The 115343-nt window shown below is 70.8% G+C and carries 100 protein-coding genes and 2 tRNA genes (2 of these 102 cut by a window edge); 40 read left to right on the top strand and 62 right to left on the bottom strand.

Going from position 1 to position 115343, the window contains the following annotated elements:
• The 7 genes from AC07B0_RS15015 to AC07B0_RS14985 form a co-directional block, all read right to left on the bottom strand.
• On the bottom strand, nucleotides 1–1349 hold the 5' portion of the coding sequence (locus tag AC07B0_RS15015) for a His/Gly/Thr/Pro-type tRNA ligase C-terminal domain-containing protein (protein ID WP_478898302.1). Its footprint begins 58 nt before the window's first position; 1349 of the gene's 1407 nt are visible here — the first part of the coding sequence; the start codon lies at nucleotides 1347–1349; its stop codon lies beyond the left edge, outside the window.
• On the bottom strand, nucleotides 1346–2086 hold the full coding sequence (locus tag AC07B0_RS15010) for a hypothetical protein (protein ID WP_356873281.1): 741 nt from the start codon (nucleotides 2084–2086) through the stop codon (nucleotides 1346–1348). Before AC07B0_RS15010 ends, AC07B0_RS15015 begins: the two co-directional genes overlap by 4 nt.
• A gap of 132 nt (nucleotides 2087–2218) precedes the next feature.
• Nucleotides 2219–3235, bottom strand: coding sequence for an amino acid--tRNA ligase-related protein (locus AC07B0_RS15005; RefSeq protein WP_356873279.1), 1017 nt, complete (start codon nucleotides 3233–3235; stop codon nucleotides 2219–2221).
• 276 nt (nucleotides 3236–3511) lie between these two features.
• The gene (locus tag AC07B0_RS15000) at nucleotides 3512–4585 is read right to left on the bottom strand and encodes a branched-chain amino acid aminotransferase (protein ID WP_356873277.1); all 1074 of its coding nucleotides are present in this window, start codon (nucleotides 4583–4585) and stop codon (nucleotides 3512–3514) included.
• Nucleotides 4582–5829, bottom strand: a complete 1248-nt coding sequence (locus AC07B0_RS14995; protein ID WP_356873275.1) for an ATP-grasp domain-containing protein — start codon at nucleotides 5827–5829, stop codon at nucleotides 4582–4584. The genes AC07B0_RS15000 and AC07B0_RS14995 overlap by 4 nt, the downstream gene beginning before the upstream one ends.
• 52 nt (nucleotides 5830–5881) lie before the next feature.
• Complete coding sequence (locus AC07B0_RS14990; protein WP_356873273.1) at nucleotides 5882–6127, bottom strand: hypothetical protein; 246 nt, start codon at nucleotides 6125–6127, stop codon at nucleotides 5882–5884.
• A gap of 258 nt (nucleotides 6128–6385) precedes the next feature.
• Nucleotides 6386–6458, bottom strand: a tRNA-Ala gene (locus AC07B0_RS14985).
• A gap of 161 nt (nucleotides 6459–6619) precedes the next feature.
• Here AC07B0_RS14985 and AC07B0_RS14980 point away from each other — a divergent pair.
• Nucleotides 6620–7168: a helix-turn-helix domain-containing protein gene (locus AC07B0_RS14980; RefSeq protein ID WP_356873271.1), complete on the top strand. Its 549-nt coding sequence runs from the start codon at nucleotides 6620–6622 to the stop codon at nucleotides 7166–7168.
• Nucleotides 7169–7199: 31 nt separating this feature from the next.
• The gene (locus AC07B0_RS14975) at nucleotides 7200–8540 is read left to right on the top strand and encodes a serine/threonine-protein kinase (protein WP_478898300.1); all 1341 of its coding nucleotides are present in this window, start codon (nucleotides 7200–7202) and stop codon (nucleotides 8538–8540) included.
• Nucleotides 8541–8616: 76 nt separating this feature from the next.
• Here AC07B0_RS14975 and AC07B0_RS14970 read toward each other — a convergent pair whose 3' ends face one another.
• The 11 genes from AC07B0_RS14970 to dnaA all read right to left on the bottom strand — a co-directional run bounded on the left by AC07B0_RS14970 (nucleotide 8617) and on the right by dnaA (nucleotide 22895).
• On the bottom strand, nucleotides 8617–9927 hold the full coding sequence (locus AC07B0_RS14970) for a hypothetical protein (protein WP_469377328.1): 1311 nt from the start codon (nucleotides 9925–9927) through the stop codon (nucleotides 8617–8619).
• A 122-nt stretch (nucleotides 9928–10049) separates the two neighbouring features.
• Nucleotides 10050–10184 (bottom strand): DLW-39 family protein, encoded by a 135-nt coding sequence (locus AC07B0_RS14965; RefSeq protein ID WP_208809277.1) that lies wholly within the window; start codon nucleotides 10182–10184, stop codon nucleotides 10050–10052.
• Nucleotides 10185–10328: 144 nt separating this feature from the next.
• Nucleotides 10329–10402 (bottom strand) — tRNA-Ile (locus AC07B0_RS14960).
• A gap of 118 nt (nucleotides 10403–10520) precedes the next feature.
• Nucleotides 10521–11147 (bottom strand): DUF3566 domain-containing protein, encoded by a 627-nt coding sequence (locus AC07B0_RS14955; protein WP_467297914.1) that lies wholly within the window; start codon nucleotides 11145–11147, stop codon nucleotides 10521–10523.
• 2 nt (nucleotides 11148–11149) lie between these two features.
• Nucleotides 11150–13762, bottom strand: a complete 2613-nt coding sequence (gyrA, locus tag AC07B0_RS14950) for a DNA gyrase subunit A (protein WP_356873266.1) — start codon at nucleotides 13760–13762, stop codon at nucleotides 11150–11152.
• Nucleotides 13763–13803: 41 nt separating this feature from the next.
• Nucleotides 13804–15870 (bottom strand): DNA topoisomerase (ATP-hydrolyzing) subunit B, encoded by a 2067-nt coding sequence (gene gyrB, locus AC07B0_RS14945; protein WP_469377175.1) that lies wholly within the window; start codon nucleotides 15868–15870, stop codon nucleotides 13804–13806.
• Between the two features lie 426 nt (nucleotides 15871–16296).
• Complete coding sequence (locus tag AC07B0_RS14940; protein WP_356882832.1) at nucleotides 16297–16824, bottom strand: DciA family protein; 528 nt, start codon at nucleotides 16822–16824, stop codon at nucleotides 16297–16299.
• A complete protein-coding gene (gene recF, locus AC07B0_RS14935; protein WP_356882834.1) occupies nucleotides 16821–17957 on the bottom strand; it encodes a DNA replication/repair protein RecF in 1137 nt (378 codons plus the stop codon). Before recF ends, AC07B0_RS14940 begins: the two co-directional genes overlap by 4 nt.
• 69 nt (nucleotides 17958–18026) lie before the next feature.
• Nucleotides 18027–18902: a phosphogluconate dehydrogenase (NAD(+)-dependent, decarboxylating) gene (gnd, locus tag AC07B0_RS14930; protein WP_356882836.1), complete on the bottom strand. Its 876-nt coding sequence runs from the start codon at nucleotides 18900–18902 to the stop codon at nucleotides 18027–18029.
• A 222-nt stretch (nucleotides 18903–19124) separates the two neighbouring features.
• Entirely contained in the window at nucleotides 19125–20255 is a 1131-nt protein-coding gene (gene dnaN / locus AC07B0_RS14925; protein ID WP_030153167.1) for a DNA polymerase III subunit beta, read from the bottom strand.
• A gap of 864 nt (nucleotides 20256–21119) precedes the next feature.
• Nucleotides 21120–22895: a chromosomal replication initiator protein DnaA gene (gene dnaA / locus AC07B0_RS14920; RefSeq protein WP_478898298.1), complete on the bottom strand. Its 1776-nt coding sequence runs from the start codon at nucleotides 22893–22895 to the stop codon at nucleotides 21120–21122.
• A 399-nt stretch (nucleotides 22896–23294) separates the two neighbouring features.
• Between dnaA and rpmH the strand changes: the two genes are divergently transcribed.
• The 9 genes from rpmH (at nucleotide 23295) to AC07B0_RS14875 (ending at nucleotide 29775) form a co-directional block, all read left to right on the top strand.
• Complete coding sequence (gene rpmH, locus AC07B0_RS14915) at nucleotides 23295–23432, top strand: 50S ribosomal protein L34 (protein WP_008741645.1); 138 nt, start codon at nucleotides 23295–23297, stop codon at nucleotides 23430–23432.
• Nucleotides 23433–23453: 21 nt separating this feature from the next.
• Entirely contained in the window at nucleotides 23454–23828 is a 375-nt protein-coding gene (gene rnpA / locus AC07B0_RS14910; protein WP_356882841.1) for a ribonuclease P protein component, read from the top strand.
• The gene (gene yidD, locus AC07B0_RS14905; protein ID WP_467296021.1) at nucleotides 23825–24106 is read left to right on the top strand and encodes a membrane protein insertion efficiency factor YidD; all 282 of its coding nucleotides are present in this window, start codon (nucleotides 23825–23827) and stop codon (nucleotides 24104–24106) included. Before rnpA ends, yidD begins: the two co-directional genes overlap by 4 nt.
• 3 nt (nucleotides 24107–24109) lie before the next feature.
• Complete coding sequence (gene yidC / locus AC07B0_RS14900; protein WP_356882843.1) at nucleotides 24110–25216, top strand: membrane protein insertase YidC; 1107 nt, start codon at nucleotides 24110–24112, stop codon at nucleotides 25214–25216.
• Nucleotides 25217–25231: 15 nt separating this feature from the next.
• Nucleotides 25232–25744 (top strand): Jag family protein, encoded by a 513-nt coding sequence (locus tag AC07B0_RS14895; protein ID WP_249766856.1) that lies wholly within the window; start codon nucleotides 25232–25234, stop codon nucleotides 25742–25744.
• 116 nt (nucleotides 25745–25860) lie between these two features.
• Nucleotides 25861–26577, top strand: a complete 717-nt coding sequence (gene rsmG / locus AC07B0_RS14890) for a 16S rRNA (guanine(527)-N(7))-methyltransferase RsmG (protein WP_356882845.1) — start codon at nucleotides 25861–25863, stop codon at nucleotides 26575–26577.
• A gap of 266 nt (nucleotides 26578–26843) precedes the next feature.
• A complete protein-coding gene (locus AC07B0_RS14885; protein ID WP_467296018.1) occupies nucleotides 26844–27941 on the top strand; it encodes a ParA family protein in 1098 nt (365 codons plus the stop codon).
• Nucleotides 27938–29038, top strand: a complete 1101-nt coding sequence (locus tag AC07B0_RS14880) for a ParB/RepB/Spo0J family partition protein (RefSeq protein WP_469377164.1) — start codon at nucleotides 27938–27940, stop codon at nucleotides 29036–29038. The genes AC07B0_RS14885 and AC07B0_RS14880 overlap by 4 nt, the downstream gene beginning before the upstream one ends.
• A 119-nt stretch (nucleotides 29039–29157) precedes the next feature.
• Nucleotides 29158–29775: a GNAT family N-acetyltransferase gene (locus AC07B0_RS14875; RefSeq protein ID WP_356882851.1), complete on the top strand. Its 618-nt coding sequence runs from the start codon at nucleotides 29158–29160 to the stop codon at nucleotides 29773–29775.
• A 78-nt stretch (nucleotides 29776–29853) separates the two neighbouring features.
• Here the strand turns inward: AC07B0_RS14875 and trxA are convergent, their stop codons facing one another.
• The 7 genes from trxA to AC07B0_RS14840 form a co-directional block, all read right to left on the bottom strand.
• A complete protein-coding gene (gene trxA / locus AC07B0_RS14870) occupies nucleotides 29854–30198 on the bottom strand; it encodes a thioredoxin (RefSeq protein WP_356882853.1) in 345 nt (114 codons plus the stop codon).
• Between the two features lie 132 nt (nucleotides 30199–30330).
• The gene (gene trxB, locus AC07B0_RS14865) at nucleotides 30331–31290 is read right to left on the bottom strand and encodes a thioredoxin-disulfide reductase (protein ID WP_356882855.1); all 960 of its coding nucleotides are present in this window, start codon (nucleotides 31288–31290) and stop codon (nucleotides 30331–30333) included.
• A 124-nt stretch (nucleotides 31291–31414) separates the two neighbouring features.
• Complete coding sequence (locus AC07B0_RS14860; protein ID WP_478864064.1) at nucleotides 31415–32398, bottom strand: anti-sigma factor; 984 nt, start codon at nucleotides 32396–32398, stop codon at nucleotides 31415–31417.
• Complete coding sequence (gene sigM, locus AC07B0_RS14855; RefSeq protein ID WP_467296010.1) at nucleotides 32395–33099, bottom strand: RNA polymerase sigma factor SigM; 705 nt, start codon at nucleotides 33097–33099, stop codon at nucleotides 32395–32397. The genes AC07B0_RS14860 and sigM overlap by 4 nt, the downstream gene beginning before the upstream one ends.
• 24 nt (nucleotides 33100–33123) lie before the next feature.
• Nucleotides 33124–34845 carry a protein kinase family protein gene (locus tag AC07B0_RS14850; RefSeq protein ID WP_478898295.1) on the bottom strand — a complete coding sequence of 574 codons (1722 nt, stop codon included), beginning with the start codon at nucleotides 34843–34845 and terminating at the stop codon, nucleotides 33124–33126.
• A gap of 126 nt (nucleotides 34846–34971) precedes the next feature.
• Nucleotides 34972–37149, bottom strand: coding sequence for a murein biosynthesis integral membrane protein MurJ (gene murJ, locus AC07B0_RS14845; RefSeq protein WP_467296006.1), 2178 nt, complete (start codon nucleotides 37147–37149; stop codon nucleotides 34972–34974).
• Between the two features lie 46 nt (nucleotides 37150–37195).
• Complete coding sequence (locus AC07B0_RS14840; protein WP_478898293.1) at nucleotides 37196–39457, bottom strand: DUF6049 family protein; 2262 nt, start codon at nucleotides 39455–39457, stop codon at nucleotides 37196–37198.
• A 186-nt stretch (nucleotides 39458–39643) separates the two neighbouring features.
• On the opposite strand from AC07B0_RS14840, the gene AC07B0_RS14835 reads away from it, so the two are divergent.
• On the top strand, nucleotides 39644–41095 hold the full coding sequence (locus AC07B0_RS14835; protein ID WP_356882866.1) for a CCA tRNA nucleotidyltransferase: 1452 nt from the start codon (nucleotides 39644–39646) through the stop codon (nucleotides 41093–41095).
• A 67-nt stretch (nucleotides 41096–41162) separates the two neighbouring features.
• Here AC07B0_RS14835 and AC07B0_RS14830 read toward each other — a convergent pair whose 3' ends face one another.
• From AC07B0_RS14830 to AC07B0_RS14820, 3 genes are all read right to left on the bottom strand, one after another.
• Nucleotides 41163–42431 carry an MFS transporter gene (locus AC07B0_RS14830; protein ID WP_356882868.1) on the bottom strand — a complete coding sequence of 423 codons (1269 nt, stop codon included), beginning with the start codon at nucleotides 42429–42431 and terminating at the stop codon, nucleotides 41163–41165.
• A 106-nt stretch (nucleotides 42432–42537) separates the two neighbouring features.
• Nucleotides 42538–43620, bottom strand: coding sequence for an inositol-3-phosphate synthase (locus tag AC07B0_RS14825; protein ID WP_069921078.1), 1083 nt, complete (start codon nucleotides 43618–43620; stop codon nucleotides 42538–42540).
• 49 nt (nucleotides 43621–43669) lie between these two features.
• Nucleotides 43670–44272 carry a PadR family transcriptional regulator gene (locus AC07B0_RS14820; RefSeq protein ID WP_356882870.1) on the bottom strand — a complete coding sequence of 201 codons (603 nt, stop codon included), beginning with the start codon at nucleotides 44270–44272 and terminating at the stop codon, nucleotides 43670–43672.
• A gap of 271 nt (nucleotides 44273–44543) precedes the next feature.
• On the opposite strand from AC07B0_RS14820, the gene AC07B0_RS14815 reads away from it, so the two are divergent.
• Together AC07B0_RS14815 and AC07B0_RS14810 are read left to right on the top strand one after the other, a co-directional pair.
• Entirely contained in the window at nucleotides 44544–47186 is a 2643-nt protein-coding gene (locus AC07B0_RS14815; protein WP_478898291.1) for a transglycosylase domain-containing protein, read from the top strand.
• A gap of 92 nt (nucleotides 47187–47278) precedes the next feature.
• Nucleotides 47279–48757, top strand: coding sequence for a glycosyltransferase family 87 protein (locus AC07B0_RS14810; protein ID WP_478864062.1), 1479 nt, complete (start codon nucleotides 47279–47281; stop codon nucleotides 48755–48757).
• Nucleotides 48758–48763: 6 nt separating this feature from the next.
• Here the strand turns inward: AC07B0_RS14810 and AC07B0_RS14805 are convergent, their stop codons facing one another.
• From AC07B0_RS14805 to AC07B0_RS14795, 3 genes are all read right to left on the bottom strand, one after another.
• Nucleotides 48764–49795, bottom strand: a complete 1032-nt coding sequence (locus AC07B0_RS14805) for an alanine racemase (RefSeq protein ID WP_356882876.1) — start codon at nucleotides 49793–49795, stop codon at nucleotides 48764–48766.
• 63 nt (nucleotides 49796–49858) lie between these two features.
• Nucleotides 49859–50977 (bottom strand): lipid II:glycine glycyltransferase FemX, encoded by a 1119-nt coding sequence (locus AC07B0_RS14800; protein ID WP_356882878.1) that lies wholly within the window; start codon nucleotides 50975–50977, stop codon nucleotides 49859–49861.
• Between the two features lie 130 nt (nucleotides 50978–51107).
• Nucleotides 51108–51422, bottom strand: a complete 315-nt coding sequence (locus tag AC07B0_RS14795) for a hypothetical protein (RefSeq protein WP_356882880.1) — start codon at nucleotides 51420–51422, stop codon at nucleotides 51108–51110.
• 249 nt (nucleotides 51423–51671) lie between these two features.
• Here AC07B0_RS14795 and rpsF point away from each other — a divergent pair, with 249 nt between their 5' ends.
• The 4 genes from rpsF to rplI all read left to right on the top strand — a co-directional run bounded on the left by rpsF (nucleotide 51672) and on the right by rplI (nucleotide 53381).
• Nucleotides 51672–51962, top strand: a complete 291-nt coding sequence (gene rpsF, locus AC07B0_RS14790) for a 30S ribosomal protein S6 (protein WP_004950685.1) — start codon at nucleotides 51672–51674, stop codon at nucleotides 51960–51962.
• A 74-nt stretch (nucleotides 51963–52036) separates the two neighbouring features.
• Nucleotides 52037–52636, top strand: a complete 600-nt coding sequence (locus tag AC07B0_RS14785) for a single-stranded DNA-binding protein (RefSeq protein ID WP_356882882.1) — start codon at nucleotides 52037–52039, stop codon at nucleotides 52634–52636.
• Between the two features lie 43 nt (nucleotides 52637–52679).
• Nucleotides 52680–52916, top strand: a complete 237-nt coding sequence (gene rpsR, locus AC07B0_RS14780) for a 30S ribosomal protein S18 (RefSeq protein ID WP_005315025.1) — start codon at nucleotides 52680–52682, stop codon at nucleotides 52914–52916.
• Nucleotides 52917–52934: 18 nt separating this feature from the next.
• Nucleotides 52935–53381, top strand: coding sequence for a 50S ribosomal protein L9 (gene rplI, locus AC07B0_RS14775; RefSeq protein ID WP_356882884.1), 447 nt, complete (start codon nucleotides 52935–52937; stop codon nucleotides 53379–53381).
• A gap of 195 nt (nucleotides 53382–53576) precedes the next feature.
• Here the strand turns inward: rplI and AC07B0_RS14770 are convergent, their stop codons facing one another.
• Nucleotides 53577–54914, bottom strand: a complete 1338-nt coding sequence (locus AC07B0_RS14770; RefSeq protein ID WP_478898289.1) for an MATE family efflux transporter — start codon at nucleotides 54912–54914, stop codon at nucleotides 53577–53579.
• Nucleotides 54915–55366: 452 nt separating this feature from the next.
• Between AC07B0_RS14770 and dnaB the strand changes: the two genes are divergently transcribed.
• Both dnaB and AC07B0_RS14760 read left to right on the top strand, forming a co-directional pair.
• Nucleotides 55367–56830 carry a replicative DNA helicase gene (dnaB, locus tag AC07B0_RS14765; RefSeq protein ID WP_356876237.1) on the top strand — a complete coding sequence of 488 codons (1464 nt, stop codon included), beginning with the start codon at nucleotides 55367–55369 and terminating at the stop codon, nucleotides 56828–56830.
• A 9-nt stretch (nucleotides 56831–56839) separates the two neighbouring features.
• Nucleotides 56840–58225, top strand: a complete 1386-nt coding sequence (locus AC07B0_RS14760; protein WP_478898287.1) for a serine hydrolase domain-containing protein — start codon at nucleotides 56840–56842, stop codon at nucleotides 58223–58225.
• 8 nt (nucleotides 58226–58233) lie between these two features.
• Here AC07B0_RS14760 and AC07B0_RS14755 read toward each other — a convergent pair whose 3' ends face one another.
• From AC07B0_RS14755 to AC07B0_RS14745, 3 genes are read right to left on the bottom strand one after another with little or no spacing between them, the layout of a single operon-like run.
• A complete protein-coding gene (locus AC07B0_RS14755; protein ID WP_478898285.1) occupies nucleotides 58234–59409 on the bottom strand; it encodes a winged helix DNA-binding domain-containing protein in 1176 nt (391 codons plus the stop codon).
• Between the two features lie 53 nt (nucleotides 59410–59462).
• On the bottom strand, nucleotides 59463–59924 hold the full coding sequence (locus AC07B0_RS14750; protein WP_356876017.1) for a GNAT family N-acetyltransferase: 462 nt from the start codon (nucleotides 59922–59924) through the stop codon (nucleotides 59463–59465).
• A gap of 18 nt (nucleotides 59925–59942) precedes the next feature.
• On the bottom strand, nucleotides 59943–60830 hold the full coding sequence (locus AC07B0_RS14745) for a GNAT family N-acetyltransferase (protein ID WP_478898283.1): 888 nt from the start codon (nucleotides 60828–60830) through the stop codon (nucleotides 59943–59945).
• Nucleotides 60831–61057: 227 nt separating this feature from the next.
• Here AC07B0_RS14745 and AC07B0_RS14740 point away from each other — a divergent pair, with 227 nt between their 5' ends.
• Entirely contained in the window at nucleotides 61058–61708 is a 651-nt protein-coding gene (locus tag AC07B0_RS14740; RefSeq protein WP_356876021.1) for an HAD family hydrolase, read from the top strand.
• Nucleotides 61709–61828: 120 nt separating this feature from the next.
• On the top strand, nucleotides 61829–63034 hold the full coding sequence (locus tag AC07B0_RS14735; RefSeq protein ID WP_356876023.1) for a globin domain-containing protein: 1206 nt from the start codon (nucleotides 61829–61831) through the stop codon (nucleotides 63032–63034).
• A gap of 32 nt (nucleotides 63035–63066) precedes the next feature.
• Here AC07B0_RS14735 and AC07B0_RS14730 read toward each other — a convergent pair whose 3' ends face one another.
• From AC07B0_RS14730 to AC07B0_RS14710, 5 genes are all read right to left on the bottom strand, one after another.
• On the bottom strand, nucleotides 63067–63546 hold the full coding sequence (locus tag AC07B0_RS14730) for an NUDIX hydrolase (protein WP_356876025.1): 480 nt from the start codon (nucleotides 63544–63546) through the stop codon (nucleotides 63067–63069).
• 59 nt (nucleotides 63547–63605) lie between these two features.
• Nucleotides 63606–64502 (bottom strand): LysR family transcriptional regulator, encoded by an 897-nt coding sequence (locus AC07B0_RS14725; RefSeq protein WP_356876027.1) that lies wholly within the window; start codon nucleotides 64500–64502, stop codon nucleotides 63606–63608.
• 175 nt (nucleotides 64503–64677) lie between these two features.
• Nucleotides 64678–65841 (bottom strand): cystathionine gamma-lyase, encoded by a 1164-nt coding sequence (locus AC07B0_RS14720; protein ID WP_469377141.1) that lies wholly within the window; start codon nucleotides 65839–65841, stop codon nucleotides 64678–64680.
• Nucleotides 65838–66143 (bottom strand): arsenate reductase/protein-tyrosine-phosphatase family protein, encoded by a 306-nt coding sequence (locus tag AC07B0_RS14715; RefSeq protein ID WP_469377139.1) that lies wholly within the window; start codon nucleotides 66141–66143, stop codon nucleotides 65838–65840. Before AC07B0_RS14715 ends, AC07B0_RS14720 begins: the two co-directional genes overlap by 4 nt.
• A gap of 58 nt (nucleotides 66144–66201) precedes the next feature.
• Complete coding sequence (locus AC07B0_RS14710) at nucleotides 66202–66582, bottom strand: phage holin family protein (protein WP_469377137.1); 381 nt, start codon at nucleotides 66580–66582, stop codon at nucleotides 66202–66204.
• Nucleotides 66583–66669: 87 nt separating this feature from the next.
• On the opposite strand from AC07B0_RS14710, the gene AC07B0_RS14705 reads away from it, so the two are divergent.
• From AC07B0_RS14705 to AC07B0_RS14690, 4 genes are all read left to right on the top strand, one after another.
• Complete coding sequence (locus AC07B0_RS14705) at nucleotides 66670–66987, top strand: cupin domain-containing protein (protein ID WP_356876035.1); 318 nt, start codon at nucleotides 66670–66672, stop codon at nucleotides 66985–66987.
• Nucleotides 66988–67136: 149 nt separating this feature from the next.
• Nucleotides 67137–67358 (top strand): DUF5326 family protein, encoded by a 222-nt coding sequence (locus AC07B0_RS14700; protein WP_356876239.1) that lies wholly within the window; start codon nucleotides 67137–67139, stop codon nucleotides 67356–67358.
• A 321-nt stretch (nucleotides 67359–67679) separates the two neighbouring features.
• Nucleotides 67680–68417, top strand: coding sequence for an IclR family transcriptional regulator (locus AC07B0_RS14695; RefSeq protein WP_356876241.1), 738 nt, complete (start codon nucleotides 67680–67682; stop codon nucleotides 68415–68417).
• Between the two features lie 97 nt (nucleotides 68418–68514).
• Nucleotides 68515–68964: an SsgA family sporulation/cell division regulator gene (locus AC07B0_RS14690; protein ID WP_356876037.1), complete on the top strand. Its 450-nt coding sequence runs from the start codon at nucleotides 68515–68517 to the stop codon at nucleotides 68962–68964.
• A gap of 45 nt (nucleotides 68965–69009) precedes the next feature.
• Here AC07B0_RS14690 and AC07B0_RS14685 read toward each other — a convergent pair whose 3' ends face one another.
• Nucleotides 69010–70401, bottom strand: coding sequence for a YibE/F family protein (locus AC07B0_RS14685; protein WP_469377134.1), 1392 nt, complete (start codon nucleotides 70399–70401; stop codon nucleotides 69010–69012).
• A 210-nt stretch (nucleotides 70402–70611) separates the two neighbouring features.
• Here AC07B0_RS14685 and thiC point away from each other — a divergent pair, with 210 nt between their 5' ends.
• Nucleotides 70612–72399: a phosphomethylpyrimidine synthase ThiC gene (gene thiC, locus AC07B0_RS14680; protein ID WP_356876041.1), complete on the top strand. Its 1788-nt coding sequence runs from the start codon at nucleotides 70612–70614 to the stop codon at nucleotides 72397–72399.
• 142 nt (nucleotides 72400–72541) lie between these two features.
• A complete protein-coding gene (locus tag AC07B0_RS14675; RefSeq protein WP_478898505.1) occupies nucleotides 72542–73594 on the top strand; it encodes an aldo/keto reductase in 1053 nt (350 codons plus the stop codon).
• Between the two features lie 147 nt (nucleotides 73595–73741).
• Here AC07B0_RS14675 and AC07B0_RS14670 read toward each other — a convergent pair whose 3' ends face one another.
• From AC07B0_RS14670 to AC07B0_RS14660, 3 genes are all read right to left on the bottom strand, one after another.
• Nucleotides 73742–74551 carry a hypothetical protein gene (locus AC07B0_RS14670; protein WP_469377131.1) on the bottom strand — a complete coding sequence of 270 codons (810 nt, stop codon included), beginning with the start codon at nucleotides 74549–74551 and terminating at the stop codon, nucleotides 73742–73744.
• A gap of 148 nt (nucleotides 74552–74699) precedes the next feature.
• On the bottom strand, nucleotides 74700–75989 hold the full coding sequence (locus AC07B0_RS14665; RefSeq protein WP_356876045.1) for a metallophosphoesterase: 1290 nt from the start codon (nucleotides 75987–75989) through the stop codon (nucleotides 74700–74702).
• A gap of 230 nt (nucleotides 75990–76219) precedes the next feature.
• Nucleotides 76220–77335, bottom strand: a complete 1116-nt coding sequence (locus AC07B0_RS14660; protein ID WP_356876047.1) for a LacI family DNA-binding transcriptional regulator — start codon at nucleotides 77333–77335, stop codon at nucleotides 76220–76222.
• Nucleotides 77336–77697: 362 nt separating this feature from the next.
• On the opposite strand from AC07B0_RS14660, the gene hisC reads away from it, so the two are divergent.
• Entirely contained in the window at nucleotides 77698–78780 is a 1083-nt protein-coding gene (hisC, locus tag AC07B0_RS14655; RefSeq protein ID WP_356876049.1) for a histidinol-phosphate transaminase, read from the top strand.
• An 85-nt stretch (nucleotides 78781–78865) separates the two neighbouring features.
• Here the strand turns inward: hisC and AC07B0_RS14650 are convergent, their stop codons facing one another.
• Nucleotides 78866–79234, bottom strand: coding sequence for a cyclophilin-like fold protein (locus AC07B0_RS14650; protein WP_356876051.1), 369 nt, complete (start codon nucleotides 79232–79234; stop codon nucleotides 78866–78868).
• A gap of 191 nt (nucleotides 79235–79425) precedes the next feature.
• On the opposite strand from AC07B0_RS14650, the gene AC07B0_RS14645 reads away from it, so the two are divergent.
• From AC07B0_RS14645 to AC07B0_RS14630, 4 genes are all read left to right on the top strand, one after another.
• Nucleotides 79426–80931: a cytochrome ubiquinol oxidase subunit I gene (locus tag AC07B0_RS14645; protein ID WP_356876053.1), complete on the top strand. Its 1506-nt coding sequence runs from the start codon at nucleotides 79426–79428 to the stop codon at nucleotides 80929–80931.
• 18 nt (nucleotides 80932–80949) lie between these two features.
• Entirely contained in the window at nucleotides 80950–81951 is a 1002-nt protein-coding gene (gene cydB / locus AC07B0_RS14640; RefSeq protein WP_467295963.1) for a cytochrome d ubiquinol oxidase subunit II, read from the top strand.
• A gap of 62 nt (nucleotides 81952–82013) precedes the next feature.
• Nucleotides 82014–85538, top strand: a complete 3525-nt coding sequence (gene cydD, locus AC07B0_RS14635) for a thiol reductant ABC exporter subunit CydD (protein ID WP_478898279.1) — start codon at nucleotides 82014–82016, stop codon at nucleotides 85536–85538.
• A gap of 83 nt (nucleotides 85539–85621) precedes the next feature.
• On the top strand, nucleotides 85622–87358 hold the full coding sequence (locus AC07B0_RS14630; RefSeq protein ID WP_478898277.1) for a sensor histidine kinase: 1737 nt from the start codon (nucleotides 85622–85624) through the stop codon (nucleotides 87356–87358).
• Nucleotides 87359–87373: 15 nt separating this feature from the next.
• Here the strand turns inward: AC07B0_RS14630 and AC07B0_RS14625 are convergent, their stop codons facing one another.
• Entirely contained in the window at nucleotides 87374–88261 is an 888-nt protein-coding gene (locus AC07B0_RS14625) for a Cof-type HAD-IIB family hydrolase (RefSeq protein ID WP_356876245.1), read from the bottom strand.
• A gap of 161 nt (nucleotides 88262–88422) precedes the next feature.
• Between AC07B0_RS14625 and AC07B0_RS14620 the strand changes: the two genes are divergently transcribed.
• Nucleotides 88423–89325 (top strand): LLM class flavin-dependent oxidoreductase, encoded by a 903-nt coding sequence (locus AC07B0_RS14620; protein WP_356876061.1) that lies wholly within the window; start codon nucleotides 88423–88425, stop codon nucleotides 89323–89325.
• A 72-nt stretch (nucleotides 89326–89397) separates the two neighbouring features.
• Here the strand turns inward: AC07B0_RS14620 and AC07B0_RS14615 are convergent, their stop codons facing one another.
• The 3 genes from AC07B0_RS14615 to AC07B0_RS14605 form a co-directional block, all read right to left on the bottom strand.
• Entirely contained in the window at nucleotides 89398–92499 is a 3102-nt protein-coding gene (locus AC07B0_RS14615) for a tetratricopeptide repeat protein (RefSeq protein WP_478898275.1), read from the bottom strand.
• A complete protein-coding gene (locus tag AC07B0_RS14610; RefSeq protein ID WP_478898273.1) occupies nucleotides 92496–94400 on the bottom strand; it encodes an HSP90 family protein in 1905 nt (634 codons plus the stop codon). Before AC07B0_RS14610 ends, AC07B0_RS14615 begins: the two co-directional genes overlap by 4 nt.
• 131 nt (nucleotides 94401–94531) lie before the next feature.
• Complete coding sequence (locus tag AC07B0_RS14605) at nucleotides 94532–95071, bottom strand: RNA 2'-phosphotransferase (RefSeq protein WP_478898271.1); 540 nt, start codon at nucleotides 95069–95071, stop codon at nucleotides 94532–94534.
• 132 nt (nucleotides 95072–95203) lie between these two features.
• Between AC07B0_RS14605 and AC07B0_RS14600 the strand changes: the two genes are divergently transcribed.
• On the top strand, nucleotides 95204–96004 hold the full coding sequence (locus AC07B0_RS14600; protein WP_478898269.1) for an aquaporin: 801 nt from the start codon (nucleotides 95204–95206) through the stop codon (nucleotides 96002–96004).
• Between the two features lie 104 nt (nucleotides 96005–96108).
• Here AC07B0_RS14600 and AC07B0_RS14595 read toward each other — a convergent pair whose 3' ends face one another.
• The 3 genes from AC07B0_RS14595 to AC07B0_RS14585 all read right to left on the bottom strand — a co-directional run bounded on the left by AC07B0_RS14595 (nucleotide 96109) and on the right by AC07B0_RS14585 (nucleotide 99890).
• Nucleotides 96109–97023: a MerR family transcriptional regulator gene (locus tag AC07B0_RS14595; RefSeq protein WP_356876071.1), complete on the bottom strand. Its 915-nt coding sequence runs from the start codon at nucleotides 97021–97023 to the stop codon at nucleotides 96109–96111.
• Nucleotides 97024–97242: 219 nt separating this feature from the next.
• The gene (locus AC07B0_RS14590; protein ID WP_469377324.1) at nucleotides 97243–99015 is read right to left on the bottom strand and encodes an SDR family oxidoreductase; all 1773 of its coding nucleotides are present in this window, start codon (nucleotides 99013–99015) and stop codon (nucleotides 97243–97245) included.
• A gap of 5 nt (nucleotides 99016–99020) precedes the next feature.
• Nucleotides 99021–99890: a M24 family metallopeptidase gene (locus tag AC07B0_RS14585; RefSeq protein WP_469377112.1), complete on the bottom strand. Its 870-nt coding sequence runs from the start codon at nucleotides 99888–99890 to the stop codon at nucleotides 99021–99023.
• 216 nt (nucleotides 99891–100106) lie between these two features.
• Here AC07B0_RS14585 and AC07B0_RS14580 point away from each other — a divergent pair, with 216 nt between their 5' ends.
• The 5 genes from AC07B0_RS14580 (at nucleotide 100107) to AC07B0_RS14560 (ending at nucleotide 104463) form a co-directional block, all read left to right on the top strand.
• A complete protein-coding gene (locus AC07B0_RS14580) occupies nucleotides 100107–101198 on the top strand; it encodes an ABC transporter ATP-binding protein (protein ID WP_467295942.1) in 1092 nt (363 codons plus the stop codon).
• The gene (locus AC07B0_RS14575) at nucleotides 101188–102075 is read left to right on the top strand and encodes an ABC transporter permease subunit (RefSeq protein ID WP_356876077.1); all 888 of its coding nucleotides are present in this window, start codon (nucleotides 101188–101190) and stop codon (nucleotides 102073–102075) included. Before AC07B0_RS14580 ends, AC07B0_RS14575 begins: the two co-directional genes overlap by 11 nt.
• Nucleotides 102072–102983 carry an ABC transporter ATP-binding protein gene (locus tag AC07B0_RS14570; RefSeq protein ID WP_356876079.1) on the top strand — a complete coding sequence of 304 codons (912 nt, stop codon included), beginning with the start codon at nucleotides 102072–102074 and terminating at the stop codon, nucleotides 102981–102983. Before AC07B0_RS14575 ends, AC07B0_RS14570 begins: the two co-directional genes overlap by 4 nt.
• Nucleotides 102984–102993: 10 nt before the next feature.
• On the top strand, nucleotides 102994–103713 hold the full coding sequence (locus tag AC07B0_RS14565; RefSeq protein ID WP_356876081.1) for an ABC transporter permease: 720 nt from the start codon (nucleotides 102994–102996) through the stop codon (nucleotides 103711–103713).
• A gap of 84 nt (nucleotides 103714–103797) precedes the next feature.
• Nucleotides 103798–104463, top strand: a complete 666-nt coding sequence (locus AC07B0_RS14560; protein ID WP_469377108.1) for a rhomboid-like protein — start codon at nucleotides 103798–103800, stop codon at nucleotides 104461–104463.
• Nucleotides 104464–104483: 20 nt separating this feature from the next.
• On the opposite strand, the gene AC07B0_RS14555 is transcribed toward AC07B0_RS14560, so the two are convergent.
• The 10 genes from AC07B0_RS14555 to AC07B0_RS14510 form a co-directional block, all read right to left on the bottom strand.
• Nucleotides 104484–105476 (bottom strand): sensor histidine kinase, encoded by a 993-nt coding sequence (locus AC07B0_RS14555; RefSeq protein ID WP_469377106.1) that lies wholly within the window; start codon nucleotides 105474–105476, stop codon nucleotides 104484–104486.
• 229 nt (nucleotides 105477–105705) lie between these two features.
• On the bottom strand, nucleotides 105706–106521 hold the full coding sequence (locus AC07B0_RS14550) for an HAD family hydrolase (protein WP_356876087.1): 816 nt from the start codon (nucleotides 106519–106521) through the stop codon (nucleotides 105706–105708).
• Nucleotides 106518–107795, bottom strand: a complete 1278-nt coding sequence (serS, locus tag AC07B0_RS14545; RefSeq protein ID WP_356876089.1) for a serine--tRNA ligase — start codon at nucleotides 107793–107795, stop codon at nucleotides 106518–106520. The genes AC07B0_RS14550 and serS overlap by 4 nt, the downstream gene beginning before the upstream one ends.
• 525 nt (nucleotides 107796–108320) lie before the next feature.
• The gene (gene pheA / locus AC07B0_RS14540) at nucleotides 108321–109256 is read right to left on the bottom strand and encodes a prephenate dehydratase (RefSeq protein WP_469377103.1); all 936 of its coding nucleotides are present in this window, start codon (nucleotides 109254–109256) and stop codon (nucleotides 108321–108323) included.
• A gap of 42 nt (nucleotides 109257–109298) precedes the next feature.
• Complete coding sequence (efeB, locus tag AC07B0_RS14535) at nucleotides 109299–110582, bottom strand: iron uptake transporter deferrochelatase/peroxidase subunit (RefSeq protein WP_469377101.1); 1284 nt, start codon at nucleotides 110580–110582, stop codon at nucleotides 109299–109301.
• A gap of 5 nt (nucleotides 110583–110587) precedes the next feature.
• Nucleotides 110588–112660, bottom strand: a complete 2073-nt coding sequence (locus AC07B0_RS14530; protein ID WP_469377099.1) for a copper resistance CopC/CopD family protein — start codon at nucleotides 112658–112660, stop codon at nucleotides 110588–110590.
• A gap of 22 nt (nucleotides 112661–112682) precedes the next feature.
• Nucleotides 112683–113183 carry a copper chaperone PCu(A)C gene (locus AC07B0_RS14525; RefSeq protein ID WP_356876097.1) on the bottom strand — a complete coding sequence of 167 codons (501 nt, stop codon included), beginning with the start codon at nucleotides 113181–113183 and terminating at the stop codon, nucleotides 112683–112685.
• The gene (locus AC07B0_RS14520; RefSeq protein ID WP_469377096.1) at nucleotides 113180–113833 is read right to left on the bottom strand and encodes an SCO family protein; all 654 of its coding nucleotides are present in this window, start codon (nucleotides 113831–113833) and stop codon (nucleotides 113180–113182) included. Before AC07B0_RS14520 ends, AC07B0_RS14525 begins: the two co-directional genes overlap by 4 nt.
• A 70-nt stretch (nucleotides 113834–113903) precedes the next feature.
• Nucleotides 113904–114641, bottom strand: a complete 738-nt coding sequence (locus tag AC07B0_RS14515; protein WP_469377094.1) for a YcnI family copper-binding membrane protein — start codon at nucleotides 114639–114641, stop codon at nucleotides 113904–113906.
• Nucleotides 114642–114755: 114 nt separating this feature from the next.
• Nucleotides 114756–115343: the 3' portion of a hypothetical protein gene (locus tag AC07B0_RS14510; RefSeq protein ID WP_469377092.1), read on the bottom strand. It continues 225 nt past the right edge of the window; 588 of the gene's 813 nt are visible here — the last part of the coding sequence; its start codon lies off the right edge, out of view; its stop codon occupies nucleotides 114756–114758.

Below are 115343 nucleotides of genomic sequence, written 5' to 3'. Positions count from 1 at the left end.
CAGTGCGCGCAGGGGCGGGCGGGTGCGGCGTCGGGGTCGTGGACGACGCCGTTCTCGCCGGTGGGCCGGCCGATCACGTCGAGGACGTCCTGGCCGAGGGCCGCGCGGGCGCAGTCGTCGGCGTGGCACAGCGGGACGCGGGCCGCGCCCGGCAGGCCGTCGAGGTCCGTCCGCGCCGGGAACGCGTCGAGGTCGGTGATCCGGTCCCGGTGCCCGGCGGCCCGGGTCAGCGCGAGCCGCTCCCCGAGGGCCTTGAGCCGTACACCGGCCAGCGCGGGCAGTCCGTCGGGCCGGACGGCCTCCCCTTGCCCGGCGTCCTCCCCGAGCAGGAGTTCCCCGCCCCGCTCGGGCCCTTCCACCGTGAGGTAGAGAGGGGCCCCGTGCGTCCGCGCCCGCGCGGCCCGGGCCCGGTAGCCGCGGTGGTCGTCGAAGACCTCGGCGCGGATCCCGCCGGCCACGAGCCGCGCGGCGAGTTCCGCGGCCCGTTCGGCGCCCTCGGTCACGGCGGGTACGACGGCCACCTGGACGGGGGCGATCGCGGGGTGGTGCACCGGCTTGTCCGGGTCGGTGTGCGCGTGGACGAGCAGGGCCAGTACGAGGCGGGCCGAGAAGCCGAAGTTGAGCATGGACAGCGGGACCCCGTCGGCGTCGCGCACGCCGAAGGTCTCGCTGAAGCGGGTGCCGAGCTCGTAGACGGAGGTCAGCGTGGTGGAGGTGCCGTCGGGCAGCAGGGTGACCAGCTCGTGCCGCCGGTCGGCGTACGCTCCCGTCGCGCCGGGCTCCTTGAGCCGTTCGACGGCGACGGTGGGGAGCCCGAGGGCGGCGGCGACCCCGCCGGGTCCGTGCAGCATGAAGGCCGTGTCCGCCGAGCCGTCACCCGTGTAGGCGGCCTGCGCCTCGAAGAAGGGCCAGACGAACCGTTCCATCCACAGCGGGCGCATGCCGTGGCCCTCGTGCCGGCCGACGGTGCGCACCGAGGTGACCCGGAACGGCGCCTGCCGGCCCTCGCGGAGCCAGGCGGCCATGACGGTGGAGATCTGCGCCTCGATGGTGGAGGCGAGCGCGACGGGTTCGGTGCCGTCGTCGGGGCCGCGCAGCAGGTAGACCCGGTCGAGGAAGCTCTTGATGGAGCCGGCCTGGCGCTCCAGGGAGGCGAGCGGAACGGCGGAGGGCAGGCCGAGTTCGCCGTAGCCGCCGGAGGCGAAGAAGGTGCGGAAGGCGTCGACGACGTTCGAGCAGAGCGCGTAGCCGTGGGGGAGCCACCCGCTCGCCCCGGACACCGGGTACTTGGCGTTGATGATGTGGGAGCGCTGCAGTGCGGCGGCGTCCCCGGCCCAGGTGGCGGTCACCGCGCGTCCTCCGTCCCGCGCAGCAGCGCGTACTGGCTGATGTGGAAGAAGGAGACGGCCAGCGGCTGGAGCCGGTTGTCCGTGTCCATGTAGCAGGCGCCGTAGCGCTTGGCGGCCTCGGCGGGCAGGTCCTGCACCGAGGCGGTCACGCGGCCCTCGTGCCGCCAGACCAGCGCGTCCTCGCCCTCCAGTGCCCAGGGTTCGACGGCGGGCCGGGCGGGGACGCCCAGCTCCTGGAGGATCTCGTCGACGACCGGGGCGAGTTCGGTCCGCCGCTCCTGCGGCTGGGCCAGCAGCCCGTCCGCGCACACCAGGTCCTCGGCGTCGGGTCCGGCGTCCGCGACCGGGGCGACGGCGGGGCCGCCCGTCCAGTAGCCGACCGGCAGTTCCCGCCAGCTGAAGCGCTGCTTGGCGACGAGCGGGAGCCCGCGCAGGCAGAGTCCGGCGGTCGGGTACCAGCCCTTGGGGCGCTCGGAGTCGTGCGTGGTCAGCGCGGTGCGGCGCAGTCCGGGCCGGAGCAGGGCCGCCACGGGGGACACCAGCACCGGGGGAACGAGGACCGGCAGGTGGGTCCGGCGTACGGACACCTCGCCCAGCAGGCGTTCGACGAGCCGCTGCGACTCCCGCAGCCGCTCCAGCGCCGCGCCGCTCAGGATGTAGTGGCCTGCGGGGCCGTACTCGCGCCGGACCAGCGCGGTCTCGGCCGCCGCCTCGGGGGCGCCGGTGTGCAAGGGCATGGTGTGTCCAGTGGGTCGGGTGGTGCGGCAGGGCGGGGGGAGGCACCGTGAGCGCCTTCGGCGCGGCCTCGTCGGGGTGGCGGGGTGGTGACGGCTCGCCGGGCCCCGGTGTGCGGGGCCCGGCGATGAGCGTCACGGGGTCACGGTGACCCCGTTCAGGCGCGGCGCCAGCTGGAGCTCGCGGATGTCCTTCTGCTGCAGGACCCACATCAGCCAGCGCTCGATGCCGAGGCCGAAACCGGAGGTGTGCTGCGGACGGGCGTCCTTCATGCGGACGTACCAGTCGTAGTCCTCCTCGGGCACCTGGTGGTGGGCCAGGGCCTTGCGGGCCTGCTCGCCGTCGACGTGGCGCTCGCCGCAGCCGACGGTCTCGCCGATGCCGAACAGCAGGTCGCCGTTGAGGGCGGTCTTGCCCTCCGCGTCGCCGTACGCCTGGTAGAAGGGCACCGACAGGTGGTCGTAGTGCGTGACCCACAGGATCGGGCTGATCTCCTGCATCAGGCGGCGCTCGCCGTGCCGGGACAGGGTGCGCCAGCCGCCGTGGTCCTCCACCGCCTCCGGGTCGTCGCCCAGGTGGGCCACGGCCTCCTCGAAGGTGATGCGCGGGAAGGAGCCCAGGGCGGCCATCTGCTCCAGGTGCTCGGTCGTGCCGGCGATGGCGCGCACATCGTCCGCGTAGCGGTCGAGGACCGCCTTGGCGAGCGCGCGCATGTAGTCGTCGACCGCCGCGATGCAGGCGTCGAGCCCGCCGGGGAGCTCGGCCTCGCTGTGGAAGAACTGGTTGAGGTGGGTCTCGTCGCAGTCCTCGCCGCGGAAGCTCGGCATCAGGTACCAGCTGCCCGTGGGGCTCAGCCGGCAGCCGTACTCCAGCATGAACTGCATCGAGTCGGCGAGGAAGGTGCGCTGGCCGAACAGGTCGATCTCGACCGGCAGCGAGTCACTGCCCAGGCCCATCGGGCTGGAGATGCTGTTGGTGGTGATGGGCAGGTGGACGGACTTGACCCCGCGCTCGCTCCAGAAGACGGCCGTCTGCACGGTCACGAGGTCCTGGAGGTCGACCAGCGTGCGGTACAGCGGCTGGTCGACGATCTCCAGGAATCGGTCGGCGGACGGACGCCATCCACCGTGCGTGTACGTGGGCGTAGCCAATGTTTTCCCCTTTGGAAGTGGCGCGGTTCGCGCCCGAGGCAGAAGCAGGCCGGCGCCTGCGGGAGTCGAGATCTCACCGCGGCAATTCCCCCGGGCCTGCTGGGATTCGGTGGTTCCATCCTGTCCGTTCGGCGCCGCCGAATCAGCACTTTCCGCTGGCGCGAGCCTGCCTGGCATTCTCCTGCCCGGCGCTCCGCGGGGCCCCGCAACAAGGGCATGCATAAAGGCCGTTGCCCCCGGAGGATTCCGGGGGCAACGGCCTTCGTCATGCTTTCGCTATGCGTCTGTTTTCGGCAGGACCGAATGCATCCAGCCAAAGGTGTCCGGGCTCTGCCCGTACTGCACGGCGGCCAGGGCGTCGCGCAGACGCGTGGTGACCTCGCCCGGCAGCCCGTCCCCGATCACGGAGCGGCCCGCCGCGGTGGTCACGGCTCCGATCGGCACCACGGAAGCCGCCGTACCGCAGGCGAACGCCTCGCTGATCCGCCCGTCCCCGGAGGTCAGTTCGGCCAGCTCCACCTGGCGCTGCTCGGTACGGATCCCGAGGGAGGCGGCCAGTTCGATGAGGCTGCCGCGGGTGTTGCCCGCCAGGATCGTGCCGGAGAGCCCCGGGGTGACCAGCAGCGGAGCACCCGACGCGTCCCGGGTGACCCCGAAGAAGTTCATCGCGCCGAGCTCCTCGACGAAGCGGTGTTCCTGCGCGTCCAGCCACAGCACCTCGTGGCAGCCGTTGGCCAGCGCCTGGGCCTTCGCCGAGAGGCTCGCCGCGTAGTTGCCGGCGCACTTGGCCGCCCCGGTACCGCCGGGCGCCGCCCGGATCTGGTCCGGCGGACACCACACGTCGATGGCCTGGTAGCCGTCGGCGAAGAAGTAGTCGACCGGCGAGGCGATGACCGCGAACAGGTACTCCTGCGCGGGCCGCACCCCCAGGCTGGGCTCCACCGCGACCATGAAGGGCCGCAGGTACAGGCTCTGGCCGGGCCCCGTCGGCACCTCCGCCACGTCGGCCCGCACCACCATCTCGCACGCCTCGGTGAACAGCTCCACCGGCAGCTCCGGCATCGCCAGGCGGTGCGCGCTGCGGTTGAAGCGCTCCGCGTTGACGCCCGGCCGGAACAGCGCCGGCGGCCCGTCGGGACGCGGGTACGCCTTGAGCCCCTCGAAGATCGCCTGCCCGTAGTGCAGGGCCATGGCGGCGGGCGACAGTTCCAGCGGCCGGTGCGGCGCCAGCTCCGGCGCCGTCCACCCCTGCCCGGCGCTCCACCGTGCGAGCACCATGTGCGCGGTGAACCGCGCCCCGAAGCCCAGCTTCGCCGCGCCCGCCGCAGGGGCCTCGGCCAGTGCCGTCACGACGTACCGCCCATCTCGTACAGGGGCAGCAGCGCGGCCTCCAACTCTGCGGCCCGCGCCCGGAACTGCGCTTCGTCGTCCGCGCCGATGACCAGCAGCAGGCACCACACGGAGGGGTGCAGCTCGCCGATCCCGAAGCCGACCGACCGGGACCGGATGATGTCCAGGACGTAGGGGAAGGCCTTGATCTGCTCGTCGGTGGGGTCCTTCAGGATGGTCCCCGCCTCGGCCGGCGCCAGGTTGATCCAGCCGACGTACGGGTACGGCGGCTCCTGGAGCGCCAGCGGCTCGCGCCCGGCGCCCATGATGGCCTCGACCCACAGCTGCCGCAGGTCGGCGCCCAGCGGCCCGAAGCTCTCGGGGATCGCACCGCCCGCGAAGCGGGTAGCGATCTCGGAGAACCAGAGCCGGCCGTCGGCCCGGCGGAAGATCTCCAGGTGGGTGATGTCGTCGGTGATCCCGAAGGCGGCGTTGATCCGCTCGTGCAGCTCCTCGACCTCGGCGTACAGCGCGGCCTCGGCGTCGCGCGGCAGCAGCATCGAGCCGTTGTCGCGGCCCGGCGTCTCGACGAGCATGCGGGGCCGCAGGTAGCGGCTGACGCCCAGGATCTGCGCCCGGCCGTTCTCCCAGATCGCGTCGACGTGGTACTCGTCCCCGTCGATCGGCTCCTCCGCGAGGAGGAACTGGGCGACGGTCTCCTGACCGGCCCGGCGCAGGATCGCGGCGAGCTCCTCGGGGCCGGTGACCTTGGAGGTGTCCACCGAACCGAGGCCGGCGGCCGGCTTCACGATGACCGGGAAGCCGAGCTCCTCCTCGACGCGGCGCACCGAACCCTCGACGTCCGCCGTGGTCAGCGACACGTAGCGGGCGCAGGCGATCCCGGCCTGCGCGGCGCGCTCCTTCATGGCCCGCTTGTCCCGCATCAGGACGGACTTCTCGATGGCGGGCTGCTCCAGACCGAGCAGGGTGGCCAGGTAGGCGGCGCTGAACTGGCTGAACTCGGAGAGGCTGAGCACCCGGTCGATCTTGACCCCGGTGGACCGGATCTCCACGGCCAGCTGCGCCATCTCGTCGAGGGCGTCGAAGCTGCGGATCACGTAGTGCCGGTCCACCCGGGCGATCAGCCGCGGATCGATGGCCCGGTTGGCGGCCTCCCATTCGTCGAAGACCAGCGTCACGGAGGCCCCGCGGTCAAGCAGCGCTTCCAGGGTCACCCGGTCCCACCGGCACACCAAGACGTTCATTTCGCTCACACCCGGCCGTTCTGTCTGTTTGTGGGTCTCCAGGGGGGATTCATCAGTCCCAATTGAGGCTTTCCAAGGTGACGGTGACCGCCGGGGCGGCCGCGGTTTCCCCGGCGGCGTTCGCGGCGGTGGCGCCCAGCGCGACGACGGCGACAGCGGCGGAAAGGGCGGCAGCGGCTCGTACCAGAAACTTCATTTCGACTCCCCCGTGGAACTGGTTCTTTGGCGGCAGTGGCGTCTTCGGTCGAATTCCGCCCGCCGCACGAGAAATACTGCGCGGCGCCCGGCGCAGGTCCAAGGGAAATCCCTGGCAGGTTGCTGTCTGGCCGCCAGGTGCCTTGAGCCACCCCCGAGCCACTCCCCGTTCACCCTCGACCGCCGCCGCCCGGCGCCCGGCGCCCGGCCCCGGGCGGGGCACCCGCCGCTCCCCACCGGACCCGCGCACGCAGAGGGGAGCCCCACCGGAGCCCCGCCGCCCGCCCCGGCTACCCGGCCACGGGCAACGCAAAAAGGTCCCCTGACCGGCGTTTCCGCAGGTCAGGGGACCTTTCATCTGTGGAGCCTAGGAGATTCGAACTCCTGACATCTGCCTTGCAAAGGCAGCGCTCTACCAACTGAGCTAAGGCCCCGTACGGGGGTACGCGCCGCTCCCCCGGAAGGGAGTGGACGTTCCGCAGGACAGAGTACCCGGTGTACCCCCTCATCCCGCAAAATGATAGGGACTCCCGTCCCGCGACCACGCTCCGTAAGATGCTCGCGAGGTTCGCACCAGCGAAGGGGAGTAGTAAGAGTGGACGCAGTACAGCAAGAGGCCACGGCCAGAGCCAGGGAACTTCAGCGCAGTTGGTACGGGGAGCCGCTCGGCGCGCTGTTCCGACGGCTCATAGATGACCTCGGTCTCAACCAGGCCCGCCTCGCTGCCGTCCTCGGGCTGTCGGCGCCGATGCTGTCCCAGCTGATGAGCGGCCAGCGCGCCAAGATCGGCAACCCGGCCGTGGTCCAGCGGGTCCAGTCCCTCCAGGACCTCGCGGGCCAGGTGGCCGACGGAAGCGTCAGCGCGGCGGAGGCCACCGACCGGATGGACGAGATCAAGAACACCCAGGGCGGATCCGTCCTCAGCAACAGCGGCCAGACCGCGACCGGTTCGGGCGCGCCCACCGTCAAGCGCGTCGTCCGCGAGATCCAGTCGCTGCTGCGCTCGGTCTCCGCGGCGGGCGACATCATCGAGGCGGCGGACACCCTCGCCCCGAGCCATCCGGAACTGGCAGAGTTCCTCCGGGTGTACGGCGCGGGCCGCACCGCGGAGGCGGTGGCCCACTACGAGGCCCACCAGAACTGACGCACGAGGGTGACGGGGGACGGGCACAGCGATGGGTGAGGTCTTCGCCGGTCGGTACGAACTGATCGACCCGATCGGACGCGGCGGCGCGGGCGCCGTCTGGCGCGCGTGGGACCACCGGCGACGCCGCTACGTCGCCGCGAAGGTGCTCCTCCAGAGCGACGCCCACACCCTGCTGCGCTTCGTGCGCGAGCAGGCGCTGCGCATCGACCACCCGCACGTGCTGGCGCCCGCCAGCTGGGCGGCGGACGACGACAAGGTCCTGTTCACCATGGACCTCGTCGGCGGCGGGTCCCTCGCCCATGTGATCGGGGACTACGGCCCGTTGCCGCCCCGGTTCGTCTGCGCGCTGCTCGACCAGCTCCTGTCGGGGCTGGCGGCGGTGCACGCGGAGGGCGTCGTCCACCGCGACATCAAACCGGCCAACATCCTGATGGAGGCCACCGGAACCGGGCGGCCGCACCTGCGGCTGTCCGACTTCGGCATCTCGATGCGCAAGGGCGAGCCCCGGCTGACCGAGACGAACTACGTGGTCGGCACGCCGGGTTACTTCGCCCCGGAACAACTGATGGGCGAAGAGCCCGACTTCCCCGCCGACCTCTTCGCGGTCGGACTGGTCGCCCTGTACCTGCTGCAAGGCCGCAAGCCCGATTCCCAGGCCCTGGTGGAGCACTTCCTGGCCCACGGCACCCCGGACGCCCCCGAGGGCGTTCCCGCGCCGCTGTGGGACGTCGTCGCGAACCTCCTGCAACCCGACCCCCAGGCCCGCTTCCGGACCGCCACGGGCGCCCGCAAGGCCCTCGCCGAGGCCGTCGAGCTGCTGCCGGCGCCCGCCCCCGACCTGGATCCGGTGGAGGTGTTCGACCAACTCGGCCCGCTCCCCGCCGGTTTCGGACCCCAGGGCCCCCTGGCCCCCGCGGGCGCTCCCCGGGCCGAAGGCACCGGAGCCCCCGAAGGCCCCAGAAGCCCGCAGACCGCACCGGAAGCCCCCGCGACGCCCCCGACGCCCTTCCGGCCCCCGACGGGCCCCACGGCCGCCCAGAGCCCCGCCACGACCCCGGCCACGGCCCCGACCGCGGGCGCCCCGGCGGGCGAACCGACCCGGACCGACCCGCGCGGCACGCCCCCGCCCGCCGCCCCGGCGGGGTTCGGGCCGCCGCCCGCCTACGACCCGTCGGGAACGGGCAGCTTCCACCTGCCGCCCCCGGTCCCCGCGGGCCCGGTACCCGAACCGCTCACCGCCCCGCACCCGGTCGCCGCCCCGGCCCGCCCGGGCCGCATCGCCCCGCCGCCGGCGAAGGTCACCGCCGGGATCCTCACGGCGGCCCTGCTCTGCTTCGCCCTCGGCGTCTGGGCCCTGACCCAGGTCTAGTGCCGTGGCCGGAGGGACCCCCGGGCCTAGTGCCGTGACCGGAAAGGTCCACCGGGTCGCGACGCCCGGCACGGCACTAGCGGACCGCCCCGCCGCCCCTGCGGGCCAGCAGGATCCAGACCCCGAGCACGAGCAGCAGTACCGTCCCCGTCCCGAAGCCGGCTCCCGCCACGAGCCGCATCACCGAGCGGGATTCCTCCGCCCGGACGGCCTCCGGGGCGGTGAGCCCGTCCTTCGCGGCGGTCCGGTCGGCGGCGCCGACCCCGAACCCGGCCTCGGTGAGGCTCTCCGCGTACGCGGGCCCCTTGGCCGGGCTCCCGGTCACGTCCAGTCGCAGCGTCAGCGGCACCGGGGCCGCGTCCTCGGTGAACTCCGCGACCTTCCCGCCCAGGGTCACGGCGAGGTAGTACCAGCCGGCCAGCCGCACGGGCCGCTGCTCGGTGTCGTCGGAGAAACGGTTCTCGTACGCCACGGGCGCGGTCTTCGGCAGGGTGACGGCCGCCTGCTTGCCGTCGTACGAGGTGTCCTCGGACTCCACCAGGGCGCGGTAGGGCGTGTAGAGCGAGACGGTGAGGCCGTTGGAGGCGGAACCGTACTGCTTCGTCATCCTGGCCGCCGCGATCTCCGCGCCGATCCCGAGCTGCTGCCCCCAGTCCAGCGGTACCCGGTAGAAGCGCGTCTGCCCGGGCCTCAGGTCGTCGCGCCACACTCCGGAGTCCAGGGCCCGGGCGTCGTTGAAGCCGGTTCCGCCGGTACGGGCCACCGGGTCCGTGCCGGGCAGGGTCGGGGAGGCCGAGGGCCAGACGCTGGCGGCGGCGCTCGGCGCGCTCCCGGCGGCGGGCGCCGGTTCGCGCTGGAGCCGGATCTCGACCGGCCACGCGGCCTGGTCGGAGTCCTTCGCCGCGGTCCGGGTGAGCTTCGCGTAGTAGGTGCCTCCGGCCTGGCAGTCGGAGTCCGCCTCCAGCCGGCGGGAGCCGACCGCCGCGACGGGCACGGCGTCGTAGCCGAAGGAGACCTTGCCGGGGTTGTGGGGGCAGGCCTTGCCGGCGGCGGTCATGACCTCCACCTCCAGGCCGTCGCCGTAGCCGACCTTGGCCCCGGCGGGCGGGCGCAGCACCGCGGAGACGTACACGGTGGAGTTGGCGTCGAGGCCCAGCCGGTAGACGCGTTCGCCGGGGGCGAGGGTGTCCTCGTAGAACTGCCCGGCCGCCAGCAGCGGGGCGTCCGCCGTGGAGGGCTTGCCCTCGACCGGGCGGGCGCCGTCCGCCGTGCGGTACTCCGGCAGCGCCGCAGATCCGGGACCGGCCGCGTACGCGGCCCCCGGCAGCCAGGCCAGCAACCCGAGCACCGCCGCCCCGGCCAGCACCGTCCTCCGCACCCGCACCATCACGCCCACCCCGAGTTTGCTAACGCAAGCCAAATCTTCGCATACCGGAATAATTCTTCACAGAACAGCACGAAGCCCCGGCAGCAGCGGCAGCCGGGGCCTCATGAGATCAACCGTGGGTCTCACACACCGGAACCAGAGGGCACGGAGTCAGTTGCCTCCGTCCACAGGTCCTGCTCGGCGCGATCCGCCTGGATCTGGCGGTACACGAGGAGCCCGCCGATGGCGGCCAGTGCGACCAGGAGCAGCTTCTTCACCGCGCGACCTCGTCTTTCATTGACGTTGGGGACTTCTGGCGGCCAACAATACACACCGACCGATACCGATCGGTTACCTGGGAACCCCTCAACTGGCCCAACGACGAAGACCCCCAGGCCTTGGCCTGGGGGTCTTCGACACTGTGGGGCTAACAGGATTTGAACCTGTGGCCTCATCCTTATCAGGGATGCGCTCTAACCAACTGAGCTATAGCCCCATCCGCGCTGCGCGCTGACTCCTGAAGATTAGCGCACAGAGCGGGTCGAGCCAAAATCCGTTCCCGCGGGCCTCCCCGCGGGCTTCCCCGCAGGTCAGTCAGCGGGTCGATCAGCGGGTCATTCGTCCTCGGCCAGCGTGAGCTCCACGCCGCCCACGAAGCCCGCCGACAGGTTGTAGATGAACGAGCCCAGCGTCGCGAGCGCCGTCATCAGCACCACGTCGATCACCGCGATCACCGACGTGAAGATCAGTACGCGCGGCAGCGACAGGAACGACTGGAGGTCGAACCCGTTGCTCTCGTTCGAGCCGGTGGCCTCGCTGATCGTGCCGCCGACCGTCGAGAAGATGCCCATGGCGTCCATGACCATCCACAGCACCGCCGCCGCGACGACGGTGCACACGCCCAGCGCGATCGACAGCAGGAAGCTGACCTTCATCACCGACCACGGGTCCGCCTTGGCGACCCGCAGCCGCGCCTTGCGCGTCCTCGGTGCCGTACGGACCCCCGGCCGGGCCCCCCGCTGCGCACCCGGGCCCGAGGGCGCCGCGTAAGCCTGCGGGGGCTGGTACGGCTGGGCGTCCTGGCCGGTGCCGGCGGCCGGTGCCTTCGGCTGCGCCTTGGACTGCGCCTTCGACTTCGGTTCTCGGGTGTCCGTCACGGTTCCCCCCTGGGAGTCCGCGGCGGGGCCACGGGCACCGTTCGCTCCAGTCTTGGCCGGTCCGGCGCCCGTGGCTCCACTCACGCTTACTCCTCGTGCTCCCCAGCCGAGGGCTCCGTGCCCTCGGCGGCCTCGGCGGCCTGTCCTTCGGCTGCCCCGGCCTCGATCTCTGACTCGATCTCGTCGGCCTCGTCAGCTTCCTGACCCGCCTCGGCGTTACGTGCGATGCCCACCACGGCATCGCGCTTGCCCAGGTTGATCAGCTGGACGCCCATGGTGTCACGGCCGGTCTCCCTGACTTCGTTGACTCGCGTACGAATCACACCACCGCCGAGGGTGATGGCGAGAATCTCGTCCGTTTCGTCGACCACCAGCGCGCCGACGAGCGAACCGCGGTCCTCGACGATCTTCGCCGCCTTGATGCCCAGACCACCACGGCCCTGGACGCGGTACTCGTCGACCGGCGTCCGCTTGGCGTAGCCGCCGTCGGTCGCGGTGAAGACGAACGTACCGGGCCGCACCACGCTCATCGACAGCAGCTCGTCGCCCTCGCGGAAGCTCATGCCCTTCACGCCCGAGGTCGCGCGGCCCATCGGGCGCAGCGCGTCGTCGGTCGCCGTGAAGCGGATCGACTGCGCCTTCTTGCTGATGAGCAGCAGGTCGTCCTCGGCGGACACCAGCTCCGCGCCGATCAGCTCGTCGTCGCTGCCTCCCTCGGTCTCCCGGAGGTTGATCGCGATGACACCACCCGAACGGGGCGAGTCGTAGTCCTTGAGCGCCGTCTTCTTCACCAGGCCGCCCTTGGTGGCCAGGATCAGGTAGGGCGCCGCCTCGTAGTCGCGGATCGCGAGGATCTGGGCGATCTTCTCGTCCGGCTGGAAGGCCAGCAGGTTCGCCACGTGCTGACCGCGGGCGTCGCGGCCGGCGTCCGGCAGCTCGTACGCCTTGGACCGGTAGACACGGCCCTTGTTCGTGAAGAACAGCAGCCAGTGGTGCGTGGTGGAGACGAAGAAGTGGTCGACCAGGTCGTCCTGCTTCAGCTTCGTGCCGCGCACGCCCTTGCCGCCGCGCTTCTGCGAGCGGTAGTCCTCGGTCTTGGTGCGCTTGACGTAGCCGCCGTGGGTGATCGTGACGACGATGTCCTCTTCGGCGATCAGGTCCTCCATGGACATGTCGCCGTCGAAGGGCACCAGCTTGGAACGCCGGTCGTCGCCGAACTTCTCGACGATGACCGCCAGTTCCTCGCTGACGATCTGCCGCTGGCGCTCCTCGGAGGCCAGGATCGCGTTGTACTCGTTGATCTTCGCCTGGAGCTCGTCGTGCTCGGCGACGATCTTCTGCCGCTCCAGGGCCGCCAGGCGGCGCAGCTGCATTTCGAGGATCGCGTTGGCCTGGATCTCGTCGATCTCCAGGAGGCCCATCAGGCCCTCGCGCGCGATCTCGACGGTGTTGCTGCGCCGGATGAGGGCGATGACCTCGTCGATCGCGTCCAGCGCCTTGAGCAGACCGCGCAGGATGTGGGCGCGCTCCTCCGCCTTGCGCAGGCGGAAGCGCGTGCGCCGGACGATGACCTCGATCTGGTGCTGCACCCAGTGGCGGATGAAGGCGTCGATCGACAGGGTGCGCGGCACGCCGTCCACCAGGGCCAGCATGTTGGCGCTGAAGTTCGACTGGAGGTCGGTGTGCTTGTACAGGTTGTTCAGCACGACCTTCGCGACGGCGTCGCGCTTGAGCACGATCACCAGGCGCTGGCCGGTCCGGGACGAGGTCTCGTCGCGGACGTCGGCGATGCCGCCGATCTTGCCGTCCTTCACCAGGTCGGCGATCTTCTGCGCGAGGTTGTCGGGGTTGGTCTGGTACGGGAGCTCCGTGACCACCAGGCACTGGCGGTTCTGGATCTCCTCGACCTCCACCACCGCGCGCATCGTGATGGAGCCGCGACCGGTGCGGTACGCCTCCTCGATGCCCTTGCGGCCCACGACCAGGGCGCCGGAGGGGAAGTCCGGGCCCTTGATCCGCTCGATGAGCGCGTCCTGGAGCTCCTCGTGCGAGGCCTCCGGGTGCTCCAGCGCCCACTGGGCACCGGCCGCGACCTCGCGGAGGTTGTGCGGCGGGATGTTGGTCGCCATGCCGACCGCGATGCCCGCGGAGCCGTTGACCAGCAGGTTCGGGAACCGCGCCGGCAGGACGGTCGGCTCCTGGTTGCGGCCGTCGTAGTTGTCCGTGAAGTCGACGGTCTCCTCGTCGATGTCCCGGAGCATCTCCATGGCCAGCGGCATCAGCTTGCACTCGGTGTAGCGCATCGCGGCCGCCGGGTCGTTGCCCGGGGAGCCGAAGTTGCCGTTGCTGTCGACCAGCGGCATGCGCAGCGACCACGGCTGGGCCAGGCGGACCAGCGCGTCGTAGATCGAGGAGTCGCCGTGCGGGTGGTAGGTGCCCATGACGTCGCCGACGACGCGGGCGCACTTGTAGAAGCCCTTCTCGGGCCGGTAGCCGCCGTCGTACATCGCGTACAGCACGCGCCGGTGGACCGGCTTGAGGCCGTCCCGTACGTCGGGCAGGGCGCGGGACACGATGACGGACATCGCGTAGTCGAGGTAGGAGCGCTGCATCTCCGTCTCGAGCCCGACGGGCTCGATCCGCAGCACGGGCTGCTCCTCCGCGGGATTCTCTGCGGTGGGGGTGGTTTCGTCGGCCATTGCTGGTCAGAAGTCCTTTCAGGCGGTCAGCGGAGACCGACTCAGATGTCGAGGAACCGAACGTCCTTGGCGTTGCGCTGGATGAAGGAGCGCCGGGCCTCGACGTCCTCTCCCATCAGCACCGAGAACAGGTCGTCGGCCTGCGCCGCGTCGTCCAGGGTGACCTGGCCGAGCACGCGGTGGTCGACGTCCATGGTGGTGACGCGCAGCTCCTCGGCGTTCATCTCGCCCAGACCCTTGAAGCGCTGGATCGAGTCTTCCTTGATCCGCTTGCCGTTCTGCTTGCCGAGCTCGACCAGGGCGTCGCGCTCGCGGTCCGAGTACGCGTACTCGAAGTCGTCGCGGCCCCACTTGATCTTGTACAGCGGCGGGCGGGACAGGTAGACGTGTCCGGCCTCGACCAGGGGCCGCATGAAGCGGAACAGGAAGGTCAGCAGCAGGGTGTTGATGTGCTGGCCGTCGACGTCGGCGTCCGCCATCAGGATGATCTTGTGATAGCGGAGCTTCTCGATGTCGAAGTCCTCGTGCACGCCGGTGCCGAAGGCGCTGATCAGTGCCTGGACCTCGGTGTTCTGGAGGATCTTGTCGATCCGGGCCTTCTCGACGTTCAAGATCTTGCCGCGGATCGGCAGGATGGCCTGGTACATCGGGTTGCGGCCGGACTTCGCGGAACCGCCGGCCGAGTCGCCCTCGACGATGAAGATCTCGCACTTCGTCGGGTCGTTCGACTGGCAGTCGGACAGCTTGCCCGGCAGCGAGGCGCTCTCCAGCAGACCCTTGCGGCGGGTGAGGTCACGGGCCTTGCGGGCCGCGACGCGCGCCGTCGCCGCCTGGATCGACTTGCGGATGATGTCCGCGGCCTCGACCGGGTTGCGGTCGAACCAGTCGTTCAGGTGCTCGTGGACGACCTTCTGCACGAAGGTCTTGGCCTCCGTGTTGCCCAGCTTGGTCTTCGTCTGGCCCTCGAACTGGGGCTCGCCCAGCTTGACCGAGATGATCGCCGTCAGACCCTCGCGGATGTCCTCGCCCGCGAGGTTGTCGTCCTTCTCGCGCAGCAGCTTCTTGTCGCGCGCGTAGCGGTTGACCAGACCCGTCAGCGCCGCGCGGAAGCCCTCTTCGTGGGTACCGCCCTCGTGCGTGTGGATCGTGTTCGCGAAGGAGTAGACGCCCTCGGTGTACTGCGAGTTCCACTGCATCGCGATCTCGACCGAGAGCATGCGCTCCTTGTCCTCGGCCTCGACGTCGATGACGGTCGGGTGGATCAGCTCGCCCTTGCGCGAGTTGAGGTACTTCACGAAGTCGACGATGCCGCCCTCGTAGTAGTACTTCACCGTCCGCGCCTGGTTGTCGTCGGACTCCTCGGCGGAGTCCGCGCCCATCGTGGCCTTCGCCGACTCGCGCTCGTCGGTCAGCGACAGGGTCAGGCCCTTGTTGAGGAAGGCCATCTCCTGGAAGCGCCGCGACAGCGTCTCGAAGGAGTACTCGGTCGTCTCGAAGATGTCGCCGTCGGCCCAGAAGGTGACCGAGGTGCCGTGCTCGTCGGTCTCCTCGTTCTTGGCGAGGGCGGCCGTCGGGGCGCCGAGCTTGTAGTCCTGGGTCCAGCGGTAGCCGTCGCGCTTGACCTCGACCGCGACCTTCGTCGACAGCGCGTTCACGACGGACACGCCGACGCCGTGCAGACCGCCGGAGACGGCGTACCCGCCGCCGCCGAACTTGCCGCCCGCGTGCAGGACGGTGAGCACGACCTCGACGGCCGGCTTGCCCTCGGACGGGACGATGTCGACCGGGATGCCCCGGCCGTTGTCGACGACCTTGACCCCGCCGTCGGCGAGGATCGTCACGTCGATGGTGTCCGCGTGCCCGGCCAGTGCCTCGTCGACCGAGTTGTCGACGACCTCGTAGACGAGGTGGTGCAGGCCGCGCTCACCCGTCGATCCGATGTACATGCCGGGCCGCTTGCGGACCGCGTCCAGGCCCTCCAGGACCTGGATGTTGCTTCCGGTATACGAAGAACCACCTGCTTCGGCGGCCTCGCCGCCGGCGGTGGACTCGTTCTTGTCGTTGGAGTTGCCGGAATCGGCCACGAAGCGCCCTTTCTGGCACAGCACAGGCCGTACTCCGGGCCAGCAGGCATGCAAGCAGGAGCGGCTGCGTCGATCTGCGTTGTCAGCGTTTGTCACCGGTACTCGACTGGTGATCCCGCAACTGGGCGGGATTGCCTCCAGTCTACCGGTACCACTGACATGAATGGGGGTTTGCCGGTACCTGAGTACGCATGTGCCGCCCTGAACCTGCACTCTCCGACTCCCCATATCCGGGGAGGGGCTCAAAGTGGCTCACACGGGCATCCAGCGCTTCGGCCTGTCAACCCGCGGCTACCGTGAGGGACACCACCCGCGACGGGGGCCCGCCGGCCCGCCCCGCGCCGGGCCGCAACAGGCCGGAAGCCGCCGCTCCCAAGGGAACGGCGGCTTCGCCGGGGGTACTGCGGGGACCGGCCGCGAGGACCGGCGCGGCACGGGCCGCGGGCGGGCTCACCCGTAGGTGTCGCCGGGACCCCTGCTGCCCGGGCTGCGCCAGGGCCCGTACCCCTTCGGGCGGCCTCCCGGGCCCTGCACCTTGATCAGCCGGACCGTGCCCTGCCCCAGCTCGGCGTTGAGCCGCGCCACCAGCTGCGGGGCCAGCAGCTTCAGCTGCGCCGCCCACGCCGAGGAATCGCAGCGCACGACCAGCTCGCGGTCCTCGTAGCGCTCCGGCACGCAGTGCGCCGCGATCTCCGGGCCGACGATCTCCGGCCAGCGCTCCATCACCCCGGCCACGGCCATCGGCATCTCCCAGCCGCGCTCCGTGCGCAGCCGGTCCAGCGCGGCCATCAGCGGCATCGGGTCCCGGCCGTCCGCGCGGGCGCCCGAGCGCAGCCCGGGGTGCTGCTGGCGCTTCTTCCCGCTCACCGCGTTGCCCCGGGCCCGGGCCTGTTCCCGGGCGGCGGCCAGCGCCTGGCGCGCCAGGTCCACCCCGGAGGGCTCGGGGGCCTTGCGCCCGTCCTGCTCGCCGCCGCTCACAGCCGGGTCACCTCGCCGCCGGACACCGCGAAGCGGGTCCCCGCCAGTACGCCCGGTACGTCGTCGTCCACGGCCGCCGTCACGAGGACCTGCTCGCCCGGAGCCACCAGCTCCGCGAGCCGCTCGCGGCGCCGGGCGTCCAGTTCCGCGAACACGTCGTCGAGCACCAGCACCGGCTCGGCGCCCTCCGAGCGCAGCAGCTCGTACGAGGCCAGCCGCAGCGCGAGGGCGTACGACCACGACTCGCCGTGGCTGGCGTAGCCCTTGGCCGGGAGCTCGCCGAGGCGCAGCAGCACGTCGTCGCGGTGCGGGCCCACCAGGGTCACGCCCCGCTCGATCTCCTGCTTGCGGACGTCGGCCAGCGCGGCCAGCAGCACCTCGTAGAGCGCCTCGCGGGTCCGGGCGTCGCCGCTGTCCACCGGTTCGCCGGCCGAGGACTTGTAGGCGAGGCCGAGGGGGCCGCCGCCGGGCGCGAGCTGTTCGTAGGCCTTGTCGGCGAGCGGCAGGAGCGTGGCGATCAGGTCGAGGCGCTGGGCGAGCAGCTCGGCGCCCGCGCGGGCCAGGTGCTGGTCCCACACGTCGAGGGTGGAGAGGTCCATGGACCGGCCGCCGTGCCGGCGTGCCATGGCGGCGGACTTCAGGAGGGTGTTGCGTTGCTTGAGGACCCGCTCGTAGTCGGAGCGGACGGCCGCCATCCGCGGCGAGCGCGCGGTGACCAGCTCGTCGAGGAAGCGGCGGCGCTCCCCCGGATCGCCCTTGACGAGGGCCAGGTCCTCCGGGGCGAACAGCACGGTCCGTACGATCCCCAGCACGTCCCGGGGCCTGACCTGCGAGGACCGGTTGACGCGGGCCCGGTTCGCGCGGCCCGGGTTCAGCTCCAGCTCCACCAACTGCTGCCGCTGGCCCTGGGTGACGGCGGCACGGATGACGGCGCGCTCCGCGCCCATGCGCACGAGGGGGGCGTCCGAGGAGACCCGGTGGCTGCCGAGCGTCGCGAGGTAGCCGATGGCCTCGACGAGGTTCGTCTTGCCCTGGCCGTTGGGCCCCACGAAAGCCGTGACGCCCGGGCCGAGGGGTACCTCGGCCCGGGCGTACGAGCGGAAGTCGGCCAGGGAGAGATGCGTGACGTGCATGTGTCGCCGACCTCCCCCGGCTTCCTGCTGTCGTGCTGTCGTTCTCGTGGTGCTGTCGTTCTTGTGGTGCTACTTCTTCTCGACCGCGTGCCCGCCGAACTGGTTGCGCAGCGCCGCGATCATCTTCATCTGCGGCGAGTCGTCCTGGCGGGACGCGAACCGGGCGAACAGCGAGGCCGTGATCGCCGGCAGCGGCACCGCGTTGTCGATGGCCGCCTCGACGGTCCAGCGGCCCTCGCCCGAGTCCTGCGCGAAGCCGCGCAGCTGCTCCAGGTGCTCGTCCTCGTCCAGCGCGTTCACGGCGAGGTCCAGCAGCCAGGAACGGATGACCGTGCCCTCCTGCCAGGACCGGAAGACCTCGCGGACGTCGGTGACCGAGTCGACCTTCTCCAGGAGCTCCCAGCCCTCGGCGTAGGCCTGCATCATGGCGTACTCGATGCCGTTGTGGACCATCTTCGCGAAGTGGCCCGCGCCGACCTTGCCCGCGTGCACGGCGCCGAAGTCGCCCTCGGGCTTGAGCGCGTCGAAGACCGGCTGGACCGCGGCGACGTGCTTCTCGTCGCCGCCGTACATGAGCGCGTAGCCGTTCTCCAGGCCCCAGACGCCGCCGGAGACGCCGCAGTCGACGAAGCCGATGCCCTTGGCCTTCAGCTCCTCGGCGTGCTTCTCGTCGTCCGTCCAGCGCGAGTTGCCGCCGTCCACGACGATGTCGCCGGGCGAGAGCAGCTCGCCGAGCTCGTCGACGGTGGACTGCGTCGCCGCACCTGCCGGGACCATCACCCACACCACGCGGGGGGCCTGCAGGCTGTCCACAAGTTCCCGCAGGCTGTGGACATCGGCGAGGTCCGGGTTGCGGTCGTATCCGATGACGGTGTGGCCTGCGCGGCGGATGCGCTCGCGCATGTTGCCGCCCATCTTGCCGAGACCGACGAGACCAAGCTCCATCAACTGGTTCCTTACGCGTTGTGGCCGTCTTTGCCGCGGGTTCCCGGACGAGCCGGGTCACCCACCGGATCCGAGCCTACGCCGGGGCGTGCACGGCGGCCCCACGGGCCGTGGCGCGCGTCCAGGAAGTCCCCAGGCGTTCTGGACTCCCGGAGCCCTGGCCTGTGGACGGCGTCGGGCCCGGTCCCGCAGCCTGCGAGACCGGGCCCGACGGGGAAGACGTCAGCCGGACAGGCGTACCGGCATGATCAGGTACTTGTAGGCCTCGTCGGCCTCCGCGTCGACCGCGGGGCGGCCGCTGAGCAGCGCCGGCTTGGTCGAGGTGGTGAAGCTCAGCTGCGCGGCCGGCGAGTCGATCGCGCTGAGGCCGTCCAGCAGGAACGTCGGGTTGAAGGCGATCGAGATGTCGTCGCCCTCCAGCTTCGCGTCGACGCGCTCCACAGCCTGTGCGTCGTCGCTGGAACCGGCTTCGAGGATCAGCACGCCCTGCTCGAAGCTGAGGCGGACCGGGGTGTTGCGCTCGGCGACGAGGGCCACGCGCTTGACGGCCTCGACGAACGGAGCGGTCTCGATCACCGCGATGGAGTTGAACTCCGTCGGGAAGAGCGTGCGGTACTTCGGCAGGTCGCCCTCGAGGAGGCGGGTGGTGGTGCGGCGGCCCGCACCCTCGAAGCCGATGAGGCCCTCGCCCGCACCGGAGCCCGACAGCGCCAGGGTGACCGTGTCACCGCTGGTCAGGGACTTGGCGGTGTCCAGGAGGGTCTTCGCGGGCACCAGGGCCACGGCGGAGGCGTCCGGGTTCTCCGGCTTCCACAGGAACTCGCGGACCGCGAAGCGGTAGCGGTCGGTGGAGGCCAGGGTGACGCGGTCGCCCTCGATCTCGATGCGGACACCGGTCAGCACGGGCAGCGTGTCGTCGCGGCCGGCGGCAATGGCGACCTGGGCGGCGGCGGAGGCGAAGACCTCGCCGGGCACGGTGCCGGTCGCGGTCGGCATCTGCGGCAGCGCCGGGTACTCCTCCACAGGCAGGGTGTGGAGTGTGAACCGCGAGGAGCCACAGACCACGGTCGCCCGTACACCGTCTGTGGAAATCTCCACCGGGCGGTTGGGGAGGGCGCGGCAGATGTCGGCGAGCAGCCGGCCGGAGACCAGGACGGTGCCGTCCTCCTCGACGTCCGCCTCGACGGAGACGCGGGCCGAGACCTCGTAGTCGAAGCCGGAGAGGGACAGCGTGCCCTCCTCGGCCTTCAGCAGCAGGCCCGCGAGTACGGGCACCGGCGGCCGGGCCGGGAGGCTGCGGGCAGCCCAGGCCACCGCCTCCGCGAGTACGTCGCGTTCCACCCGGATCTTCACCGGAACCGCCTCCTGCTGTTGCTCGCTCGTCTGCCGGCCTTCGTCGTCGGCTCGTCGATGCCTCGACCGATGCCGGGGACCAGTCTGACGTACGGCGCCGACACTCGTCGCGGCTGGCGGTCAAGTCGGGAGCGAGGCGTCGGCGAGGCCGAGCGACGAGTTGTGCACAGGACCTGCTTGAAAACCGAATCCGAGCTAACTCTCTATGGGGGTAGTAGTAGGGCCTGTGGAAACGGTGGATAAGCCCGTTCTCCCAGGTCAGCCCTCGTTTTTTATCCCCACACCCTGTGGGTGGCACCGGTGGACAACACGGTGTCTCTGTGGAGAACGAAAACTTCTGCACAGGCCGTCCCCAGACGACCCCCACTACTCCACAGGTGTGTCCCCAGCTTTTCCCCAGTGCTCCACACCCCAAACGTCGACTTCCGTGTGACCGCTTTCACTCGGGGCGGTGACGACGGGTGCCGGGTTGCCGAACAGTGGACAACGGTGTGGAGAACCCTTCTGATCCTGTGCACAGGATGCGGCAACCTGTGGGGCGGCGGTGGACAGAGCCGTGGACGAGCCTGTGGACGAGATTTCTGTCCACAGGCTGTGGACAGCGCTTGCGCACAATTCCACAGGCGGCTGACCTGCCCTGATGGGCCCTCAACCTGCGCTCCTGTGGACAGATTGTGGGCGCCGCACACTGTCCTCAGGCTGTGGACGGAAGAAAGTCGGCCAATCTGTGGATGAGTTGCCCTCCAAGGGGCGTATTCGAACAGAGCAGGGGCGCACGGACGAAGAAGGGCGCCCCCGGTACGGTCCGGAAGCGCCCTGTTTTCGGGTGTGAAGGGGCCCTGGCACGGCTGTCGGCGGGCCGCGTCAGGCGTTCTTGATGCGGTTGGTGAGCTCCGTGACCTGGTTGTAGATGGACCGCCGTTCCGCCATGAGGGCCCGGATCTTGCGGTCCGCGTGCATGACGGTGGTGTGGTCGCGGCCGCCGAACTGGGCCCCGATCTTGGGCAGGGACAGGTCGGTGAGCTCCCGGCACAGGTACATGGCGATCTGCCGCGCGGTGACCAGCACCCGGCTGCGCGAGGAGCCGCACAGGTCGTCCACGGTGAGCCCGAAGTAGTCCGCGGTGGCCGCCATGATGTCGGAGGCCGTGATCTCGGGCGCGCTGTCCTCGCCGCCCGGGATCAGGTTCTTCAGGACGTCCTCGGTGAGGCCGAGGTCGACCGGCTGCCGGTTCAGGCTCGCGAACGCCGTGACCCGGATCAGCGCCCCCTCCAGCTCGCGGATGTTGCGCGAGATGCGGGAGGCGATGAACTCCAGTACCTCCGGCGGGGCGTTGAGCTGCTCCTGGACGGCCTTCTTGCGCAGGATCGCGATGCGGGTCTCCAGCTCGGGGGGCTGGACGTCGGTGATCAGGCCCCACTCGAAGCGGTTGCGGAGCCGGTCCTCCAGGGTGACGAGCTGCTTGGGCGGCCGGTCGGAGGACAGCACGATCTGCTTGTTGGCGTTGTGGAGCGTGTTGAAGGTGTGGAAGAACTCCTCCTGCGTCGACTCCTTGCTCGCGAGGAACTGGATGTCGTCGACCAGCAGGATGTCCATCTCGCGGTACCGCTTGCGGAAGGCGTCGCCCTTGCCGTCGCGGATGGAGTTGATGAACTCGTTCGTGAACTCCTCGGAGCTCACGTACCGCACCCGGGTGCCGGGGTAGAGGCTCCGCGCGTAGTGCCCGATGGCGTGCAGCAGGTGGGTCTTGCCGAGGCCCGACTCCCCGTAGATGAACAGGGGGTTGTACGCCTTCGCCGGCGCCTCGGCGACGGCCACCGCGGCGGCGTGCGCGAAGCGGTTGGAGGCGCCGATGACGAAGGTGTCGAAGAGGTACTTGGGGTTCAGCCGGGCGGTCGGCTCCAGCGGTCCCGAGGTGGAACCGCCCGACGGGGCCGGCGGCGGGGCGGGCCGGCCCGGTGCCGTGCGCGGCGCGGGCTGCTCGTACTGCTGCTGCTCGTACGACTGGTTCTCGTACTGCTGCTGCTCGTACTTCTGGGGTTCGTACTTCTGCGGTTCGTACGGGGACTGCTCGTACTTGGGCTGCTCGTACTTCTGCTGTTCGTAGGAGCCCTGGTCGTAGCCGCCCGGCTCCGGCTGCTGGAGGTAGCCCGGCTGGGGGGAGGCGTACGGATCGCGCTCGGGGAAGCCGCCGAGGCGCTGCTGCTGCCAGCCGTAGTCGTCCTGCTGGCCGCCGCGGGGCCAGGCCCCGGGCTCCGGGCGCTGCTGCTGGTAGTCCGGGTAGGCGGGGCGGGCCGTGGGGAGCTGGTCGTCGCCCGGGCCGTTGTGGCTGCCGGGGCGCGGGCCGCCGTACGGCTCGTAGCCCTCCCGCTGCGGGGACGAGGGCGCGGAGGGCGGCGCGGGTTCGCCGGCGGAGTCGTCCACGGTGATGGCGATCCGGATCGGGCGGCCGCACTCACGGCTCAGCGCGTCGCTGATGAGCGGGGCGAGGCGGCCTTCGAGAACGCGCTTGCCCCACTCGTTCGGGACGGCGAGCAGCGCGGTGTCGGCGACCAGGGCCAGCGGCTGGCATCGTTCGACCCACTGCTTGTCCTTGGGCTCGATGCCTTGCTGACCCTCGCCGAGCAGCTTCTCGAGCACGCGTGGCCACACTGCGGCAAGATCGGCAGGTACGTCAGCCACAGAGCACGCTCTCTCACAGGTCCCGTCCCACGAATGTGTGGTTCTTTGGGACGGTCGGGGCAAAAAATCAGGGATCAGGCAACGGTAGTCAGGCCGGTGGCCACGGTTCAAGTCGTTGTCCACAGCCTGTGCACAGTGTGCGGCAGGCGAGCTCGGTTTGACCGGATGGCGTAGCCGCGCGTACCGTGACGAGGTCGAATTGTCGATGGCTGCTGCCGCCTGCCTACCGATGGGCGAAGGTCACTTTTAGTGATCGTTTAGCGGTGCCCACTCGGGCGAACACGCGAGTTCCTCGTGGGCGCACGGTGACAGCCAGGCGATGTACCGCCACAACGATTCATTCTCTGGAGCCCCCGAGTGAGCAAGCGCACCTTCCAGCCGAACAACCGCCGTCGTGCCAAGACCCACGGCTTCCGCCTGCGGATGCGTACCCGTGCCGGTCGCGCGATCCTCGCGAACCGTCGTGGCAAGGGCCGCGCCGCCCTTTCCGCGTAACAACGCGCAGGTCGTGACGTCGTGCTGTCTCCCGAGAATCGGCTGAGGCGGCGCGAGGACTTCGCGAGCGCGGTACGCCGAGGCCGGCGGGCGGGACGCCCGCTCCTCGTCGTCCACCTAAGAACAAGCGGTGCAACGGACCCGCACGCGCCGGGGGAGATCGATCCCTCGCCGCGTGCGGGTTTCGTCGTCAGCAAGGCTGTCGGCGTCGCGGTCGTCCGTAACCGGGTGAAGCGCCGTCTGCGCCATCTTGTCCGCGACCGGCTGGCTCAGCTGCCCGCCGGTAGCCTGGTGGTAGTGCGGGCTTTGCCCGGAGCGGGCGATGCCGGCCTCGACGAGCTGGCCCGTGACCTGGACGCCGCTTTGACGCGGCTGCTGGGAGGCGCGGCTCGATGAAGTACCCGCTGCTCGCTTTGATCAAGCTGTACCAGTGGACGATCAGTCCGCTGCTCGGGCCGGTGTGCCGCTACTACCCGTCGTGTTCACGCTACGGGTACGGCGCCATCGACCGGCATGGTGCGGTGAAGGGGACGGTTCTGACCGCCTGGCGGATCCTGCGGTGCAATCCGTGGTCCCCGGGTGGTGTGGATCATGTCCCACCCCGGAAACGCCCGCGTTGGCACGAGCAGCTGCGCAGTGCGTTGCGTAGATCTCGCAATGCTCAAGGAGCCTGATTAGTGGACACGATTGCCAGTCTGTTCAGCTTTATCACCACACCCGTGTCGTGGATCATCGTCCAGTTCCACTCCCTGTACGGGGCGATCTTCGGTGCGGACAGTGGATGGGCCTGGGGCCTGTCCATCGTGTCCCTGGTGATCCTGATCCGTATCTGCCTGATCCCGCTCTTCGTGAAGCAGATCAAGGCGACGCGGGGCATGCAGGCGCTCCAGCCGAAGATGAAGGCGATCCAGGAGCGCTACAAGAACGACAAGCAGCGTCAGTCCGAAGAGATGATGAAGCTGTACAAGGAGACGGGTACCAACCCGCTCTCCTCGTGCCTTCCCATCCTGGCGCAGTCCCCGTTCTTCTTCGCGCTGTACCACGTGCTCGCGAGCATCGCCAACGGCGAGACCATCGGCGTCATCAACCAGTCGCTGCTGGAGAGCGCCCGTCAGGCGCACATCTTCGGCGCCCCGCTGGCCGCGAAGTTCACGGACAGCGCCGCGAAGGTCGCCGAGCTGGACGCCTCGATCACCAACGTGCGGATCGTCACCGCCGTCATGATCGTCATGATGTCGCTGTCGCAGTTCTACACCCAGCGCCAGCTGATGCAGAAGAACGTCGACCTCTCGGTCAAGACCCCCTTCATGCAGCAGCAGAAGATGCTGATGTACATCTTCCCGGTGATCTTCGCCGTGATGGGCATCAACTTCCCCGTCGGTGTCCTCGTCTACTGGCTGACCACGAACGTGTGGACCATGGGCCAGCAGATGTACGTGATCAACCAGAACCCGACGCCGGGCAGCAAGGCGCAGGACCAGTACCTGACCCGTCTGCTGAAGCAGGTCAGCTCGCACGGTGCCGTCAAGGGCCGGAGCAAGAAGAAGATCGTCGCGGCGATCGTGGCCAAGGGCCCGGACCGCAACGACAACGAGCGCAAGTTCATCACCGCGCTGACCAAGCAGGGCATGGCCGCCCAGGCGGACGGCTCCGTGATCAAGAGTGCTGAGGCCACCGCCGATGCGGATGCGGCGAGCGGCGGTGTCGCCACGAAGCGGCAGCAGCCGAAGCGGCAGACGAAGGCGAAGCGTCAGACGCCCCCCAGCAAGCCCTCCAAGAAGTAAGAAGGAGTCCCTCCCGTGACGGAAGGCACCACCACCGCCGCCGCTGAGAGTGGCGACACCCTGACCCGCCTCGAGCAGGAGGGTGAGATCGCGGCCGATTACCTTGAGGGTCTGCTGGACATCGCCGACCTGGACGGCGACATCGACATGGACGTCGAGGCCGACCGGGCCGCCGTCTCCATCGTCAGTGACTCCTCCAGCCGCGACCTGCAGAAGCTCGTGGGCCGCGACGGCGAGGTCCTGGAGGCGCTCCAGGAGCTGACGCGCCTGGCCGTGCACCGGGAGACCGGGGACCGCAGCCGGCTGATGCTGGACATCGCCGGCTTCCGGGCGAAGAAGCGCGAGGAGCTCGCGGCCCTGGGTGCCCAGGCCGCGGCGGACGTGAAGGCCTCGGGCGAGCCGCTGAAGCTGGCTCCGATGACTCCGTTCGAGCGCAAGGTCGTCCACGACGCCGTGGCGGCCGCCGGTCTGAAGAGCGAGTCCGAAGGCGAGGAGCCGCAGCGCTTCGTCGTTGTGCTCCCGGCCTGACCGGAACATCCTGTGGTCGGCCCCGCCTGTGTCGCAGGCGGGGCCGAAGTTTGTAAGCCTGACAGTCGAACCACACGGTTCTGGCGTGAGCGGTTCTGTACGGAAGGACGGTCCCCGTGACGGAGGCAGCTGAGCTTCCCCCGGCGCCCGAAGTGGCGCGCGCGGTGTTCGGTGAGTTTTTCCCGGAAGCTGTGCGGTATGCGGAGCTGCTGGCGGACGCCGGGGTCCAGCGCGGCCTGATCGGCCCGCGCGAGGTGCCCCGGCTGTGGGAGCGGCACCTGCTGAACTGCGCGGTGCTGTCGGAGGTGGTGCCCGAGGGCGTCACCGTCTGCGACGTGGGCTCGGGCGCGGGTCTGCCCGGTATCCCGCTCGCACTGGTCCGGCGGGACCTCAAGATCACCCTGCTGGAGCCCCTGCTGCGGCGCACGAACTTCCTCCAGGAAGCCGTGGAGCTGCTGGGCCTGGACCACGTCACGGTGGTGCGCGGCCGGGCCGAAGAGGTACTCGGCAAGGTCCAGCCGGTACACGTGGTGACGGCACGCGCGGTGGCACCCCTGGACCGCCTGGCGGGCTGGGGCGTACCGCTGCTGCGGCCGTACGGCGAGATGCTGGCGCTCAAGGGCGACACCGCTGAGGAAGAGCTGGTGGCGGCCAAGGTCGCGCTGACCAAGCTCGGTGTGGTGAAGACCTCGGTGCTCCAGGTCGGCGAGGGCATCGTGGATCCCATGTCCACCGTGGTCCGCGTCGAGGTGGGAGAAAGCCCCGGCGGGGTGAGGTTTGCGGCCAAGCGGGCTAAGGCCGCGCGGACGAGCCGGACCCGCAGGCGTCGCTGATCTTCGCTCCGTGGGCGGGGAGCGGCAGGTATTTCGGGTGTGTTGGGCCCTATAGGTATGGATTTCGGAGTGTCGTAGAGGCCTGAAGACTCCGTCCGGGCATCGTGTTTCACGTGAAACGTCGCTCTCTGCTGCACGGAATCATCAGCCGCGGCCGTGCGGCTGCCGCCCCCCGCTCCCGCAAGGACGCGGGGGGTACGGAGTTGTCCACAACGGTGGATTCATCCACAGGAGTACGGGCCCCGCTGGTTCGCGACCCCGGTGACATGGCAGGCTCTGTTCATCGCGAGCCCGCTGCCGAGGAGAGTGACACCGTGCGGTCCGACGCCAACCTCGCGGGGCCGATGGCCGATCCGGTCCCAGGTCCCCGCTCTGAATCACCGGGCGATGTTTCACGTGAAACATCGCCTCCGCCCCTCGTCGACAACGACGAGATCGGCGAGACCCCCCTCGGCCGTGCCGCCCAGCTGGCGGTCGAGGCCCTGGGGCAGTCCGGTGCCGCTCTGCCGAGGCCCGCGCAGACCCGCATCATGGTGGTGGCCAACCAGAAGGGCGGCGTGGGCAAGACCACGACGACCGTGAACCTGGCCGCCTCGCTGGCCCTGCACGGTGCCCGGGTCCTCGTGATCGACCTCGACCCGCAGGGCAACGCGTCCACGGCCCTGGGCATCGACCACCATGCCGAGGTCCCGTCCATCTACGACGTCCTGGTGGACAGCCGTCCGCTGATGGAAGTCGTCCAGCCGGTGGTGGACGTGGAGGGGCTGTTCTGTGCCCCCGCCACGATCGACCTCGCCGGCGCTGAGATCGAGCTGGTGTCACTGGTGGCCCGCGAGAGCCGGCTCCAGCGGGCGATCCAGGCGTACGAGCAGCCGCTCGACTACATCCTGATCGACTGCCCGCCCTCGCTGGGTCTGCTCACGGTGAACGCCATGGTCGCGGGCGCGGAAGTACTGATCCCGATCCAGTGCGAGTACTACGCGCTGGAGGGCCTCGGTCAGCTGCTGCGCAACGTCGACCTGGTGCGGTCCCACTTGAACCCGGCTCTGCACGTGTCGACGATCCTGCTGACGATGTACGACGGCAGGACCCGGCTGGCCTCGCAGGTGGCGGACGAGGTGCGCACGCACTTCGGCAAGGAAGTGCTGCGTACGAGCATCCCGCGCTCGGTGCGCATCTCGGAGGCTCCGAGCTACGGACAGACCGTGCTCACCTACGACCCGGGTTCCAGCGGTGCGCTCTCCTACCTGGAGGCCGCGCGGGAGATCGCGATGCGCGGTGCCGGAATCCATTACGACGCCCAGAACGCCCATGTGGGCGCGGGCATGAACAGCACGCAGAGTGTGGCGGAGGGGATCCAGTGAGTGAGCGACGTAGGGGGCTGGGGCGGGGGCTCGCCGCGCTGATTCCGGCTGCTCCGCAGGAGAAGGCGCCGGCCGGTGCCGGTGCCGGTGCGACGTCTTCGGCGACGGCGCCGGTGCTGACGTCGGAACGGGGCATCGCCGCGGCGAAGCTGGCCGCGCTGACGCAGGCCGGTGTTTCACGTGAAACACCGGAGCCGATGGTGGACGAGGTGACGGCGAGCGTGCCGGAGCCATCGGTGCCGGTATCGGACGGATCCGCGGTGGCGATGTACGCGGAGCTTCCCCTGGACTCGATCACGCCGAACCCGCGCCAGCCGCGTGAGGTCTTCGACGAGGACGCCTTGGCGGAACTGGTGACCTCCGTCCAGGAAGTGGGAGTCCTCCAGCCGGTGGTCGTACGGCAAGCAGGCCCCGACAGCTATGAGCTGATCATGGGTGAGCGCCGTCTGCGGGCCTGCAAGGAGGCCGGCCTGGAGCGGATCCCCGCGATCATCCGGGCGACGGACGACGACAAGCTCCTGCTGGACGCCCTCCTGGAGAACCTGCACCGGGCGCAGCTGAATCCGCTGGAGGAGGCGGAGGCGTACGACCAGCTGCTCCGCGAGTTCGACTGCACCCATGACCAGCTGGCGGACCGGATCGGGCGCTCCCGTCCGCAGGTCTCGAACACGCTGCGACTGCTGAAGCTGCCCCCCAGCGTGCGGCGCCGGGTGGCGTCCGGCGTGCTGATGGCCGGGCACGCGCGAGCGCTCCTGCCGGTGGAGGACGCCGAGCAGCAGGAGCTGTTGGCGCAGCGCATCGTCGCCGAGGGTCTTTCCGTGCGTACGGTCGAAGAGATCGTGATGCTGATGGGCTCGGAGCCTTCGAGCCCGGTGAAGCCGAAGGGCCCGCGGGCCGGCGCCCGGGTGGCCCCGGCGCTCAGCGAGCTGGCCACGCGGCTCTCGGACCGGTTCGAGACCCGGGTGAAGGTGGACCTGGGCCAGAAGAAGGGCAAGATCACCGTCGAGTTCGCGTCGATGGAGGATCTGGAGCGCATCCTGGGGACCCTGGCGCCGGGCGAAGGCCGGGTACTGGAGCAGGGGCCGTCCGGGGAGTAGCCCGGGTGGCCGAGGGGCGGGTCGCGCCGGCGGAAGCCGACGCGGCCCGCCCTTTTTTCCTTGGTCATCCGCGGCTGTCCGCACTCGAAGGACGAGGGGGCAGTGGATACGATGCCGTCATGGGTCGTCGGCTGGTACCGCTCACGCTGGACAACCTCCAGGACCTGCCCAAGCGTTGCCGGAGCTGCGTGTTCTGGGAGCTGGATCCCGTCAGCGGCGAGGCCGCGGTGAAGGCGGGCACTCCGGAGCTGGAGAAGGAGTCCTGGATCTCCGCCGTCCTGCTGGACTGGGGGTCCTGCGGCCGGGTGGTCTACGTGGACGAGGTCCCGGTGGGTTTCGTGCTCTACGCCCCGCCGGCGTACGTCCCCCGGGCGGCCTCGTTTCCGACCAGCCCGGTCTCCCCGGACGCGGTGCAGCTGATCACGGCGTGGATCATGCCGGGATACCAGGGGCAGGGCCTGGGACGGGTGATGGTGCAGACGGTCGCCAAGGACCTCCTGCGCCGGGGCTTCAAGGCGATCGAGGCGTTCGGCGACGCGCACTGGGAGCGGCCCGCGTGCCTGCTGCCGGCCGATCACCTGCTGTCGGTGGGCTTCAAGACGGTCCGCCCGCATCCGGCCCATCCGAGGCTGCGACTGGAGCTGCGCACGACCCTGTCGTGGAAGGAAGACGTGGAACTGGCCCTGGACCGTCTGCTCGGCGGTGCGCGCAAGGAACCGGCACTGCGACCGCTGTGAGCGGGACAGGGAAAACGCGGAACGGGGCCGCCCTTCAGGGGCGGCCCCGTTTCACGTGAAACATCGCTGTGGCTGTGATCAGCCGGCGGCCTTGACCTCGACGAAGTCCGAGAGGTCACGCAGGATGGCGGCCTTCGGCTTGGCGCCGACGATGGTCTTGGCGACCTCGCCGCCCTGGTAGACGTTCAGGGTCGGGATGGACATGACGCCGTACTTGGCGGCCGTGTCCGGGTTCTGGTCGATGTTGAGCTTGACGATCTCGATCTGGTCGCCGTACTCGGCGGCGATGGCCTCCAGCGAGGGCGCGATCTGGCGGCACGGACCGCACCACTCGGCCCAGAAGTCCACCAGCACGGGCTTGTCGCTGGCGAGGACGACGGTGTCGAAGTCGGCGTCGGTCACGTTCTTCAGGTTGCCGGCCACAGCGGGCTCCTTCTTCCTGCGGGGTGTGGGGTGTGGGGATGAAACTCGGGTCGGTCGGCCGCGGGTCGGACGGCCGTGCCAGACGGCTGGGAGTCAGTCGGCTGGGTCAGTCGGCTGGATCAGACGGCTGTGTCAGACCGCCGCGTGCGCGTGCTCGGAGTCCGAGAGGGCGGCGAGGAAGCGCTCGGCGTCGAGGGCGGCGGAGCAGCCGGTGCCGGCCGCGGTGATCGCCTGACGGTAGGTGTGGTCCACCACGTCACCGGCGCCGAAGACACCGGTGAGGTTCGTCCGGGTGGAGGGGGCGTCCACCTTGAGGTAGCCCTCGTCGTCCAGGTCCAGCTGGCCGGTGAACAGCTCGGTGCGCGGGTCGTGGCCGACGGCGATGAAGAGGCCGGTCACGGGCAGCGCGGAGGTCTCACCGGTCTTGGTGTTGCGCAGCGTCAGACCGGAGAGCTTCTGCTCGCCGTGGATCTCCGCGACCTCGCTGTCCCAGGCGAACTTGATCTTCGGGTCGGCGAAGGCGCGGTCCTGCATGGTCTTGGAGGCGCGCAGGCTGTCGCGGCGGTGGATGACGGTGACCGACTTGGCGAAGCGGGAGAGGAAGGTCGCCTCCTCCATCGCCGTGTCGCCGCCGCCGACCACGGCGATGTCCTGGTCCTTGAAGAAGAAGCCGTCGCAGGTGGCGCACCAGGAGACACCGCGTCCGGAGAGGGTGTCCTCGTTGGGCAGGCCCAGCTTGCGGTGCTGCGAGCCGGTGGTGACGATGACGGCCTTGGCGCGGTGCACGGTGCCGGCGGTGTCGGTGACCGTCTTGATCTCACCGGTGAGGTCCACGGAGACGACGTCGTCGGGGACGAGCTCGGCACCGAAGCGCTCGGCCTGGTCACGCATGTTGTCCATGAGGTCCGGGCCCATGATCCCGTCCCGGAAGCCGGGGAAGTTCTCGACCTCGGTGGTGTTCATCAGCGCGCCGCCGGCGGTGACGGCACCTTCGAAGACCAGGGGGTTGAGCGAAGCGCGTGCGGTGTACAGGGCGGCCGTGTAACCGGCCGGCCCGGAGCCGATGATGATCACGTTTCGTACGTCGCTCACGGGTTCTTTCCTCGTCTCTGCGGACTGCGTGTTGCCTACCGGGGGCCGGTGCGGACTCTCACCCCACCCAACGGATCCTACGGCGCGCGCATTCCCCGCTCGTCCAGGACGGAACGGGAACGGGTCAGCCGCGCGGATAGGTACGGGTCAGGACCGGCGTTCCCGGGGCTCCCGCAGGGGTGTCGGCGCAGGCGGCCGGCACCACGTACGCGTCCACGAGGCCGGGGTCACCGGCGTGCGGCAGGACGACGAGGTAGACGGCCGCGCCTTCGTAGGTCCCGCGGTCGGCGGCGAGCGGGGCGTCGGTGCGGCCGGTGGACTGCTGGACGCAGGCCGGTACCCGGGGTGCTTCCGTCGATGCCCCGCGGTCCGAGGGGGCCAGACCGGGAGAGTTCTCCAGGCCCATCGTCTTGTTCGTCTCCGCCTGCGGGGACGGTGGGACCTCGCCCGTCTTGCCGGTGTTCCCAGCCGCGAGGAGCTGCCGGACGCTGTCCTGGAGTCCCTGAGCGGTGTACCCGCTGCCGTCGGTGCTCCGGGCCGCGGACGAGGAATCACCGCGGGTGGCGGTGTCATGGGAGGCGGTGCCGTTGAGCCCGTTGACGAGGAAGACGCCGAGGGCACACGCGGCGGCCCCGGCCAGGCCGGCGAGGACCGCGATCCGGCGGCGGGCACGGCGCCGGCCGGGCCCGGTGGAGCCGGACGGGTGACCGGAGGGCCGCTGGGTTTCGGTACGGCCGGGAGCGGGGGCCGGTGTTTCACGTGAAACGGCGGCTGTTTCACGTGAAACAGCCGGCTCGTCGGTGGGAGGGCCGACGGGCGAGCCGGCCGGTGGGCCGCCCGTCCTGGAGCCGGTCGAGTCGAGGAGTGCCTCGGCGGCGAGGGCCGCGTCGATCCGGCCCGCGACGGACGAGGGCATGCGCGGCGGACCGGGGAGGGTGCCGAGCAGGCCCCGGATCTCCTGGAGCGACGCGAGGACGTCCGCGCAGAGGGAGCAGCCGCCGAGGTGGTCGCGCACCTCGGCGCCCCGGGTGGGGGAGAGCAGTCCTTCGGTCAGGTCGGAGATCTCCGAGACCTCCGGGTGCCGGATCGTTCCGGTCGTGGGGCTCACGGTCGTCCACCTCCGCCCTTCACAGCGTCTGGGTCTGGGTCCCGGGGTTCTGCCGCTGGTGGGACGGCTGTCCCCGGCGTCCGGTTCCTTCCCCGCTCCGAGGTGGTGTTATCCCCGGCATTCGTGCGCAGATGAGTGAGCATCGGGACGAGTTTCGCCCGGCCGCGCGCGCACCGGCTCTTCACGGTCCCGGTGGGGACGTCGAGGATCCGCGCGGCCTCGGCGACGGGGTACCCCTGCATGTCGACGAGGACGAGGGCGGCCCGCTGATCGGCAGGGAGGGTGCTGAGAGCGGCCAGCAGCTGGCGGTGGAGCTCCTGGCGCTCAGCAGGGGCTTCGGCGGACTCGTGGGGCTCCAGGAGCCGTTCCAGGCGGTCCGTGTCGTCGAGGGGGGAGGTCCGGCGGGAGGCGGCCTTGCGGGCCCGGTCGAGGCAGGCGTTCACGGTGACGCGGTGCAGCCAGGTCGTGACCGCCGACTCCCCGCGGAAGGTGTGGGCGCGCCGGTAGGCGGAGACGAGGGCGTCCTGCACGGCGTCGGCGGCCTCTTCGCGGTCACCGAGGGTGCGCAGGGCCACCGCCCACAGCCGGTCGCGGTGGCGGCGTACGAGCTCACCGAAGGCGTCGGGATCCCCGGCGACGTGCAGCGCCAGGAGGTCCTGGTCGCTGCGATCGCCGTGGTCGCCGGTCGCGGCCTGGTCCAACGGTGAGCCCTCCCCTGCTGTCCGTCAGCCCGTGAACTTCACATCCGTGATGGCCTGCTTGTATCCGGCGCCGCTGAAGTCGTCGACGGGGGCGTCCGGCATGGCGGTGATCCACAGCAGCACGTAGCGCGATTTGACCGGCTTCTCGGCGTTCAGGCGTACGTCCCGCTCGGAGGTCGTGGTGCCCGCGATCTTCTTCATGGAGCCGACCGAGTTCTTCGGATGCATGGAGTCGGCCGCGTACAGCGCCAGCGTGGTGTGGTCACCGGCGAACCGCAGCGCTATCGAGGCCTCGCTGACCTCGTGCTCGGACCCGAGGTCGTAGATGATGCCGACGCCGGACTTGATCTTCAGCTCGGGACCCTCGAAGAAGCTCTTGGTCCGCCAGTACGTCGAGGCGTTCCCGTCGTACGTCTTGGAGACCCCGTCGGCGTTCTGCGGGGTGCCGTCCGGGTAGTACTCCGCGGCTCCCTTGACGGAGAGCGGTACGGGCTCCTTCTTCTCCGGGGCGCCGTCGGTGTTCGGGTGCTGTTGTTGCTGGTTGCCGTTGCTGCCGTTGCCCTTGTTGCGGTGGTCCAGCAGCTTGTCGGCGAGCTGCCAGCTGCCCAGGCCGAGGGCGGCGATCAGCAGCGCGGCGACGCCCCACTTGAGGGCCCGGCCGGTACGGCTCTGCAGCGGCGGCGGGGGAACGGACGAAATCTGTACGGTCGGCCCGCCGGGCAGCAGGGGACGTCCGTAGCTGCCCTGCTGGTAGGTGGTGTGCTGGTACTCCGGAGGCGCCGTGAAGGCGGGCTCCGGCGGCCGGATGCGGGGCATCGCGGCGACGGCCTTGGCCAGCTCCTCCGGGGTGGTGCAGGCCGGCTCCTGACGGGAGGCGGTGGCACCGTCGTTGGCGAGGGCTCGCATGGCGAGCTCGCCGAGGCCCCGGTGGACTCCGGCGCGCACCTGGTCGGGGGCGATCAGGCCGACGCCCTTGGGCAGGCCGGCCAGTCCGTACGCGTCGGCCTCGTACGGCCAGCGCTGGGTGAGCGCGGCGTACAGCAGGGCGCCGATGGCCTCGGTGTCGGCCTGCTGCGGGGTCTCGCTGGTGATGCCGCGCAGCGCGGCGTTCACCGCGAGGCCGCGGATGCGGTACTGGCCCGTGGAGGTGCGCAGTATCGCGCTGGGCGTCAGCCGCAGGTGGGCCAGGCCCTCGCGGTGGGCGGCGGTCATGGCCTGGGAGACCTGGCTGACCAGCTGGTAGGCCTCGTGGGGCTCCAGCGGGCCGGCCGCGAGGATGGCGGTGAGTTCGGTGGCGTCGGGCAGCCACTCGTGGACGACGTAGACGAGGTCGTTCTCCTCCACGGCGTCGAGGACCTGGACGAACCGGGGGTCGCCGAGCAGGGCGGAGGACCGGGCCGCGGCGAGGACCGTACGGGCCCGCGGGTGGTCGGCGGGCAGCAAGTGGACGCCGACCGCACGGCGGAGCTTCTCGTCCATCGCGCGCCAGCTGCTGAATCCGTCCAGACGGGTGACGCACTCCTCGAGGCGGTAGCGCCTCGCGAGCTTGTGGCCGCTGTGGAGTTCTGGCGCGGCCGTGGGGGCCGCCTTCGTGCGTTCGCCGTCCTTCTCGGGCATGGGTCCGTCCGCGGCTCGTCCGTTCTGGGTGTCCACCCCGTCGGCCGTGGCCTTGGCCGCTCCTGCGGCCAGCGGCTCGTCGCCGCTGTTGTCGGCCACGTCGACGGCAGCCGTGCTACGTTCCGCCACCGTCGTCCCTGCCTCCCCATCCGTTGCGCGCTGTCGGCCAGTCTGCGAAGCCATGCCAATTGTGCCCACAGTCCGGCGCTCCGCACGACATGCGAAGGGAGTGCGTTCGGCCTGCGGGCGTGAGCATCAGCGCCCCAGACGTCCGCGGACCATTCCGACCATGGCGTTGAGTTCTTCGATCCGCATCCGCTTGGCGGCGATGAGGAACACCGCGCCCAGAGCGACGAGGCCCGCGAGCAGAGCCGCGAGGGAACCGGCCGCTCCGCTGCCCAGCAACTGCGTGACCCCGTAGGCCACACCGCCCGCGACGACGGCGGCCGGGACGCAGGCGCCGATCAGCCGCGTGTAGGTGCGCATCACGTGGGCGCCGTCGAGGTCGCCGCCGAGGCGGTTCTTGAGGCGGCGCCAGGCGACACCGACGCCCACGGCGTAGCCGAGTCCGTAGGCGGCGGCCATGCCGACCACGGCCCAGCGGGCGGGGAGGACGAAGAAGGCGATGGTGGAGACGCCGGCGTTGACGGCGGCGACGATCACCGTGTTGTAGAAGGGGGTCCGGGTGTCCTCGTAGGCGTAGAAGCCGCGCAGGACGACGTACTGGACGGAGTACGGGATCAGGCCCAGACCGAAGGCCATGAGGATGAAGCCGATGTTCCGGGCGTCGTCCGCGCCGGAACCGGCGTAGAGAAGCGTGGCCATCGGGACGCCGAGGGCCAGGAACGCGAAGGCGCAGGGCACGATCGCGACGGCGGAGGTGCGCAGCCCGTAGGAGATGTCGTCGCGGACCGCGGCGGCGTCCCCGTCGTGCGCGGAGCGGGAGATGCGCGGCAGGACGGCCGTCATGACCGAGACGGTGATGATGGCCTGCGGCATCTGCCACAGCAGCAGCGCGTAGTTGTAGCCGGTGATGCCGGTACCGCCGTGGCCCTGCTTGTCGGCGACCGCGCCCGCCCAGGTGGCGAGCTGGGTGACGACGATCAGGCCGAGCTGGTTGGCGAGGACGAAGAAGAAGGTCCACTTGGCGAGGCCGGCGGCCTTGCCGAGGCCGTGGCCCTTCCAGTCGAAGCGCAGGCGCGGCTTGAAGCCCGCGTCGCGCAGGTAGGGAACCATCGCCAGGGACTGCACGACGAGGCCGAGCAGGGTGCCGATGCCGAGCAGGCGGACGCCTTCGGCGGTGATGCTGCTCTCGGCCACGCCGGTCGAGGTGAAGCCGCCGAAGGCCCAGATGAAGGCGCCGAAGGTGGTGATGACGACGATGTTGTTGAGGACCGGGGTCCACATCATCGCGCCGAACCGGCCGCGGGCGTTGAGGATCTGACCCATGACCACGTGCACGCCCATGAAGAACATCGTGGGCAGGCAGTAGTGGGCGAACGCGACCGCTACGTCCATCCGGTCCGGGTCGGAGGCGATCTCCTGCGACATCATCCTGATGAACAGGGGCGCCGCGAGGACACAGATGACGGTGACGGCGCCCAGCAGGACCACGACGAGGGTCAGCAGACGGTTGGCGTACGCCTCTCCGCCGTCCTTGTCGTTCTTCATCGCGCGCACGAGCTGCGGAATGAAGACGGCGTTGAGGGCGCCACCGCCGACGAGGACGTAGATCATCGTCGGCAGGGTGTTGGCGACCTGGTAGCTGTCGTTGAGGGTGGCGACGCCGATGGCGCCGGCGATGACCAGGGTTCGGGCGAAGCCGGTGATGCGGGAGACGATCGTGCCGGCCGCCATCAGCGCGCTCGACTTGAGCAGGCTGGAGGCGCGCCCGGCGGGCTTGGTGGGGGCCGGGGCCGCCACCGGAGGTTCCGCGACCTGGGTGCGGGGGGCCGCCTGCTGGTCCCGGTACAGGTGGGCGAAGGCGTCCGGTTCCGGCTGCTCCTCAGCCGCCTGGGTCACCAGTGAGTCCACGCCGACGAACTGGGTGGTGGTGGCGTGGTCCCCGTACGGCAGGTGGCGGGAGGGTCCGTCCGGTTCCGGCGGCGGCGTCTGGGCCCAGACGCGTGGGTCGGGGCCGTGCGAGGGCGCCTGCGGGGCCGCGTAGAGGGGGCCCGCCTCCTGGTAGGTGCCGGGGGGCGGCGGCGGGTGGGACGCCCGGTCGTAGAGGACCTCCGCGACCGGATCCTGCGCCGAGAGGTCCTGAGCCCGGTACGGGTCGTAGTCGTAGGCGTCCTGGACATACGGGTCGTGGTCCGGCGCGGGCGCGGGCGCCGGAACCTGTCCGGGCACCGGAGTGCCCGGGGCAGTGCCCTGGGGGGGCGTCGGCCCACCAGTGCCCTGCGCGCGGTCACCGTCGTACGGCGCGTTCATCGCAACCCCACCTCATCGTCCCCAGGCCGACCGGCCACGGCATCGCTCAACGGTCCACTGTCTCACTCGTGCCGGACCCCTCGGTGCTTTGCGGTTCGGTGTCCGGGGACTCGTCACTCGGCTGCGTGTTCTCCTCCGCGGCCGTGCGGGCCGCGACGCGCTTGCGGCTCGCGTACATCTTGATGCCTGCGAGGACCAGCAGCAGCACGCCACCGGCGATGACCAGCATGACCGTGGGTGTGATCTCGGTCGCCTCGACGGTGAACGTGCGCGCCTTGCCGTAGGGCACGCCGTTCTTGGTGAAGAGCTGCGCGGTCACCTCGACCGGACCGCTCGCGGTGGCGTTGGCCGTGAACTTCACCGTCTGGCTGTGCCCGCCCTGGACGGTTACCTCCTGCTCCCCGCTGCCGCCGAACATCAGGCGGGTCGGGTTGGCGGACTTCACGCGCAGCACGAGGTTGTCGACGTCCTGCACGAGGCTGTTCTGGACGCTGACCGGGATGGTCGCGCTGTGTCCGGACAGCGTCGCGTCGGACTTGGGGATGACCTTGACCTTCTCGGTCAGCCCGAGCAGGTACTGCTGGACCTCGTCCCGGTAGAGCCGGGCCTCCTCGGGGCGGCCGCGCCAGGAGGTGGACATCTCGCGGTTGGTCGTGTTGCCGAAGGGGATCTCGACCCGGTCCGGAGCGCTGAGGATGACCTTGAAGTGGTCGAGGGTGTTCTGGGTCGTACGGATCTTCTCGAACGCCGACACCGGGAGTTCCTGCTTGCTCAGGGACTCGGGGTACTGCCCGGCACCCGGAACCTGGGTCGCGGCGCCGGGGTCGGGCTTGGCGGCGGCCGCGGCTTCCAGGTCGGAGGGCTGGCTCCAGCGGGCCGCCTGGAGGCCGCGCAGGGCGATGGCCATCGTCTCCGCCTGCGTGACCGTGGGCATCCGCTGGGGCGCGACCACGTAGCTGCGCGGCTCGTCGCCCTGGTGGAGGTTGAGCGCGAGGCTGTGGGCGAGGAACTGCTGCACGGCGAGCGCGGAGTTCCCTGCGTGGGACATGTCGCCCTCGAAGGCGGTGGAGAGCTCGGCGTCGGCGACCACGGCGGTGGTGCCCGCGCCGATGGGCCGGGCGGCCGAGGGGGTGTACCCGAGGGCCCCGGTCTCCTGGAGGCTGTCGCTGCGCGTCAGGACGTTGTGGGCGCCGGCCGAAGTGGCGACGTTGACGATCGCGGGGTCGATCGCGCCGTTCACGGGCCAGGAGAAGTCGGTGGAGGGGGTGACGTGGAGGACCGTCTCCACGGCCCGCTTCGCCTTGTCGGTGGCGGGCCGGAGCTGGCCGAGGGTGCCCGAGACGTCCTTGCCGTGGTGGGCGAGGGAGGCGAGGTCAGGGTCGGCGAAGGGCAGCGCGACGACCTTTTTGCCCTGGACGGCGAGCTCGAGGGAGTTCAGCCACTGCTCGGCCACGGCCTTGTTCTTGCCCTGGACGGGCTTGCCGTCGGGGTCGGGGCTGCGGACCCGGTAGCCCTTGGTCATGGCGTCGACCGTGGCCAGCAGGTCGGGGTCGATGACCCAGGTGACGGGCAGGTCCTTGCCGAGCGAGACCATCCGTTCCAGGCGGCCGCCCGGTTCCAGCTCCTTGGCCAGGGAGTCGTCGCTGAAGACGGGGGTCTGCAGCTCGTCCGAGCCGGTCTCCGCGGTGACGCGGGTCGTGGAAATCAGCGGCCACACGTAGCTCACGGACGAGCGCTTGGCGGCGGGGTCCGGCTGCCACGGCAGGAAGGTCCGCTGGATGCCGAGGACCCGCTCGGCGGGGCGGCTGTCGGTCCCCCCGGACACGGAGACGCCGAGCTGGTAGACGCCGTCCGCGCCCAGGTCCAGCTTGTTGACCGGAACCTTGATGGAGAAGGGCTGGCCGACCTTGGAGGGAAGCGAGTCGATCTTGAAGGCGAAGGCCTCGTCGATCTCCCCCGGATCCACGCCCGGACGGAAGCCCTTGCGGTCGGCGACCTCGTCGATGGCCGCCCGGTCGCCCAGCCTCGGCCCGACCCGCAGTCCGACGTGGGCGCCCTTGATCGTCTCGGAGCTGTTGTTGACCACGGTTCCGGAGACGGTCAGCGTGTCGCTCTTGACCGGAGCGCTCGGGCTCACCTCGTCCAGCTGGACGTCGACCGAGGCCTCGGCGGCCTGGGCCGGCGGGGCGGGAGCGTAGACCAGGGCGGCCAGCACCGGCGTCCCGGCGAGCAGGACCACCGCCCGCCGCAGCCAGCGGCGCCGGGCAGGGGTGGGAGTGCCCCCCTGGATGTCTGCCGCCTCGGCCACGCGCTCGCCCGTCCTCGAAGTGTCAGTGGTCGTCGTTTCTGCGTCCACGCATGGTAACGAGGTGCGCTGTGCGCGAGTGCCGCGCCTTGCTCCACATGATCGGGGCGGCCCCCGGAGGCCCGGGCGCCGGGGGTGGGCGCAAAACGCGGGAGACCGTGCCGGGTGGGCCACGTACCCTTTTCTGTTGTGCCGAACGCCAATGAAGACACCCCCAGTGCCCTGAGTCAGGTGCAGCGCCGCGCGGTCAGCGAACTGCTGCGGGTCGCCCCTGTCGCCGACGAGCTCGGCCGCCGGTTCCAGGAGGCGGGCTTCCGCCTCGCCCTGGTCGGCGGGTCCGTCCGCGACGCGCTGCTCGGGCGGCTCGGCAACGACCTCGACTTCACCACGGACGCGCGTCCCGAGGACGTCCTGAAGATCATCCGGCCGTGGGCCGACTCGCTCTGGGACGTCGGCATCGCCTTCGGCACGGTGGGGGCGCAGAAGCGGGGCTTCCAGATCGAGGTGACGACGTACCGCTCCGAGGCCTACGACCGCACCTCCCGCAAGCCCGAGGTCTCCTACGGCGACTCCATCGAGGAGGACCTGGTCCGGCGTGACTTCACGGTCAACGCCATGGCGCTGGCCCTGCCGGAGCAGGAGTTCGTCGACCCGCACGGCGGTCTGGAGGACCTGGCGGCGGGTGTGCTGCGGACCCCCGGCACACCGGAGGAGTCCTTCTCCGACGATCCGCTGCGGATGCTGCGTGCTGCCCGGTTCGCCGCGCAGCTGGACTTCGAGGTCGCTCCCGACGTGGTGGCGGCGATGAAGGCGATGTCCGACCGGATCGAGATCGTCTCGGCGGAGCGCGTGCAGGGCGAGCTGAACAAGCTGCTGCTGTCGGCGCACCCCCGCAAGGGTCTGGGGCTGCTCGTGGACACGGGTCTGGCGGACCGGGTGCTGCCCGAGCTGCCCGCGCTGCGATTGGAGAGTGACGAGCACCACCGGCACAAGGACGTGTACGACCACTCCCTGATCGTGCTGGAGCAGGCGATCGCGCTGGAGGAGGAGGGCCCCGACCTCGTGCTGCGGCTGGCCGCTCTGCTGCACGACATCGGCAAGCCCCGCACCCGCCGGTTCGAGAGCGACGGCCGGGTCTCCTTCCACCACCACGAGGTGGTGGGCGCGAAGATGACCAAGAAGCGCATGACCGCGCTGAAGTACTCCAACGACATGGTCAAGGACGTGTCCCGGCTCGTGGAGCTGCACCTGCGCTTCCACGGGTACGGGGACGGCGAGTGGACCGACTCCGCGGTGCGGCGCTACGTGCGCGACGCGGGCCCGCTCCTCGGCCGGCTGCACAAGCTGACCCGGTCGGACTGCACCACGCGCAACAAGCGCAAGGCCAATGCGCTGTCCCGCACCTATGACGGCCTGGAGGAGCGCATCGCGCAGCTCCAGGAGCAGGAGGAGCTGGACGCGATCCGGCCCGACCTGGACGGGAACGAGATCCAGCGCGTGCTGGAGGTCGGCCCCGGCCCGGTGGTGGGAAAGGCGTACGCCTTCCTGCTGGAGCTCAGGCTGGAGAACGGCCCGATGGGGCACGACGCGGCGGTGGAGGCCCTCAAGGAGTGGTGGGCTGCCCAGGAGGCCCAGGCCTGAGGTGGGGAACCCCGCGCGATGTTTCACGTGAAACGTCGCGCGGCCCGCATCGGCTCTGGGCGATGTTTCACGTGAAACATCGCCCTCGTCGCTGCACGAGCACGGCCGTGGCGCCGTAGATCAGGGCCACGGTCACGATCAGCGTGGTGGACCGGCCGTCGGCCGGGAGCATCAGCGAGGAGACGGCGGCCGCCCCGACGAAGGCCACGTTGAACAGCACGTCGTACACGGAGAAGACCCGGCCGCGGAACTCGTCGTCCACCCGGGACTGCACGACCGTGTCGGTGGAGATCTTGGCGCCCTGCGTGGCGAGACCGAGGACGAACGCGGCGACGAGCATCGGCCCGGGCGCGAAGAAGAGCCCCAGCGCGGGCACGAGCACGGCCGCGCCGGCGGCGCAGACCGTGATGCAGCCCAGGGTTCCCAGCCGGGTCACCAGCCAGGGCGTGATGACGGCGGCGGCGAAGAACCCGGCGCCCGAGACCCCGACGGCGATGCCCAGCAGGGCCAGGCCGTCGGATTCGTTGTCCGACCAGGCGTAGCGGCAGAGCATCAGCAGCGTGACGGTCAGGGCTCCGTAGCAGAACCGCATCAGGGTCATCGCGGTGAGCGCCAGCGCGGCCTCGCGCCGCTCGGCCAGGTGCTTCAGGCCCTCGGCCATGCCGCGCACGGTGAGGACCGCGCCCTCGGCGACCGAGGGGTGTCCGTGCCCCGGGGGACGGTCGGGTCCGAGCAGGCCGACGGCCAGCCGCAGGGAGGCCAGGGCGGCCCCCAGGTAGAGGCCGGCGCCGAGCAGGACGACGAGGGCGTTGCTGTCGGAGGCCAGGAGCCGGACGAGGAAGGCGAGGCCTCCCCCGCCCACGGCCGCGAGGGTTCCGGCGGTCGGCGAGAGGGCGTTGGCGGTGACCAGCTCGTCGGGTCCGACGACGCGGGGCAAAGACGCGGCGAGTCCGGCGAGTACGAAGCGGTTGACCGCCGTGACGGAGAGGGCCGAGGCGTAGAAGAGCCAGTCGGGGACGTGGGCGACGATCAGCACGCCTGTCACGCAGGCGAGGAAGGCCCGCAGCAGATTGCCGTAGAGGAAGACCTGGCGGCGGCGCCAACGGTCCAGCAGCACCCCGGCGAACGGGCCGATCACCGAGTACGGCAGCAGGAGCACCGCCATGGCCGAGGCGATGGCCGCGGGCGAGGCCTGCTTCTCCGGGGAGAAGACCACGTAGGTGGCGAGCGCGACCTGGTAGACGCCGTCGGCGGCCTGGGAGAGCAGCCGTACGGCGAGCAGGTTGCGGAAGTCCCTCAGGCGCAGGAGTACGCGCAGATCACGTACGACAGGCATGAGGGCAAGGGTCACATACGCCGAGGGTCCCCGGACACATTGCCCGGGGACCCTCGGCGGAAGATCAGTCGAAGACCAGGTGTCCGCAGGACACTTGGGGGTGCGACTAGCGCTCGACCTCACCCTTGATGAACTTCTCGACGTTCGCGTAGGCCTCGTCGTCGAAGTACTGGACCGGCGGGGACTTCATGAAGTAGCTCGACGCCGACAGGATCGGGCCGCCGATACCGCGGTCCTTGGCGATCTTCGCGGCGCGCAGCGCGTCGATGATGACACCGGCGGAGTTCGGGGAGTCCCACACCTCGAGCTTGTACTCGAGGTTCAGCGGGACGTCGCCGAAGGCGCGGCCTTCGAGGCGGACGTAGGCCCACTTGCGGTCGTCGAGCCACGCGACGTAGTCGGACGGGCCGATGTGGACGTTCTTCTCGCCGAGCTCACGGTCGGGGATCTGCGAGGTGACGGCCTGCGTCTTGGAGATCTTCTTCGACTCGAGGCGGTCGCGCTCGAGCATGTTCTTGAAGTCCATGTTGCCGCCGACGTTGAGCTGCATGGTGCGCTCAAGCCGGACACCGCGGTCCTCGAACAGCTTCGCCATCACGCGGTGCGTGATGGTGGCGCCGACCTGGGACTTGATGTCGTCGCCGACGATCGGGACACCGGCCTCGGTGAACTTGTCCGCCCACTCCTTGGTGCCGGCGATGAAGACCGGGAGGGCGTTGACGAACGCGACCTTGGCGTCGATGGCGCACTGGGCGTAGAACTTCGCCGCGTCCTCGGAACCGACGGGGAGGTAGCAGATCAGGACGTCGACCTGACGGTCCTTGAGGATCTGGACCACGTCGACCGGGGCCTCGGCGGACTCCTCGATGGTCAGGCGGTAGTACTTGCCCAGGCCGTCGTAGGTGTGGCCGCGCTGCACGGTGACGCCCGTGTTGGGGACGTCGCAGATCTTGATGGTGTTGTTCTCGCTGGCGCCGATGGCGTCCGAAAGGTCGAGGCCGACCTTCTTCGCGTCGACGTCGAACGCGGCGACGAACTCGATGTCACGCACGTGGTAGTCGCCGAACTGGACGTGCATCAGACCGGGGACCTTGGCCGCCGGGTCGGCGTCCTTGTAGTACTCGACGCCCTGCACCAGCGAGGCGGCGCAGTTGCCCACGCCGACGATGGCTACGCGAACCGAACCCATTCCGGTTGCTCCCTGTTTGTTCTCGGAACGAGGCCTGCAGATGCAGGCCTCACTTTGCAGTTTCGTCGGACGGGCCGGGTTTTCTCTGATCCCGTCCCGCCCGCTCGCTCTCGATGAGCTCGTTCAGCCAGCGCACTTCACGCTCCACGGATTCCATGCCGTGTCGCTGTAGCTCGAGCGTGTAGTCGTCGAGACGCTCCCGTGTGCGGGCTAGCGAGGCGCGCATCTTCTCCAGGCGCTCCTCCAGCCGGCTGCGGCGGCCCTCCAGTACCCGCATCCGTACCTCGCGTTCGGTCTGGCCGAAGAAGGCGAAGCGGGCGGCGAAGGACTCGTCCTCCCAGGTATCGGGGCCGGTGTGGGAGAGGAGCTCTTCGAAGTGCTCCTTACCTGCTGCCGTCAACCGGTAGACGATCTTGGCGCGGCGCCCTGCGAGTGAAGCGGCGAGAGCGTCTTCCGGAGCGTTGCCCGGTTCTTCGATCAACCAGCCGTTGGCGACGAGCGTCTTGAGGCAGGGATAGAGAGTCCCGTAGCTGAACGCCCTGAAGACCCCCAGCGAGGTGTTGAGCCGCTTGCGGAGCTCGTAACCGTGCATGGGGGATTCGCGAAGCAGGCCGAGGACGGCGAACTCGAGGATGCCTGAGCGCCTGCTCATCCGCCTGCCTCTCTCTGCCTCTGAGTTTATGCCGAGCTGATGTATCGGCTCGATACATCCAGACGATAGAACGGGTAGCCCTCCGCGACAAGGGGTGACGTGGTGACCGGCGTCACATCACCAATTCGTACGACACAAGGTGCCTGATTTGGGGTGAACTTCGGCACTGGTCGGGTTTTGGCCGTGCGTAGTCTGAGCGGCAACACAACGGGGGAACCGGAATTCACCAGCCGCTTCCAGGCCACTCGCCTGCCCGAGGAGTAGTCGTTCGATGAGCGAGCACCGCCGCAAACCGCCGCAGCCCCAGGGCGGCGGACGCGCCGCGTCCCGCCGGGCCGCGCAACAGCGCCCCGGCCGGGGCGCCGGGTCCGGACGTGACGTCCCCACGGCGTCACCCAGCGGACCGTACGCAGAGCAGACCGCCCACGGCGGCCGCGCGGACGCCCGCCGGGCCGCACAGCGCGGGGCCGCCGCGGGCCGCGGCCGCGCGGGCCGCGGCGGCAACGGCGGGAGGGGCGGGAGGGGCGGGAGCCGGATCGTCAACTACCCGCGCGCCGAAAAGGACGGCTGGAAGCGCTTCGTGCCTTCCTGGAAGCTGGTCAGCGGCACGTTCCTGGGCTTCTTCGCGGTCATCGTCGCCGGCGCCGGCATCGGTATCGCCAGCGTGGGCACGCCGGACCCGAACAAGGCGGCCAAGGCGCAGAACAACGTCTTCCAGTGGTCGGACGGCACCCAGATGGTCGCCACCGGCGGCTCCACGAACCGGCAGATCGTGTCCATCGACGCCATTCCCCTGTCGATGCGCAACGCCGTGATCGCCGCGGAGAACGAGTCCTTCGAGACCGACAAGGGCGTCGACCCGATGGGCATCGCCCGCGCCGTGGTGAACATGGCCACCGGCGGGTCCACCCAGGGCGGCTCGACGATCACCCAGCAGTACGTGAAGAACATGTACCTGGACTCCGAGCAGACGCTCAAGCGGAAGGTCACCGAGCTCTTCATCTCGATCAGGCTGGGCATGACCGAGGAGAAGGACAAGGTCCTCGCCGGCTACCTGAACACCGCCTACTACGGCCGGGACGCCTACGGCATCCAGGCCGCCGCCCGCGCCTACTTCGGCAAGGACGCCAAGGACCTCGACCCGTCCCAGAGCGCCTTCCTCGCCTCCCTGCTCAAGGGCCCGAACCTCTACAACCCGGACGGCGGCATCGGCACCGCGGCCACCCCCGAGGCGAACGAGAAGCGGGCCCGCGCGCGCTGGGCCTGGGTCCTCGACCGCGAGGTCGCGGTGGGCCGCATGCCGCAGGCCGAGCGCGACAAGTACCGGGAGTTCCCGGCGCGGGTCGACTCCGAGCAGGCCCGCGGCATGTCCGGGCAGACCGGCTACCTCGTCGAGGTGGCCAAGCAGTACGTCATGAAGACCACGGGCATCACGGCCGAGAAGATGGCCCTGGGCGGCTACACGATCAAGACCACCTTCGAGAAGTCCAAGGTGGAAGCCCTGTCCAAGGCGGTCGAGGACACGCGGGACGACTTCCTCGACGAGAAGAAGCGGCCCCAGTACGACACCTTCGTCCAGTTCGGCGCCGCCTCCGTGGACGTGAAGTCCGGGGCGATCGTGGCCCTGTACGGAGGCCCCGGCTGGGACCACAAGCACTTCTCCAACAACGCCAACACCGCCGGCGTCCCCGTGGGCTCCACCTGGAAGCCGTACGTGCTGGCCGCGGCCATGCAGTACGGCACCCAGAACTCCAAGGGCGCGGGCATCTCGGTCGACAGCAAGTACCTCGCCGACGACCTCACCGTGATCACCAACCGGCAGGGCAAGCCGCTGCTGGGCAAGAACGGCGAACCCTTCAAGCAGAAGAACGAAAGCCCCCAGGCCTTCGGCTACGTGACCCTCGACGAAGCGATGCGCCAGTCGATCAACGTCCCGTTCGCCCAGCTGGTCTTCGACGTCGGCCACGCCAAGGTCCGCGAGGTCGCGCGGTCCACCGGGATCCTCGACGAGTCGATGGACCCGGACAACAACGCCTCCTTCGCCCTCGGCACCTCCACGCCCAGCGCCATCCGCATGGCCGACTCGTACGCCACCTTCGCCGCCTCCGGTACGCACCACGAGCCCTTCTCCGTGCTCCAGGTCACCAAGGACGGCCAGGACCTGCCGGGCTTCCAGCCCCCCAAGGAGGCCCGGGCCATGGACGACGCCATCGCGGACAACATCACGAAGGTCCTGCAGAACGTCGTCGAGAACGGCACCGGCGTCAAGGCGAAGAAGCTGGGCCGTCCCGCCGCGGGCAAGACCGGCACCACCGACCAGAACAAGTCGGCCTGGTTCGTCGGCTACACCCCCGAGCTCTCCACCTCGGTCACGCTGTTCCGCAACGACCCGAACTCCAAGGACAAGGAGTTGATGTCCATGAACAACGTGGGCGGCGTCGACTCCATCCACGGTGGTGACATCCCGGCCGTGATCTGGACGGAGTACATGCGCGAGGCGCTGAAGGGCAAGCCGGTCAAGCAGTTCCCGGAGCCCGAGGAGATCGGCGTCACGGCCGACGCCTCCGGGGCCCCCACCCCGTCGCCCCCCGCTCCCTCCTACTCGCCCTCCCCGACGCCTTCGGCCCCGGCGTCGAGCTCCCCGCCCCCGGTGTCGCCCTCCCCCTCCCACGGAGGCAAGCCGTCCTGCAAGCCGTGGGCGGGCCTGTACTGCGACCCGGAGACCGCCGGCGGCACCACCGACGGCAACACGAACGGCGGCAACGGCGGCAACGGCCCGGGCGGCCACAGCGGTGGCGCCGGCGGCTTCCCGGACGGCGGAACCACCGGGATGCCCTCCTCGCCCAGCACGGGCCGGCCGGGCCGCCCCGGCGGCTCGACCAACTGGGGAATGAACATGGGCGCCTCCGGCTGACCCCGTACTCTCCCCCTCCGCACCGGCGAGGGCCGTCGCACCCCGTGCGACGGCCCTCCCGCGCGTCCGGCCCCGTACGGCAGGATGAGCGCATGACCAAGGTGCACGAGGAGCGGCCCGTACTGCCCACCCAGCAGGACGAGGTCGCCGCGGCAGGCAGCGAGTTCCTGGGCGGCCCCATCGGCCGCCACGTCCGCCTCGGCGGCCACTGGCTGGGACCGGTCCGCGTCGTGGTGCTGGTGGTCCTCGGGATGTTCGCCCTCGGCATGGTGCAGAAGCTGCCCTGCTACGACTGGGCGTGGTTCCAGGGGGCCGGCTCGCAGTACACCCACGCCTGCTACTCCGACATCCCGCACCTGTACTCCGCGCGCGGCTTCGCCGACGGCCTCGTGCCGTACTTCGACCGCTTCCCGGACCAGGAGCCGAAGTACGGCGACATGCAGTACCTGGAGTACCCGGTGCTCACCGGGGCCTTCATGCAGATCGCCTCCTGGCTGACCCCCACCTCCGGCTCCATCCAGCACCGCGAACAGATGTACTGGATGGTCAACGCGGGCATGCTGATGGCCTGCGCCGCAGTTCTCGCCGTCTGCGTCGCCCGGACCCACCGCCGTCGGCCGTGGGACGCGCTGCTCCTCGCACTGGCCCCGGCCTTCGCGCTCAACGCGACGATCAACTGGGACCTGCCGGCCGTCGCCCTGGCCGCCGTCGCCATGCTGATGTGGTCCCGGAGCCGGCCCCTGCTCGCCGGCGTCTTCATCGGGCTGGCCACCGCCGCCAAGCTCTATCCCGCCCTGCTGCTCGGCGTCCTGTTCGTGCTCTGCTGGCGGGCCGGCAAGTGGCGGGCCTTCGGCGCCGCCGCCGGCGGCGCGGTGGTCGCCTGGCTCGTGGTGAACGCGCCGGTCATGCTCTTCGCCTGGGACGGCTGGAAGCGGTTCTACGTCTTCAGCCAGGACCGGCCGATCGACTTCGGCTCCGTGTGGCTGCTGATCTCACAGCGCACCGGCAACCCCCTGGAGGGGGCCAACACGTACGCGACGGGCCTGACGCTGCTGATGTGCCTGGCCATCGGACTGCTCACCCTGACGGCTCCCAGGCGCCCCCGGTTCGCACAGCTGGCGTTCCTGGTCGTCGCCGCCTTCATCCTGGCCAACAAGGTCTACTCGCCGCAGTACGTCCTGTGGCTCATCCCGCTCGCCGCGCTGGCCCGTCCGCGCTGGCGGGACTTCCTGGTCTGGCAGGCGGGCGAGGTCCTGTACTACCTGGGGATCTGGTTCTACCTCGCCTACACGACCAGCGGGGACAAGCACCAGGGCCTGCCCGTGGAGGGCTACCAGCTGGCGATCGCCGCCCACCTGCTGGCCACGCTCTACCTGTGCGCCGTCGTGGTGCGGGACATCCTGCTGCCCGAGCGGGACGTCGTACGGCGCGACGGCTCGGACGACCCGTCCGGCGGGGTCCTGGACGGGGCGGAGGACGAGTTCGTGCTCCCGCGCGCGGCGAAGGCGCCGCAGTACGCGGCGCCTTCGCAGGGACAGCGGGTCGACTGGGGCACGGGCCCCGGTCACTGACCGGGGTCAGGCGTCGAGCACCCGGTCGAACTGAGTGGTGGTGTGGCGCAGGTGCGCCACCAGCTCGTCGCCGACCTTCGGCTCGGTCGCGTCCGAGGGCACGAACAGGATCGACACCTGCATGTGCGGGGGCTCGGCGAACCAGCGCTGCTTGCCCGCCCAGACGAACGGCGACAGGTTCCGGTTGACCGTGGCCAGGCCGGCCCGGGCGACGCCCTTGGCGCGCGGCATCACCCCGTGCAGGGCCTTGGGGGCCTCCAGGCCCACCCCGTGCGAGGTGCCGCCGGCGACCACGACCAGCCAGCCGTCGGAGGCGGCCTTCTGCTGGCGGTAGCCGAACCGGTCCCCCTTGGAGACCCGCGTCACGTCCAGGACCGCACCGCGGTACTGGGTCGCGTCGTGGTCGCCCAGCCACAGCCGGGTGCCGATCCGGGCTCGGAAGCGGGTCTGCGGGAACTGCTGCTGGAGCCGCGTCAGCTCCTCGGCCCGCAGGTGGCTGACGAACATGGTGTGCAGCGGCAGCCGGGCGGCGCGCAGCCGGTCCATCCAGCCGATGACCTCCTCGACGGCGTCAGAGCCGTCCGGGCGGTCGAGCGGCAGGTGCAGGGCGAAGCCCTCCAGCCGGACGTCCTCGATCGCCGCCTGGAGCTGGCCCAGGTCCTGCTCGGAGACGCCGTGGCGGCGCATCGAGCTCATGCACTCGATGACGACGCGGGCGCCGACCAGGCCCCGGACCCCGTCCACCGAGGACACCGAGCGGATCACCCGGTCCGGCAGCGGCACCGGGTCCTCGCCCCGCCGGAACGGGGTGAGGACGAGCAGGTCGCCGCCGAACCAGTCCTTGATGCTGGCGGCCTCGTACGTGGTGCCGACGGCCAGGATGTCGGCGCCCATCCGGGTCGCCTCCTCGCACAGCCGCTCGTGGCCGAAGCCGTAGCCGTTGCCCTTGCAGACCGGGATCAGTCCGGGGAACTGGTCCGTGATCTGCTTCTGGTGCGCACGCCAGCGCGCGGTGTCGACGTAGAGCGTGAGCGCCATGCCCGTCCGGAACCTCTCTTGGGAGCTGCCTGGTGCAGCGGTGGGGTGTGTGGGGGAGGTGGGTCAGCGGCGGGACATATACATGTCGAGCGCCTTGTGCAGCAGCTTGTTCAGCGGGAAGTCCCACTCGCCGACGTACTCGACGGCCTCGCCGCCCGTGCCCACCTTGAACTGGATGAGGCCGAACAGGTGGTCGTTCTCGTCCAGCGTGTCGCTGATGCCGCGGAGGTCGTAGACGCTCGCGCCGAGTGCGTACGAGTCGCGCAGCATGCGCCACTGCATCGCGTTCGACGGGCGGACCTCGCGCTTGTGGTTGGCGGAGGCGCCGTACGAGTACCAGACGTGCTGGCCGACGGTGAGCATCGTGGCGGCGGCCAGCGGCTCCCCCTCGTGCGTGGCGATGTACAGCCGCATGCGGTTGGGGTCCTCGGAGTTGAGGGCCGTCCACTGGCGCTGGAAGTAACTGAGCGGGCGCGGGCGGAACTTGTCGCGCTCGGCGGTGATCTCGTAGAGGTGCTGCCAGGTGGGCAGGTCCTCGTAGCCGCCCTGGACGACCTCGACGCCGGCTTTCTCGGCCTTCTTGATGTTGCGGCGCCACAGCTGGTTGAAGCCCTTGAGGACGTCGTCCAGCGAGCGGTTCGCCAGCGGCACCTGGAACACGTAGCGGGGCTGGACGTCGCCGAAGCCGGCGCCGCCGTCCTCGGCCTGCTGCCAGCCCATGCGGCGCAGCTTGTCGGACACCTCGAAGGCGCGGGGCTCGATGACCGAAGCCTCCACGTCACGCAGGCGCTTGACCTCGGGGTCCTGGATGCCGGCCTTGATGGCGGCCGAGTTCCAGCGGCGGATGACGACGGGCGGGCCCATCTTCACGGTGAAGGCGCCCTGGTGCTTCAGGTGCGCCAGCATCGGCTGGAGCCATTCCTCCAGATTCGGGGCGTACCAGTTGATGACCGGGCCCTCGGGGAGGTACGCGAGGTACCGCTTCACCTTGGGCAGCTGGCGGTACAAAACCAGTGCGGCACCGACGAGTTCGCCGGAGGCGTCGAACCAACCCAGGTTCTCGGAACGCCACTCGTTCTTCACGTCGGCCCACGCCGGGACCTGGCAGTGGCTCGCCGAGGGCAGGCTCTGGAGATATCCCAGATGCTGCTCTCGGCTGATGGTCCTCAGGGACAGGCTCATGCGGGGCGTCTCCTCCGGCGGCTTCGCTGGCTATGGCGCGAAGCCTACTGCGACGTGGGCGCCACCCATCTGGGGGACGGGCCGGGCCCGGGCCGGGTGAAGCCGGCGCCCCGTCGCGGAGGTCCCCCGGTCAGCCCAGCCAGCCGCCGAAGAGGCCGCCGTGGAACATGCCGAGGAAGAAGCCGATGGCAGACGCGCCAAGGCCGATGATCAGCGCGAAGCGCTCGCGTGTCGTGACGGAGATGAACTGTCCGTAGGCGCCGGTCAGGATTCCGATCAGCCCGGCCCACGAGCTGATCAGGTGCAGGTGGTGCCAGAACGCCGTGACGAACGCCACGGCGCCGAGTGTGAGGGTGACCGCCATCAGGGTGTCCTGGAGCGGATGGGACTTGCCGTCCGTCGCGAAGAGCGAGATGGAGGGCTGCGGTCGCATTGCCTGTGCCATCGGAAGGCACCTCCTGGCTGAAGCAGGGCGGTGCGACGGGGCCGCCGCCGACAGGGCCGGGGCATAGCACCGAGCACACCCGATGGATACAGATTGTGGCCTCCTCCCGGCGGATTTCAACCGGAAGGATTCGACGGGGTAGTCTGTACGGTCTGCGCGGTGTCTGTTCTCAGACACCGTGCGCACGCATCACGACCCTCCTGCCACGGAACGACCGTGGCCGCTGAGTCCAAAGGAGGTGGGTTCCACATGCGTCACTACGAAGTGATGGTCATCCTCGACCCCGATCTCGAGGAGCGCGCTGTCTCCCCGCTGATCGAGAACTTCCTCTCCGTCGTCCGTGAGGGCAACGGAAAGGTCGAGAAGGTCGACACCTGGGGCCGTCGTCGTCTCGCTTACGAGATCAAGAAGAAGCCCGAGGGCATCTACTCGGTCATCGACCTGCAGGCCGAGCCTGCGGTCGTCAAGGAGCTCGACCGCCAGATGAACCTGAACGAGTCGGTTCTCCGGACCAAGGTCCTCCGCCCCGAGACCCACTGAACTTCGGTTCAGCGGTAATCGGGACCGAGTAGTACACAGCAGCCCAGCAGCAATCCCCGCCGAGAGGTTCATCCATGGCAGGCGAGACCGTCATCACGGTCGTCGGCAATCTCGTCGACGACCCCGAGCTGCGCTTCACCCCCTCGGGTGCGGCGGTCGCGAAGTTCCGTGTCGCGTCCACCCCCCGCACCTTCGACCGTCAGACCAATGAGTGGAAGGACGGCGAGAGCCTGTTCCTGACCTGCTCGGTGTGGCGGCAGGCGGCCGAGAACGTCGCCGAGTCCCTTCAGCGGGGCATGCGCGTCATCGTGCAGGGCCGGCTGAAGCAGCGGTCGTACGAGGACCGTGAGGGTGTCAAGCGCACGGTCTACGAGCTGGACGTCGAGGAAGTCGGCCCCAGCCTGAAGAACGCCACGTCCAAGGTCACCAAGACCACGGGTCGCGGTGGCCAGGGTGGATACGGCGGCGGTCAGCAGCAGCAGGGTGGCGGCGGCAACTGGGGCGGAGCCCCCGGTGGCGGCGGCGCACCGCAGGGCGGCGGAGCTCCCTCCGACGACCCGTGGGCGTCCAGCGCGCCGGCCGGTGGCCAGCCGCAGGGCGGCGGCGGGGGCGGTTGGGGCGGAAGCTCCGGCGGCTCCTCCGGCGGTGGCTACTCGGACGAGCCGCCCTTCTAGGGCAGCTCGCATCCCCACTTCTTGATCACACAGGAGAGACACAATGGCGAAGCCGCCTGTGCGCAAGCCTAAGAAGAAGGTCTGCGCGTTCTGCAAGGACAAGACCGCGTACGTGGACTACAAGGACACGAACATGCTGCGGAAGTTCATTTCCGACCGCGGCAAGATCCGTGCCCGCCGCGTTACCGGCAACTGCACGCAGCACCAGCGTGACGTCGCCACGGCCGTCAAGAACAGCCGTGAGATGGCGCTGCTGCCCTACACGTCCACCGCGCGATAAGGAAAGGGTGACCGACTAATGAAGATCATCCTGACCCACGAGGTTTCTGGCCTCGGTGCCGCCGGCGATGTCGTCGACGTCAAGGACGGTTACGCTCGCAACTACCTGGTCCCGCGTGGTTTCGCGATCCGCTGGACCAAGGGTGGCGAGAAGGACGTGGCGCAGATCCGCCGCGCCCGCAAGATCCACGAGATCGCGACCATCGAGCAGGCCAACGAGGTCAAGGCCAAGCTCGAGGGTGTCAAGGTCCGTCTGGCCACCCGCGCGGGTGACGCCGGTCGTCTCTTCGGCTCCGTGACGCCGTCCGACATCGCTTCGGCGATCGAGGCGTCCGGTGGCCCGAAGGTCGACAAGCGCCGCGTGGAGCTGGGCTCCCCGATCAAGACCCTCGGTTCGTACCAGGTCTCCGTGCGTCTGCACGCCGACGTGGCCGCGAACGTGGGCATCGAGGTCGTCGCCGCCTAAGGGCAGCGCATGAAGGGCCGCACCCCTCCGGGGGTGCGGCCCTTCGTCGTTCCCGGAGCCGCCCCGTGCCCGGGAGGGGCTGTTTCACGTGAAACAGCCCCTCCCGGGCACGGCCGTTTCACGTGAAACCGGCGATGTTTCACGTGAAACGGCCCGCGGGCGGGGCTCAAGCGGTCCGTGGGGCAGGTGCCCGGGTCAGCGGGTGGCCCCGGCGACCAGCCACCGGCCGGAGCGGGCGCGCAGCTGGAGGGTGACCATCCGGACCACCATCATCAGCGTCATCGCCCACCAGAGGGTGGTCAGGCCGCCGCCGAGGACGGGTACGAGGAGCGCCGCGGGGGCGAAGACGGCGAGGGTCACCAGCATGGCCCGGGCGAGGTAGGGGCCGTCACCCGCTCCCATGAGCACGCCGTCCAAGACGAAGACGATCCCGGAGACCGGCTGAGACACGGCCACGACGAGCAGGGCGGGCAGCAGCACGTCCTCGACCACGGGGTCCCGGGTGAAGAGCGGGATGAAGACCGGGCGGGCGACGACGACCAGCAGGCCGAGCACGACCCCGGAGACGACGCCCCACTGGACCATGCGGCGGCAGACCGCCTTGGCTCCTTCCGTGTCACCGGCGCCCAGGTAGCGGCCGATGATGGCCTGACCGGCGATGGCGATGGCGTCCAGGGCGAAGGCGAGCAGGCTCCACAGGGCCAGCAGGATCTGGTGGGCGGCGATGTCGGCGTCGCCGAGCCGGGCCGCGACGGCGGTCGCGATCATCAGGATCGCGCGGAGGGACAGGGTGCGCACCAGCAGGGGCGCGCCTGCCCGGGCGCAGGCGCGGATGCCGTCCTTGTCGGGGCGCAGGGAGGCGCCGTGTCGGCGGGCGCCCCGGACGACCACGAAGAGGTAGGCGGCCGCCATGGCGCACTGGGCGATGACCGTGCCCCAGGCGGACCCGGCGATGCCGAGGCCGGCGCCGTAGACCAGGGCGACGTTCAGCGCGCCGTTGAGGGCGAAGCCGCCGATGGCGACGTAGAGCGGGGTGCGGGTGTCCTGGAGGCCGCGGATGACGCCCGTGGCGGCCAGCACCATGAGCATGGCCGGGATGCCGAGGGCGGAGATCCGCAGGTAGGTGACCGCGTACGGGGCCACGGTGTCGGAGGCTCCGAAGAGGGAGATCAGCCAGGGGGCGGTGGGTACGACCGCGGCGGCCACCGCCGTTCCCAGCAGCAGGGCGAGCCAGATGCCGTCCATGCCCTGGCGGATGGCGGCCGGGAGGTCGCCCGCGCCGACGCGCCGGGCCACGGCCGCGGTGGTGGCGTAGGCGAGGAAGACGAAGACGCTCACGGAGGTCATGAGCAGGGCGGCGGCGACGCCGAGGCCGGCCAGCTGGGGGGTGCCGAGGTGTCCCACGATGGCGCTGTCCGCCATCACGAAGAGCGGCTCGGCGACGAGGGCACCGAAGGCGGGTACGGCCAGGGCGACTATCTCGCGGTCGTGCCGTCTCGGGGCAGCCTTCGACGCTGTGGTGGCCTGTGTCATGTGCTCAATCTAATCTTCCACAGGTAATGGATGCAAGGGTCTATGGATCCTTACCGACGCGCTGACTTGCGGGTTCTCCGCACCCCGTTGGAGGCGATCTTGAGACAGTGGCCAAGAAATTTCTCCCCCACAGTCAGAGAAAGCGGAAAGTGCAGGTCAGACGGGGTGTGAGGGTGGGGCGGGTGATTTTGTCCACAGCGTCGTCCCCCGGTCCGTGCACAGCTTCGGGCGACTTACCCACAGCATTGGCGCCGTCGTCCACATCTCATCCACACAGCCTGTGGATAACAAGATTGGCTGACGTCGCTCGCGGCCCTACCGTTGTGCGTTGCCCGACGCGCCGATCGCCGATCCGGGTGCCCCAAATGTCAGAGCCGTGTCGTAGAAAGAGTGGCACGGCGAGGTCCGCGTTGCGGACGGGAGGAGGCGGCCCGGTGAACATGCCCGAGCCCATGGACGACCCCTGGGCCGACAGCGGTCCCAGTGACCGTCTGCCCGCCCGTTCGCGCCGTAGCGGCGAAGGCCGCGGCCGCGGGGACCAGCAGGACGACCGGGGCCGCGAGGGCGGCTCCTGGGACGGCGGAGGGGGCGGCTTCGAGCGCGTCCCGCCGCAGGACCTCGATGCCGAGCAGTCGGTGCTCGGCGGCATGCTGCTCTCCAAGGACGCGATCGCCGACGTGGTCGAGGTCCTCAAGGGCCACGACTTCTACCGTCCCTCCCACGAGACGATCTACCAGGCCATCCTCGACCTGTACGCCAAGGGCGAGCCGGCCGACCCGATCACCGTCGGCGCGGAACTGACCCGGCGCGGTGAGATCAGCAAGGTCGGCGGGGCCTCCTACCTGCACACCCTGGTGCAGTCCGTACCGACCGCGGCGAACGCCGAGTACTACGCGGAGATCGTCCACGAGAGAGCCGTCCTGCGGCGCCTCGTCGCCGCGGGTACGAAGATCACGCAGATGGGATACGCGGCGGACGGCGACGTAGACGAGATCGTCAACAGCGCCCAGGCCGAGATCTACGCCGTCACCGAGCAGCGGACCTCCGAGGACTACCTGCCGCTGGGCGACATCATGGAGGGCGCCCTCGACGAGATCGAGGCGATCGGGTCCCGCAGCGGCCAGATGTCGGGCGTACCGACCGGGTTCACCGACCTCGACTCCCTCACCAACGGCCTGCACCCGGGCCAGATGATCGTCATCGCCGCACGTCCCGCGATGGGCAAGTCCACGCTCGCGCTGGACTTCGCCCGCGCCTGCTCCATCAAGAGCAACCTGCCGAGCGTCATCTTCTCCCTCGAAATGGGCCGCAACGAGATCGCGATGCGCCTCCTGTCAGCCGAAGCCCGGGTGGCGCTGCACCACATGCGCTCGGGCACGATGACGGACGACGACTGGACCCGGCTGGCCCGCCGGATGCCGGACGTCTCGGCGGCTCCGCTCTACATCGACGACTCCCCCAACCTGTCGATGATGGAGATCCGGGCCAAGTGCCGCCGCCTCAAGCAGCGCAACGACCTCTCGCTCGTCGTCATCGACTACCTCCAGCTGATGCAGTCGGGCGGCTCCCGCCGTCCCGAGAGCCGCCAGCAGGAGGTCTCGGACATGTCCCGAAACCTCAAGCTGCTGGCCAAGGAGCTGGAAGTGCCGGTTATCGCGCTATCGCAGCTGAACCGTGGTCCCGAACAGCGCACCGACAAGAAGCCGATGGTCTCCGACCTCCGTGAATCAGGGTCGATCGAGCAGGACGCCGACATGGTGATCCTGCTGCACCGCGAGGACGCGTACGAGAAGGAGTCCCCCCGCGCGGGCGAGGCGGACCTGATCGTGGCCAAGCACCGAAACGGCCCCACGGCCACCATCACCGTCGCCTTCCAGGGCCATTATTCGCGCTTCGTGGACATGGCCAACACGTAGCATCCGATCATGGACGCTCTCTCTGAAGACCTGGAACTCCTCCCCGCCACCCGGCGCGCACTGCGGCACCGGATCGCCGTCGCGCAGAGCGAGGGACGAGCTCCCTCGCTGGTGGCGGCGGTCGTCCGGGGCGGCGAAGTGGTCTGGGAGGGCTCCCGCACCTCGGTGGAGGGGCACGGTCCCGACGGGAACGTGCAGTACCGGATCGGGTCGATCACCAAGACCTTCACGGCCGTTCTGGTGCTGCGCCTGCGGGACGAGGGACTGCTGGACCTCTCCGACCCCCTGGAGAAGCACCTGCCGGGCACGGGCGTCGGCGAGGTGACCGTCGCCCAGCTGCTGGCCCACACGGGCGGGCTCGCCGCCGAGACCCCCGGCGCCTGGTGGGAGCGGAGCCCGGCCGCGCTGCGGCCCGAACTCGCCGACGTGCTGGGGGAAGAGCCGTTCAAGCACGTACCCGGCCGCCGGTTCCACTACTCCAACCCCGGCTACACGCTGCTGGGTTCACTGGTCGAGGCGCTGCGGGGCAAGCCGTGGGAAGAGGTCCTGCGGGCCGAGGTCCTGGAGCCGCTCGGCCTGGACCGTACGAGCGGGCAGCCGCGGGCACCGCACGCCGGCGGCTGGGCGGTGCACCCGTGGGCCGACGTCATGATGCCCGAACCCCTGGAGGACCTGGGTCTGATGGCCCCGGCCGGTCAGCTGTGGTCCACGACGAACGACCTGGCTCGGTTCGCAGGCTTCCTGCTCCGCGGGGACGATCGGGTGCTGAGCGCGGAGACCGTCCGTGAGATGCGTACCTCCGCCGTGCCGTCGGAGCCCGGGATCGCGGAGTCCGGGTACGGGTTCGGTCTCCAGCTGGCGACGGACGGTACGCGCCGGCTGGTCGGCCACGGCGGCTCCCTTCCGGGATTCGTGGCCGGGCTGTGGCTGAGCGAGGCGGACGACGTTGCGGCCGTCGTACTGGCGAACTGCACGTCGGGGGTGCCGCCGATGACGGTCGCCGGTGACCTGGTGCGGATCGTCGCGGAGGCGGAACCGCGCTTCCCCGAGCCGTGGCGGCCGTTCGAGGAAGCCGACCGGGTGCCGCTGGAGCTGTGCGGGCCCTGGTACTGGGGTACTTCGGCCAACGTGGTGCGGCTGAGGGCCGACGGCTCCCTGGAGCTGGGCCCGGTGGGGGCGACCGGTCGTGCGGCGCGTTTCCGTGCGGAGAGCGACGGCACGTGGACCGGACTGACGGGGTACTACGCGGGGGAGACGCTGCGGGCGGTCCGCCGCGAGGACGGCTCGGTGAGCCACCTCGACCTCGCGTCGTTCGTCTTCACCCGGGAGCCCTACGACCCCGAGGCTCCGGTGCCCGGCGGGGTGGACCCGCATGGCTGGCGCGGCATCGGTTGAGACCGGCCTCAGGCCACGAGTTCACGCTCCAGCGGGGTGCGGAAGCGCGGAGTGATGCGGGCGTCGCCCACCCACGCGGCGAGCCGGGCGGCCTCGGCGGCGACCGCCTCCTCGGCGGCGGGACCGGGGGCGCCCAGTAGCCGCCAGACGATCTCCCCGTCAGGCCGCTGGGCCCACCCGCCGATGATCTCGCCGTTCCACCACACGGTCGGGCCGATGTTCCCCGCGTAGTCGAACAGGGCGGGCCGGTGGGCCGGGTCGAGGTGGAAGCCGCGGTCGGCCCAGCCCATGGCGCTGGGGTCGAGGCCGGGCAGCAGCGCCGCCCAGGGCTCCGGCGCGGGTACGGGTGCGGTGTCCCCCGGGAGTACGAGGGCCGTGCCCCCGTCGTCGAGGCGGACCAGCTCGGAGCCGACGGCCGCGAGGGCCTTGCGCACGTCGGTGAGGGTCCAGCCGGTCCACCACTTGAGGTCGGCCTCGGTGGCCGGGCCGTAGGCGTGGAGCCAACGCCGGGCGAGCTCGGCGCGGGCCTCGGCAGCGGGTACGGCGGGCCAGGGCTGCGTGTGGACCCAGCGGTACTGGCTCGACGTCCACGACCCGCGCGGGCGGTCCCGGCGGATCCGGCCGTCGGCGGCCAGGAGGCGTATGACGCGGGTGGTGACGCCGGTCTCGGTCTCGTACTTCTTGCCCCGGCCGATGGTGATCTTCTGCCGGAGGGCGGGGACGGCGGCGGAGAGCTGGCTGCCCGTCGAGGGGCCGTGGGCGTCGAGTGCGTCGAGGGTGGCGGCCTCGGCCCTGGCCAGCCAGTCGGCGTCCAGGCCCTGACCGTCCTCGTCGAGGTGCTTGAGGAGGGTCCGCCGTTCCTTGGCCGCGATGCCCCGGGCGGTGGACGCGTCGACGTGGGGGGCGAGTGCCGACGAGACGGCGAAGAGCGTGTTGCGCATGCTCAGCAGGCGGACGAGGCTGACGTCCTCGTACAGGGCCCGCTCGATCGTCGCCGGTCCCCCTCCGGCCAGGCGGGCACGGGCGGAGAGGTAGACCGTCGCGGCGTCCGTGGCGTGCAGGGCGACCACCGCGTCGGCCGCCTCGGCCACGGTGGCGGCGTGAGCGGAGGGGGCGAGTCGGTGCCGCAGGCCGAGCCGGTGGCGACGCTCGGCGGTGGTGACGAGGGGGAGGCTGGGGCTCATCCTCCCGATCGTAGGCCGGGCTGCCGACAGGGACCCGGCCTACGGCGGAAGCGTCAGAGCTGGAACTTGAACCCGACGTGGGAGGCGGTGAAGCCCAGCCGCTCGTAGAAGCGGTGGGCGTCGGTGCGCGTCGCGTCCGAGGTGAGCTGGATCAGCTGGCAGTTCTCCTGCCGGGACCGGTCGATCGCCCATTCGATGAACCGGGTGCCGAGGCCGCTGCCGCGTTCGTCGGCGTGGACGCGGACGCCTTCGATGATGGACCGGGTGGCTCCCTTGCGGGACAGCCCCGGTACGAAGGTGAGCTGGAGGGTGCCCACGACGCGCTCGCCGCGGACCGCGACGACGACGTGCTGGTGGGGGTCGGCGGTCAGGCGCTTGAGGGCGGCGATGTACGGGGTGAGGTCGTCAGGGGACTCACGGGTGGCGCCGAGCGGGTCGTCGGCGAGCATCTCGACGATGGCTGGCAGGTCCGCCTCGGTGGCGGGGCGGATGGACAGCTCGTGGGTTTCGGTCATGGGTGCGCGTTCCTTCTCTCAGCCGGCCGCGACGGTCAGCGGGGCCCAGCGGCGGGTCCAGTCGCCGGGGAGGCCGGGGATGCTCCGGGTCATCACGGCGTTGAACGCCAGGGATTCGAGGCCGCGCTCCTTGAGCCAGGCCAGCAGCTCTTCGTGGCGTACGTCGACATCGGTGCGCAGGGGCCGGTCCGTGGCGGCGGCCAGCGCCGTTACGAGGGCCTGGGCGGAGGCGGTGTCACGGGCGATCAGCGGGCCGACGACATGGGTCTCCATGTTGGGCCAGATCGCGGCGTAGCCGACGAGCTCCCCCTCGGCGTCCTCGACGACGAGCAGCGTGTCCGCGAAAGCCGGCAGGCGGGTGATCACGTGGGTCCGGTCGGTGCCGAACACCTCGGTGTCCAGGCGGATGATCCGGGGGATGTCGCCGGCGGTGGCCGGGCGGACGGTTTCGTTGCCCGGGGCCGGAGTGCCGGCGGTGGGGCGGAAGGTGCCCCGGAGCATTTCCGCACGGCCCGTCGTGTCGAAACCGAGCTCCTCGTACAGGGGACGGCCGTACGGGGTGGCGTGCAGGGTGAGGGGGACGCCCTTCAGGACGTCGTCGCACACGTACGTCATCAGGTGGCGGCCGAGCCCCCTGCGCGCGTACCGGCCTGCGACGAGGACCATGCCGATGGCGGCGAGGTCGGGATTGGCCCGGCTGGGACCGTAGCGGGTGACGACACAGGCGGCGGCGAGTCCGTTGCCGTCGGGGGCGTCGATCCCGTAGGCGTCCCCAGCGGCGAGGAGCAGCCCCCATTTGTGTTCCTCGCGGGGCCAGTCGCGGTCCTCGGACAGATCGGCGCAGTGGCGGAGATCGTCCGGGGCCAGCGAGCGGATCGGTAGATCGGTGAGCGGTGATGAGGTCACCCACCCAGAGTGGATCATGAATCAGGCGCCAGTCCAGAGGATATGGGTGTCCGAAGCATCGCTGTTTCACGTGAAACGTCGGCCCGTTTCACGTGAAACGACCGGGTGTTTCACGTGAAACCGGAGGCCGTTTCCCGTGGAACAGGGGCGGCTTCATGGGCAGCGGCGGGTCGTTTCACGTGAAACACGCTGTTTCACGTGAAACGCAGCGGCTAGCCTCGACAGCTATGACATCGCTGCACCTCTTCGATCTCGACGGGACCCTGATGTACGGCTCGGCCGCGCCGGTCGAGATCTCACGGCAGCTCGGCGTGAGTGCCGAGATCGCCGAGCTGGAGCGGGCCTTCGCCGCCCGGGAGATCGGCCCCCACGAGTTCTCGGTGGCGGTACACGAGCTGTGGTCGGACCTGACTCCCGCGCACGTCAGGGCGGCGTTCGACGGAGCCCCGTGGCTTGCGGGCATCCGGGACGTCTGGCAGGAGATCCGTGAGCGCGGTGACTACTGCGCGGTCATCTCCCTGTCCCCGTCCTTCTTCGTGGAGATGCTGCTGGAATGGGGCGCGCACGCCGCGCACGGCTCGGTCTTCCCCGATGTGCCCTTCACCCGGCCCGTCGATCTGGCGGGGATCCTGACGCCCGAGGGCAAAGTCGGCATCGCGGACCAGCTGTGCGAACGGTTCGGAGTGGGCCGAGGGGACTGCGTGGCCTACGGCGATTCCCTGACCGACGCGGTGCTCTTCGAGGCGGTGCCGAGGTCTGTGGCGGTGAACGCGCGGCCCTACCTGGCCGAGCGGGCGACGTACGTCTACGAGGGCCGTGACCTGCGCGAGGCATACCAGCTCCTGGGCGTGGCACGCCCGGAAGTCGAGGCATCTTAAGGGGAAAGAGGGTTCGAAACGCAGAATTTCCCCATTCCCCCGCAGGGCTCTTGGCAGGCTGGCACGCTGTGAAACCCGGAACCACGGATTCGAGGCCGTGGCGCGCGTACACCGACCGAGATGTTCGAAGCGAGGCACCGCATGGACGCTCCGCCAATCAGATCGGCCAGACCGACGGGCCGGATACCCTCCGGGGGCGGTGCGAAAGAGCCCTCCCCGGATGCGGTGCTCATCCGCCGGACCCTCGCGGAAATAGCACCCGTCGCCGGCAAAGTGACCTCGTACTTCTACGCCTTGGTCTTCACCGGGCACCCCGAGGTACGAGAGATGTTCCCCGCGGCCATGGACGTCCAGCGCGACCGGCTGCTGAAGGCACTGCTGACCGCCGCCGAGCACATCGACGACCCGGACGTGCTCGTCCCGTACCTGCGCCGGCTGGGTACGGGACACCGTAAGTACGGCACCATGGCCGGCCACTACCCGGCGGTCGGCGAGGCCCTGATCGGGGCCCTGTCCCGGTACGCGTCGCTCACCTGGGGGCCGGAGACCGAGGCCGCCTGGGTACGGGCGTACACCGCCATTTCCCAGACCATGATCGATGCCGCGGCCGAGGACGAGGTGAAGGCGCCCGCCTGGTGGCGCGCGGAGGTCGTCTCACACGATCTGCGCACCTCGGACATCGCGGTGCTGACGGTCCGCCCCAACCGGCCGTACCCCTTCCTCGCGGGCCAGTACACGAGCCTGGAGACCCCGTGGTGGCCACGGGTCTGGCGGCACTACTCCTTCGCCTCGGCGCCGCGCGCCGACGGCCTCCTCTCCTTCCACGTCAAGGCCGTACCGGCGGGCTGGGTCTCCAACGCCCTGGTGCGGCACGCCCAGCCGGGCGACGTGCTGCGGCTGGGGCCCCCGGCGGGGTCGATGGTGGTGGACCACAGCACCGACAACGGCATGCTGTGCCTGGGCGGCGGTACCGGCATCGCCCCCATCAAGGCGTTGATCGAGGACGTCGCCGAGCACGGGGAGCGGCGCCCGATGGAGGTCTTCTTCGGCGCGCGCAGCGACCACGACCTCTACGACAAGGACACCCTGCTGGGCCTGCAGCGCTCCCACCCGTGGCTGTCCGTGCGCCCGGTGATCGGAGGGGGGCTGGACGGCCAGCTGCCGCAGGCGGTCGGTGAGCACGGGCCCTGGAGTTCGTACGACGCCTTCATCTCGGGCCCGCCGGCGATGATCCGCAGCGGTGTGGACGCCCTCAAGCGCATCGGCATCCCCGGAGAGCGGATCCGTTACGACGCGCTCGAGGAGCTGGCGGGCGTCGCCGGCTGAGACCGGCGCGGGCCCGCCCGCTCCTCCGCGTCCTAGCCCAGGTCGGGGGCGTGCATGGCGCGCACCCCCTCGATGTTGCCGTCGAGGTAATGCCGCAAGGACAGCGGCACGAGGTGGACGGCGGCGATCCCGACCCGGCTGAAGGGCACGCGGACGATCTCGTACTCGCCCTCGGGCTCGTCGATCTCGGGGCCGTGCCGTTGTGCGGGGTCCATCGATTCGAGGTGGCAGACGAAGAAGTGCTGCACCTTGACGCCGGTCACTCCCCCGGAGGCGATGTGCTCGACGGTGTCGACGAAGCAGGGCACCACATCGGTGATCTTGGCGCCGAGTTCTTCGTGGACCTCGCGGTGCAGGGCGTCGACGACGGTGGCGTCCGAGGGCTCCACCCCGCCACCCGGGGTGAGCCAATACGGGTCGATGCCGGGCTTGGTGCGCTTGATGAGGATCAGGTCGTCACCGTCGAGCAGGATCGCGCGGGCGGTGCGTTTGACCACGGGACGTTCGGTCATGGGAGAAGAGTGGCCCGGTACACCCCTTCTGAAACGCGCCACGGCCCGAAACCGGGGGCTCACCAGTGCGCGGCGGCGCGCAGCAGCCTGTCGTGGGCCCGGGCGAGGTGGGCGAGCGCCAGGCTGCCGGCCCGTACGGCGAGGAACCAGGTGCGCAGCGGTGGCACGGGCGGCTCCAGCAGGGCCACGATCTGACCGCTGTCGAGGGCTTCCCGGCACAGGTAGCGGGGCAGGACGGCGAGTCCGGCGCCCGCACGCACGCACTCCAGCACGGCGCGCAGGTCGGGGGCGACGACGGTGGCGGCGGCCTCGGGTACGGAGTCGAAGACGGCGCTCCAGTAGCGGGTGACGAGCGGAAGGCTCTCGTGCACCTCGACGACGGGTATCCCGTCGAGCGCGCCGGGGCCCTTGTCGTGCAGGTGGGCCGGGTCGACGAGGGCGGCCCAGTAGGGCGCGGCGACCAGGACCTGCTCCTCGTCGCAGAGGGCGGAGGCGGTGAACAGCTCGCCGCGCGGTCGGGCGGTGGTCACGGCGAGGTCGTGCTGCCCGGCGGCCAGCCCGTCGAGGGTGGCCTCCGCGCCGGCGGTGAAGGCGGTCCGGAACGTCTGTCCCTGGCCGACGAGCGGGGCGAGGGCGGGCAGCACCCGCAGGCACAGGAACTCGGGGGGACCGGCGAGGTGCAGGGTGCGTAAGGCGCCGGCGGACTCCCGCTCGGTCTCGGTGATGCGCAGCAGGGCGTCCAGGTGCGGGGCGGCCTTGTGGGCCAGTTCGTCGCCGACGGCGGTGGGCGTGACGCCGCGCGCGCGGCGGTGGAACAGGGGCCGGCCCAGCTGGCGTTCCAGGGTCCGGATCTGGGAGGTGACCGCGGGCTGGGACAGCCCCAGCATCGTGGCGGCCCGGGTGAACGAGCCGGCCCGGTGGACGGCGACGAAGGTGCGCAGCAGGGCCAGGTCCATGTCGGCCCCTCTCGGTGGGGGCCTTCAACTATAAATATGCCGATAGGCCCCTGTCGTTACCGTGATTGGACTCTGACGCTGAGTCAATTAGCCTTGTTCGTGTGGTTCTTCACTTGCGGAACCCGGGGCGGTCCGAGCCACCAGGGGGGAGGCTCGGACCGCTTTCCCGTGGAGTTCAGGCCCCGGAGGCCGCCTGGCCAAGGGCCCGCAGCACGTCGGCGACCAGGTCTTCGGGATCCTCGGCGCCGGCGGAGAAGCGGATGAAGCCCTCCGGCACGGCGTCGCCGCCCCAGCGTCCGCGCCGCTCCGCCGTGGACCGCACTCCGCCGAAGCTCGTGGCGTCCTCGACCAGGTGCAGGGCGGCCATGAAGCGTTCCGCGTGTGCGCGGTCCGGCAGCGTGAAGGAGACCACCGAGCCGAAGCCGCTCATCTGCCGGGCCGCCGTCTTGTGGGACGGGTCCGAGGGGAGCCCCGGGTAGCGCAGTCCGCTCACCTCGGCGCGGTCGGCGAGTGCTTCGGCGACCGCCAGCGCGTTGCCCCACTGGCGCTGGGCGCGCAGTTGGATGGTGGCCAGCGAGCGGTGGGCGAGCCAGGCCTCCATGGGTCCCGGAATGGCGCCGACGATCTTGCGCCAGCGGCGGACGGCCGAGGCGAGCTCGGGGTCGCGGCAGACGACGTAGCCGAGCAGCAGGTCTCCGTGGCCGGTGAGCCCCTTGGTGCCGCTGGCCACGGAGAAGTCCGCGCCGAGTTCCAGCGGCCGCTGCCCGAGCGGGGTGGCGAGGGTGTTGTCGACGGCGACCAGGGTGCCGCCCCCGTGCGCGGCCTTCACGAGGCGGCGTACGTCGCACACGTCGAGCCCCGGATTGGAGGGGGTTTCGATCCACAGCAGCCGGGCTCCGTCGAGGGCGGTCAGCTGGGCGTCGTCGCCGGTGGGGGCGGTGCGCACGGCGATCCCGTACGCCTCCATCTGCTCACGGAGCAGCGGCAGCGCCTGGTAGCCGTCGTCGGGCAGGACGACGGTGTCGCCGGTGCGAGCCTGGGAGAGCAGGACGGCGGAGATCGCGGCCATGCCGGATGCGAAGACGACGGTCTCCACGTCCTTTCCGGGCGCCTCCAGTTCGCCGATCGCGCGTTCCAGCAGGGTCCAGGTCGGATTGGTGTCGCGGCCGTAGGTGTACGGGCCGCTCACGTCGCCCGGGAGGTGGAAGTGGGCGGCGAACACGGGCCCCGGCAGGGTCGGTTCGTTCTTGACGGGCTCGGGGAATCCGGCGCGCACGGCGCGGGTGCCGTCGCCGTACCGGTCGGTCGCGGCGGCTTCGGAGGTGGGGTGGTCGTTCAAGGGGTGTGCTCCTTCACGGCGGCGCGTACCGCGTCCAGCAGGCCGGGGCTCACGGCCTCGACCAGCTCCAGGCATTCCTCGAACCCGTCGAGGGAGCCGTAGTAGGGGTCCGGCACGTCCAGTGTGTCGGTTGAGTTCAGTGTGTCCGTCACGTGTTCCCGCGCAGCCGCCGGATCGTACGAGCGCAGCAGCCGGACCTTGCCGTCGCCCTCGTGCCGGCCGCCGGTGCCGGCGCTGTCCACCTCGACCCGGCCGTCGAGCCCGGCCTCGGTGACGTGGGAGCGGAAGACGGACTCGGCCATGGGCGAGCGGCAGATGTTCCCGGTGCAGACGAAGCAGACGCGGTACACGGGGGGTCGCTCAGTTCTTGTCGGGCAGGGCCATGTTCACGGCCCAGGAGACGACGGAGATGATCAGGCCGCCGACGACCGCCGTCCAGAAACCGTCCACGTGGAAGCTGAGCTTGAACTGCTCGGCCAGCCAGGAGGTCAGGAGCAGCATCAGGGCGTTCACGACCAGGGTGAACAGGCCGAGGGTGAGGATGAACAGGGGGAGGGAGAGCAACTTCACCACGGGCTTGACGATGAGGTTGACCAGGCCGAATACCAGCGCGACCAGGATCAGTGTGAGGGTGCGGCGGCCCAGGCTGCTTCCGTCGTCGAGCGTGATGCCGGCGAGCAGCCAGATGGCCACGGCCAGGGCGGCCGCGTTGGCGAGCGTCTTGACTACGAAATTCGTCATGTGTCTGATCGTGGCAGAGAAGATCCCGGTCGGACATCAGCAGATCAGCGGATCCCAGGGCAGCACCGAACAAGGGGCACGACAACGATGAAGGCCTTCCGGCTGGATGAGCTCGAGGCGGAGAGGGCGGCCAACGACGGCGCCTATCTGCAATTCCTGCGGGAGCGGAACATGTCGGCCGGGCTGTACGCCCTCGACGCGGGCCAGAGCGATCCCCAGCAGCCGCACCTGCAGGACGAGGTGTACTACGTGGTGAGCGGCCGCGCCTCGATCACGGTCGGGGAGGAGACGACGGTGGTGGCCAACGGCAGCGTCGTCTACGTGCCGGCCGGGGTGCCGCACAGGTTCCACCACATCACCGAGCCCTTGAAGGTGCTGGTGGTGTTCTCACCGCCGGAGGGCTGAGGGCGCCGGTGCCGGGGTCGGACGCCCGGTTCCCCTAGGGGGCGGATCAGGGGGTTCCGGGGGCTCACGGGCCCCCGGCCGAAGCCGTGGACTCCTAGCATCGGGAGCAGGAAGTCACGGACGAGGAAGAGGTAGAAGACATGGACGGGATCCGAGCTGTGTTCGCGGGCATGCCCTGGTGGGTCAAGTGGATCGCCGTTCCGCTGCTGGCGCTCCTGGTGTTCGGCGGAGTGATCACCACCATCATCGGCACGCTGATCTCGATCGTCTTCAAGGTGCTGCTCTTCGTCGCCCTCGTCGGTGGACTGATCTTCCTGGTCAAGAAGTTCAGCGGCAGCGGATCGAAGTCCTCTTCCTCCGGGGAGTGGTAGGACCGCGGTGGTGCCAACTCCCGGGAACGGCGGGACTCCTCGCGTCGGGCGGTAGCGGCGTTGACCCATGCGGGGGAACCTGGGCTGGCAAAACGCCCACACCACGGGAATCGGCGGATAGGGTGGCAATCTGTGCCGTTCCCCTGGGCACCGTCAGCCGGTACTCCGCTCTCCACCGGCGGGCGCGTCCGGCGTCGCCGACCACCACCCCCAGGAGCCGCGGCACACGCGGGGGCGGCCCCCGCAGGGCGGGCCCCCCAGGCCCGCCGCCACGCCTGGGGGTGAGCTTTGTCTTCGGTTCACAATGCCGGTGTGCCGACCCTGATCGGTTCGGTGCAGCGGGCGCTGAGGCTGCTGGAGGCGGTGGGCTCCCATAGTGAGGGAGCTCCGGCGAAACAACTCGCGCGCGAAGCCGGGCTCCCGCTCCCCACCGCGTACCACCTGCTGCGGACCCTGACCCACGAGGGCTATCTGCGCCGGGAGGGCGGGGTTTTCGTCCTCGGGGCCGCCGCCGGGCGGCTGGCCGGCGGCGGACTTCAGCAGAAACGTCGCAGCATGATCCTCGACTCCCTCGCGCACTTTCGCGACGCGGTCGGGGCCCCCGTCTACTTCGCGGTGTACCGCGAGGGTGAGATCGAGGTCGTGGGCGTCTCGGACACCCCGGCCGGCCCGGCCTGCGAGGAGTGGGCCGATTTCCGCGAGACCGGCCACGCGCACGCCATCGGGCAGTGCCTGCTGGGCCAGCTCGACGAGAAGGCGCGCAAGGACCACTACGACCGTCACCCGGTCGAGGGCATCACCCCCTATACCGTGCGCGATGTGCACGCCCTGGAGCAGCGCATCGGCTCCCTGGAGCGGATGCAGCCGGTTACGGAGCGTCAGGAGTACGCGCTGGGAACGGTGTGCGCGGCGATCCCGATCACCGCCGGCGATACCGCCGCAACCATGGCCATTTCCCTTCCCGTGCACCAGGAAGACCGGTTGCTCTATGCGGTCGATCGACTACGGAGTGAAGTAGGCGCGCTGTTGAGCACCCTCTCCTTCTCTATCAGTATCTGAAAACTCACTCCTTGTGATCTGCTAGCGCTTCCACCACTCTTGTCAAGAGGGCTTCGGGGGATCATTCCTGGCCACTTCCACTACAGCGGGGTAGTCCATGCGCGAGTCGGTACAGGCAGAGGTCATGATGAGCTTCCTCGTTTCCGAGGAGCTCTCGTTCCGGATCCCGGTGGAACTCCGGTACGAAGCACGTGATCCCTACGCAGTGCGCCTCACCTTCCACCTTCCCGGAGACGCGCCCGTGACCTGGGCGTTCGGCCGGGAGCTGCTTCTGGACGGCATCAACAAGCCGTGCGGCGACGGTGATGTGCACATCGCTCCCAGCGATCCGGAGGAGTTGTCCGACGTCCACATCCGCCTTCAGGTCGGCGGTGACCGGGCCCTGTTCCGGGCCGGCGCGGCCCCCCTCGTCGCCTTCCTCGACCGCACCGACCGGCTTGTTCCGCTCGGTCAGGAGCGCAGTCTCGGGGATTTCGAGGGGAACCTCGACGAGGAACTCGACAAGATCCTCGCCGAAGCGCAGCAGAACGAGCGGAATGCGGGCTGAGGAACCCGCGTCCCGTCACTTACCGTAACGACGGCGCCTCGCCGTTCAGCGCTTGCGCCGTCGGCCCCGGCCGCCACGGACCGGCCCGGCGGCCGCCGCGGCCGCCGGGGCCGCCGGCCGGTCCGCGGAGACCACAAGGGCGGCGAGCGCGGTGGTCATGGGCACCGAGGCGACGAGTCCGATCGACCCCACGAGGGTCCGTACGATCTCCTCCGCGACCAGCTCGCTGTTGGCCACGTCCCCCATGCTGCTGTTGGCGATGGTGAACAGCAGGAGCAGGGGCAGCGAGGCGCCCGCGTAAGCCAGGACCAGGGTGTTGACCACGGAGGCGATGTGGTCGCGGCCGATCCGGATCGCCGCCCCGTACAGGGCGCGCGGCCCCATCTTCGGGTCGGCCTGGTGGAGTTCCCACACGGCCGAGGTCTGGGTGACCGTCACGTCGTCGAGTACGCCGAGCGATCCGATGATCACACCCGCGAGCAGCAGGCCGCTCATGTCGATCTCGGGGTAGAGCCCGTGGATCAGGCCGGTGTTGTCGTCGGTGTTGCCGCTCAGGAACGCCCAGTCGATGAACACCGAACCGAGCAGGCCGATCAGCAGCAGCGAGGCGAGGGTGCCGAGGACGGCCACCGAGGTCCGGGCCGTCAGTCCGTGGCACATGTAGAGGGCGATCAGCATGATCGCGCTGGATCCGACGATCGCGACGAGCAGGGGGTTCGAGCCCTGGAGGATCGCCGGGAGGATGAAGAGGGTCAGGATCCCGAAACTGATCACTAGGGCGATCAGGGCGAACAGACCGCGCAGGCGGCCGACCACGACGACCGCCACCGCGAAGATGCCCGCCAGTACGGCCAGCGGGAGCTTGCGGTTCACGTCGATCACCGAGTACTGGAGGTCGCGGGGCGCGTCGGGCGCGTAGGCGACCACCACCTTCTGGCCCTGCTCCAACTGCCGTGGCGCACCCGGCTGGACGATCTCGAAGAAGGCCCGCCCCTTGTCCGGGCCGGTGTCGACGACGACGGTGGCCTTCTTGCACTCGCCGGTCTGCGCGGCCTGGGCCTCGCGGCCCTCGGGGGTGGAGGTGTCGCCCGTCGGCGGAACCTGCGAGGCGTTCACGGACTTGCAGTCGACGTTCGCGAGCGCCACGACCGTGCCCTGCTGCGTCTGCCGGTCGAAGCCCACCCCGGTGCGTTCGTGCGCGGGGGCGCCGCCCGGCCAGAGGACCGCCATGCCGATGAAGACGGCCGCGGCGAAGGGGATCAGTACCGCCGCGATGACCTTGCGCAGGTGCTTGGAGACGGGGGCCGCCGGTCCGTGGCCGTGGCTGTGTGAATGCCCGTGGGAGGGCCCGGCCGCATGCCCGTGGGACGCGTGCTCGTGGCCGGTGTGACCCGTGGGATCTGTGGGCTCGGTGGGGGGCTGCGGCGAGGACGTCACCGGCAGATCATCGCAAGAGATGAGGGGGCCCACTGTTCAGCACGCCACAGATGACGCTAGCGTGGGGGCACCTTTGCACAACGCGGGAGCTCGGAGCACCGGGCTGAGAGGGCGCTGATCACCGTACGCACATGAGGATGCGTAGGGGAAGAGGCTGCGTCGACCGCCGAACCTGTTACCGGGTAATGCCGGCGTAGGGAGATAGGTCTCATGACCATTCAGGACGCACGCACGCCTGCCGTCAGCCAGGACGCCGACGACCGCACCGAGCGCCAGCCGGGCTGGCACAAGGGCTACGTGGCGGGATCCCGCCCCGACATCCGGGTGCCCGTCCGCCAGGTGCACCTCACCAACGGCAAGGACGTGACGCTCTACGACACGTCCGGCCCGTACACCGACCCCGGGATCGAGACGGACGTCCGCCGGGGCCTCGCACCGCTGCGCGAGAACTGGATCATCGGCCGCGGCGACACCGAGGAGTACGCGGGCCGCCCCGTGCGCCCCGAGGACGACGGCATCAAGCACACCTCGCCCCGCGGCGGCCTCAAGAACCTGGACGCGGTCTTCCCGGGCCGCCCCCGGCAGCCCCGCCGGGGCCGTGGCGGCGCCGCCGTCACCCAGCTCGCGTACGCCCGTCGCGGTGAGATCACGCCGGAGATGGAGTACGTCGCGATCCGCGAGAACGTCTCCCCCGAGGTCGTCCGCGAGGAGATCGCCGCAGGCCGCGCGGTTCTTCCGGCCAACGTGAACCACCCCGAGATCGAGCCGATGATCATCGGCAAGCGGTTCCTGGTGAAGGTCAACGCCAACATCGGCAACTCCGCGGTCACCTCCTCCATCGAGGAGGAGGTCGACAAGATGACCTGGGCGACCAAGTGGGGCGCCGACACGGTCATGGACCTCTCGACGGGCCGCAACATCCACACCACGCGCGAGTGGGTGCTGCGCAACTCCCCCGTCCCGATCGGCACCGTGCCGCTGTACCAGGCACTGGAGAAGGTCGACGGCCGTGCCGAGGACCTGACCTGGGAGATCTACAAGGACACGGTCATCGAGCAGGCCGAGCAGGGCGTCGACTACATGACGGTCCACGCCGGCGTGCTGCTCCCGTACGTGCCGCTGACCGCCCGTCGCAAGACCGGCATCGTCTCCCGCGGCGGCTCGATCATGGCCGCCTGGTGCCTGGCGCACCACAAGGAGAACTTCCTCTACACGAACTTCGAAGAGCTCTGCGACATCCTCGCGACCTACGACGTCACGTACTCCCTGGGCGACGGCCTGCGCCCCGGTTCCATCGCGGACGCCAACGACGCGGCGCAGTTCGCCGAGCTGAAGACCCTGGGCGAGCTGAACACGATCGCCAAGCGGCACAACGTGCAGACGATGATCGAGGGCCCGGGACACGTCCCGATGCACAAGATCAAGGAGAACATCGACCTCCAGCAGGAGATCTGCGAGGAGGCGCCGTTCTACACGCTCGGCCCGCTCACCACGGACGTCGCGCCCGCGTACGACCACATCACCTCGGGCATCGGCGCCGCGATGATCGCCTGGTGGGGCACGGCGATGCTCTGCTACGTCACGCCCAAGGAGCACCTGGGCCTGCCCAACCGCGACGACGTGAAGACCGGCGTCATCACCTACAAGATCGCCGCCCACGCGGCGGACCTGGCCAAGGGGCACCCGGGCGCCCAGGAGTGGGACGACGCCCTGTCGGACGCGCGCTTCGAGTTCCGCTGGGAGGACCAGTTCAACCTGGCCCTCGACCCGGACACGGCCCGCGAGTTCCACGACGAGACCCTGCCGGCCGAGCCGGCCAAGACCGCGCACTTCTGCTCCATGTGCGGTCCCAAGTTCTGCTCCATGAAGATCTCGCAGGACATCCGCCGTGAGCATGGCGGCGACCTGAAGGCCGACGAGATCCAGGCGGGCATGGCGGAGAAGTCCGCCGAGTTCGCCGCCGCGGGCAACCGCGTCTACCTGCCGTTGGCGGACTGACGCACAGCATGGGGGGAGTGCTGCTCCCGGCGCGGCGGAGTGTCGCCCGCCGGGAGCAGCGCCGCGTCCGGACTCTGACGGAGTGGGGGCGCGTTGCTTGACCTGGAGTGCGCTCCAGCTCCTAGAGTGCGGCCGCATGAGCATGGGATACCGAAATCTTGGCGGTACGGGCATCGAGGTGAGTGCCCACTGCCTGGGCACGATGATGTTCGGAGCGGTGGGGAACCCGGACCACGAGGAGTGCGTGCGGATCATCCATGCCGCGCTCGACAGGGGGATCAACTTCCTCGACACCGCGGACATGTACTCGGCCGGTGAGTCCGAGGTGATCGTGGGCAAGGCACTCAAGGGGCGGCGCGACGACGTCGTGCTCGCCACGAAGGTCCACTTCCAGATGGGAGAGGGACGCAACCGCAGCGGCAACTCGCGGCGCTGGATCGTGCGGGCGGTGGAGGACAGCCTGCGGCGCCTGGACACCGACTGGATCGACCTCTACCAGGTGCACCGGCCCGACCACACGACCGACGTCGAGGAGACCCTGTCGGTCCTCGGCGACCTGGTCAGGGCCGGCAAGATCCGCTCCTTCGGCTGCTCTACGTTCCCGGCCGAGGAACTCGTCGAGGCGCACCACGTGGCCGGGCGGCGGGCCCTGCCCCGGTTCCGTACGGAGCAGCCCCCGTACTCGATCCTCGCGCGGGGCATCGAGGCCGACGTGCTGCCGGTCGCCCGTCGCTACGGGATGGGCGTGCTGACCTGGAGCCCGCTCGCATCCGGCTTCCTGAGCGGAAAGTACCGGCTCGGCGGGCCGATCGACCTGACCTCGGGCCGGGCCGCCCTGACTCCGGCACGCTTCGATCCGGCGATCCCGGGCAACGTGGCCAAGCTGGAGGCAGTGGAACAGCTCGTCGAGCTGGCCGAGTCGATCGGCTGCACGCTGCCGGAACTGGCCGTGGCCTTCCCCGTCGCGCATCCCGCCGTCACCTCGGTGATCATCGGGCCGCGGACGATGGAGCAGATGGAATCGCTGGTCGCGGGAGCCGGGCTGGTCCTCGACGACGCGGTGCTCGACCGGATCGACGAGATCGTGGCGCCCGGCGTGAACCTCTACCGGCCGGACGGTGTCTGGCGTCCCACGGCGCTGACGGAGGCCCGTCAGCGGCGGCGGCCGCTCGACGAGCGCGCGGCGGCCATCTAGGGAGTGTCGTCGCAGTCCTGGCTGCCCGGCGGGGTCTTGCCCGCACGCTCGGACGTCCCTGGCTGCCCGGGCCTGCGCGGAAGGCGATGTTTCACGTGAAACGGTGACGGGCCGACCGAAGCGCACTCCGGCGTGCCCGTCACTTCGTCACTCCCGTTCGTGCTCCGGCCCGCCGAAGTCAGGGCTGGTGAAGTCCGGGGACGAGTAGCCGGGCCGGGGCCCCTGCGACGGGGATCCGGGACTGGTGAAGTCGGGCCGGGTGTACCCCAGGTTGGGGATGCGCCCGGCCCCCGGCGTGCGGGGGGTCGGATGGCCGGCGGCGCTCGGGTCGGCCAGGGCGTCCCGCAGGAACGGCATGATGCCCCGTTCCAGCAGGGCGTTGCGCCAGGCCTCCCTGGCCCGTGAGAGCTCGTCGGGTATCACCACGGTCTCCGCCACGGTCTCCGTCGAGCTGTTGCGCAAGGCCGTCACCAGCAGCCCGATCACGGCGAAGAGCAGGGCGGCCACGGTGAGGGCCCCGAACAGCCAACCGGCCGTCAGCATCGTCTGGGCGAAGGCGGGTTCCGGGTCGAGCATCCTCAGGCTGTAGCCCACCAGCAGGAAGATCACCATGGCGGTCCCGGCCAGGAGGGGGGCCAGGACGGCGACCACGGCGCTCACACCGGCTCCGTCGTCCTGGTCGCCCATGCCGTCCTCGCCCCCGCTCGTGGGGGCCGACAGGGCCTCGTCGCGCAGTTCCTCGCGGACCTTCACGTAGTGGTCGTACTCGGCCGCGGCCGCGGCGGTCAGCAGGGCACTGGCGTTCAAGGCCATCGTGCGCAGTTGTTCGGCGTTCAGCCGTTCACCCAGAGTGGCGAGCTCGGGCCGTTCGTCCGCGGTGCGCAGCGCCTCGTCGAGGAGGCGGTCGAACTCGGGCCGGTCTTCGGTCAGCAGGTGCGGAGCGCTGGTCATGTGCATCCCCCGATGCTCCGTACAAGCCGGTATGCCCGCGTAGACCCGGGCACCGGCACAAACGGAGGAGAGCCTGCTACGGATAGAGCGATGGTAGAGCGCCCCTGCCACGCCGTGACAGGGGCTTTGCCGAAATACCCCGCTCCGAGAACGCTCAGTCGCGCAGAGGTAGTTGAACGACGAGCAGTTTGCCCGCCATCGTGACCCCGCCGTCCATGGCGATGGCCAGACCTTCGGCGTACACGTGCGGTCCGTCCACCGCTTCCGGGCCGCGCGACTCGTCGCCGTCCTCGGTGCCCACTTCGCCGAGGAGGTAGGGGATCGGGCTGTGTCCGTGGACGACGCGTCCGCCGCCGTAGGTGCCGAGGAGTTCGCGTACGGCGTGCGGGCCGGTTTCCTCGTCGCGGAAGGCGAACCGCTTGGTGAACTTGCGGAACAGGTCCCAGGTGATGTCGGCGTCGTTGCGGTTGAGCAGTTCGTGGATGGTGTCGTTGACGTCCTCGATGGAGTCGCCGTAGTCGAGGTACGCGGTGGTGTCGGAGTGCAGCAGCAGGTGGCCGTCTTCCAGGGTGGCCGCGTCCAGCCGTGACATCCACTGCAGGTGGACGTCCTCCAGGCGCTCCATGTCGGTGCGCTGGCCGCCGTTGAGCAGCCAGGCGGCCTGGAAGGTGGCCGTACCGGCCCCTGAGTGCACGGGGGTGTCGCCGAACCGCTTGGCGCCGATGAGCAGCAGCTCGTGGTTGCCCATGAGGGCCTTGCAGTAGCCGCCGGCGGCCGCGGCCTCGGCGGAGAGCCGCATGACGAGGTCGATGACGCCGATGCCGTCGGGACCGCGGTCGGTGAAGTCGCCGAGGAACCAGAGCCGCGCGTTGCCGGCGGACCAGCGCCCGTCGGCGTCGATGAGGTCCTGCGCCCGCAGTTCCCTGACCAGCTCGTCGAGGTAGCCGTGGACGTCACCCACCACGTACAGCGGGCCGGGGCCGGAGGCCGGTGCCTCCTGGGGGACGTAGTGCACCTGCACGGTGTCGCCGGGGCCGCCCTGGGCGCCGCGGCCGATGACGGGCAGGTCGCGCTGCGTGGGGGTGTAGCCGTCGTCGGGCTCGTCGGCGACGCCCGGGTCCTCGGCGTGCGCATCGGCGTGCGCCGTGGCGCGGACGTCCGCGTGGGCCGTGGCCGTGCGCTGCTGCGGGACGGTCTCCGGCACGGGACGGGCCGCGGGGGCGGAGCCGAGGTACTCGGGGTGGCCCGCTACGTACCCGGACGCCGGGTGTGCCGGTGCCGGGGACGGGGCCGCGCCGTAGTACGCGGGGTGTTCGCCGTACGCGGGGGCATCCCCGGGCAGGCTTTTGGACGCGGTGTACGGGGCGGGTTCGCTGACCGGCACCCGGAAGTCCCGCAGCGTGTCCGTCCGCATCGCGGGTCCCTGACCGGCCCCCTGAGTCATCGACCCCTCCACCACCGTCGCGCTGCCGTACACCTGCGGACCCTCCTGACCGCTGGGGCGGAGGGTCCGTGATGTCGTGCGCCCATCATAGGAATGCAGCTCGCGCTCTGTGACGCACCAGGGGTGGTGAATCCTGGCCGGAGCCGGTCGTTCCTGCCGATTTCTCCCGATATCGGTGTTGCTGAAATCCTCGGCGGGGCCGTCGGCCCCGCCGTGCCGTGGTGTGGAGGTCAGTCCTGGGCCGGTGATCGGGGTGGGCTGACTGTGGTCCGGGGCGTCCTGCGCTGCGAGGAGGTACGGATGATGAGTTCGGTCGGGACGACCTGTTCGACGGGCCGTCCGGTGTCGACCCCCTCGATGGCGTCGATCAGCAACTGCACGACGGCGGTGCCGATGCGGCGCGGTTTGAGGGAGAGCGTGGTGATGGGCGGTTCGGTGTTGGCGTAGACGGTCGATTCGCTGCAGCAGACGAGCAGCAGGTCCTCGGGAACGCGCAGGCCGTAGCGCCGGGCTGCGGCGAGCAGGTCGGTGCCGTTGGGGTCGAAGAGCCCGTAGACGGCGTCGGGCCGGTCGGGCCGGGCGAGCAGCCGGTCGGCGGCCACCGCCCCGGCACACGGGTCGTGGGCGGGGTAGGACTCGTAGACCGGGTCCTGCCCGACCCGCTCGCACCAGTTGAGGTAGGCGGTGGTGGAGAGCCGCGTGTAGGTGTCGGTGGTGGTGCCGGTCAGCAGCCCGATGCGGCGGGCACCGGCGGCGGCCAGGTGGTCGAGGAGGCCCAGTACGGCCGCCTCGTGGTCGTTGTCGACCCAGGCGGTGACGGGGAGGGTGCCGGCCGGGCGGCCGTCGGAGACCACGGGGAGTCCCTGACGGACCAGCTCGCTGACCACGGGGTCGTGGTCGGAGGGGTCGATCACGACGGTGCCGTCGAGGGCCACGTTGGACCAGACGTCGTGTCGTGAGGTGGCGGGGAGGATGACGAGGGCGTAGCCGCGGGCGAGCGCGGCCGAGGTTGCGGCCCGTGCCATCTCCGCGAAGTACGCGAATTCGGTGAAGGTGAAAGGTTCATCCCCGTACGTCGTCACGGTCAGGCCGATGAGGCCCGACTTGCCGGTACGGAGGGTGCGAGCGGCGGCGGAGGGGCGATAGCCCAGCCGGTCGGCGACCTCGCGAACGTGGCGGCGGGTGGCGTCCGGCAGCCGCCCCTTGCCATTGAGCGCGTCGGAGACGGTTGTGATGGAGACGCCCGCTGCGGCGGCCACGTCTCTGATGCCGGCCCGGCCCTGTCGGCCGCCGACTCGCCGGGTGGTCTCGGCCCGGCTCACCTGATGCTTCCCTGCTGCTGTCATGGCGAGCCGATAGTAGGGCTCGGTGGGGTGGGTGGTCCGGGTGCATATGCACGCGTTGACAGGCACGATTCTGCATGTTTCGCCACCCCCAATGACCTTGGAAACAAAGGTCATTGGTCGCTCTGAGTAAGGGTGCCGCTTGTCTTCGGGTACGAGCATGCCAAAACGGAGCCGCTGCGGACCGTTCGCAACTCACCTGCACGAGGGACGCGCGCCACGGCGCAGGCCACCGGCGCACGCATATATGCGCGCGCTCCCCCTGTGTTCCGGGCGCCCGCCATTCTCGGATCGGCGGAATCCTCATATGGTGAGCAGTATTGAGTCGACGGTGCCGTCGACGGGACGGTCGAGGAGGACCTGCGGTGAGCGAGAAGAGCCCGAAGCTGCGCGCCGAGCTGGACGGCATTCCCACCTACAAGCCCGGAAAGCCGGCAGCCGCCGGCGGGGCCGTGGCGTTCAAGCTGTCCTCGAACGAGAACCCGTACCCGCCGCTGCCGGGTGTCCTGGAGAGCGCGGTCGCGGCCGCCGGGCGGTTCAACCGCTACCCGGACATGGCCTGCACGGGCCTGGTCAACGAGCTGGCGGAGCGTTTCGGCGTGCCGGTCGAGCACATCGCCACGGGCACAGGCTCGGTCGGCGTGGCCCAGTCGCTGATCCAGTCGACGGCGGGTCCGGGCGACGAGGTCATCTACGCCTGGCGGTCCTTCGAGGCCTACCCGATCATCACGCAGATCTCGGGTGCGACGTCGGTGCAGGTGCCGCTGACCGACGGGGACGTGCACGACCTGGACGCCATGGCCGCCGCGATCACCGACCGGACGCGCCTGATCTTCGTTTGCAATCCCAACAACCCCACGGGCACCGCGGTGCGCCGCGCCGAGCTGGAACGTTTCCTGGACCGGGTGCCCTCGGACGTCCTGGTGGTCCTGGACGAGGCCTACCGCGAGTTCGTGCGCGACGCCGACGTCCCCGACGGCATCGAGCTCTACCGCAGCCGCCCCAACGTGGCGGTGCTGCGTACGTTCTCCAAGGCGTACGGCCTGGCCGGTCTGCGGGTCGGATTCGCGGTCGCGCACGAGCCGGTGGCCGCCGCGCTGCGCAAGACGGCGGTGCCCTTCGGCGTCAGCCAGCTCGCCCAGGACGCCGCGGTCGCCTCGCTGCGGGCCGAGGACGAGCTGATGGGCCGGGTCGGCTCGCTGGTGGGCGAGCGCGCGAGGGTGCACGGGACGCTGCTCGCCCAGGGCTGGACGGTCGTCCCGGACACGCAGGCCAATTTCGTGTGGATGCGGCTGGGGGAGCGGACCGCCGAGTTCGCGGCGGCCTGCGAGAAGGCCGGTGTGGTGGTCCGGCCCTTCGCGGGCGAGGGCCTGCGGGTCACGATCGGTGAGACCGAGGCGAACGACCTCTTCCTGCACACGGCGGAGGCGTTCTTCAAGGAGATGTAGCCGCGCGGAGCCGTGGCTTCCGGAGTCGTGACTCCAGGGGCCGCGGCCTCAGGAGCGGAGCCGGGGTGTGGGCCCGGTCACGGGCCTACACCAGCTCCACGCGGATGGGGTCGCCGTCGCGGACGGTGGACAGCAGGCGGGGGTCGCCGTCGAACGAGCCGAGCACGTTGCACGGGCTCGCCAGGCGGCTCTCGCCCCCGCGCGAGATGGGAGTGGGGCCGTACGGCAGCGCGAGCGCGTCGCCCTCGGTCCAGAACGCGACCGTGCCCGGGTCGACGACCTGCCGGGCGTCGTGCTCCAGGGCGACGGAGACGCCGGTGTCGAAGTAGACCTCCTCGCCCCACGTGTTGGCGGAGGCCGAGATCGGGAGGGCCTCGGCCAGCGCCTTGCTGGTCGGGGTCTCGTCGAGGGTGGCGGTGAGCTGGCCGGAGGGCCAGGAGATTCGTATCTGCATGCGCTGAATTCAACAATCTGTTGAATGTCTTGGCTAGAGGTACCCCCCGGCTGAAAGCTGCGGATGCCTGTGCGACATAATGCTTGTGAATGTGAACGCGTTCACAAGCGTGTCCCGCTTCCTCCCGAAATGAGTGGGACACAAACGGCAGACTGCCGCTGTGACCACGGTGACCCGAAGGAGACGAGGACGTGGACCTAGCTTTGGCGCCGGAGACGCTGGCGCGATGGCAGTTCGGCATCACCACCGTCTACCACTTCCTGTTCGTCCCCCTGACGATCTCGCTCGCCGCCCTCACGGCAGGCCTGCAGACGGCATGGGTGCGCAGCGAGAACGAGAAGTACCTCAGGGCCACGAAGTTCTGGGGCAAGCTGTTCCTGATCAACATCGCGATGGGTGTCGTCACCGGCATCGTGCAGGAGTTCCAGTTCGGCATGAACTGGTCCGACTACTCGCGCTTCGTCGGCGACGTCTTCGGAGCCCCCCTCGCCTTCGAGGCCCTGATCGCCTTCTTCTTCGAGTCGACCTTCATCGGCCTGTGGATCTTCGGCTGGGACAAGCTGCCCAAGAAGATCCACCTCGCCTGCATCTGGATGGTCTCGATCGGCACCGTCCTGTCCGCCTACTTCATCCTCGCCGCCAACTCCTGGATGCAGCACCCCGTCGGCTACCGCATCAACGAGGAACGCGGCCGGGCCGAGCTCACCGACTTCTGGCTGGTGCTCACCCAGAACACCGCGCTGACCCAGTTCTTCCACACGATCACGGCCGCGTTCCTGGTCGGCGGCGCGTTCATGGCCGGCATCGCCGCCTACCACCTGGCGCGCAAGAAGCACGTGCCCGTGATGCGCAGCTCGCTGCGCCTCGGCCTGATCGTCATGATCATTGCCGGTATGGGCACCGCCATCAGCGGCGATCTGCTCGGCAAGGTCATGTACAAGCAGCAGCCGATGAAGATGGCAGCGGCCGAGGCCCTGTGGGACGGCGAAGCGCCGGCCCCCTTCTCCGTCTTCGCCTACGGCGACGTGGACAAGGGCCACAACAAGGTCGCGATAGAGATCCCCGGCCTGCTGTCCTTCCTGGCCAACGACGACTTCACCTCGTTCGTCCCGGGCATCAACGACGTCAACAAGGCCCAGCAGGAGAAGTTCGGCCCCGGCGACTACCGGCCGAACATCCCCGTCGCCTACTGGGGCTTCCGCTGGATGATCGGCTTCGGCATGGCCTCGCTCGCGATCGGCTCGCTGGGCCTGTGGCTGACCCGCAAGAAGTTCCTGCTGCCGCCCGGCCTGCGCACCGGCCCGGAAGAGGTACCGAACCTGGTCCTCTTCAAGAAGGCCCTGAGCCCGCGCTTCGCCAACCTGTACTGGATCGTCGCGCTCTGGACCATGGGCTTCCCGCTCATAGCCAACTCCTGGGGCTGGATCTTCACCGAGATGGGACGCCAGCCCTGGGTCGTCTACGGAGTGCTGCGCACCCGGGACGCGGTCTCCCCGAACGTGACCCAGGCCGAGGTGCTCACCTCGATGATCGGCTTCACCCTGCTCTACGCCGTGCTCGCGGTGATCGAGGTCCGGCTGCTGGTGAAGTACGTCAAGCTCGGCCCCCCGGAACTCACCGAGGCCGACCTGAACCCGCCGACGAAGATCGGCGGAGACGACAGGAACCCCGACCGGCCGATGGCCTTCTCGTACTGAGGCCCGAGGAGACCCACGATGCAACTCCACGACGTCTGGTTCGTACTCATCGCCGTCCTGTGGACCGGCTACTTCTTCCTGGAGGGCTTCGACTTCGGTGTCGGTGTCCTCACCAAGCTGCTCGCCCGTGACCGCACGGAGAAGCGGGTCCTGATCAACACGATCGGGCCCGTCTGGGACGGCAACGAGGTCTGGCTCCTCACCGCCGGCGGCGCGACCTTCGCGGCCTTCCCCGAGTGGTACGCCACGCTCTTCTCCGGTTTCTACCTGCCGCTGCTGATCATCCTCGTCTGCCTGATCATCCGTGGCGTCGCCTTCGAGTACCGTCACAAGCGGCCCGAGGACAAGTGGCAGACCAACTGGGAACACGCGATCTTCTGGACCTCGTTGATCCCCGCCTTCCTGTGGGGCGTGGCCTTCGCCAACATCGTGCGCGGCGTGAAGATCGACCAGGACATGGAGTACGTCGGGAGCTTCCTGGACCTGATCAACGTCTACTCGGTCCTGGGCGGTCTGGTCACCCTCACCCTGTTCACCTTCCACGGCGCGGTGTTCACCTCGCTCAAGACGGTCGGTGACATCCGGGACCGCTCGCGCGCACTGGCCACCCGGCTGGGCGTGGTCACCGCGCTGCTGGCGCTCGTCTTCCTGATCTGGACCCAGGTCTCGCGCGGTGACGGCTGGAGCCTGATCGCGATGGCCGTCGCGGTGGCTTCCCTGGTCGGGGCCCTGGGCTGCAACCTGGCGGGCCGCGAGGGCTGGTCGTTCGCGCTCTCCGGCATCACCATCGCCGCCGCCGTCGCGATGCTGTTCCTGACGCTCTTCCCGAACGTCATGCCGTCCTCCCTGGACGACGCCTGGAACCTCACGGTCACCAACGCCTCGTCCAGCCCGTACACACTGAAGATCATGACCTGGTGCGCCGGAGTGGCCACGCCGCTCGTCCTGCTCTACCAGGGCTGGACGTACTGGGTGTTCCGCAAGCGGATCGGGACGCAGCACATCGTCGACGCGCACTGAGGCGTCGGCGGCTCCCTCCGATGCCCGACTCTCCTGCCCGACCTGCCGAGGGGATGTTTCACGTGAAACCGATCGACCCGCGCCTGCTGCGGTACGCCCGCTCCACCCGCCTCTTCCTGGGGGCGGTGGTGCTCCTCGGGCTCGCCGGAGCGGGGCTGGTCGTCGGTCAGGCGATGCTCATCGCCGAGATCGTGGTCGGTGCCTTCGAGGAGGGGCTCGGCGCGGGGGCGCTGCGCACACCGCTGCTGCTCCTCGCGGCGGTGGCCCTGGGGCGCGGCCTGGTCGCCTGGCTCACGGAGCTGGCCGCGCACCGCGCCGGTGCGGCGGTCAAGTCCGAGCTGCGGGTGCGACTGCTGGACCGGGCCGCCGACCTGGGGCCCGGCCGGGCCGGCGGTCAGCGGACCGGTTCGCTGGTGGCACTGGCCACCCGGGGCGTGGACGCGCTCGACGACTACTTCTCCCGCTACCTGCCCCAGCTGGGGCTCGCGGTGGTCGTTCCGGTGGCGGTCCTCGCCCGGATCGTCACCGAGGACTGGGTGTCGGCGGCCATCATCGTGGTGACCTTGCCGCTGATCCCGCTGTTCATGATCCTGATCGGCATGGCCACCCAGTCCCGGATGGACCGCCAGTGGCGGCTGCTGTCCCGGCTGTCGGGGCACTTCCTGGACGTGGTGGCCGGACTCCCGACGCTGAAGGTCTTCGGGCGCGCCAAGGCCCAGGCCGAGTCCATCCGCAAGATCACCGACGACTACCGTCAGGCCACGATGCGGACCCTGCGCATCGCCTTCCTGTCGTCGTTCGCGCTGGAGCTGCTCGCGACGCTGTCGGTGGCCCTGGTCGCGGTGACCATCGGCATGCGGCTGGTCCACGGCGAACTCGACCTCTACACGGGACTGGTCATCCTGATCCTGGCGCCCGAGGCGTACCTGCCGCTGCGGCAGGTGGGAGCGCAGTACCACGCGGCGGCCGAGGGACTGGCCGCGGCGGAGGAGATCTTCGAGGTTCTGGAGACCCCGCTGCCCGCTCCGGGCGGCGCGGCCCCCGTGCCGGACGCGGACCTGCGCATCGAGTTCGACGGGGTCGAGGTGCGGTACGAGGGCCGGAGCGCGAGCTCGCCCGGACCCGTCTCGCTGGTCGTCGAACCGGGTGAGTGCGTGGCCCTCACCGGGCCGAGCGGAGCGGGCAAGTCCACGCTGCTGAACGTGCTGCTGGGCTTCGTCACGCCGACGGCCGGACGGGTCCGCATCGGCGCCGTCGACCAGGCCGAACTGTCCCTGGAGCAGTGGCGGGAGCGGGTCGCGTGGGTGCCGCAGCGGCCGCACCTCTTCGCGGGGACCATCGCCGAGAACGTACGCCTGGCCCGGCCCGGGGCCCGCGACGAAGACGTGGAAGCGGCCCTCCGGGACGCCGGGGCGTGGGAGTTCACGGCCGCCCTGCCGGGCGGGGTCCACACCCCGCTCGGTGAGGGCGGCGTCGGCCTGTCGGCGGGACAGCGGCAGCGGCTCGCGCTGGCCCGCGCGTTCCTGGCGGACCGGCCGGTGCTGCTGCTGGACGAGCCGACGGCGGCACTGGACGGGGAGACCGAGGCGGCCGTGGTGGACGCCGTACGACGCCTCGCGGTGGGCCGGACCGTCCTGCTGGTGGTGCACCGGCCGGCGCTGCTGGCAGTGGCCGACCGGGTGGTGGCGGTGGGCGAAGGCGCAGGGGAGCCCGCCGGACCGATGGCCGCCCGGACCGCGGAACCCACGCCGGCGCCGGTTGCCGACCCCGGGGAATGGATCCTCGGGCCCACCGCGGAACGGGCCGCGGCGGGCGCCGCCGCCGACGCGGCCGGCGGTGATCCGCTGCGCCGGGTACGGGCCACGGCAGCGGCATGGCAGGGCAGGTTCCGGCTCGGGCTGCTGCTCGGAGCGCTGGCCGTCGGGTGCAGCGTCGGACTGATGGCCGTGTCGGGGTGGCTCATCTCGCGGGCCTCCGAGCAGCCGCCGGTGCTCTACCTGATGGTGGCCGTCACGGCCACGCGCGCCTTCGGCCTGGGCCGTGCCGTGTTCCGCTACGCCGAGCGGCTCGTCTCGCACGACGCCGTCCTGCGGATGCTGGCCGACCTGCGGGTCTCCGTGTACCGGCGGCTGGAGCGGATCGCCCCCGCCGGACTGCGCGAGCAGCGCCGCGGGGACCTGCTGTCCCGGCTGGTCGCCGACGCCGACGCCCTCCAGGACTACTGGCTGCGCTGGCTGCTCCCGGTCGGCACCGCGCTGCTCGTCGGCACCGGATCCGTGGCGTTCACCGCCTGGCTGCTGCCCGAGGCCGGAGCGGTGCTCGCGGTCGGCCTCCTCTCCGCAGGCATCGGAGTCCCCCTGGTCAGCGGTGCCTGCGCGCGGCGTGCAGAGCGGCGGCTCGCGCCGGCGCGGGGCGAGCTCGCCACCCACGTGGCCGACCTGCTGACGGGTACCGCCGAACTCACCGTCGCCGGGGCCCTGGCCGGGCGCAAGGACCGGGCGCGGGAGAGCGACGGGGTGCTGACCCGGATCGCCTCGCGCGGGGCCTTCGCCACGGGGCTCGGCAGCGGGCTGTCCGCCCTGGTGTGCGGGCTGACCGTGGTGTTCGCCGCCCTCGCCGGCGCGGCCGCCGTCGCCGGAGGCCGGCTCTCCGGGGTGGCCATGGCGGTGGTAGTCCTGACCCCGCTCGCCGCCTTCGAGGCCGTCAGCGGACTTCCGCTCGCGGTCCAGTACCGGCAGCGGGTGCGCCGCAGCGCCGAACGGGTCTACGAGGTCATCGACGCGCCGGTGCCCGTCGTGGAGCCGGCCGAGGCACTCGAAGCGCCTGCCTCCCCCTTCCCCCTGCGGCTGACCGGCCTCGCCGCCCGCCACCCCGGGCAGGAAAGGGACGCCCTGCACGGCACGGACCTGACCCTGGACGCCGGCCGGCGCGTCGCGGTGGTCGGCCCCTCCGGTTCGGGCAAGACCACGCTGGCACAGGTCCTGCTGCGGTTCCTGGACCCGAGCGACGGCACGTACACCCTGGGCGGGACCGACGTACGGGGCCTCGACGGCGACGACGTACGCCGCATGGTGGGCCTGTGCGCCCAGGACGCCCACCTCTTCGACAGCTCGGTCCGCGAGAACCTCCGGCTGGCCCGGCCCGGCGCGAGCGAGGAGGAGCTGCGCGAGGCGCTGGCGGCGGCCCGGCTGCTGGAGTGGGCCGAGGGACTTCCGGACGGTCTGGACACCCTGGTCGGTGAACACGGGGAGCGGATCTCCGGCGGTCAGCGGCAGCGGCTGGCCCTGGCCCGGGCGCTGCTCGCGGACTTCCCCGTCCTCGTCCTGGACGAGCCCGCCGAGCACCTGGACCTGGCGACCGCGGACGCCCTGACGGCGGACCTGCTGGCCGCGACCGAGGGCCGGACCACCGTGCTCATCACGCACCGGCTCGCCGGACTGGAGGCGGTGGACGAGGTGCTGGTCCTGGACCGGGGCACGGTCGTACAGCGCGGCGCGTACGCGGAGCTGGCCGTCGCCGAGGGCCCCCTGCGCGGGCTCCTGGACCGGGAGCGGCAGGCCGACGGGGCGCGGGCCGGCCTCGGCTGAGGGCGGGTCCGGCCCGGCCCCGGGTGGCGCGTTCCGCACGCTGCGACTTTCCCCACCAAAGGGGACTAACTAGGCTCAAGGTCATGTCAGCCCAGGAGTCTCAGGAAGCACCGGAACCCACGCGCGGAACACCGGACCCGCTGGAGGCCGCCACCCAGGCCACCCGGAGTCTGCAGGGGCTGTCCACCGAGCTGACCGCTCGGGTTCCGCAACTGCTGGAGGCCATGCGTTCGGTCGGGACCGGCCTCGAACTGCACTCCACGCTCGACCGGATCTGCGAGACGGCCGCCGAGCTCGCCGACGCCCGCTACGCGGCGATCGGCGTCGTCGACACCGAGGGACGCGGCCTCTCCGACTTCGTCACCTTCGGCGTCAGCGGCGAACTGGCCCGGAAGATCGGACACCGACCGGACGGGAAGCGCGGCCTGCTCGGCGCGCTGATCTCCCATCCCGACACCGTCCAGCTCACCGATCTGACCAAGGATCCGCGATCGGCCGGGTTCCCGGCGCACCACCCGCCCATGAAGACGTTCCTCGGCGTACCGATCCGGGTGCAGGGGGAGATCTTCGGCAACCTGTACCTCGCCGAGAAGAACGGTGGCGGCGAGTTCAACGACTACGACGTCCACATGGTCCGGGTACTGGCCACCGAGGCGGGCATCGCCATCGGCAACGCCCGGCTGTACGAGGCCGCCACCCAGCGCGAGCGCTGGATCGACGGCTCGGTGGCGGTCACCACGGCCCTGCTGTCGGGCGGCGACGCGGACGACGCCCTCGCGGTGGTGGCCGAACAGGCCCGCAGGCTGGCCGACTCCGCCGCCGGGATCGTGATGCTGCCGGCGGAGGAGGGCGGAATGGAGATCGTCGCCGTCTCCGCCGACAACCCGGCGACCTCGCTGGGGGTGGTGATCCCGGCCGAGAGCCCGGTGGTGGCCCGGCTGATGGAGGGCGAGCCGGTGTTCGTCGAGGACGCCTCCGGGGACCCGCGCATGATCAGCCGTCTGACCAGCCAGTACGGACCCTGCATGATGCTGCCGTTGCACAGTGGCGGGCGGGTGCTGGGCGCGCTCGTGACCCCGCGGGCCCGTGGCGAGAGGCCGTTCACCGAAGCGGAGCGGACCCTGGCGACCCAGTTCGCCTCGCAAGCCGCCCTCGCGCTGATGATGGCCGAGGCGCAGCGGGACCGGGAGCGCCTGGCCGTGTTCGAGGACCGCGACCGGATCGCCCGTGACCTGCACGATCTCGTCATCCAGCGGCTGTTCGCCACGGGGATGATGCTGGAGGGCGCCCAGCGCAGGTCCATCGTCCCGGAGGTCAGGGACGGGGTCGGCAAGGCGGTGGACGAGCTGGACGTGACGATCCAGGAGATCCGCACCGCGATCTTCGCGCTCCAGCAGGGCCCTGCGGAGGCGCCGTCGGGGCTGCGCACCCGGGTGCTACGGGAGATCAACATGGCTGCCGTGCCCCTGGGCTTCAAGCCGGCCCACCGGTTCCTCGGCCCGATCGACGCCGTCGTCGGCGAACTGGTCGGCAAGAACTTGATCGCGGCCCTGCGCGAAGCCCTGTCCAACGCGTTCCGGCACGCGGAGGCGTCCCGGATCGAGGTGGTGCTCGACTCCACCATCACCCTGGCCGACGGGCGGCCCGGGGTGCGGCTGGAGGTGGCGGACGACGGAGTGGGCATCCCGGAGGGAGGGCGGCGCAGCGGACTGCGGAACCTGCGCCGACGGGCCGAATCGCTGGGCGGGACGAGCTCGTACGGGCCGGGCATCGGAGAGGACGGGGGCGGGACCACCGTCCTGTGGGAAGCCCCGCTGTAAGACCTGGTGCCGTGACTAGTGCTGGTGGTGCGCGGTGCGTTCGGAGAGGATGCGCTCGATGACCACGGCGACGCCGTCCTCGTTGTTGGCCACCGTCCGCCCTGACGCGGCCGCGATCACGTCCGGGTGGGCATTGCCCATGGCGTACGAGGTACCGGCCCAGCGGAGCATCTCCACGTCGTTCGGCATGTCTCCGAAGGCGACGACCTCGGCGGGCGAGATGCCGCGCTCGGCGCAGCACAGGGCCAGGGTGCTGGCCTTGGAGATGCCGAGGCCGCTGATCTCCAGCAGGGAGGTCGGGCTGGAGCGGGTGATCGAGGCGTACGAGCCGGCCACCGAGCGTGCCAGGGCCAGGAACTCGTCCGGGCCCAGCTCGGCGTGGTGCGCGAGCACCTTCAGCACGGGTGCCGCGCTGCCGTCGAGCTCCTCGCCGAGCAGCTTCTCGGCGGTGGCCACGGTGGCTCCCGGGTCCTGGAAGAACGGCGGGTACATCGGCTCGTAGTTGATGCCGCTGGTCAGCTCGACGGCGAAGGACGTGCCGGGGGCGGCGGCGCGCAGGGTGTTCACCACCGTCATCGCGGTGGGCCGGGGCAGCGCCCGGACCTGTACGAACTCTCCCCCGGCGCGGAGGTCGACGACGGCGGCGCCGTTCGCGCAGATCGCCAGGCCGTGGCCGTGCACGTGATCGCTCACCACGCCCATCCAGCGGGCCGGACGGCCCGTGACGAAGAAGACCTCGATCCCGGCTTCCTCGGCGGCGGCGAGCGCGGCGACCGTGCGGAGCGAGACGGATTTGTCGTCGCGCAGCAAGGTGCCGTCGAGGTCGGTGGCGATGAGCCGGGGTGCGGGGGTTGGCCCGTCCGGGCGCTGAGGAGCCGAGGTCACGGACCCATCTTCGCCCATCGGCCCCGAGCGGCCGACCAGGTTCGGCTGGAGATGTTTCACGTGAAACCGGCGGCCTTCCGGCGATGTTTCACGTGAAACACGCCTCCTGCTTGGCTTCGGGGTGGGGCGGACGATGCGTGAGGTGCGGTTGTTGCACGCGTCGCCGTAGGCTCGAACCCATGAGTCTGCGTCTGAGCACTGTGATCCTCCCGGTCCGCGCGTGGCACGAAGGGGGCCGCGACCAGTGGCAGCGGGCCGAGCGGCTCGGGTTCCACACCGCCTACACCTATGACCACCTGACCTGGCGGACCTTCCGTGACGGTCCCTGGTTCGGTGCGGTGCCCACCCTGACCGCCGCGGCCGCGGCCACCGAGTCGATCCGCCTGGGCACGCTGGTCACCTCGCCGAACTTCCGGCACCCGGTGACCCTCGCCAAGGACCTCATGACGCTGGACGACATCTCCGGCGGGCGCATCACCCTGGGCATCGGGGCGGGCGGCAACGGCTTCGACGCGGTCGCGCTGGGCCAGGAGGAGTGGAGCCCGCGTGAGCGTGCGGACCGCTTCGCCGAGTTCGTCCCGCTGCTGGACCGACTGCTGACCGAGAGCGCCGTCACCCACCACGGCACCTTCTACTCCGCCGAGGAGGCGCGCAGCATCCCCGGCTGTGTCCAGCGGCCGCGTCTCCCCTTCGCCGTCGCCGCCACCGGCCCGCGCGGGGTGAAACTCGCCGCGCGTCTGGGCCAGGCCTGGGTGACGGCCGGTGACCCGAAGGTGTTCCAGGGCACGCCCGAGCAGTCGCTGGAGGCCATCCGCGGCCAGGTGGGCAAGCTGGAGAAGGCCCTGGCGGAGATCGGGCGGGAGTCCGAGACCATCGAGAAGGTGCTGCTGACCGGCTTCACCCCGGAGCGCAGCACGATGCTGGAGTCCGTGGACGCCTTCGTCGACTTCGCCGGACGCCACCGCGATCTGGGGTTCACGGAGATCGTCATCCACGCGCCCATCCCGGACTCCGACTTCGCCGCGGACGAGGCCGTCTTCGAGAAGATCGCCACGGAGGCGCTCGGACAGCTGGGCGGCTGACACCGGCGCCCCGTCCCCGGATCCGGCCCCGCCCCGGGCGGGTGAGGATCCGGGGACTACGCGCGCGTGGGGTCAGGACCTCAGGTTCGTGAGGGACCGCTTCGCCTGCGGCAGAATCCACTCCGGGACGACGTCTTCGGGCAGGGCCTTGATCTCCTCGACGAACGCCGAGATGCGGGCGGCGCCCGCCTCCGGCCGCCCGAGCTCCTGCTCGGTCCAGGCGGCGTTGTTCAGGCACTGGAAGCGGCCCAGAAGGTAGCCGGTGCCGAGGTCGTCGTAGACGGCGGAGGCCCGTTCCCACAGGAAGATCTGCTCCAGGCGCAGGGCCTCGATCCGGGCCGGGCTCAGCGCGCCGGGAGCCTCGCCGTCCGGGTCCTGCCCCGGCTCGGCGTCGCCCTGCTCGTCCCGCTCGGCGTCGTCCTGCTCCGCGTCGTCCGCGTCCGGTGCGTACTCGTCCTGCTCGGCCTGTTCCTGCGCGGTGACCTGCCGGTCCAGGATCTGGGCCAGCTGGTGCCAGGTCTGCGCCAGCTCGGAGCGCAGCTCGTCGGCCTGCGGATCGGTCGCCAGCGCCGCCTCCAGTACCCCGGCCGCTTCGTCCATCCGGAGCCGGGCGGTGTCCACCGCCGCCTCGTCGATCCGTTCGCGCAGGCCCAGCCAGGCCAGCGAACGCAGGATCCGGACTTCGGCGACCGCGGCCCCGCCCGCCTGCCGGTGCAGTTCCAGGGACCGCCGGTACGCGGCGACGGCCTCCTCGACCAGCCCCGCGTCGGAGAGGCAGTCGGCGGCCGACTGGGCGAAGCCCGCCTGCGGACGCTGGTCCTCCCAGCCCGTCACCAGCTCGGCAGCCCGCAGGTACTGCTCCGCCGCGGACCGGGACTCGCGCAGTTCCCGCAGCAGATCGCCCAGGAACTCCCGCGCCGCCACGGCCTGGCCCTCACCGTGCTCCAGCAGGTCGGGCAGCGTCGACTGGAGGACCTCCGCCGCGTCGGCGTTGCGGCCGTCCTGCGCGTAGGCGCGGGCCAGCACCAGACGGGCCTGTGCCCCGCCGTCGGCGGTCAGGCCGGCCTGGTCGAACCAGTGGGCGGCCGTCAGCGAGTGCTCGGCCGCCTCGGCGGCGGCGTCGGGCCGGTGCAGCAGGATGTCCGCGAGGGTGAGGCGCACGACGCCCTGCTGCTCGGAGTCCGTCACCTCCGCGGAGTGCTCCAGCGCCTCGCGCGCCGCTTCCTCGGCCTCCCCGGGCCGCTCCAGCGACCTCAGGACTCCGGCGCGCAGCACGAGGGGATCCACCGCCTGCCAGGGCCGGCCCGCCTCGACGGCCCGGACAGCGGAAGCGGCCAGGAGGGGCAGGGCGCGCTCGGTGTCCCCCTGCGCGAGGGCGACCCGGGCCAGCATCTCCTCGGCCTCCGCGACCAGGTCCGGCAGCGCGTCGCCCGGCGCGGCGTCCTCTCCGTACGCGGCGACGAAGGCGGTCAGCCCCTCGGCCGGCAGCGCGTGGCCGCCGTCGTGGTCGTGCGGGTGCCCCTCTGCGTGGGCGTGTTCCCGCGCCGCCTCGACGGACCGCAGGTACGGCTCCAGGCGGAGCGCGGCCAGTTCCGCGAGCGCGATCCGGCGGGTCCGCATCCGTTCGGCCGGGTCCAGGGCCCCGGCGGCCCGGGCGGCCGTCGCCAGCAGGGCGCGGACCTCCCCCGGCTCCGCCCCGGCCCCCGCGGCCACACTGGCCAGCCGCAGGTCCGCCAGGGCCGCCCGCTCGGGCCTGCCCAGGGCCAGGTACCCGTCCCGGACTTCCGTCAGGAGCCGGGCGGCGTCCTCGGCGCCGGCCCGCGCCGCGGCCAGGGCGTGGTGGTCGGCCACGTCCGCGGCCACCAGCGGATCCAGCTCCGCCGGGGGGAGCGCGGCCGCCCGTACGGACACCTCGGACCACAGCGCGTCCGCGCCCGGGTGCCCCAGGTCGCGCGCGTGCCGGGCCCGCTCCACGAGCTCGGCGAAGCCGGAGCCGGAGGCCGCCGCCGGGACGTGCGCGGCCGCGGGCGCCGGGGGGACGGCCGCGGCCGGCCGCGGCAGTGCGGCGCTGCGCACTCCGAGCGGCAGGACGCCGACGAACGGCGCCTGTTCGATCCGGGCCAGGAACCGTTCCGAGACGCGGGTGGTGCCGTTGCGGACGTCGAAGCGCTCGGCGATGTGCAGGGCCTCGGCGCGCAGCATCCCGTGCAGCTCGTCCACGGTGCGCGCGGAGCCGTCGTACGGCACGGTCCGGTCGGCGCCGTGCCCGAGTTCGGACAGCCGCCGCAGCAGGACGAGGACCCCGCCGTAGAAGTCCATCTGCGTCCTGACGTCCGCGAGGGCCCGCAGATGGGTGGCGTGTTCGGCGAGGATCTCCACGCCGCGCGCCTCGTTGCCGGTGAGGGCGCAGAACTCGATGTGCTGGCCGATGGCGCGCAGCAGGCCCTCCTTGCCGCGTGCCATGCGGTATCCGCGCAAGTGGTGGGAGCGGGCGTCGTCGGCGCGGCCGAGGCGCAGCAGCGGGCGCAGCGACCGGGCGAGGACCCGGTGCGGCTCCTCCATGCAGGTCTGTCCGCCGTTCAGCACGGGTTCCCAGATCCCGATGGCCTTGGCGTCCTCGCCCCGGCCCGCCCAGTAGGAGCCCTGGGAGTTCGTCTCGCAGGCGTGGCAGTCGCTCATCCGGTCGCGGTCGGCGGCCCGCCACCGTTCCATGGCCCGCTCGGCCCGCTCGTCGTCGCCGATGGCGTCCGCGAGGAAGTACTCGGACTGGCGTACGGCGCGTTCGCTGTAGCCGGCGATCCGGTAGCGCTTCTCCATGTCGTCGAGGTAGCCGGTGACGGCGGAGAGGGGGACGTCGGGCGAGTTGATGATCTGGCCGGACACCCACTTGAACCGCCAGAAGAGCGAGTGGGTGTCGCTCGCGTCGAAGGCTCCCGGATCGCGGTCGTACTCCTGGAGCAGACGGGCGAACGGAACCACCATCCGGGTGCGTTCGGAGCTGTACTCGTAGGCGTCGATCTGGGTGATCAGGGCCTGGCGGAACACGTCGGGGTCGCCGCAGACCTCGGCGGCGGCGGTCAGGGCCTCTGCCTGCGCGTTGCGCGCGGCGCCCTCGGGCAGGCGGTGGTTCTCGTAGAGCGCCCGCCGGATCTCTTCGGCCGTCATCGTGCTCACTGGGCGTCCTTCGGGGTCTCGGCGGAGTGGGTCGCCCATTCCAGGAGCCCGAGGAAGGCCCGGTTGAGCAGGGTGGAGTCGGCGGGCCGCAGCGGCCGCTGGGACATGAGCAGCGCCTGCCCGTAGAGGGATTCGACGGCGGTACCGGTCAGGGTCTCGTCGGGCAGGCCCGCGATGCGCCGGATCAGCGGGTTGTTGTGGTTGAGGACCAGGCGGGCGCGCGGGCCGGAGCCGCGCAGCGAGCCGAGGATGCCGCTCCACAGGCTGTCGGCGTTGTCGAGCGCGGCCGTCCGGTCGCGTTCCTGGCGGGCCTGCCGGTCGTCGAGGTAGAGCGCGGGCACGGAGACCGGCTGGAAGGCGCGCAGCACCACGTCGCAGCTCTGGGGCTCCAGGCGGGTGCGGGCGGTGGACAGGAAGGCGGTGAGGGCCAGTTCGACGCCGGTGGGGACCGGGTCGAGGCGCTCCGTGACGGCGCCCGCGTCGAGTTCGGTGACCTTGAGGTCGGGGCGTACGGAGGGCAGCAGGGCGAGCAGGTCAGCGTCGTAGGTGTAGCCGGCGTTGATGACGCCCAGGCCGTGAGCCGCCGCGATCGGTGCGATCTGGCGGAACTCCTCGACGGTGTGCGTGAAGTGGATGTCGCTGTGGGCCGCCGCGAACTCCTCCAGGCTCATCGAGCCGTCGCTGGTCTCGAAGGGCAGCCACGGCAGCATCAGCCCGAGCAGCTCGGCGTCGTGCCGGGCCAGGGACTTCACGCCGAGGTGATGGACGCTCAGGAAGGCCGCCAGACGGTCCGGTTCGCTCGCGGCGAGCTCGGCCAGCCAGGTACGGACGCGGGCGCCGAGGGCTTCGCGTACGGCGGCCAGGGTCTCGTTGTCGTACAGGTTCTCGCGGGAGGCGGTGGGCCGCAGCGTGTCCGTGTCCAGGACGACGCGGACGAAGAAGGCCCAGTCGGGCAGCAGGTTGTCGGCCTGGTCGGTGAGCAGCATGCCCTTGAGGTGGACGCGGTGTCCGGCCCGGTGGGCGGGGCTGGTCGGTTCGGGCAGGACGTACGCGACTCCTCGTACTCCGGCCACGGGCAGGTCGAGGTCGATGCTGTCGAGCGGGGTGAAGCCGAAGAGCCGCGCGCAGTGGCCGGCGAGGGCGACGCGGCGGGCGGCGGGGGTGGGGAAGGGACGGTCCCACACGGCGGGCCGGTCGGTGACCGGACGCGGGGCGCCGCCTTCGCCGTCGTCGAAGGTGATGTCGTAGGGCAGCAGGGAGCCGTAGTCGCGGGCGAGCCGTTCGACCCTGGCGGGCTCGGTCCACTCCTCGGAGCCCGGTCGGCCCTCCAGGTGGACGGTGGTGCCGGGCTCCGGGCGGGCGTCGTGGGGGAGTTCGCGGACGGTGTAGGAGCCGTCGTCCGTGGCCAGCCACTCGACGGGGGGTGCCTGGGGGTCGCGGGCGGAACGGGTGATGACGCGGATCTGCCGGGCGACGACGAAGCAGGCGAGCAGTCCGATGCCGAACTGGCCGAGGAATTCCTGGCGGGTGGTCTCCAGTCCGTGCTCGCCGCCGCGCTTGGAGCTGCGGCCGATGGTGGCGAGGAGGGAGTGGGCCTCCGCGGCGGTCAGGCCGATGCCGGAGTCCTCGATCGTGACCCGGCCGGCGGAGGCCGACAGCCGGATATGGACGCGTGCGCCGGGTTCGTGGGCGTGGCGGGCGGTGACGGCGTCGACGGCGTTCTGCAGGAGCTCGCGGACGTAGACGCGCGGGCTGGAGTAGAGGTGGTGGGACAGCAGGTCGACCAGGCCGCGCAGGTCGACCTGGAAGCTGTTGACGGGGGCCTCGGAGACGGGGGCCTCGGATACGGAGGCCTCGGAACCGGCCGTGGAGCCGGAAGACGGGGATGTGGACGACGTCATGAGGCGTCACCTCGCTTGCTCGCATGGGGTGGTCGGCGATCGCGAGGTACCCCCCCTCACGGATCCCGGAGTGAGGAACAGAGTAGGGGGATGATCCGACAATTCCGCTGTGAATTGTGCTGCCCCGGCTCCTACGGGAAACGCAGGAACCGCGGCGGTACGGCGTCCGCCAGCCACACCCCGTTGGCGCTGATCCGGAACACGTGCCCGGCCGCCCGCATCGCGCCGGCGTCCACGGCGAGCACCACGGCCCGGCCCCTGCGCGCGCCCACCCGCGTCGCGGTCTCCCGGTCGGGCGAGAGGTGCACGTGGTGGCGGGCCATCGGGCGCAGGCCCTCGGCGCGGATGGAGTCCAGGGCCGAGGACACGGTGCCGTGGTACAGGTACGCCGGGGGTTCGGCCTCCGGCAGTCCGAGGTCGACCGCGACGGTGTGGCCCTGGCTGGCCCTGATGCGGGTGCCGTCGACGGCGAAGCGCTGCTTGTCGTTGGCGGCGACCACGTGGTCGAGCTCCGCCCGGCTGAAGGGGAATCCGTGGGCCGCGGCCGCGCCGAGGAGCTCGTCGATCTCGACCCATCCCTGCGGGTCGAGCACCAGTCCGATCCGTTCCGGCTGATGCCGCAGGTGTTTCGAGACGTATTTGGACACCTTCACGGTGCGTCTGTCATCCATGTCCCCAGCGTGCCGCCTCGGGCCGGGCTCCGGCAGCGATTTTTCGACCGTGCCGACGTGTGGACCACCTCTATCGCTCTTCCAAGATACGGAATACATTTTCCGCTGGACTGCTGCCCAGAGGGAGAAAACATGACACGACAGGCTTCACTGCTGCGGCGCTCGGCGGCCGAACTCATCGGCACCGCGGCACTGCTCGTGGTGGTGATCGGCTCCGGGATCCAGGCCGCCGCCCTCAGCCGCGACACCGGTGTCGCCCTCGTCGCCAACTCGCTCGTCTCGGCCATCGGCCTCGGGCTGATCATCACCCTGTTCGGGCCGCTGTCCGGGGCGCACCTCAACCCGGTGGTCACCCTCACCACCTGGTGGGCGCGCCGTACCGGGGGCGACGGGCTCGACGGCCGGGAAGCCCTGGCCTACACCGCGGCCCAGACCGCCGGGGCGATCGGCGGCGCCGTCCTCGCCGAAGCCATGTTCGGCCGGACCCCGGGAACCTTCGCCACCCAGGTCCGCGACGGCGGCCACCTGCTGGTCGGTGAGATCGTCGCCACCGCCGGGCTGGTCCTGGTCATCCAGGGGCTGGGCCGCATCGGCCGCGCGAAGCTGATCCCGGCCGCGGTCGCCGCGTACATCGCCGCCGCGATCTGGTTCACCTCCTCGGGCTCCTTCGCCAATCCGGCGGGCACCGTGGGGCGGGCCTTCAGCGACTCCTTCACGGGCATCGCCCCGCGGTCACTGCCCGGATTCGTCGCCGCCCAGCTGCTCGGAGGTGTCCTCGGACTGGCCCTGGCCACCCTCCTCTACGGCCGCGAGCACCGCACCGGGGCGCGGGACTCCGCCCAGGACGGGCCGGCCGCCGCGGTGGAGCGGGCCGGGGAGGAACCGGTGGCCGATATACCGCGCACCGGACCCGCGTTCGAGGCCGTCGTCTGAGGCTCCATCCACGTTGCCCACAGGAAAACGCGACTTGTCCACAGCCGTTTCGGTGGGTTTGGGGGCCAACCGCGTGATTCGCCCTGTGGACTACTGATCGAGCACTATCGGCCGCCGCGCCGGGCCAGATCGTTCATCGTCCGGGCCTGGAGCTCCCGCTCCGTCGCCGCCCGGACGAACTCCGCCACGTGATCGGGACCCACCAGCTCCTGCACCGCCCGCACCGTCTCCGCCGGCAGCGCGACCGGCGCGGGACCCGACGGCTGAGCGGCGCCGGCCGCGCCCAGGTGCCGCTGGAGGTGCCGGGTCGCGAACAGCCTCATCGCCCGCGCGAGTTCGGCGTCCACCGTCTGCTGGGCCAGGGGCCGCAGCCTCCGTACCATCGTCGCCGCCTCGGCCGCGTCGGCGTCCGTCGGAGGCACCTGCCCGAGGTAGCGGGCGAAGACGTGCTCGGTGGTGAACTCCAGGAAGCGCGAGGCGATGTGCTCGACCTGCCCCCGCAGTTCGCGCAGGTGGCCGGTGATCGCCACCAGCGGCACCCCGGCCGCGTACAGCTCGGCGGCGACCGCCAGCTCCTGCGGCGACGGCACCAGGAACTCGTCCGGACGGCCGGGGAGCCGCTCCAGCACCCCCAGCTCGCAGGCCTCGTTCACCGCGTCGTCGTCGGGTCTGCCGCCGAACCGTTCGTTCAGGTCGGCGCGGCTGATCCGGGCCGCCTCCTCGTCGGTCCACGGCCCGTGCACCTCGGCGACCAGGCCGAGTACGCCGCCGAGCCCGCGCCCCGCGTCCCAGGCCTCCAGCAGCTCCTTGATGGAGGCCAGGGTGTAGCCGCGGTCCAGCAGGTCCGCGATCTGCCGCAGCCGTGCCAGATGCGTGTCCCGGTAGACGTTGGACCGGCCGCGGCGCTCCGGCTTCGGCAGCAGACCGCGGTCCTGGTACGCCCGGATCGTGCGCACCGTCGCCCCGCTGTGGTGGGCCAGATCCTCGATCCGGTACTCGGCTACCGCCTGATCGGACAATCCCGGCTCCCTACGACATGGCGGCTCGGCCGACCGCGCCCGCCGCGGTCCGGGCGGCAGGAGGCGCCGCCAGGTACTCGAGCGCCGTGCGCAGCGAGCCCTCCTGCGAGGGATGGTACGACCGTCGGGAGGAGCGGGGTATGGCCGTGCCGGGCCCTCTCGGCGGGCCCTCCCCGGACGCCTCGACGCGCCACCGCTCCCCGGCGCCCCCGACCGGGGTCACAGCTTCGGCTCCAGCCGCGCGATCCGCCGCAGCGTGCGCGGCGCGAAGCGGGACATCCACAGGGCGCCCTTGGACTCGGGGGTGACCGGCACGACGGCCTGGTTCTTCACCACGGCCAGCAGGATCGCGTCGGCGACCTTCTCCGGGGGGAAGTTGCGCAGCCCGTACATCCGCGAGGAGCTCTCCTGGCGGCGCTTCTCCTCGGCCGGGTCCGCTCCGGCGAACCGGGAGGTGGCGGCGATGTTGGTGTTGACGATGCCCGGGCAGATCGCGGAGACCCCGATCGACTGCGAGGCGAGCTCGGCGCGCAGGCACTCGCTGAGCATCAGGACGGCGGCCTTGGAGGTGCTGTACGCGGGGAGGGTCCGGGAGGGCAGGTAGGCGGCCGCGGAGGCGGTGTTGACGATGTGCCCGCCCTGGCCGCGCTCGGCCATCTGCTTCCCGAAGATCCGGCAGCCGTGGATCACACCCCACAGGTTGACGTCGAGGACCGTCTTCCAGTCCTCGGAGGTGGTCTCCAGGAAGGGCCCCGACAGGCCGATGCCGGCATTGTTGACCAGCACGTCCACGGTGCCGTACTCGGCGGCGACCTTCGCGGCGAGCTTCTCCATCGCCTGCTCGTCGCTCACGTCGACGCATTCGCCCCAGGCTTCGGGAGCGCCGACGAGCCGGGCCATCTCGGCGGTGCGCGCCGCGCCCTCGGCGTCCCGGTCCACGGCCACCACCCGGGCCCCGGCCTCGGCGAACGCGAAGGCCGTGGCCCGTCCGATGCCGCTGGCGGCGCCGGTGACCAGGACCAGCTGCCCGCCGAACCGGTCGGCGTACTTCCCGGGGGCCTTCTGCTCGGGTGCCCGTGTGGCGGGCTCCTCCCGGGCGGTCACGAACTCCGAGATCCACGCCGCGATCTGGTCGGGCCGGGTGCGCGGTACCCAGTGCTTGGCGGGCAGGGTCCGCCGCACCAGGTCCGGAGCCCACAGCTCCAGCTCGTCGTAGAGCCGCTCGGAGAGGAAGGCGTCCCCGGTCGGGGTGATCAGCTGCACCGGTACGTGCGCGTAGGCGTCGGCGCGGGGCCGGCTCATGCGGGCGCGGACGTTGTCGCGGTACAGCCAGGCACCGTGCGCGGCGTCCGAGGCCAGCGAGGCCGTCGGGTAGGGGCCGGCCGGGATGTTCTCCAGGCGCTCGAGCATCTTCGGCCACTGCTTGCCGAGCGGTCCGCGCCAGGCGAGCTCCGGCAGCAACGGCGTGTGCAGCAGGTACACGTACCAGGACTTCGCGCCCTGGCTCAGCAGCTGGGCCGCCCGGCGCGGGGTGGGACGCGCCATCCGCTTCTTGATCCAGTGCCCGAAGTGGTCGAGGGAGGGCCCGGACATCGAGGTGAAGGACGCGATCCGCCCCTCGGTGCGGGCGACCGTGGCGAACTCCCAGCCCTGTACGGAGCCCCAGTCGTGGCCCACCAGGTGCACCGGCCGGTCCGGGCTGACCGCGTCCGCCACGGCCAGGAAGTCGTCGGTCAGCTTCTCCAGGGTGAACCCGCCGCGCAGCGGGACCGGGGCCGTGGACCGCCCGTGGCCCCGGACGTCGTACAGCACCACGTGGAAGCGGGCGGCGAGGCGTTCGGCGACCTCCGACCAGACCTCCTTGGTGTCCGGGTAGCCGTGCACCAGGATCACGGTCGGCCGGTCCGTTTCGCCGAGTTCCACGACGCACAGTTCGATGCCGCCGGTGTTCACCCGGCGCTCCCGCGCGCCCGCCAGTGCCGTACCGCTCATCCCGCTCATGCCGCCTTCTCCTCAGCCCAGCGCCGCACGTGCGGCAGGTCGTCGTCGAGCCAGTACGCGCTCTCCTCGGGGTCCCGGGAATCGGTGACCACCAGGATCTCCTCGAACTTCGCTCCGGTGCCGCGGAAGCCCAGGTGCGGCTCCACCGCCCACAGGCCGGGCTGCGGCGGGTGGTCGGAGAAGTGGTACGGGCTCCACAGCGGGGACCAGCCCTCGCGGTGCCCGTGCAGGGCGTCGGAGGCCAGACCCCTGAGGGACCGCGTACCGAATCCGAACGCGGTCGGCGACCAGCGCCGCTCCTCGACCCGGTCTATTTTGTGCGCGATCACGCCGAAGGGGTAGGCCCGGTGCCGGTTCGCGTACCCCTGCCGCGTCATCAGCCGTTCGACGTTCTCGTAGATCTCGCGCAGGGAGCGGCGCTCGCGCACCTGCTCCAGGATCAGGTCCCGGTGCGGCCGCAGGTCGGCCATCAGCCGGTCCTGTACCGGGTTGAGGCCGAGGCTCCCGGAGTAGCCGATGTCGGCCGCGTAGCCCCGGTGGACCGGCGCCATGTCGAGGATGAACGGCATCCCAGGCTCCAGCTTCCGGTTCGTCGGGAAGAACTGGAGGGGGACCCTGAACCCGGCGAAGGCGGTGCGGTCCCCGAACCAGGCGAACGGGAGGTGGAACCAGTCCCTCACGCCGCGCTCGCGCAGCCAGTCGCGCTGCATCCGCGCCGCCTCGCGCTCGGTCACGCCGGGCCGCAGCTGGGCCGCGACGGTCTCGGCGCACTCGTAGGCGAGGCGCTGAACCTCCCGGAAGCCGCTCAGCTCGGCGGAGGGCCGCCGGGCGGGCGGCGCGGTGCGTTGCTTCGTGTCCCCAGCCATAGCAGCCGTCCGTCCTCATCGCCGTACGCGCCCGTAAGTTGACACTGATGAATGTGACAATGACCGGAGATCACGTCAAGGGGCGTGCACGGACCTGTGGACGAACTTGTCCGGTTCGCATCAGCCTTGCGTCGGGGTTCGTAGTCCTCAAGGCGGATACGGGTTCCCGCTCCAGGTCTGACGATCCGCGCGACGTTCGGGACTAACGTCGAACTCGTGACTGTCATCGCGACCGAAAGCCTGAGCAAGCGGTACCCCCGAGTGACCGCCCTCGACCGGCTCTCCCTGGACATCGGACCCGGCGTCACCGGGCTCGTGGGTGCCAACGGAGCCGGCAAGTCCACGCTGATCAAGATCCTGCTCGGACTGTCCCCCGCCACCGAGGGCCGCGCCGCCGTGCTCGGACTCGACGTCGCCACGCATGGCAGCGCCATCCGTGAGCGCGTCGGCTACATGCCCGAACACGACTGCCTGCCACCCGACGTGTCGGCCACCGAGTTCGTCGTGCACATGGCCCGCATGTCCGGGCTGCCGCCGACGGCGGCACGCGAGCGGACCGCGGACACCCTGCGCCACGTCGGGCTGTACGAGGAGCGCTATCGCCCCATCGGCGGCTACTCCACCGGCATGAAGCAGCGCGTCAAGCTGGCGCAGGCGCTCGTCCACGACCCGCAGCTGGTCCTCCTCGACGAGCCGACGAACGGCCTCGACCCGGTCGGCCGCGACGAGATGCTCGGCCTGATCCGCCGCGTCTACACCGACTTCGGCATCTCCGTCCTGGTCACCTCCCACCTCCTCGGCGAGCTGGAGCGGACCTGTGACCACGTGGTGGTCGTCGACGGCGGCAAGCTGCTGCGGTCGAGCTCCACGAGCGACTTCACGCAGACCACCACCACCCTCGCGGTCGAGGTCACCGACTCCGACGCGCACCCGGACGGCACCGCCGCCCTGCGTACGGCGCTGGTGGCGGCGGGCATCACCCTCCACGCCGGCGAGGAGCAGGGCCTGCCCGGAGCGGGCCACATCCTGCTGATCGAGGCCACGGGCGAGGACACGTACGACACGGTCCGCGACACCGTCGCCGACCTGGGCATCGGCCTGGTCCGCATGGAGCAGCGCCGCCACCACATCGCGGAGGTCTTCCGCGACAGCGACCGGGCGGCCGCACAGCAGCCGGCCCAGCCGCAGGTACAGCAGCAGGGCCAGCCGCAGGGACGGCCCTCCGCCCAGCCGGCAGACCAGCAACCCGGCCAGCAGTCCGCCCAGCACCTCGTCCAGCAGAAGGGAGCCGGTTCCGATGGCGCCTGACACCTCGACCCAGATCCACAACATCGGCTACCGGTCCTACGACGGCCCCCGCCTCGGCCGCGCCTACGCCCGCAAGTCGCTCTTCTCGCAGTCCCTGCGGGGTGCGTACGGACTCGGCCGTTCGGCCAAGTCCAAGGTGCTGCCGATGATCCTCTTCGCGGTGATGTGCGTGCCCGCGCTGATCATCGTCGCCGTGGCCATCGCCGTCCCCGGCTCCACCGACCTGCCGATCAAGTACACGACGTACGCCCTGACCACTCAGGTGATCATCGGCCTTTACCTCGCGTCCCAAGCCCCCCAGTCGGTCTCCCGGGACCTGCGGTTCAAGACCGTGCCGCTGTACTTCTCACGCCCCATCGAGCGCGTCGACTACGTGGTGGCCAAGTACGCGGCCATGGCCTCGGCCCTCTTCATCCTCACCGCCACCCCGCTGCTGATCATGTGGATCGGCTCGCTGCTGGCGAAGTTCGACTTCGGTGACCAGACCAAGGGATTCGGGCAGGGACTGGTGTCCGTACTGCTGCTTTCGCTGCTCTTCGCCGGGCTCGGCCTGGTCATGGCCGCGCTCACCCCGCGCCGCGGCTTCGGCGTCGCCGCCGTGATCGGCCTGCTGCTCATCCCCTACGGCGCCGTCTCCACCGTGCAGGCCGTGGCCTACTCGACGGGGAACACCGGAGCCATCGACTGGATGGGCCTGTTCTCCCCGATCACCCTGATCGACGGAGTGCAGACCGCGTTCCTGGACGCCACCTCGGCGTTCCCCGGCGGTGAGGGCCCCTCGGCCGCCGTCGGTGTCGTCTACCTGCTCGTCGTCCTCGGCCTCATCGCCGGCTCCTACGCCGCCCTGATGGCCCGCTACCGGAAGGCCGGGCTGTGACCGTCATCGACATCGACCACACCTCCCGCTGGTTCGGCAACGTCGTCGCCGTGAACGACGTGACCATGCGGATCGGCCCCGGTGTGACCGGACTGCTGGGTCCCAACGGCGCCGGAAAGTCCACCCTCATCAACATGATGGGCGGCTTCCTCGCGCCCTCCACGGGGACCGTCACCCTCGACGGCGCGCCGATCTGGCGCAACGAGCAGGTCTACAAGCAGATCGGCGTCGTGCCCGAACGCGAGGCCATGTACGACTTCCTCACCGGCCGTGAGTTCGTGGTGGCCAACGCCGAACTGCACGGGCTCGACGACGCGGACGCCCAGCGCGCCCTCGCGACCGTCGAGATGGAGTACGCCCAGGACCGCAAGATCTCCACGTACTCCAAGGGCATGCGCCAGCGCGTGAAGATGGCGTCCGCGCTCGTCCACGACCCGTCCGTGCTGCTCCTCGACGAGCCGTTCAACGGCATGGACCCGCGTCAGCGCATGCAGCTCATGGAGCTGCTGCGGCGGATGGGCGACGAAGGCCGCACCGTCCTGTTCTCCTCCCACATCCTGGAGGAGGTCGAGCAGCTCGCCTCCCACATCGAGGTGGTCGTCGCCGGCCGGCACGCCGCCTCCGGCGACTTCCGCCGGATCCGCCGCCTGATGACGGACCGACCGCACCGCTACCTGATCCGGTCCTCCGACGACCGGGCCCTCGCCGCGGCCCTGATCGCCGACCCGTCCACCGCCGGCATCGAGGTCGACCTCAAGGAAGGCGCCCTGCGCATCCAGGCCGTCGACTTCGGACGCTTCACCGAGCTGCTCCCGCAGGTCGCCCGGGCGCACGGCATCCGGCTGCTCACGGTCTCGCCCTCCGACGAGTCCCTCGAGTCGGTCTTCTCCTACCTCGTCACGGCCTGAAGGAGCTGGCATGTACAACCCCACCGTTGCCCGGCTCACCTACCGGGCCCTGCTCGGCCGCCGCCGCGCGCTGATCCTCTTCGCGCTGCCCGCCCTGCTGATCGTCATCTCCGTCGCCGTTCGGGCCTTCACCGGCGTGGACGACAAGGTCGCCGCCGACCTCCTCGGCGGGTTCGCCCTGGCGACGATGGTCCCGCTGATCGGCGTCATCGCCGGCACCGGAGCCATCGGCCCCGAGATCGACGACGGCTCGATCGTCTACCTGCTCTCCAAGCCGGTGAAGCGGCCGACGATCATCATGACCAAGCTGATCGTCGCGATCGCCGTCACCATGGCCTTCTCCGCGATCCCCACCCTGATCGCCGGATTCATCCTCAACGGCAACGGCCAGCAGATCGCCGTCGCCTACACCGTCGCCGCCCTCGTCGCCTCGATCGCCTACAGCGCGCTGTTCCTGCTGCTCGGCACCGTCAGCCGGCACGCGGTGGTCTTCGGCCTCGTCTACGCCCTGATCTGGGAGTCCCTCTTCGGCAGCCTGGTCTCCGGAGCCAAGACCCTCAGCGTCCAGCAGTGGTCGCTCTCCCTGGCCGAGAAGGTCGCCGGACCCGGGTATGTCGACGCCAGCGTCGGCCTGCCCACCGCCGTGATCCTGCTCCTCGTGGTCACCGTCGGCGCCACCGCCTACGCCGGCCAGAAGCTGCGCCGCCTCACCCTGGCCGGCGAGGAGTAGGCCCGCCGCCGCAGGCACCGCTAGCTGTGCCCCGCCCGGCCCACCGGCCGGGCGGGGCACAGGTTCGCGCGGGATCATCGGGTCATGATCGAGCCCACCGAGCCGGAGCCGTCCAGGCCCCTGCGGTCCTGGATACGTTCCTCGCCCGGGACGCACATCTGGCTGCTGATCATCGCCATCACCAGTGTCATCGTCGTGCTCGCCCCGGACCGGGTCGAGCACGTACTGCTCCACCGCAACAGCAGCAACATCCACGAGCTGGTCCGGTACCCCGTGCGTGCCCTGCTCAGCAGCGCGTTCTGGATCGAGAACCCGGCCTCGCTCGCCCTCTACGCCCTGCTCTTCGAGTGCTTCCACGCCCCCGTCGAGCGCTGGCTCGGCACCCTGCGCTGGCTCCTGATCGTCGCGACCGCTCACATCACGGCGACCCTGATCAGCCAGAAGGTCCTTCTGATGGCCATCCAGGACAACCGCGCGCCGCACAGCATGACCCACGTCGTCGACATCGGCGTCAGCTACGGCCTCGCGGCCTCGGTCGGTGTGCTGACCTACCGGCTGCCGAATCCCTGGCGATGGCTGTACCTGGCCGGCGCGGTCGCCTTCTTCGGGATCCCGCTCCTCACCGGCGGCAGCTTCACCGACCTCGGCCACGCCATTTCGCTCGCCGTCGGGCTGCTCGCCTGGCCGCTGACCCTGCACCAGGGGCCGCACACCGACCGCCCGCCCATCGATGTTTCACGTGAAACATGAGCGTTTCACGTGAAACAGGGTCATGTTTCACGTGAAACATCGGGGAAGACGGCCCGGACCCGCCAGCCGCCGCCGTCCTCCGGGCCTGCCCCGAGCGTGCCGCCGGCGCCCTCCACCCGCTCCCTCAGACCCACGAGGCCGGTGCCGCCACCGCCTCGTCGGAGACCGGGGAAGGACCGGGAGCCGCGGGGCGGTGCCGTGTGGGACACGCTCAACTCGATGCCGGCCGTGGTCCGGCGCACGGTGACCCGTACCGCGTCCACGCCCCGGGCGTGGCGCCGTACGTTCGTCAGGGCCTCCACCGCGACCCGGTACGCGGCCGTGTCCGCCTCCCGGGCCAGCGCGGTCAGCGCCTGCTCCTCCGCCTCCAGTACGCCGCCCTCGAAGCGGTCCACCAGCTCCGGCAGCTCCGCGAGCCCGGGAACCGGGGTGGTGGGCCCGCCGCCGGCCCTGCGCAGTGCGTGCACCGTGCGGTCCATCGAGGCCAGAGCACTCAGCCCGGACTCCTCGATGCGCTCCAGGGCGAGGACCGCCTGACGCGGATCGGCGTCCGCCACGAACCGGGCGGCCTGCGCCTGTACCACCATCGCGGTCACGTCGTGCGCGACGAAGTCATGCAGATCCCGGGCCACTTCGAGCTGCTGGTCGCGCCGGGCGTCCCGTACCGCCCGGCGCGTCCGCGCGGCCTGCCGCCGCAGGTGCCCACCGGCGGCCACGGCCCCCAGGGCGGGCAGCGACCAGAACGCTGCCGCACCACAGGCTTCGAGCCATGACCCTCCTTCGTCCCACACGAGAGGGGCCGGCCACAGCGCCACCGCCACGACGCCCAGGGCTCCGGCGGGGATTGCGTCCCGCCGGGAGGACCACCGGGCCACCAGTCCCAGCAGCGGCAGCAGTAACGCCATGGCCGACAGGGACCACGCCCCGGGCAGCCGTGCGAGGGAACAGGCGACGGACAGCGCGGAGGCGCCCGCAAGCGCCGGGGCGTAGAGGGCTCGCGGGTTCACGGTCATGAGGGCGACCCTACGGACGGCCCTGGCACGGGGCCATCTGCCGTTCGGCAGAGGGGAGCCGACGCCCGGGCCCCGAAGCCCGACGGCACGAAATTCGCTGGTAAGGGCCGTGCGGCAGGGGCAGAGTGGGCAGTGCGGGGAGCAACAAAAGGTCCGGGACAGCCACTTCGAGCGCGCCTCGCGGCGCGGGCTGTCCCGGACCTCTCGTACGTCGTGCGCCGTGCCCCGGCTACGCGGCGCCCAGCAGGCGTTCCAGTACCACCGCGATGCCGTCCTCCTGGTTGGAGGTCGTCACCTCGTCGGCCACGGCCTTGAGCTCCGGATGGGCGTTGGCCATGGCCACGCCGTGGGCGGACCAGCCGAACATGGGGATGTCGTTCGGCATGTCGCCGAAGGCGATCGTCTCCGCGGCCTTCACACCCAGCCGCCGTGCGGCCAGGGACAGGCCGGTGGCCTTGCTCAGGCCGAGCGGCAGGATCTCGACGATGCCGGGACCCGCCATCACGATGTCGACGAGGCTGCCGACGGTCGCCCGGGCCACCTTGACCAGCTCGTCCTCGCCCATCCCCGGGTGCTGGATGTAGAGCTTGTTCAGCGGGGCGGTCCAGACCGCCGCCGTGTCCTCCAGGTAGAGCGCCGGCAGGCCCTCCTGCACCTGGTAACCCGGACCGAACAGCACTTCGCCGTCCACCCCGTCCCGGCTGGCCGCCAGGGCCAGCGGACCCACCTCGGCCTCTATCTTCGACAGCGCCAGCCCGGCCAGCTGCCGGTCCAGCGTCACCGACGTCAGCAGCCGGTGCGCTCCCGCGTCGTAGACCTGCGCGCCCTGCCCGCACACGGCGATCCCCTTGTAACCGAGGTCGTCGAGCACGTGACGGGTCCAGGGCACGGCCCGGCCGGTGACGATGATGTGCGCCGCGCCCGCCGCGGTGGCCGCGGCGAGCGCTTCACGGGTGCGCTCCGAGACGGTGTCGTCGTCACGCAGCAGCGTGCCGTCGAGGTCCGTCGCGACGAGCTTGTACGGGAACGGGGCGGCCGGGCTCACTTGGTGATCGGCTCCAGCACCTCGCGGCCGCCCAGGTACGGACGGAGCACCGGAGGTACCCGCACCGAACCGTCGGCCTGCTGGTGGTTCTCCAGGATCGCGACGATGGTGCGCGGTACGGCGCACAACGTGCCGTTCAGCGTCGACAGCGGCGCGGTCTTCTTGCCCTCGCGGTAGCGGATCGACAGGCGGCGGGCCTGGAAGCCGTCACAGTTCGAGGCGGAGGTCAGCTCGCGGTACTTGCCCTGGGTCGGGATCCAGGCCTCGCAGTCGAACTTGCGCGAGGCGGAGGAGCCCAGGTCGCCGGTGGCCACGTCGATGACCTGGAACGGCAGCTCCAGGCTGGTCAGCCACTGCTTCTCCCATTCGAGGAGCCGCTGGTGCTCGGCCTCGGCCTCCTCCGGGGCGACGTACGAGAACATCTCGACCTTGTCGAACTGGTGGACGCGGAAGATGCCCCGGGTGTCCTTGCCGTAGGTACCGGCCTCGCGGCGGAAGCACGGCGAGAAGCCGGCGTAGCGCAGCGGAAGCTTGTCCGCGTCGATGATCTCGTCCATGTGGTACGCGGCGAGCGGGACCTCGGAGGTGCCGACCAGGTAGTAGTCGTCCTTCTCCAGGTGGTACACGTTCTCCGCGGCCTGGCCGAGGAATCCGGTGCCCTCCATGGCACGCGGGCGGACCAGGGCCGGCGTCAGCATGGGGATGAAGCCGGCCTCGGTGGCCTGCGCGATCGCGGCGTTCACCAGGGCGAGCTCCAGCAGCGCGCCGACACCGGTGAGGTAGTAGAAGCGCGAGCCCGACACCTTGGCGCCGCGCTCGACGTCGATGGCGCCGAGCGATTCGCCGAGCTCCAGGTGGTCCTTGGGCTCGAAGCCCTCGGCGCCGAAGTCACGGATCGTGCCGTGCGTTTCGAGGACGGTGAAGTCCTCCTCGCCGCCGACGGGGACGTCGCCGTGGACGATGTTGCCGAGCTTGAGGAGGAGCTGCTTGGCGGCCTCGTCGGCCTCGTTCTGCTCGGCCTCGGCGGCCTTGACGTCCTGCTTGAGCTGCTCGGCCTTGGTCAGCAGCTCGGCCCGCTCCTCCGGGGAGGCCTTGGGGATGAGCTTGCCGAGCGACTTCTGCTCGTTGCGCAGTTCGTCGAAGCGCATGCCGGAGGACCTGCGGCGCTCGTCGGCGGAGAGCAGTGCGTCGACGAGTTCGACGTCCTCTCCACGGGCGCGCTGCGAGGCGCGGACACGGTCAGGGTCTTCACGGAGCAGCCGGAGGTCAATCACCCCTCCAGGCTACCGGGCGGGGCTTCCTGGGATCACACCGATATCACGCTGCGTGTCGCTATGTCCCAATTGAGGCGAATGGAAATCTCTTGTCCGACGGCTGGAACCGATCGCCTGGCGGGTGTCGATAAAACCGGCCTCATTCGCCGAAAAGGGGCAAGGCCGCGCCGGGTGGGCGGGCCTGAGCAGCGTCGGAGGGTGTTCCTTGTCCACAGGAATTCCCCTCGGAGCTGTCTTATCCACAGGCTGTGTGCCGCATCTGTGGACACGGAATTAGATCAATAGGGATCCTGGCGGGGTGGGGTCCGATCCGGGTTCAAACCGCCCTCACACACTCATTCGGGTGGGAATGACTCGCTCCAAAGAGTTGATCGCTGATACGGGGGTGACAGCGTTCACCTGTCGCTCCCCAGCGCGAAACCTGAGGCCCCGGCCGATTTGTCGACCTTGTCGCGCCGCTCTGTCGACTTGTCCCCAGGTCCCCATCCCGGCCTGTGGATAACTCTGTGGACAGTGGACGAAGTCCTACGCGCGGCCGTCGAGGCAACGCGTCAGCCAGTCGGAGGCCTCGGTGAAGTCGCTGTCGGAGGTTCCCGGCCGCGCGTCCCGCACCTCACTCAGAGCGACACCGGCACGCGGGTAGGAGCCGAGGAAGCGGACCTGGGGACAGGTCCGCTTCAGACCCATCAGGGCCTCGCTGACCCGGCGGTCGGAGATGTGCCCCTCGGCGTCGACCGCGAAGCAGTAGTTGCCGATGCCCTGACCCGTCGGCCGGGACTGGATCAGCATCAGGTTCACTCCCCGGACGGCGAACTCCTGGAGCAGCTCCAGCAGCGCACCGGGGTGGTCCTCGCCCAGCCACAGCACCACGGAGGTCTTGTCGGCGCCGGTCGGCGCGGCGGGCCGGGCGGGCCGGCCGACGAGCACGAACCGGGTTTCGGCGTTCTCCGCGTCGTGGATCTCGGTGACCAGCGCTTCCAGCCCGTACGTGACGGCGGCGAACTCACCGGCGAAGGCCGCGTCGAACCGGCCCTCCTGCACCAGCCGGGCTCCGTCGGCGTTGGAGGCGGCCGACTCCCACACCGCGTCGGGCAGGTTCGCCCGCAGCCAGTTCCGCACCTGCGGCTGGGCGACGGGGTGCCCGGTGACGGTCTTGACGTCCGACAGCTTGGTCCCCGGCCGCACGAGCAGGGCGAACGCGATGGGCAGCAGCACCTCGCGGTAGATCATCAGAGGTTCGCCGGAGGCCAGCTCGTCGAGGGTGGCGGTGACCCCGCCCTCCACGGAGTTCTCGATCGGCACCAGCGCCGCCGCCGCCTCGCCGTTGCGCACGGCGTCCAGGGCGGCGGGGACCGAGACCATCGGGACGAGCTCCCGGGTGGCGGCTTCCGGCAGCGTACGGAGGGCGGCTTCGGTGAAGGTGCCCTCGGGACCGAGATAGGTGAAGCGGGTGGCCGACATGCGGTCAGCCTAATGCCGGGGCGGCCGCCGCAGCGGGGCCGTTCACCCTTCGAGCAGGCGCTGTCCGACGTACTCCCCGGCGCGCGGGCCGGGCGGAACGGCGTACAGGCCGCTGGACTCGTGCCGGATGAACGCGGACAGGGCGTCCCCGCGGTCGAGCTTGCGCTGGACGGGGACGAATCCGCGCAGCGGGTCGGCTTGCCAGCAGATGAACAGCAGCCCGGCGTCAGGCGTGCCGTCGGGGGCGATCCCGTCGTGGAAGGAGAAGGGCCGGCGGAGCATGGCGGCTCCGCCGTTCTGCTCGGGGGCCGAGATCCGGGCGTGGGCGTTGGAGGCGATGACGGGCTTTCCGTCGGCGCCGAGCTTGTCCAGGGCCATCTCCGTGGTCTCGGTGCCACCGGTCAGCGGGGCTCCGGTGGCCTTGGTCCGGCCGATGACCTGCTCCTGGTCGGCCAGGGACTGCTTGTCCCAGTCGTCGAGCAGCATCCGGATCCGGCGCACGACGGCGTACGAGCCCCCGGCCATCCAGGCGTGCTCGGCGGGCCCCGGCCCGGTGCCCGGCACGAAGATCCGCTTGTCGAAGTCCGGGTCCGCGGGCTTGGGGTTCCCGGTGCCGTCGACCTGGCCCATCAGGTTCCGCGCGGTCAGGGGCTTCGCGGTGGCGCCCGGGGTCCGGTTGAAGCCGTTCATCTGCCAGCGCACGCGTGCGGCGTCCCCGGCGTCCTTCTGTACGGCACGCAGGGCGTGGAAGGCGACGAGCCCGTCGTCCGCGCCGATCTGGACCCACAGGTCGCCGTTGCTGCGCTGGGCGTCGAGCCGGTCGGAGGAGAAGTCCGGCAGCGGGTCGAGGGCCGCCGGGCGGCGGGCGGTCAGGCCGGTGCGCTCGAAGAAGGAGTGCCCGAACCCGAAGGTGACGGTGAGGGAGGACGGCCCCGCGTCGAGGGCGATCCCGCTGTCTGCGGTCGGCGCGGTCTCGCCCGCCATCAGCCGCCGCGCGGTGTCGGACCAGCGGCGCAGCAGCGCGGCGGCCTCGGTGCGGCCGGCCCCGGGTGCCAGGTCGAAGGCGAGGACGTGGCCCTTGGCCTGGAGCGGGGTGGTGATCCCCGCCTGGTGGTCCCCGTCGAAGGCGACCCGGGAGGCGCCCAGGGAGGCGAGTGCCCCGGCCGGGCCGGTGGCACCGGCCGGGGAGTCGGCGATCGAGGCGTGGGTGAGGGCCCCGCCCGTGGCGCCGAGGGCGAGTCCGACGGCGCCGGCGGCGCCCACGGTGCCCAGCAGCCTGCGCCGGGAGATCTCGATGTCCGGGTTGCTCCCGGTGCTGTCGGTCACGCTGCTCAGCCGATCTTCACGTTCTTCTGGACGGTCGTCTGGTCGATGTCGGAGGTGCGGACGGTCACGTCGATGCGCCATTCACCCGTGAGCGGCAGCTGGACCCCGGACGCGGTCCAGTGTCCGGGACCGGAGCGGTCCGGGACGACCGGCAGCGGGCCGATCTCCTTGGCGGGCAGGGTGAAGGCCACCTTGATCTCGGGGAGGTCCAGGGGCTTGGCGTCCGGGCCCTCCGCCCACAGGTGGAGCGTGTTGGCGCCGACCCGGCCGGGGTCGAGCTCCAGCCGTACGGTGCCCTTGCCGTTCTGGCCGCCGGTGTCGAAGGGCAGGGTGATCTTGACGGGGCGGTTGGGCACCGCGGTGGCGGCCGCGCCCCGGCCGGTCTCCTGCTCCACGGCGCGACCGGGCTCGGTGCTGGTCAGGACGGTGGTGACGGCGAGCAGGGCCACGGCCACCGCCGCCTCCGCGAGGACCGACCGGCGCAGGCCGGCCCGGCCGGGATCGGCGTCGCGCACCTGGTGCTCGCGGGCCTTCTCGCGTGCGGCGTGCTGCCGGGCGAGCTGGGCGGCCCGCTTGGGGTCCGCGGGCTCGGGGTCGGCGGACTCGGTGCCGGCCGCCGCCTTCGAGGCCCCTGTTTCACGTGAAACATCGCTCCCCGAGAGCACCCCGGCCGCGGAGCCGGCCGACTCCCCGACCGGCTCTCCGGCCGACTCCCCGGCGACCTTGGCGGCCACCTTGTCGGACACCTCCGCGGCGGTCTCCGCCGGGGCGTCCGCGAGCCGGGCGGTCCACTTCCGCGAGAGGTAGGCGACGCCGAGGAGCACGGCGACCAGACCCACCTTGATCATCAGGAGCCGGCCGTAGCTGGTACCGGTGAGGGCCGACCAGCTGCCGAGCTGGCGCCAGGACTGGTAGACGCCGGTGACGGCGAGGACCACGACACTGATGAAGGCGACCTTCGAGAAGCGCCGTACGGCGTCCCGCTCGATGTCCGGCACCTTGTGCAGGGCGACCAGCAGTGCGGCGAGACCGCCGAGCCAGGCGGCCACGGCCAGCAGGTGCAGGATGTCGGCCGGCATCGCGATGGCGGGCTGGATCCCCGTGGAGGCGTGCTCGGAGAGGGCCCAGGTGGCGGCGATGCCGGCGGCCACCACGGCCCCGCCGAGCCCGAGCCCGAAGGCCAGGTCGCTCGTCTCCTTGCTGCCGTCGGGCTCCTGTCCGGATGCCTCCTGTCCGGATGCCTCCTGGGCCTGCTGGCGGCGTGCGTACGCCCCGAAGAGCACGGCGATGAACAGGGCGGCCGCGCCGAGGAGGAGCAGCCTGGAGACGAACGAGGCGCCGGTCTTGGTCTCCAGCACGGCCCGCAGCCCGGCGAGGTCGAAGACGTCGGCGAACTTCCCGGAGCCGGTGTACGGGTTGCGGAGCGCCAGCATCGCCAGGGTGGCGGCGGTGAGGGTGACCCAGCCCCGCAGGACCAGCTTCTGCAGCGGCCGTTCGGCGGCCCCCCGGCGCCAGCACAGCAGGATGAAGGCGGCGCCGCCGACGAGGACGGTGAACCCGGCGTAGGCGGCGTAGCGGGCGATCCCGTACGCGATGCCGACGGGCCCGCCGCCCGCCTGCTGGGTGGGCAGGGCGACGTCGGTGGCCGAGGGGGCGCCGATGGAGAAGGTGAAGGCGCCGGAGATCGGGTGGCTGTCCGCGGAGACGGCCTGCCAGGCGACGGTGTACGTACCGTCGGGCAGCCCGGTGTGGAGGGCGGTGCCGTACCGGATGACCGAGCCGCTGCACATGTCGCGCAGCTCGCCGGTGTCCACGCGCCTGCCCTGCGGGTCCATGACGCGGATGGAGTCGTCGCCCATGGCGACCTGCTCCGAGAAGGAGAGGGTGACCTGGGCGGGTGCCGTGGCGACCACCGCCCCGTCCTGGGGGTCGCTCGCGGTGAGTGCGGCGTGTGCCGTGGCCGGTCCGGCCGCGGTGAACAGGGTTGCCAGCAGGGCTGCGAGGACCAGCGCGAGCCGCGGCAGGAATGCCGTGATGCGGACCCGGGCTGGGGAAGGGGCGGGGGCGGTGGCCGTCATGGCGTGTCAGTTCCTCGGTCCGTCAGTGGGCGTTGGAGTTCTGTGCGTTGTAGGTCCGCTCTTTCACGTCGACCTCGACCTTGACCGGGTCGGCCTTCTCGAACCGGAGCTCGACGGTGATCTTGTCCCCGACGGCCGGCTTGTTCTTGAGTCCCATGAACATCACGTGGTCGCCGCCCCGCTGGAGCTTGAGCTCGCCGCCCGCGGGCACGTCCAGAGCCTGGACCTGCTGCATCTTCTGATCCTTGGTCTGGTGGATCTGAAGGTCGTCGGAGAGGGGGCTGGTGACGGCCGTCAGCTTGTCCGCGGTCTTCGAGTCGTTCTTGATGACCATGAAGGCGCCGGCCATCTTGTCGTTGACCGGTTCCGGCATGAAGGCCCCGCTGACCGTCAGCTTCGGCTTCGCGCCGTCGGATCCGGAGGAGGAGTCCGAAGAGGAGTCCGAGGAGCAGCCGGATATGGCGAGCGCGGCCGTCAGGGCGAGGGCGGCGGCGAGGGTGTTGCGGGTGGTGCGGCGGTTCACGGGTTCTCCCCCTTGGCGAGCTTCGGCAGGTCCTTGGTGTAGTCATCGACGGTGGTGCCCTCGCCGTAGAGGACGTAGCCCTCTTCCGTCTTGGGCGAGAACGCGATGACCTGGGCACCGTGCATGGAGACGACCTTGCCGTCGGGCCCCGTCGTGGGGGCCTCGATGCCGATGCCGAGCGAGCGCGCCGCGGTCTGGATGGTGGCGAAGTCCCCGGTCAGTCCGATGAAGGACGGGTCCTGGGCCTTGAGCCACGAGCCGAGGGATTCGGGAGTGTCCCGTTCGGGGTCCGTGGTGACGAACACGACCCGGAGGTCGTCCTGGTCCGCCTTCGGCAGCGCCTTCTTGGCGACGGCGATGTTGCTCATCGTCAGGGGGCACACGTCGGGGCAGTTGGTGTAGCCGAAGTAGATGAGCGTCGGCTTGCCCTTGGTCTGCTCGCGCAGGTTCCAGGGCTTGCCGGTGGTGTCCGTGAGGACGAGTTCCGGCTTGTCGAAGGGGCGGTCGAGGACCGTCGCGGCCCCGGCCTTCTTCTGACCGGTGATCTGGGTGACCGAACCGGTGTTCTTCGCCGTCTCACCGCCACAGGCGGAGAGGGCGAGGGCGGTCGCCACCGCGAGGGCGGCGACCGTCACACGTGTGGTGCGCATGGAGGAATGTCCCTGGGATCGGGGATGGTACGGATGTTCTGGGAACGACACGCCCTGCGGGCGCGGCAGGTCAGGAGGCGCGCCGACGCGAGGCGATGCCGAAGGCGACGCCGCCGAGGCCGATGACGATGCCGGCGATGCCGAGGGCGCGGGCGGTCGTGTCGGAGCCCTTGGCCGCGGCCTCGTCGTGGTGACCGTCCCCGGCCGCCTTGTCGTCCTTGCCGGCGTTCTTGGCCTCGTCGGCCTTCGTGTAGCCGCCGGCGGCGTGGTGGTCGTCGCCCTTGGCGGCGGTCAGCTTCAGGACGGGCGCCGGGGTCTGCGGCTCCGGGGCGCCTTCCTTGGCCTCCTCGATCCAGCGGACGACCTCGTTGTTGTCGTACGTCTGGATCGCCTTGAAGACCATCTGGTCGGCGTTCTCGGGGAGCTTGCCCACGGAGACCGGGAACTGCTGGAACTTGCCGGGCTCGATCTTGCCGCCGGACCAGGTCACCTTGGTGACGGCCTCGTTGATCTGCTTGCCGTGCACGGTGAGCGGCTTGTCGAGCTTGCTCTTCTCGACGCTCACGGTCCAGCCGGGGATGTCCTGAGGCATGACGGACGTGAGCGGCTGGTCGATCGGGAAGCTGACCTCCAGCTGCGTCGTGGACGCGTTGTCGCGCTCGTTGGGGACCTTGAAGTTGATCGTCGCGTAGCCGCCCTTGGTGGCGTCGCCGGGCTGCACGCTGACGTGCGCGAAGGCCGTCCCGGAAAGGACGAGGACGGAACCGGCGGCGAGGGCGGCGGCGAAGGAGACGCGAGAGGTCTTCATGCGGGAACACTCCACGGAAGCAGGGGTGACATCGGCTCCGCACACGGGCGCGCGCGGAGGTCGCGGCACCGGTGCTCCCGTCGCTCGTGCTCGGGGGGACGTAGGGGTGCCGCGTCAGGCTGCGAGGGCGAGCGCCGTGGGGGGCCCGCGCCTGGTCACCGTGTGCTGGAGCGCCTCACGGCCGGTCGCGGCCGCGGGGGCCGCCCCGCTGCGGCCGGTGCGCCGGGCCCGCGCGGGTGCGCCCGGGATGCCGGCGGCGAGGGCGCGTACGAAGGCCAGCGCGGCGCGCAGCGGACGTACGGGATCGGCCTCGGTGGACAGCCGGGACAGTTCGAGGAGCCGGAACAGCGCGGCGTCTCCCCGGCCCATCAGCCAGCCGGCCGCCAGCGCGGCCAGCAGGTGCCCGGCCAGCATGGCCGGGCTGAACAGCCCGGTCGCCTGCTGCCCGGCGGCGCCCGCCAGGTGCTCGTGCGCGGCGTGGCCCTGGGCGGCGGCCCCTCCGGCCACGGCGGCCGGGTCGAGGCCTGCGGCCTCCAGGATCCGTCGGGCGTCGGCCGGGCTGAGCGGTACGGAGTTGCCCCCGCAGACCAGCCGGGCGGCGAGCGCCGCGAGGGAGGTGTCGGAGTCCGCGGCCGTCGCCCGCGCGGCGGCCTCGCCGTGCTGGGAGAGACCGAACAGGGCGTGCAGTCCCACCTGCCCGGA

The sequence above is a fragment of the Streptomyces sp. NPDC044704 genome, assembly GCF_056433525.1.
This window is presented reverse-complemented; position numbering and strand designations above follow the sequence as displayed.

Coding starts and splice junctions, on each gene's coding strand:
- AC07B0_RS15010 (WP_356873281.1), bottom strand. CDS start 2,086: ATGCCCTTGCACACCGGCGCCCCCGAGGCGGCGGCCGAGACCGCGCTG.
- AC07B0_RS14995 (WP_356873275.1), bottom strand. CDS start 5,829: ATGAACGTCTTGGTGTGCCGGTGGGACCGGGTGACCCTGGAAGCGCTG.
- AC07B0_RS14975 (WP_478898300.1), top strand. CDS start 7,200: ATGGGTGAGGTCTTCGCCGGTCGGTACGAACTGATCGACCCGATCGGA.
- AC07B0_RS14970 (WP_469377328.1), bottom strand. CDS start 9,927: ATGGTGCGGGTGCGGAGGACGGTGCTGGCCGGGGCGGCGGTGCTCGGG.
- gyrA (WP_356873266.1), bottom strand. CDS start 13,762: ATGGCCGACGAAACCACCCCCACCGCAGAGAATCCCGCGGAGGAGCAG.
- recF (WP_356882834.1), bottom strand. CDS start 17,957: ATGCACGTCACGCATCTCTCCCTGGCCGACTTCCGCTCGTACGCCCGG.
- gnd (WP_356882836.1), bottom strand. CDS start 18,902: ATGGAGCTTGGTCTCGTCGGTCTCGGCAAGATGGGCGGCAACATGCGC.
- yidD (WP_467296021.1), top strand. CDS start 23,825: ATGAAGTACCCGCTGCTCGCTTTGATCAAGCTGTACCAGTGGACGATC.
- AC07B0_RS14885 (WP_467296018.1), top strand. CDS start 26,844: ATGGCAGGCTCTGTTCATCGCGAGCCCGCTGCCGAGGAGAGTGACACC.
- AC07B0_RS14875 (WP_356882851.1), top strand. CDS start 29,158: ATGGGTCGTCGGCTGGTACCGCTCACGCTGGACAACCTCCAGGACCTG.
- murJ (WP_467296006.1), bottom strand. CDS start 37,149: ATGAACGCGCCGTACGACGGTGACCGCGCGCAGGGCACTGGTGGGCCG.
- AC07B0_RS14830 (WP_356882868.1), bottom strand. CDS start 42,431: ATGCCTGTCGTACGTGATCTGCGCGTACTCCTGCGCCTGAGGGACTTC.
- AC07B0_RS14825 (WP_069921078.1), bottom strand. CDS start 43,620: ATGGGTTCGGTTCGCGTAGCCATCGTCGGCGTGGGCAACTGCGCCGCC.
- AC07B0_RS14820 (WP_356882870.1), bottom strand. CDS start 44,272: ATGAGCAGGCGCTCAGGCATCCTCGAGTTCGCCGTCCTCGGCCTGCTT.
- AC07B0_RS14815 (WP_478898291.1), top strand. CDS start 44,544: ATGAGCGAGCACCGCCGCAAACCGCCGCAGCCCCAGGGCGGCGGACGC.
- AC07B0_RS14810 (WP_478864062.1), top strand. CDS start 47,279: ATGACCAAGGTGCACGAGGAGCGGCCCGTACTGCCCACCCAGCAGGAC.
- AC07B0_RS14805 (WP_356882876.1), bottom strand. CDS start 49,795: ATGGCGCTCACGCTCTACGTCGACACCGCGCGCTGGCGTGCGCACCAG.
- AC07B0_RS14800 (WP_356882878.1), bottom strand. CDS start 50,977: ATGAGCCTGTCCCTGAGGACCATCAGCCGAGAGCAGCATCTGGGATAT.
- AC07B0_RS14795 (WP_356882880.1), bottom strand. CDS start 51,422: ATGGCACAGGCAATGCGACCGCAGCCCTCCATCTCGCTCTTCGCGACG.
- rpsF (WP_004950685.1), top strand. CDS start 51,672: ATGCGTCACTACGAAGTGATGGTCATCCTCGACCCCGATCTCGAGGAG.
- AC07B0_RS14785 (WP_356882882.1), top strand. CDS start 52,037: ATGGCAGGCGAGACCGTCATCACGGTCGTCGGCAATCTCGTCGACGAC.
- rpsR (WP_005315025.1), top strand. CDS start 52,680: ATGGCGAAGCCGCCTGTGCGCAAGCCTAAGAAGAAGGTCTGCGCGTTC.
- rplI (WP_356882884.1), top strand. CDS start 52,935: ATGAAGATCATCCTGACCCACGAGGTTTCTGGCCTCGGTGCCGCCGGC.
- AC07B0_RS14770 (WP_478898289.1), bottom strand. CDS start 54,914: ATGACACAGGCCACCACAGCGTCGAAGGCTGCCCCGAGACGGCACGAC.
- dnaB (WP_356876237.1), top strand. CDS start 55,367: ATGGACGACCCCTGGGCCGACAGCGGTCCCAGTGACCGTCTGCCCGCC.
- AC07B0_RS14760 (WP_478898287.1), top strand. CDS start 56,840: ATGGACGCTCTCTCTGAAGACCTGGAACTCCTCCCCGCCACCCGGCGC.
- AC07B0_RS14755 (WP_478898285.1), bottom strand. CDS start 59,409: ATGAGCCCCAGCCTCCCCCTCGTCACCACCGCCGAGCGTCGCCACCGG.
- AC07B0_RS14750 (WP_356876017.1), bottom strand. CDS start 59,924: ATGACCGAAACCCACGAGCTGTCCATCCGCCCCGCCACCGAGGCGGAC.
- AC07B0_RS14740 (WP_356876021.1), top strand. CDS start 61,058: ATGACATCGCTGCACCTCTTCGATCTCGACGGGACCCTGATGTACGGC.
- AC07B0_RS14735 (WP_356876023.1), top strand. CDS start 61,829: ATGTTCGAAGCGAGGCACCGCATGGACGCTCCGCCAATCAGATCGGCC.
- AC07B0_RS14730 (WP_356876025.1), bottom strand. CDS start 63,546: ATGACCGAACGTCCCGTGGTCAAACGCACCGCCCGCGCGATCCTGCTC.
- AC07B0_RS14725 (WP_356876027.1), bottom strand. CDS start 64,502: ATGGACCTGGCCCTGCTGCGCACCTTCGTCGCCGTCCACCGGGCCGGC.
- AC07B0_RS14715 (WP_469377139.1), bottom strand. CDS start 66,143: ATGGCCGAGTCCGTCTTCCGCTCCCACGTCACCGAGGCCGGGCTCGAC.
- AC07B0_RS14710 (WP_469377137.1), bottom strand. CDS start 66,582: ATGACGAATTTCGTAGTCAAGACGCTCGCCAACGCGGCCGCCCTGGCC.
- AC07B0_RS14705 (WP_356876035.1), top strand. CDS start 66,670: ATGAAGGCCTTCCGGCTGGATGAGCTCGAGGCGGAGAGGGCGGCCAAC.
- AC07B0_RS14690 (WP_356876037.1), top strand. CDS start 68,515: ATGCGCGAGTCGGTACAGGCAGAGGTCATGATGAGCTTCCTCGTTTCC.
- thiC (WP_356876041.1), top strand. CDS start 70,612: ATGACCATTCAGGACGCACGCACGCCTGCCGTCAGCCAGGACGCCGAC.
- AC07B0_RS14675 (WP_478898505.1), top strand. CDS start 72,542: ATGGGATACCGAAATCTTGGCGGTACGGGCATCGAGGTGAGTGCCCAC.
- AC07B0_RS14670 (WP_469377131.1), bottom strand. CDS start 74,551: ATGCACATGACCAGCGCTCCGCACCTGCTGACCGAAGACCGGCCCGAG.
- AC07B0_RS14665 (WP_356876045.1), bottom strand. CDS start 75,989: ATGACTCAGGGGGCCGGTCAGGGACCCGCGATGCGGACGGACACGCTG.
- AC07B0_RS14660 (WP_356876047.1), bottom strand. CDS start 77,335: ATGACAGCAGCAGGGAAGCATCAGGTGAGCCGGGCCGAGACCACCCGG.
- AC07B0_RS14650 (WP_356876051.1), bottom strand. CDS start 79,234: ATGCAGATACGAATCTCCTGGCCCTCCGGCCAGCTCACCGCCACCCTC.
- cydB (WP_467295963.1), top strand. CDS start 80,950: ATGCAACTCCACGACGTCTGGTTCGTACTCATCGCCGTCCTGTGGACC.
- AC07B0_RS14630 (WP_478898277.1), top strand. CDS start 85,622: ATGTCAGCCCAGGAGTCTCAGGAAGCACCGGAACCCACGCGCGGAACA.
- AC07B0_RS14625 (WP_356876245.1), bottom strand. CDS start 88,261: ATGGGCGAAGATGGGTCCGTGACCTCGGCTCCTCAGCGCCCGGACGGG.
- AC07B0_RS14620 (WP_356876061.1), top strand. CDS start 88,423: ATGAGTCTGCGTCTGAGCACTGTGATCCTCCCGGTCCGCGCGTGGCAC.
- AC07B0_RS14610 (WP_478898273.1), bottom strand. CDS start 94,400: ATGACGTCGTCCACATCCCCGTCTTCCGGCTCCACGGCCGGTTCCGAG.
- AC07B0_RS14605 (WP_478898271.1), bottom strand. CDS start 95,071: ATGGATGACAGACGCACCGTGAAGGTGTCCAAATACGTCTCGAAACAC.
- AC07B0_RS14600 (WP_478898269.1), top strand. CDS start 95,204: ATGACACGACAGGCTTCACTGCTGCGGCGCTCGGCGGCCGAACTCATC.
- AC07B0_RS14590 (WP_469377324.1), bottom strand. CDS start 99,015: ATGAGCGGTACGGCACTGGCGGGCGCGCGGGAGCGCCGGGTGAACACC.
- AC07B0_RS14585 (WP_469377112.1), bottom strand. CDS start 99,890: ATGGCTGGGGACACGAAGCAACGCACCGCGCCGCCCGCCCGGCGGCCC.
- AC07B0_RS14575 (WP_356876077.1), top strand. CDS start 101,188: ATGGCGCCTGACACCTCGACCCAGATCCACAACATCGGCTACCGGTCC.
- AC07B0_RS14565 (WP_356876081.1), top strand. CDS start 102,994: ATGTACAACCCCACCGTTGCCCGGCTCACCTACCGGGCCCTGCTCGGC.
- AC07B0_RS14560 (WP_469377108.1), top strand. CDS start 103,798: ATGATCGAGCCCACCGAGCCGGAGCCGTCCAGGCCCCTGCGGTCCTGG.
- AC07B0_RS14555 (WP_469377106.1), bottom strand. CDS start 105,476: ATGACCGTGAACCCGCGAGCCCTCTACGCCCCGGCGCTTGCGGGCGCC.
- pheA (WP_469377103.1), bottom strand. CDS start 109,256: ATGTCGGCCACCCGCTTCACCTATCTCGGTCCCGAGGGCACCTTCACC.
- AC07B0_RS14530 (WP_469377099.1), bottom strand. CDS start 112,660: ATGACGGCCACCGCCCCCGCCCCTTCCCCAGCCCGGGTCCGCATCACG.
- AC07B0_RS14520 (WP_469377096.1), bottom strand. CDS start 113,833: ATGCGCACCACACGTGTGACGGTCGCCGCCCTCGCGGTGGCGACCGCC.
- AC07B0_RS14515 (WP_469377094.1), bottom strand. CDS start 114,641: ATGAAGACCTCTCGCGTCTCCTTCGCCGCCGCCCTCGCCGCCGGTTCC.